Source organism: Streptomyces sp. NPDC028308, from assembly GCF_055565855.1.
In genome coordinates this window covers 302,352-417,694 of sequence record NZ_JBVHTO010000009.1, presented here as the reverse complement: position 1 = coordinate 417,694, position 115,343 = coordinate 302,352, and the positions used below count along the sequence as shown (strand labels likewise).

Annotated in this window: 90 protein-coding genes, 2 pseudogenes and 1 riboswitch (1 of these 93 only partly in view); of the genes and pseudogenes, 35 read left to right on the top strand and 57 right to left on the bottom strand. The window is 73.2% G+C overall.

Features of this window, described 5'->3' with window-relative positions:
• Window positions 1-1,071, top strand: partial view of an FG-GAP-like repeat-containing protein gene (locus ACZ4VA_RS22910; RefSeq protein WP_468082437.1) — the 3' end only. Its footprint begins 1,596 nt before the window's first position; only the last 1,071 of its 2,667 coding nucleotides appear in the window; its start codon lies off the left edge, out of view; its stop codon occupies window positions 1,069-1,071.
• A 51-nt stretch (window positions 1,072-1,122) separates the two neighbouring features.
• Here the strand turns inward: ACZ4VA_RS22910 and ACZ4VA_RS22905 are convergent, their stop codons facing one another.
• From ACZ4VA_RS22905 to ACZ4VA_RS22890, 4 genes are all read right to left on the bottom strand, one after another.
• Window positions 1,123-1,509, bottom strand: coding sequence for a hypothetical protein (locus tag ACZ4VA_RS22905; RefSeq protein ID WP_355794672.1), 387 nt, complete (start codon window positions 1,507-1,509; stop codon window positions 1,123-1,125).
• A gap of 131 nt (window positions 1,510-1,640) precedes the next feature.
• Window positions 1,641-2,204, bottom strand: coding sequence for a hypothetical protein (locus ACZ4VA_RS22900; protein ID WP_355794670.1), 564 nt, complete (start codon window positions 2,202-2,204; stop codon window positions 1,641-1,643).
• Window positions 2,205-2,473: 269 nt separating this feature from the next.
• A complete protein-coding gene (locus ACZ4VA_RS22895; protein WP_389391223.1) occupies window positions 2,474-3,391 on the bottom strand; it encodes a DUF4328 domain-containing protein in 918 nt (305 codons plus the stop codon).
• 114 nt (window positions 3,392-3,505) lie between these two features.
• Window positions 3,506-5,170 (bottom strand): family 20 glycosylhydrolase, encoded by a 1,665-nt coding sequence (locus ACZ4VA_RS22890; protein ID WP_468082436.1) that lies wholly within the window; start codon window positions 5,168-5,170, stop codon window positions 3,506-3,508.
• Between the two features lie 325 nt (window positions 5,171-5,495).
• On the opposite strand from ACZ4VA_RS22890, the gene ACZ4VA_RS22885 reads away from it, so the two are divergent.
• The 5 genes from ACZ4VA_RS22885 (at window position 5,496) to ACZ4VA_RS22865 (ending at window position 9,659) form a co-directional block, all read left to right on the top strand.
• Window positions 5,496-6,092 carry a 2-oxo-4-hydroxy-4-carboxy-5-ureidoimidazoline decarboxylase gene (locus ACZ4VA_RS22885; protein ID WP_389391249.1) on the top strand — a complete coding sequence of 199 codons (597 nt, stop codon included), beginning with the start codon at window positions 5,496-5,498 and terminating at the stop codon, window positions 6,090-6,092.
• 148 nt (window positions 6,093-6,240) lie between these two features.
• Entirely contained in the window at window positions 6,241-6,621 is a 381-nt protein-coding gene (gene sdhC, locus ACZ4VA_RS22880; protein ID WP_121405616.1) for a succinate dehydrogenase, cytochrome b556 subunit, read from the top strand.
• Window positions 6,622-6,626: 5 nt separating this feature from the next.
• Entirely contained in the window at window positions 6,627-7,106 is a 480-nt protein-coding gene (locus ACZ4VA_RS22875; protein WP_355788557.1) for a succinate dehydrogenase hydrophobic membrane anchor subunit, read from the top strand.
• Between the two features lie 19 nt (window positions 7,107-7,125).
• Window positions 7,126-8,880 (top strand): succinate dehydrogenase flavoprotein subunit, encoded by a 1,755-nt coding sequence (gene sdhA, locus ACZ4VA_RS22870; RefSeq protein ID WP_355788560.1) that lies wholly within the window; start codon window positions 7,126-7,128, stop codon window positions 8,878-8,880.
• A complete protein-coding gene (locus tag ACZ4VA_RS22865) occupies window positions 8,880-9,659 on the top strand; it encodes a succinate dehydrogenase iron-sulfur subunit (RefSeq protein WP_355788563.1) in 780 nt (259 codons plus the stop codon). Before sdhA ends, ACZ4VA_RS22865 begins: the two co-directional genes overlap by 1 nt.
• A gap of 82 nt (window positions 9,660-9,741) precedes the next feature.
• On the opposite strand, the gene ACZ4VA_RS22860 is transcribed toward ACZ4VA_RS22865, so the two are convergent.
• The 3 genes from ACZ4VA_RS22860 to ACZ4VA_RS22850 form a co-directional block, all read right to left on the bottom strand.
• On the bottom strand, window positions 9,742-12,147 hold the full coding sequence (locus ACZ4VA_RS22860; RefSeq protein WP_468082447.1) for a DUF4132 domain-containing protein: 2,406 nt from the start codon (window positions 12,145-12,147) through the stop codon (window positions 9,742-9,744).
• A gap of 59 nt (window positions 12,148-12,206) precedes the next feature.
• The gene (locus ACZ4VA_RS22855; protein ID WP_355792956.1) at window positions 12,207-12,599 is read right to left on the bottom strand and encodes a hypothetical protein; all 393 of its coding nucleotides are present in this window, start codon (window positions 12,597-12,599) and stop codon (window positions 12,207-12,209) included.
• 95 nt (window positions 12,600-12,694) lie between these two features.
• Window positions 12,695-13,150 carry a DUF1877 family protein gene (locus tag ACZ4VA_RS22850; protein WP_356172056.1) on the bottom strand — a complete coding sequence of 152 codons (456 nt, stop codon included), beginning with the start codon at window positions 13,148-13,150 and terminating at the stop codon, window positions 12,695-12,697.
• Window positions 13,151-13,265: 115 nt separating this feature from the next.
• Here ACZ4VA_RS22850 and ACZ4VA_RS22845 point away from each other — a divergent pair, with 115 nt between their 5' ends.
• From ACZ4VA_RS22845 to ACZ4VA_RS22830, 4 genes are all read left to right on the top strand, one after another.
• Window positions 13,266-13,682, top strand: a complete 417-nt coding sequence (locus tag ACZ4VA_RS22845; protein WP_355792960.1) for a VOC family protein — start codon at window positions 13,266-13,268, stop codon at window positions 13,680-13,682.
• Window positions 13,683-13,786: 104 nt separating this feature from the next.
• Window positions 13,787-14,194 carry a hypothetical protein gene (locus ACZ4VA_RS22840; RefSeq protein WP_468082435.1) on the top strand — a complete coding sequence of 136 codons (408 nt, stop codon included), beginning with the start codon at window positions 13,787-13,789 and terminating at the stop codon, window positions 14,192-14,194.
• Window positions 14,191-14,718, top strand: coding sequence for a thiol-disulfide oxidoreductase DCC family protein (locus ACZ4VA_RS22835; RefSeq protein WP_468082434.1), 528 nt, complete (start codon window positions 14,191-14,193; stop codon window positions 14,716-14,718). Before ACZ4VA_RS22840 ends, ACZ4VA_RS22835 begins: the two co-directional genes overlap by 4 nt.
• A gap of 11 nt (window positions 14,719-14,729) precedes the next feature.
• Window positions 14,730-15,569 (top strand): TetR/AcrR family transcriptional regulator, encoded by an 840-nt coding sequence (locus tag ACZ4VA_RS22830; RefSeq protein WP_468082433.1) that lies wholly within the window; start codon window positions 14,730-14,732, stop codon window positions 15,567-15,569.
• A 69-nt stretch (window positions 15,570-15,638) separates the two neighbouring features.
• Here the strand turns inward: ACZ4VA_RS22830 and ACZ4VA_RS22825 are convergent, their stop codons facing one another.
• Window positions 15,639-18,050 (bottom strand): MMPL family transporter, encoded by a 2,412-nt coding sequence (locus ACZ4VA_RS22825; RefSeq protein ID WP_468082446.1) that lies wholly within the window; start codon window positions 18,048-18,050, stop codon window positions 15,639-15,641.
• A gap of 159 nt (window positions 18,051-18,209) precedes the next feature.
• On the opposite strand from ACZ4VA_RS22825, the gene ACZ4VA_RS22820 reads away from it, so the two are divergent.
• Both ACZ4VA_RS22820 and ACZ4VA_RS22815 read left to right on the top strand, forming a co-directional pair.
• Entirely contained in the window at window positions 18,210-18,926 is a 717-nt protein-coding gene (locus ACZ4VA_RS22820; RefSeq protein WP_355787289.1) for a response regulator transcription factor, read from the top strand.
• Window positions 18,923-20,374, top strand: coding sequence for a sensor histidine kinase (locus tag ACZ4VA_RS22815; RefSeq protein WP_356243613.1), 1,452 nt, complete (start codon window positions 18,923-18,925; stop codon window positions 20,372-20,374). The genes ACZ4VA_RS22820 and ACZ4VA_RS22815 overlap by 4 nt, the downstream gene beginning before the upstream one ends.
• Before the next feature lie 280 nt (window positions 20,375-20,654).
• On the opposite strand, the gene ACZ4VA_RS22810 is transcribed toward ACZ4VA_RS22815, so the two are convergent.
• Complete coding sequence (locus tag ACZ4VA_RS22810) at window positions 20,655-22,028, bottom strand: metallophosphoesterase (protein WP_468082432.1); 1,374 nt, start codon at window positions 22,026-22,028, stop codon at window positions 20,655-20,657.
• A gap of 69 nt (window positions 22,029-22,097) precedes the next feature.
• Window positions 22,098-22,337 (bottom strand): SCO4848 family membrane protein, encoded by a 240-nt coding sequence (locus tag ACZ4VA_RS22805; RefSeq protein WP_355784038.1) that lies wholly within the window; start codon window positions 22,335-22,337, stop codon window positions 22,098-22,100.
• A gap of 91 nt (window positions 22,338-22,428) precedes the next feature.
• Between ACZ4VA_RS22805 and ACZ4VA_RS22800 the strand changes: the two genes are divergently transcribed.
• Window positions 22,429-23,730, top strand: coding sequence for a D-alanyl-D-alanine carboxypeptidase family protein (locus ACZ4VA_RS22800; protein WP_355784035.1), 1,302 nt, complete (start codon window positions 22,429-22,431; stop codon window positions 23,728-23,730).
• Here ACZ4VA_RS22800 and ACZ4VA_RS22795 read toward each other — a convergent pair.
• The 4 genes from ACZ4VA_RS22795 to ACZ4VA_RS22780 all read right to left on the bottom strand — a co-directional run bounded on the left by ACZ4VA_RS22795 (window position 23,678) and on the right by ACZ4VA_RS22780 (window position 26,641).
• On the bottom strand, window positions 23,678-24,592 hold the full coding sequence (locus ACZ4VA_RS22795; protein ID WP_355784032.1) for a YihY/virulence factor BrkB family protein: 915 nt from the start codon (window positions 24,590-24,592) through the stop codon (window positions 23,678-23,680). The genes ACZ4VA_RS22800 and ACZ4VA_RS22795 overlap by 53 nt on opposite strands.
• Window positions 24,580-24,996, bottom strand: a complete 417-nt coding sequence (locus tag ACZ4VA_RS22790; protein ID WP_355784043.1) for a GtrA family protein — start codon at window positions 24,994-24,996, stop codon at window positions 24,580-24,582. The genes ACZ4VA_RS22795 and ACZ4VA_RS22790 overlap by 13 nt, the downstream gene beginning before the upstream one ends.
• Before the next feature lie 203 nt (window positions 24,997-25,199).
• Window positions 25,200-26,141, bottom strand: a complete 942-nt coding sequence (locus tag ACZ4VA_RS22785) for a decaprenyl-phosphate phosphoribosyltransferase (RefSeq protein ID WP_355784029.1) — start codon at window positions 26,139-26,141, stop codon at window positions 25,200-25,202.
• A complete protein-coding gene (locus ACZ4VA_RS22780) occupies window positions 26,138-26,641 on the bottom strand; it encodes a phosphatase PAP2 family protein (protein ID WP_355784026.1) in 504 nt (167 codons plus the stop codon). The genes ACZ4VA_RS22785 and ACZ4VA_RS22780 overlap by 4 nt, the downstream gene beginning before the upstream one ends.
• 142 nt (window positions 26,642-26,783) lie before the next feature.
• Here ACZ4VA_RS22780 and ACZ4VA_RS22775 point away from each other — a divergent pair, with 142 nt between their 5' ends.
• Window positions 26,784-28,157 carry an FAD-binding oxidoreductase gene (locus tag ACZ4VA_RS22775; RefSeq protein ID WP_356172030.1) on the top strand — a complete coding sequence of 458 codons (1,374 nt, stop codon included), beginning with the start codon at window positions 26,784-26,786 and terminating at the stop codon, window positions 28,155-28,157.
• Window positions 28,158-28,239: 82 nt separating this feature from the next.
• Window positions 28,240-28,995, top strand: a complete 756-nt coding sequence (locus ACZ4VA_RS22770; protein ID WP_356172027.1) for a decaprenylphospho-beta-D-erythro-pentofuranosid-2-ulose 2-reductase — start codon at window positions 28,240-28,242, stop codon at window positions 28,993-28,995.
• Window positions 28,996-29,150: 155 nt separating this feature from the next.
• Here ACZ4VA_RS22770 and ACZ4VA_RS22765 read toward each other — a convergent pair whose 3' ends face one another.
• Together ACZ4VA_RS22765 and trpS are read right to left on the bottom strand one after the other, a co-directional pair.
• Window positions 29,151-29,735, bottom strand: coding sequence for a 2'-5' RNA ligase family protein (locus ACZ4VA_RS22765; protein ID WP_355794307.1), 585 nt, complete (start codon window positions 29,733-29,735; stop codon window positions 29,151-29,153).
• Window positions 29,736-29,887: 152 nt separating this feature from the next.
• Window positions 29,888-30,898, bottom strand: a complete 1,011-nt coding sequence (gene trpS, locus ACZ4VA_RS22760) for a tryptophan--tRNA ligase (protein WP_356172153.1) — start codon at window positions 30,896-30,898, stop codon at window positions 29,888-29,890.
• A 351-nt stretch (window positions 30,899-31,249) separates the two neighbouring features.
• Here trpS and ACZ4VA_RS22755 point away from each other — a divergent pair, with 351 nt between their 5' ends.
• Window positions 31,250-31,954 carry a hypothetical protein gene (locus ACZ4VA_RS22755; RefSeq protein WP_356243617.1) on the top strand — a complete coding sequence of 235 codons (705 nt, stop codon included), beginning with the start codon at window positions 31,250-31,252 and terminating at the stop codon, window positions 31,952-31,954.
• A 27-nt stretch (window positions 31,955-31,981) separates the two neighbouring features.
• On the opposite strand, the gene ACZ4VA_RS22750 is transcribed toward ACZ4VA_RS22755, so the two are convergent.
• Complete coding sequence (locus ACZ4VA_RS22750) at window positions 31,982-33,427, bottom strand: glycine hydroxymethyltransferase (protein WP_355787932.1); 1,446 nt, start codon at window positions 33,425-33,427, stop codon at window positions 31,982-31,984.
• A 340-nt stretch (window positions 33,428-33,767) separates the two neighbouring features.
• Here ACZ4VA_RS22750 and rocD point away from each other — a divergent pair, with 340 nt between their 5' ends.
• The gene (rocD, locus tag ACZ4VA_RS22745; RefSeq protein WP_355787929.1) at window positions 33,768-34,982 is read left to right on the top strand and encodes an ornithine--oxo-acid transaminase; all 1,215 of its coding nucleotides are present in this window, start codon (window positions 33,768-33,770) and stop codon (window positions 34,980-34,982) included.
• Window positions 34,983-35,399: 417 nt separating this feature from the next.
• Here the strand turns inward: rocD and pdxR are convergent, their stop codons facing one another.
• Window positions 35,400-36,848 carry a MocR-like pyridoxine biosynthesis transcription factor PdxR gene (gene pdxR, locus ACZ4VA_RS22740; protein ID WP_388904332.1) on the bottom strand — a complete coding sequence of 483 codons (1,449 nt, stop codon included), beginning with the start codon at window positions 36,846-36,848 and terminating at the stop codon, window positions 35,400-35,402.
• Between the two features lie 47 nt (window positions 36,849-36,895).
• Here pdxR and ACZ4VA_RS22735 point away from each other — a divergent pair, with 47 nt between their 5' ends.
• On the top strand, window positions 36,896-37,405 hold the full coding sequence (locus tag ACZ4VA_RS22735) for a carboxymuconolactone decarboxylase family protein (protein ID WP_355792371.1): 510 nt from the start codon (window positions 36,896-36,898) through the stop codon (window positions 37,403-37,405).
• A 61-nt stretch (window positions 37,406-37,466) separates the two neighbouring features.
• On the opposite strand, the gene ACZ4VA_RS22730 is transcribed toward ACZ4VA_RS22735, so the two are convergent.
• The 5 genes from ACZ4VA_RS22730 to ACZ4VA_RS22710 all read right to left on the bottom strand — a co-directional run bounded on the left by ACZ4VA_RS22730 (window position 37,467) and on the right by ACZ4VA_RS22710 (window position 44,708).
• Window positions 37,467-38,432: an ABC transporter substrate-binding protein gene (locus tag ACZ4VA_RS22730; RefSeq protein ID WP_356170127.1), complete on the bottom strand. Its 966-nt coding sequence runs from the start codon at window positions 38,430-38,432 to the stop codon at window positions 37,467-37,469.
• A gap of 1 nt (window position 38,433) precedes the next feature.
• Window positions 38,434-40,392, bottom strand: a complete 1,959-nt coding sequence (locus ACZ4VA_RS22725) for an ABC transporter permease (RefSeq protein ID WP_356170124.1) — start codon at window positions 40,390-40,392, stop codon at window positions 38,434-38,436.
• On the bottom strand, window positions 40,392-41,489 hold the full coding sequence (locus ACZ4VA_RS22720) for a quaternary amine ABC transporter ATP-binding protein (protein ID WP_356170121.1): 1,098 nt from the start codon (window positions 41,487-41,489) through the stop codon (window positions 40,392-40,394). Before ACZ4VA_RS22720 ends, ACZ4VA_RS22725 begins: the two co-directional genes overlap by 1 nt.
• Window positions 41,486-43,018 (bottom strand): GMC family oxidoreductase, encoded by a 1,533-nt coding sequence (locus ACZ4VA_RS22715; protein WP_468082431.1) that lies wholly within the window; start codon window positions 43,016-43,018, stop codon window positions 41,486-41,488. Before ACZ4VA_RS22715 ends, ACZ4VA_RS22720 begins: the two co-directional genes overlap by 4 nt.
• A gap of 169 nt (window positions 43,019-43,187) precedes the next feature.
• Complete coding sequence (locus ACZ4VA_RS22710; RefSeq protein WP_389391206.1) at window positions 43,188-44,708, bottom strand: aldehyde dehydrogenase family protein; 1,521 nt, start codon at window positions 44,706-44,708, stop codon at window positions 43,188-43,190.
• 261 nt (window positions 44,709-44,969) lie between these two features.
• On the opposite strand from ACZ4VA_RS22710, the gene ACZ4VA_RS22705 reads away from it, so the two are divergent.
• Entirely contained in the window at window positions 44,970-45,890 is a 921-nt protein-coding gene (locus ACZ4VA_RS22705) for a helix-turn-helix domain-containing GNAT family N-acetyltransferase (protein ID WP_355794380.1), read from the top strand.
• Between the two features lie 20 nt (window positions 45,891-45,910).
• Here ACZ4VA_RS22705 and ACZ4VA_RS22700 read toward each other — a convergent pair whose 3' ends face one another.
• The 9 genes from ACZ4VA_RS22700 to ACZ4VA_RS22660 form a co-directional block, all read right to left on the bottom strand.
• Complete coding sequence (locus tag ACZ4VA_RS22700; RefSeq protein ID WP_356170113.1) at window positions 45,911-46,942, bottom strand: hypothetical protein; 1,032 nt, start codon at window positions 46,940-46,942, stop codon at window positions 45,911-45,913.
• A 163-nt stretch (window positions 46,943-47,105) separates the two neighbouring features.
• Complete coding sequence (locus ACZ4VA_RS22695) at window positions 47,106-47,465, bottom strand: hypothetical protein (RefSeq protein WP_452921657.1); 360 nt, start codon at window positions 47,463-47,465, stop codon at window positions 47,106-47,108.
• Window positions 47,462-49,201, bottom strand: coding sequence for a hypothetical protein (locus ACZ4VA_RS22690; protein WP_468082430.1), 1,740 nt, complete (start codon window positions 49,199-49,201; stop codon window positions 47,462-47,464). Before ACZ4VA_RS22690 ends, ACZ4VA_RS22695 begins: the two co-directional genes overlap by 4 nt.
• Window positions 49,202-49,411: 210 nt before the next feature.
• Window positions 49,412-50,401: a malate dehydrogenase gene (locus tag ACZ4VA_RS22685; RefSeq protein WP_355790700.1), complete on the bottom strand. Its 990-nt coding sequence runs from the start codon at window positions 50,399-50,401 to the stop codon at window positions 49,412-49,414.
• Between the two features lie 440 nt (window positions 50,402-50,841).
• On the bottom strand, window positions 50,842-51,954 hold the full coding sequence (locus ACZ4VA_RS22680; protein ID WP_389391202.1) for an XRE family transcriptional regulator: 1,113 nt from the start codon (window positions 51,952-51,954) through the stop codon (window positions 50,842-50,844).
• A gap of 757 nt (window positions 51,955-52,711) precedes the next feature.
• Window positions 52,712-53,380: a response regulator transcription factor gene (locus ACZ4VA_RS22675; protein ID WP_356170101.1), complete on the bottom strand. Its 669-nt coding sequence runs from the start codon at window positions 53,378-53,380 to the stop codon at window positions 52,712-52,714.
• Between the two features lie 58 nt (window positions 53,381-53,438).
• A complete protein-coding gene (locus ACZ4VA_RS22670; protein ID WP_389391201.1) occupies window positions 53,439-54,611 on the bottom strand; it encodes a sensor histidine kinase in 1,173 nt (390 codons plus the stop codon).
• Window positions 54,612-54,936: 325 nt separating this feature from the next.
• The gene (locus ACZ4VA_RS22665) at window positions 54,937-55,404 is read right to left on the bottom strand and encodes a DUF3017 domain-containing protein (RefSeq protein ID WP_355781079.1); all 468 of its coding nucleotides are present in this window, start codon (window positions 55,402-55,404) and stop codon (window positions 54,937-54,939) included.
• A gap of 118 nt (window positions 55,405-55,522) precedes the next feature.
• The gene (locus ACZ4VA_RS22660; protein WP_355781071.1) at window positions 55,523-56,377 is read right to left on the bottom strand and encodes a bifunctional methylenetetrahydrofolate dehydrogenase/methenyltetrahydrofolate cyclohydrolase; all 855 of its coding nucleotides are present in this window, start codon (window positions 56,375-56,377) and stop codon (window positions 55,523-55,525) included.
• Between the two features lie 268 nt (window positions 56,378-56,645).
• Between ACZ4VA_RS22660 and ACZ4VA_RS22655 the strand changes: the two genes are divergently transcribed.
• A complete protein-coding gene (locus ACZ4VA_RS22655) occupies window positions 56,646-57,245 on the top strand; it encodes a hypothetical protein (protein WP_355781069.1) in 600 nt (199 codons plus the stop codon).
• Window positions 57,246-57,367: 122 nt separating this feature from the next.
• Here ACZ4VA_RS22655 and purH read toward each other — a convergent pair whose 3' ends face one another.
• Both purH and purN read right to left on the bottom strand, forming a co-directional pair.
• Window positions 57,368-58,930 carry a bifunctional phosphoribosylaminoimidazolecarboxamide formyltransferase/IMP cyclohydrolase gene (gene purH / locus ACZ4VA_RS22650; protein ID WP_355781067.1) on the bottom strand — a complete coding sequence of 521 codons (1,563 nt, stop codon included), beginning with the start codon at window positions 58,928-58,930 and terminating at the stop codon, window positions 57,368-57,370.
• Window positions 58,927-59,547 (bottom strand): phosphoribosylglycinamide formyltransferase, encoded by a 621-nt coding sequence (gene purN, locus ACZ4VA_RS22645; protein WP_355781064.1) that lies wholly within the window; start codon window positions 59,545-59,547, stop codon window positions 58,927-58,929. The genes purH and purN overlap by 4 nt, the downstream gene beginning before the upstream one ends.
• Before the next feature lie 464 nt (window positions 59,548-60,011).
• Here purN and ACZ4VA_RS22640 point away from each other — a divergent pair, with 464 nt between their 5' ends.
• Entirely contained in the window at window positions 60,012-60,887 is an 876-nt protein-coding gene (locus ACZ4VA_RS22640) for a hypothetical protein (RefSeq protein WP_356243030.1), read from the top strand.
• A gap of 22 nt (window positions 60,888-60,909) precedes the next feature.
• Here the strand turns inward: ACZ4VA_RS22640 and ACZ4VA_RS22635 are convergent, their stop codons facing one another.
• Window positions 60,910-63,336, bottom strand: a complete 2,427-nt coding sequence (locus tag ACZ4VA_RS22635; protein ID WP_468082429.1) for a cell division protein PerM — start codon at window positions 63,334-63,336, stop codon at window positions 60,910-60,912.
• A 96-nt stretch (window positions 63,337-63,432) separates the two neighbouring features.
• Between ACZ4VA_RS22635 and ACZ4VA_RS22630 the strand changes: the two genes are divergently transcribed.
• Window positions 63,433-64,860 (top strand): sigma factor-like helix-turn-helix DNA-binding protein, encoded by a 1,428-nt coding sequence (locus ACZ4VA_RS22630; protein WP_468082428.1) that lies wholly within the window; start codon window positions 63,433-63,435, stop codon window positions 64,858-64,860.
• 136 nt (window positions 64,861-64,996) lie between these two features.
• Here the strand turns inward: ACZ4VA_RS22630 and sucD are convergent, their stop codons facing one another.
• The 6 genes from sucD to ACZ4VA_RS22600 all read right to left on the bottom strand — a co-directional run bounded on the left by sucD (window position 64,997) and on the right by ACZ4VA_RS22600 (window position 74,981).
• Window positions 64,997-65,881, bottom strand: coding sequence for a succinate--CoA ligase subunit alpha (gene sucD / locus ACZ4VA_RS22625; protein WP_355794457.1), 885 nt, complete (start codon window positions 65,879-65,881; stop codon window positions 64,997-64,999).
• A gap of 21 nt (window positions 65,882-65,902) precedes the next feature.
• On the bottom strand, window positions 65,903-67,081 hold the full coding sequence (gene sucC, locus ACZ4VA_RS22620) for an ADP-forming succinate--CoA ligase subunit beta (protein WP_356170089.1): 1,179 nt from the start codon (window positions 67,079-67,081) through the stop codon (window positions 65,903-65,905).
• A gap of 892 nt (window positions 67,082-67,973) precedes the next feature.
• On the bottom strand, window positions 67,974-69,410 hold the full coding sequence (locus ACZ4VA_RS22615) for a hypothetical protein (RefSeq protein WP_468082427.1): 1,437 nt from the start codon (window positions 69,408-69,410) through the stop codon (window positions 67,974-67,976).
• A gap of 152 nt (window positions 69,411-69,562) precedes the next feature.
• Entirely contained in the window at window positions 69,563-70,771 is a 1,209-nt protein-coding gene (locus tag ACZ4VA_RS22610) for a VWA domain-containing protein (protein WP_468082426.1), read from the bottom strand.
• Entirely contained in the window at window positions 70,771-73,662 is a 2,892-nt protein-coding gene (locus tag ACZ4VA_RS22605; protein ID WP_468082445.1) for a DUF5682 family protein, read from the bottom strand. The genes ACZ4VA_RS22610 and ACZ4VA_RS22605 overlap by 1 nt, the downstream gene beginning before the upstream one ends.
• A gap of 164 nt (window positions 73,663-73,826) precedes the next feature.
• The gene (locus tag ACZ4VA_RS22600) at window positions 73,827-74,981 is read right to left on the bottom strand and encodes an ATP-binding protein (RefSeq protein ID WP_355789237.1); all 1,155 of its coding nucleotides are present in this window, start codon (window positions 74,979-74,981) and stop codon (window positions 73,827-73,829) included.
• A 132-nt stretch (window positions 74,982-75,113) separates the two neighbouring features.
• Here ACZ4VA_RS22600 and ACZ4VA_RS22595 point away from each other — a divergent pair, with 132 nt between their 5' ends.
• Together ACZ4VA_RS22595 and ACZ4VA_RS22590 are read left to right on the top strand one after the other, a co-directional pair.
• Window positions 75,114-76,466 (top strand): SWIM zinc finger family protein, encoded by a 1,353-nt coding sequence (locus ACZ4VA_RS22595; RefSeq protein WP_356243041.1) that lies wholly within the window; start codon window positions 75,114-75,116, stop codon window positions 76,464-76,466.
• A 238-nt stretch (window positions 76,467-76,704) separates the two neighbouring features.
• A complete protein-coding gene (locus ACZ4VA_RS22590) occupies window positions 76,705-78,336 on the top strand; it encodes a DUF5691 domain-containing protein (protein ID WP_468082425.1) in 1,632 nt (543 codons plus the stop codon).
• 346 nt (window positions 78,337-78,682) lie between these two features.
• Here the strand turns inward: ACZ4VA_RS22590 and ACZ4VA_RS22585 are convergent, their stop codons facing one another.
• Window positions 78,683-79,099: a cobalamin B12-binding domain-containing protein gene (locus ACZ4VA_RS22585; protein ID WP_355784842.1), complete on the bottom strand. Its 417-nt coding sequence runs from the start codon at window positions 79,097-79,099 to the stop codon at window positions 78,683-78,685.
• 493 nt (window positions 79,100-79,592) lie between these two features.
• Between ACZ4VA_RS22585 and ACZ4VA_RS22580 the strand changes: the two genes are divergently transcribed.
• Window positions 79,593-80,471, top strand: a complete 879-nt coding sequence (locus ACZ4VA_RS22580) for an esterase/lipase family protein (RefSeq protein ID WP_356170075.1) — start codon at window positions 79,593-79,595, stop codon at window positions 80,469-80,471.
• A gap of 176 nt (window positions 80,472-80,647) precedes the next feature.
• Entirely contained in the window at window positions 80,648-82,243 is a 1,596-nt protein-coding gene (locus tag ACZ4VA_RS22575) for a M23 family metallopeptidase (protein ID WP_356170073.1), read from the top strand.
• A 99-nt stretch (window positions 82,244-82,342) separates the two neighbouring features.
• On the opposite strand, the gene pcrA is transcribed toward ACZ4VA_RS22575, so the two are convergent.
• Complete coding sequence (pcrA, locus tag ACZ4VA_RS22570) at window positions 82,343-84,826, bottom strand: DNA helicase PcrA (RefSeq protein ID WP_355784833.1); 2,484 nt, start codon at window positions 84,824-84,826, stop codon at window positions 82,343-82,345.
• A gap of 488 nt (window positions 84,827-85,314) precedes the next feature.
• Window positions 85,315-85,472, top strand: a riboswitch (cyclic di-AMP (ydaO/yuaA leader).
• 7 nt (window positions 85,473-85,479) lie between these two features.
• Here pcrA and ACZ4VA_RS22565 point away from each other — a divergent pair.
• Window positions 85,480-86,637: a C40 family peptidase gene (locus ACZ4VA_RS22565; RefSeq protein ID WP_355784830.1), complete on the top strand. Its 1,158-nt coding sequence runs from the start codon at window positions 85,480-85,482 to the stop codon at window positions 86,635-86,637.
• A 169-nt stretch (window positions 86,638-86,806) separates the two neighbouring features.
• On the opposite strand, the gene ACZ4VA_RS22560 is transcribed toward ACZ4VA_RS22565, so the two are convergent.
• Window positions 86,807-87,160 carry a hypothetical protein gene (locus ACZ4VA_RS22560; protein ID WP_355793761.1) on the bottom strand — a complete coding sequence of 118 codons (354 nt, stop codon included), beginning with the start codon at window positions 87,158-87,160 and terminating at the stop codon, window positions 86,807-86,809.
• A gap of 544 nt (window positions 87,161-87,704) precedes the next feature.
• On the opposite strand from ACZ4VA_RS22560, the gene ACZ4VA_RS22555 reads away from it, so the two are divergent.
• Together ACZ4VA_RS22555 and ACZ4VA_RS22550 are read left to right on the top strand one after the other, a co-directional pair.
• A complete protein-coding gene (locus ACZ4VA_RS22555; protein ID WP_468082424.1) occupies window positions 87,705-88,784 on the top strand; it encodes a C40 family peptidase in 1,080 nt (359 codons plus the stop codon).
• A 148-nt stretch (window positions 88,785-88,932) separates the two neighbouring features.
• Window positions 88,933-89,562, top strand: a complete 630-nt coding sequence (locus ACZ4VA_RS22550; protein WP_355793757.1) for a hypothetical protein — start codon at window positions 88,933-88,935, stop codon at window positions 89,560-89,562.
• Window positions 89,563-89,702: 140 nt separating this feature from the next.
• On the opposite strand, the gene ACZ4VA_RS22545 is transcribed toward ACZ4VA_RS22550, so the two are convergent.
• Window positions 89,703-90,482 (bottom strand): response regulator transcription factor, encoded by a 780-nt coding sequence (locus tag ACZ4VA_RS22545; protein WP_355789556.1) that lies wholly within the window; start codon window positions 90,480-90,482, stop codon window positions 89,703-89,705.
• Entirely contained in the window at window positions 90,479-91,813 is a 1,335-nt protein-coding gene (locus ACZ4VA_RS22540; RefSeq protein ID WP_355789559.1) for an ATP-binding protein, read from the bottom strand. The genes ACZ4VA_RS22545 and ACZ4VA_RS22540 overlap by 4 nt, the downstream gene beginning before the upstream one ends.
• 142 nt (window positions 91,814-91,955) lie before the next feature.
• Between ACZ4VA_RS22540 and ACZ4VA_RS22535 the strand changes: the two genes are divergently transcribed.
• On the top strand, window positions 91,956-93,338 hold the full coding sequence (locus ACZ4VA_RS22535) for a PspC domain-containing protein (RefSeq protein WP_356170062.1): 1,383 nt from the start codon (window positions 91,956-91,958) through the stop codon (window positions 93,336-93,338).
• Window positions 93,325-93,564 (top strand): hypothetical protein, encoded by a 240-nt coding sequence (locus ACZ4VA_RS22530; protein WP_468082423.1) that lies wholly within the window; start codon window positions 93,325-93,327, stop codon window positions 93,562-93,564. The genes ACZ4VA_RS22535 and ACZ4VA_RS22530 overlap by 14 nt, the downstream gene beginning before the upstream one ends.
• A gap of 10 nt (window positions 93,565-93,574) precedes the next feature.
• On the opposite strand, the gene ACZ4VA_RS22525 is transcribed toward ACZ4VA_RS22530, so the two are convergent.
• Both ACZ4VA_RS22525 and ACZ4VA_RS22520 read right to left on the bottom strand, forming a co-directional pair.
• Window positions 93,575-94,105 carry a DoxX family membrane protein gene (locus ACZ4VA_RS22525; RefSeq protein WP_355789568.1) on the bottom strand — a complete coding sequence of 177 codons (531 nt, stop codon included), beginning with the start codon at window positions 94,103-94,105 and terminating at the stop codon, window positions 93,575-93,577.
• 678 nt (window positions 94,106-94,783) lie between these two features.
• Window positions 94,784-96,025 (bottom strand): annotated as a pseudogene (locus ACZ4VA_RS22520) (hypothetical protein); the annotation flags it as partial.
• A gap of 681 nt (window positions 96,026-96,706) precedes the next feature.
• Between ACZ4VA_RS22520 and ACZ4VA_RS22515 the strand changes: the two are divergent.
• Window positions 96,707-97,105 (top strand): annotated as a pseudogene (locus ACZ4VA_RS22515) (DUF4429 domain-containing protein); the annotation flags it as partial.
• A 26-nt stretch (window positions 97,106-97,131) separates the two neighbouring features.
• On the opposite strand, the gene ACZ4VA_RS22510 reads toward ACZ4VA_RS22515, so the two are convergent.
• On the bottom strand, window positions 97,132-97,926 hold the full coding sequence (locus ACZ4VA_RS22510; protein ID WP_355782643.1) for a class II aldolase/adducin family protein: 795 nt from the start codon (window positions 97,924-97,926) through the stop codon (window positions 97,132-97,134).
• A gap of 185 nt (window positions 97,927-98,111) precedes the next feature.
• Here ACZ4VA_RS22510 and ACZ4VA_RS22505 point away from each other — a divergent pair, with 185 nt between their 5' ends.
• Entirely contained in the window at window positions 98,112-98,600 is a 489-nt protein-coding gene (locus tag ACZ4VA_RS22505) for a pyridoxamine 5'-phosphate oxidase family protein (RefSeq protein WP_389391189.1), read from the top strand.
• A 252-nt stretch (window positions 98,601-98,852) separates the two neighbouring features.
• On the opposite strand, the gene guaA is transcribed toward ACZ4VA_RS22505, so the two are convergent.
• Window positions 98,853-100,439: a glutamine-hydrolyzing GMP synthase gene (gene guaA / locus ACZ4VA_RS22500; protein WP_355782637.1), complete on the bottom strand. Its 1,587-nt coding sequence runs from the start codon at window positions 100,437-100,439 to the stop codon at window positions 98,853-98,855.
• A 365-nt stretch (window positions 100,440-100,804) separates the two neighbouring features.
• Between guaA and ACZ4VA_RS22495 the strand changes: the two genes are divergently transcribed.
• Window positions 100,805-101,089, top strand: coding sequence for a chorismate mutase (locus ACZ4VA_RS22495; RefSeq protein WP_355782634.1), 285 nt, complete (start codon window positions 100,805-100,807; stop codon window positions 101,087-101,089).
• A 520-nt stretch (window positions 101,090-101,609) separates the two neighbouring features.
• Here ACZ4VA_RS22495 and ACZ4VA_RS22490 read toward each other — a convergent pair.
• Window positions 101,610-102,413, bottom strand: coding sequence for a hypothetical protein (locus ACZ4VA_RS22490; protein WP_468082422.1), 804 nt, complete (start codon window positions 102,411-102,413; stop codon window positions 101,610-101,612).
• Between the two features lie 288 nt (window positions 102,414-102,701).
• Here ACZ4VA_RS22490 and ACZ4VA_RS22485 point away from each other — a divergent pair, with 288 nt between their 5' ends.
• Window positions 102,702-103,694 carry an LAETG motif-containing sortase-dependent surface protein gene (locus ACZ4VA_RS22485; RefSeq protein WP_356243056.1) on the top strand — a complete coding sequence of 331 codons (993 nt, stop codon included), beginning with the start codon at window positions 102,702-102,704 and terminating at the stop codon, window positions 103,692-103,694.
• A 104-nt stretch (window positions 103,695-103,798) separates the two neighbouring features.
• Here the strand turns inward: ACZ4VA_RS22485 and ACZ4VA_RS22480 are convergent, their stop codons facing one another.
• The 6 genes from ACZ4VA_RS22480 to ACZ4VA_RS22455 form a co-directional block, all read right to left on the bottom strand.
• Window positions 103,799-105,664 carry a GMC oxidoreductase gene (locus tag ACZ4VA_RS22480; protein WP_468082421.1) on the bottom strand — a complete coding sequence of 622 codons (1,866 nt, stop codon included), beginning with the start codon at window positions 105,662-105,664 and terminating at the stop codon, window positions 103,799-103,801.
• A 48-nt stretch (window positions 105,665-105,712) separates the two neighbouring features.
• Entirely contained in the window at window positions 105,713-107,374 is a 1,662-nt protein-coding gene (locus ACZ4VA_RS22475; protein ID WP_355786986.1) for a succinic semialdehyde dehydrogenase, read from the bottom strand.
• Between the two features lie 156 nt (window positions 107,375-107,530).
• Entirely contained in the window at window positions 107,531-109,240 is a 1,710-nt protein-coding gene (locus ACZ4VA_RS22470; protein WP_468082420.1) for a serine/threonine-protein kinase, read from the bottom strand.
• A 158-nt stretch (window positions 109,241-109,398) separates the two neighbouring features.
• Window positions 109,399-111,066, bottom strand: coding sequence for a serine/threonine-protein kinase (locus ACZ4VA_RS22465; protein ID WP_468082419.1), 1,668 nt, complete (start codon window positions 111,064-111,066; stop codon window positions 109,399-109,401).
• A gap of 154 nt (window positions 111,067-111,220) precedes the next feature.
• Window positions 111,221-113,092: a serine/threonine-protein kinase gene (locus ACZ4VA_RS22460; RefSeq protein ID WP_356170146.1), complete on the bottom strand. Its 1,872-nt coding sequence runs from the start codon at window positions 113,090-113,092 to the stop codon at window positions 111,221-111,223.
• Between the two features lie 277 nt (window positions 113,093-113,369).
• A partial coding sequence (locus tag ACZ4VA_RS22455) for a serine/threonine-protein kinase (protein ID WP_468082418.1) occupies window positions 113,370-115,343 on the bottom strand: 1,974 nt, incomplete at its 5' end.

Here is a 115,343-nt window from a genome sequence, read left to right as displayed (position 1 = left end):
GCGCCCGGCGAGGACGACACCACGCACGCGGACCGCGGCGCGGTGACGATCCTGTACGGCCCCACGTTCGACACCGGCGCCGACACGATGGCGCTGGGCGACGACTACAACCCGAACGGCGCGCGGTTCGGGGCGACCGTCGCGGTCGGCGACTTCAACGCCGACGGCAAGGCGGACGTCTTCACGGCGGCCACCGGCACCGGCGGCAACTGGGCGGCCCGCTTCGGCGACGGCCACGAGGTCGCCGGCGACATCACCACCGTCACCGGCGCCCTGGCCTACGCGGACGCCGCGTCCGGCGACTTCAACCGGGACGGCTACGCGGACGTCGCCCTCAACTACCGGGACGCGTCCGGGGCCGGCAAGGTGACCTGGTTCAAGGGCTCCAAGACGCTCGGCCTGTCGAAGGTGTCGACGCTCACCGTCAAGGGCGGCCGGTCCATCGCCGCGGGCGACGTGAACGGCAACGGCTACGACGACATCGTGGTCGGCCAGCCGTACACGGGCGAGTCCGGCGGCAACTCCGGCGGCCAGATCACGATGGTCCCCGGCACGTCGACCGGCTTCACCACGACCGGCCTGACGGCGGTCCACCAGTCCACCACCGGTGTGGAGGGCGCCTCCGAGTCGGGCGACGCCTTCGGCACCTCGGTCTCGGTGGGCGACTTCAACGCCGACGGCTACGCGGACGTCCTCACCGGCGCCCCGAACGAGGACATCACCCGGGACACCAAGAACCGCTCCAACGCGGGCTCGGTGTGGCTGCTCAAGGGCACCTCCACGGGCGTCACCGGCGACGGCTCGGTGGCGCTCTCGCAGGACACGGAGGGCGTCCCCGGCTCCACGGAGACGGACGACAAGCTCGGCTCGGCGCTCTCGCTGACCGACGTCACGGGTGACGGCTACGCCGACCTCACCATCGGCGCGGAGGGTGAGGACGCCGGCAACGGCACCCTGCTGTACGTGCCGGTCCCCGGCGGTGCCGCCGCGCCGGCCAAGTCCGCGTACTACGGGGTCACCCAGCTGGGCACGGCGACGGCCGCACGCCTGGGCCAGGTGCTCACGCCGTAAGGCGGCACCGCCCGCGTCCGACAGCGCGGCCGTGACCCCGGTGAGCAGGGGTCACGGCCGCGCTGTCGCGTCCCGGCACAGCAGCCGCAGCGAGCCCTCGCCCGCGTAGCTGCGCCGGGCCTCGTCGATGGGGTCCCACAGCTTCCCGTCGGGCGTGCGGACCCAGTGGTCGCCGCCCGTCTCCCACCACTCGGCGCCGGTCTGCCGCACGACGACCTCACCGGCGTACGCGCCGAATCCGCGCAGCACGCTCTCCACGGCGGCGTACGGCGCCCCGTCCCGGCGAATCTCCTCGATCATCCGGTCGACGCGCCAGAGGCTCTGCGCCGAGTAGTCGAGCCGCAGCCGCGCACCTTCGCGCATCGCCGCGACAGCGTCCGCCGCCCAACGCACGGGCTTCGTTGCGGACGAGGGCCTGGTTGCTTGCTGTGCAGTCACACTCCCAAGAGCGCGCCCGGAGCGGGAATCGTCACTGCCGACGCGCGGTGGCGGCGACACCGGCGCAGGATCGCCGCACCGCCCCCACGTCCGCCCCGGGACGGTCACAGGACTCTCGCGGGAGCCGGGTTTCACACCCGTCCGCGGGCTCGCCGCGACACCACGGCGCGCAGCACGCGCCGCCCCTCCGTCGACACGTCCAGGGCGAGCCGCAGACCGCCGGCGCCGTGGTCCGCGAGGAGTTCCAGGACGGTGACCTGGCGCCGCAGTTCGGCCGCGACGAGCGGTGACATGCCGTCGGTGCGGCCCTCCCGGCGGGCGGTCACCGAGGACGTGCCGTCGTCGCCCACGTCCAGCAGCCGGTGGATCTGCAGGGCCGCCACCGAGCACGCGTCGGCCCAGGCGCGCACGGCCGGCCCGGTGGGCGGCGCGGGCACGGCGTCGAGCATGCGGCGGGCGAGCAGGGCGGCCTCGTCCTCGTCGGTGAGCGCCGGTTCCGGGACGCCGCGGTCCAGCTTCGCGCGGGCCTGCTCCAGCCGGTCCTGCCACGCCTCGCCGTCCACGAGACTCGCCCACAGCGGGCGCAGGATCTCGTCGTCACCGCCCAGCAGCGGCACGCAGCGATCCAAACAAGCCAGCCCACTCGCCGCCAGGCCACGGTCGTCGGCCTGCGCGACCAGTTCCACCAGGCTCATCAACGCCTCCCTCGAAATCCCAAGAAGTCCCTCGACAGGGCGTCCTTTTCTTACGGAGCCCGCACTTCCCCTTACTGCGTGCAACGGGCCCGGAGTGTCACAGGAGCACCACTCCGAGCGGGTCGAGTAACCGGAACAGGGCGTTTTCGGCCATCGGACGGTCCCCCCCCCCGGTGTTGGTTCGGCTTGCGCCGAATAGACCACACCCGAACGCCCGTCCGCCAGAGATACGGACGATCCGCGCGAACCGGGGTCCGGCGGCCATCCCCTCAGAAGCCGGCGGGGAGCGCCCCCTCGTGCGCCTTCCGGTCCTGCATACGCGTCAGCCGCAGGACGACCAGCACCGCGAACACCGCGGCCACCAGCTGGACCACGTCGGTGAACATCATGGTCTCGACCAGCACCTGAGCGTCGGCGGCGGCCGTCCCGGCCACCTCCCGGTAGTCGAGGCGCCCGAGCCGGTCGACCGTCAGGCTGATCACCCAGCACGCCCACCACCAGTTGACGAGCCCGCGCCGGCCCGGGACGCCCGACGGGCGGCTCGCGTCCCAGATCTCCATCATGATCCGGCGCGGGAACCACAGGTTCACCAGCGGCACGAACCAGCTCCAGAAGGTCCAGCCGCGCGCCATCGTGTGCCCGTGCGGGTCGAACACCTCGGCGTTGTCCCGCGCCCGCCGGAACCAGACGAGGAAGACGACGGCCGTGGCGGTCAGGAGGGCGGTCTGAACCGTCCCCGCCAGGTCGTACAGCGCTTCCGCGCGGTCGGCGGCCTCCAGGAGGCCGGGGTCCGCCACACCGGCGGCGCCGCGGCCGACGACGTCGCGCACGGCGTACTCCGCTCCGAGCGCGAAGAGGTCGGCGGCGGCCACGAGGCCGAGCAGTACGGCCGTCGCCTGACCGAGGCCGACCGGTGAGCGCAGCAGGAGCGGCCCCTGCGGCGAGTGCAGGGGCCTGACCCCCGGCGGCCTGGGGGCGGGCCGCGCGACGGACGGGCCGTCCGGGACCACGGGCGGCGGCGTCACGGGCGGTCCGGCCGCCGTCCCGGGTGCCGGGACCGTGGCCGCGCCGACCGCCGCGAGCGGCTCGGCCGGTGCGCTCACCTCGGCCGGTGCGGTCGCCGCGCAGTCGTGGCAGAGGGTCTCGCCGGGCGGCGCGGCGGCGCGGCGGCAGTGCGAGCAGGGCATGACGGAGTGGTCCCCCCGGGGGCGCGGTGACGAGGAAGCCGGGCGCGACCTCTCCCCAGGACCCGCTCCGGCACGCGGACGTTACGGTCCGCCCGCGCCCGGCGTCCAGAGCGATCAGCGCAGCCGGTTCGCCAGCTTCTGGAAGTCCGGCCAGGACAGCGGCGGTTTGTCCGGGTCCCACAGCTTCTGGACCGTGGCCGCCAGCGGCATGCGGATCCCGGCGGCCACCTGCTCCTGCGTCTGCGACTGCGAGAGGTCGCACCAGACCGCGAAGCTCCCGCCGAGGATCTGGCCGTCGTACTTGGCGGGCACCGGCGCGCTGCCGCGCAGGACGAGCGGGGTCCACTGCTCGTAGATGCGCTGCCCGGTCGGGTAGACGAAGGTCTGCGGCTCGCCGAGCACGTAGTAGAGGTACTCGTCGTTGTAGTTGATCACCTTGCGGCCGGCGCTCAGGTACTCGACGGGCTGCCGCGCGCCGATCTCCTTGCCGGTCCAGTACGCGACCTGGATGTCGTCGTCCGCCTGGACCTTGCCCCCGTCGAAGAAGCCGTCGTTCCACGCCCGCGCGGTCCGCTCGTGCCCGCGCACCACGTCGGCGCGGTCGTTGAGCCAGCCGGTCGCCAGGTCGGCGATGCCCGCGCCGGAGCCGAAGGAGTTCACGGCCGCGGTGGCCAGCTGGGGGAAGGAGGCCGCCGGGTTCGACACGGTCAGCGCCTGGTACTCGTCGGCGCCGACGTGCCAGTACGGGCCGGGGAAGAGTTCGGCGTACTCGTTCAGCAGGTCGTCGAGCAGGTCCGCTGACGCCTGCTTGGAGATGTCGATCGCGCCGCGGGTGGGCACGCCCTGTGTGTTGCGCAGCTGGAGGTCGGGGTGGGCGGCGAGCACCGCGCCGAGGTGGCCGGGCGAGTCGATCTCGGGGACGACGGTGATGTGCCGGCTCGCCGCGAGCTTCAGGATGCGGCGGACCTCGGCCTTGGTGAGGTGCTCCTTGGAGACGATCTCCGGGTGGGTGTCCGACTCGATGCGGAAACCCTGGTCGTCGGAGAAGTGCAGCCCCAGCTGGTTGAACTTGAGGTCGCCCAGCTCGCGTATCCGGTCCTCGATCCAGGCGGCCGTGAAGTGCTTGCGGGCCGTGTCGAGCATCAGCCCGCGCTGCGGCTTGGCCGGCTGGTCGCGGACGACGCCCTCGGCCGCCGTGCCGCCGCCGTGCACCTCCTGCTTGAGGGTGCGCGTGCCGTAGAAGACGCCCGCCTGGCCGGGGGCCGCGATGGTGACCCGCCGGTTCTTGACCGTCAGGGTGTACGACTCCGGGTTCGCGCCCCCGTCGTCCGCGCCGTTCAGGGTCAGCCGGACGTCGCCGTCCCTCGCCTCGGTCTCCCCCGCGTACGACAGCTTCAGCTCACCGGCGAGCAGCCGTCCCTCGTCCTCCAGTCCGGCGTCGTCCACCACGACACGCCCGCCCGTCGCGGGACGCCAGCCGGGGCCGCGGGCCGGGGTGTGCTCGCGGACGGCGGGAATCGTGCGGGGTGTCGTCGACAGGGCGTAGGAGCGCGAGGGGGTGGGGGAGGCCGGGGCCCTCGACGCCACCGAACCGCGCTCCGTGGGGGCCGCCGCCCCGGCGGGCCCGCCGTCGCCGGACGGCCAGAACGCGAAGGTCGCCGCGGTGGCGCCGGCCACCAGCACGCCCGCGGCGGCCAGCACGCCGTTCCTGCCGACCGGCCGCCGCCGCGCCCGGCCGGGCGCCCGCCGCCTGCCCCGGCTCACCGCGTCACGCCCCACGCCTCGGCCACCACGGTCCACTCCACGTCACCCACAGCCTCTTACGCCTTCCTGGTGCAGCACCCGTACGGCTCTCTCGTACACCTCCTGTTACTCCTCCACGGTGAACCCAAGCCAACGTCTCCGCCTCCCCACCGTCCACCGGATGTATCGAAACTCTCTCGTGCGGGTGAATTCCCGGCATTCTTCGAACAGGTCCTGATCGGGATCGATAGCGTGGCGGCACATCTGTCACACCTTTCCCTGCCGACCCGCACGTGCCGTCCCCCGGGCGTCACCGTCCCATCGCCGAGGACCCACGCTGCCTTCGCACCGTCTCCCCCACCTGCCCGGCCAGGTCGCCCTGCCCGAGCAGAAGGGTGCCTCCCGGTCCCCGGCCCGCCTGGAGCCGTTCAACGCGGCACCGGCCGACGCCGTCGAGCAGACGCTGCTCAGCTGCCTGCGCAGCCCGCGCTGGGCCCGGCGCCTGTCCGAGCACCGGCCCTACCCCGACCTGGGCGCACTGCTCGCCGCGGCCGACGAGGCGGCGTACGACCTGACCGCCGCCGACCTCGCCGAGGCGCTGGCGGGCGAGTCGCTGACGGTCCTGCCCGAGGGTGCCTACTCCGCCGCCCACACCGCCCTCCGCGCCGCGCACGCCGCGTACGAGAGCCGTTTCGGGCATGTCTTCGTGATCTGCCTGGACGACTTCGCCCCCGACGAGGCCCTCGACCAGGTACTGGCCGGAATCCGCTCCCGGCTCGGCAACGACCCGGAGGAGGAGCGGGTCCTGGCGGCCGAGGAACTCAGGCGACTCGCCCGTGGCCGGATTGCGCGTCTTGTCCACACGTTCGAAGGCCCCGACGATCCGGGCGCCCCAGGCGCCGCACGCCCGGAATCGGCGGATTCGGGCCGACCTGATAGCCCGTACGTGCCTGTTTGATTGCCTGTTTGATCACACAGACGGGCCCGCTGTAAGCGTTCCGACAACTCGTCGCTACGATGGCCGGGGCCGGTGGACCGTACCCGGCCGGGCCCGTCCGACACAGAAGCCGGCGCGGCCCCAATCCCCGCTCCCGGAGGGTTCTTCCGTGCCGGCTGGAACGCTGTACCGCGGCCGGGAAGGAATGTGGTCCTGGGTGGCTCATCGAGTCACCGGCGTCCTCATCTTCTTCTTCCTGTTCGTACACGTCCTGGACACCGCTCTCGTCCGTGTCTCCCCCGAGGACTACGACAAGGTCGTGTCCACGTACAAGACCCCGATCGTCGCGCTGCTGGAGTACGGCCTCGTGGCCGCCATCCTCTTCCACGCGCTGAACGGCCTGCGTGTCATCGCCGTCGACTTCTGGTCGAAGGGCCCGCGCTACCAGAAGCAGATGCTCTGGTCCGTCGTCGGTATCTGGGTCGTGCTGATGGCCGGGGCGCTGTACCCGGTCCTCGGTCACGCATTCCGCGAAGTATTCGGGAGCTGACGCCGATGTCCACTGAGACCACCACCTCCGGTATCGGCCCCGTCGAGGGCGCCTCGCTGTACAGCGTCGACAACCCGGCGCCCCTCATCGAGGCCCCGCGCAAGCGGACCCAGAAGACCCCGAAGTCGACCCGTGGCAACTTCGAGATGTACGGCTGGCTCTTCATGCGCCTGTCCGGCATCGTCCTGGTCGTCCTGGTCATCGGCCACCTGCTCATCCAGCTCGTCCTCGACGGCGGCGTGTCCAAGATCGGTTTCGCCTTCGTGGCCGGCCGCTGGGCGTCCCCGTGGTGGCAGGCCTGGGACCTGGCCATGCTGTGGCTCGCCATGCTGCACGGCGCCAACGGCCTGCGCACGGTCATCAACGACTACGCCGAGCGCACGACGTCCCGGCTGTGGCTCAAGGGCCTGCTCTACACCGCCACGGTGTTCACCATCCTGCTGGGCACGCTGGTGATCTTCACCTTCGACCCGAACATCCGCTAGGCACGGGGCTGCGAGAATCATGAAGATCCACAAGTACGACACCGTCATCGTCGGCGCCGGCGGCGCCGGCATGCGCGCCGCCATCGAGGCGACGAAGCGCAGCCGCACCGCCGTCCTGACGAAGCTCTACCCGACCCGCTCCCACACGGGCGCCGCGCAGGGCGGCATGGCCGCCGCGCTGGCCAACGTGGAGGAGGACAACTGGGAGTGGCACACCTTCGACACGGTCAAGGGCGGTGACTACCTGGTCGACCAGGACGCCGCCGAGATCCTGGCGAAGGAGGCCATCGACTCCGTCCTCGACCTGGAGAAGATGGGCCTGCCGTTCAACCGCACCCCGGACGGCACCATCGACCAGCGCCGCTTCGGCGGTCACTCCCGCAACCACGGCGAGGCCCCGGTCCGCCGGTCCTGCTACGCCGCGGACCGCACCGGCCACATGATCCTCCAGACGCTGTACCAGAACTGCGTCAAGGAGGGCGTGGAGTTCTTCAACGAGTTCTACGTCCTGGACCAGCTGATCACCGAGGTCGACGGCGTCAAGGTCTCCGCGGGCGTCGTGGCCTACGAACTGGCGACCGGCGAGATCCACGTCTTCCAGGCGAAGGCCGTGATCTACGCGTCCGGCGGCACCGGCAAGTTCTTCAAGGTGACGTCCAACGCGCACACCCTGACCGGTGACGGCCAGGCCGCCGTGTACCGGCGCGGGCTGCCGCTGGAGGACATGGAGTTCTTCCAGTTCCACCCGACCGGCATCTGGCGCATGGGCATCCTGCTGACGGAGGGCGCCCGCGGTGAGGGCGGCATCCTCCGCAACAAGGACGGCGAGCGCTTCATGGAGAAGTACGCGCCGGTCATGAAGGACCTCGCGTCCCGTGACGTCGTCTCGCGCTCCATCTACACGGAGATCCGTGAGGGCCGTGGCTGCGGTCCCGAGGGCGACCACGTCTACCTCGACCTCACGCACCTCCCGCCGGAGCAGCTCGACGCGAAGCTGCCGGACATCACCGAGTTCGCGCGGACCTACCTCGGCATCGAGCCCTACACGGACCCGATCCCGATCCAGCCCACCGCGCACTACGCCATGGGCGGCATCCCGACCAACGTCCAGGGTGAGGTCCTCGCGGACAACACCACGGTCGTCCCGGGCCTGTACGCCGCCGGCGAGGTCGCCTGCGTCTCGGTGCACGGCGCCAACCGCCTGGGCACCAACTCGCTGCTCGACATCAACGTGTTCGGCAAGCGGGCCGGTATCGCCGCCGCCGAGTACTCGGCCAGGGCCGAGTACGTCGAGCTGCCCGAGGACCCGGCCTCGCTGGTCGTCTCCCAGGTGGAGCGGCTGCGCAGCTCCACGGGCACCGAGCGGGTCTCCGACATCCGCCGGGAACTCCAGGAGTGCATGGACGCCAACGTGATGGTGTTCCGCACCGAGCAGACGATCAAGACGGCGGTCGAGAAGATCGCGGAGCTGCGCGAGCGCTACCGCAACGTCTCGATCCAGGACAAGGGCAAGCGGTACAACACGGACCTGCTGGAGGCCGTCGAGCTGGGCAACCTGCTCGACCTGGCCGAGGTCATGGCCGTCTCCGCGCTCGCCCGCAAGGAGTCGCGCGGCGGTCACTACCGCGAGGACTACCCGAGCCGCGACGACGTCAACTTCATGCGCCACACCATGGCGTACCGCGAGGTCGGCGACGACGGCACCGAGTCCATCCGTCTCGACTACAAGCCGGTCGTCCAGACCCGCTACCAGCCGATGGAGCGTAAGTACTGATGGCTACCCCGACCCTCGACAAGGCGGACAGCGCCGGCAAGCCCGAGGCGGGCTTCGCCGATTCCCCCTACATCACCGCCACCTTCCGGATCCGCCGGTACAACCCGGAGATCTCGGCCGAGGCGACCTGGGAAGACTTCCAGCTGGAGATCGACCCGAAGGAGCGTGTCCTCGACGCCCTCCACAAGATCAAGTGGGACCTCGACGGCACGCTGACGTTCCGCCGGTCCTGCGCGCACGGCATCTGCGGCTCGGACGCCATGCGGATCAACGGCAAGAACCGTCTCGCCTGCAAGACGCTGATCAAGGACATCAACCCCGAGAAGCCGATCACGGTCGAGGCCATCAAGGGCCTGACGGTGCTCAAGGACCTCGTGGTCGACATGGACCCGTTCTTCCAGGCGTACCGCGACGTGATGCCCTTCCTCATCACGAAGGAGACGAACGAGCCCACGCGCGAGCGTCTGCAGTCGGCCGAGGACCGCGAGCGGTTCGACGACACGACCAAGTGCATCCTGTGCGCCGCGTGCACGTCCTCGTGCCCGGTGTTCTGGAACGACGGCCAGTACTTCGGTCCGGCCGCCATCGTGAACGCGCACCGCTTCATCTTCGACTCGCGTGACGACGCGGGCGAGCAGCGCCTGGAGATCCTCAACGACAAGGACGGTGTGTGGCGCTGCCGCACGACGTTCAACTGCACGGACGCCTGCCCGCGCGGTATCGAGGTCACCAAGGCGATCCAGGAAGTCAAGCGCGCGCTGATCACGCGCCGCATCTGACCTCCCGGCCGAGCCCGGTCCGAGGCCCCGTTCCCTTCCCGGGAGCGGGGCCTTCGGCGTTCGGGGGCGTGCGGGGGCCCGGCTACAGCTGGCTCAGGATCGTCGGGTCGGTGATCTTCAGGTCGTCCGCCAGCAGCATCGCCTTGCTCAGCACGACGGCCAGCGTCCGGTCGCCCTCGAAGGGCAGGTAGCCGGAGCCGCCGGTGCCCGCCTTCGGGACGATGCACAGGTACTGGTCGTTCGGGCTGCGCAGGATGTTGCCCGAGCCGAGGTGGATCTTGTACTGGTGGCGGTCGCCCGCGACGTGCAGGAAGCGGCCCTCCAGACGGCAGCGGTCCGCGATCGCCAGCCGGGGTATCAGGCGTTCGAGGAGCGCCCGGCGGGTCTCGGCGCTCTGGTTCAGCTCGCCGAAGCCGTACGAGGTCCAGTACTCGCGGAAGCGGCCGCCGGGGCCGCCGTCCTGCCAGGTCGGGTCGTTGCCGACACTGGCGACACCGACGAACAGGTCGACGTCGCGCAGCACCTCGGAGAGCACCAGGGGCGGGATGTCGGTGAGCGGCAGCGGTTCCACGGGCTCCTCGCCGTCGCGCAGCCACATGCGGTACTCGCCGCCGCCGCAGTGCGCCGAGTTCTCCGGGGCGCCGATCGGGTAGAAGCGCACCTGGTCGGTGCGCAGCCGCAGATAGCTGCCCGACTCGGTGGTGTCGACGCCGTACTCCTCGCCCTCGCCCTCGATCCAGTACTCGGCGCGCAGTCCCCACTGGGGCAGCTCCCGGGTGGCGGGCGGCGCCTCGTCGTCCACGCACAGCCGCAGTTTGTCGCGCCAGCCGCGGACGGCGGCGAGGGAGTGGAACTGGTGCTGGCGCAGGACGTGCGCGGCGAACCGGTTCGAGTACGTGCCCGTGGCGCGCTCGGCGTCGGTGAGCAGGTACACCTCGCGGTGCGCCTGCTTGAAGGGCTGGGTGACCGCGTGGCGCTCCAGCCAGTCCCGCCAGGCGACGACCTCGGCGGGATCGCGGTCCACGGGGTGCCACAGCTCGACGCGCTCGCCTGTGGTGACCGGGGTGTCGGTCAGCGTGCGCAGCTCGCCGTCGGCGAATCCGACGGGGGTGCCGTCGACGGTCCAGATGAGCCGGCGGGCGAGCGTGCCGACGAGGGGGTGGTCCAGGTAGCGCTCGCGCCAGGGGCCGTAGGTCCAGGTGCGGCGGGCGAGGAACTGCCGGTCGAGGCGCTCGCTCTGCGCCGACAGCATCTTGTCGATGTCCTTGACCGCGGCCTTCAGCTCCTTGAACTCGTCGGCGTGGTCGCGCCGGACGGCGGCCGGGACGGTCTTCACCGGGGTGCCCGCGGCGTTGCGCCAGCTCAGCAGGGCCCGGGTGCCCCGCACACCGATCACCGCGGTGGCCTCGCCGAGGCGCAGCTCGGCGCCGCCGACCTCGGTGAGCCCGTACGCCGGGACGGCCAGCTCCTCGATCTCCTCACGGGGCAGTCCGAGCGCGGTGGCACGCGCCTCCAGGGCGCCGTCGATCAGCTTGGCGGTGTTCTTGTACGTCACCCTCGTGGCGAGCCGGGCCAGTTCGGCGAGGGCGGCCTCGCTGTCGACGCGGGCCAGGGCGACGACGCCGGCGTTCGCGACCTTGGGGTTGCGGGGGCCGAGGCCGGCGACCTTCCTCAGGGAGGTCTCGACGAGGGTGCCGAGCGTGCGTGCCGTCTCGGGGTGCGGGGGCAGCAGGGAGAGCAGCCAGGCGAGTCCCCGCAGGGCGTTGGCGTTGTACGGGTCGTAGGCGCTGTTGACGTCGGGCCCGTACGGCCCGTTGTCCAGCGGGAAGGTCCGGGGGCGGCCGACGAGCGCCAGCCAGGGCAGCACGGCGGCGCGCACGCGGTCCGCGCCGAGGGCGTCGACCAGCGCGCGGGCCCGCTTGTCCCACTTGGCTGTGGGCTTGGAGGCGGTGGCGGTCGCGGCGTGGGCGAGGAGGGCGTGCCAGGGCCCGTCCGGGCCGTCGTCGTGCCGCATCGCGTGTTCGGCCCATTCCTCGCCGACGTTGAGGACGGGCTCGGTGAGCCGTCCGGCCAGTTCGGTGAGGCCGGGCGCGCGGTAGGCCTCCAGGGCGGAGCGACGGTAGACGGCGACGACCGCCGGGGGCAGTGCGCGGCCCGCGGCCAGCTCGGCCTCGGCGAGGACGTCGAGGCGGGAGCCGTACCAGACCGAGTGCTGTCCGCCGATGCGCTCCAGTTCCTTGAGCCGCTCCGTGGCGAGGGGGTCGCCGGGCAGGTCCTGGGCGACGACGTCGATCAGGGTGAGCAGGTTGCGGCGGGCGTCCGAGTCCTCGCCGAGCGAGTGGTACCGCTCGGCCAGGGCGCCGGCGAGGCGGACGCGGTCCTCCCGGGGCAGGTCCCGCAGGGCGTCGGTGATCTCGGTCCAGAGCCCGCCCCAGTGCCCCTTGGCGGCGACGGCGGCTTTCAGCGCCTCGTCGGCCAGCTTCCCCATGTTCCCGTCGGCGGCGTGCGCGCGGACGCGCTCCGCGTACGTGTTCGTCCGCACGGCTGTCAGCCCCCCACCAGCGCGACGAGCTTCAGGAAGGTGACCTCGGTGCCGAGCACGAGGTCGATCTCCTCGTCGGGGCCGGTGACCTGGCGGTCCCCCACGAGCACCAGGAAGCCGTTGCCCGCGAACGCCTTCAGCGCCAGCGCCGTCTGCGCCTCGGGGTCTATCCGCCGGGGCGTGCGCAGCGCGTAGCCGTTCAGGACGCGCTCGGTGTCCTCGGGCTGCACCAGCCCCTGGAACACCCGCGGCATGCGCGCGTTGTACTCGGCGACCTCCTGGAAGACCCGCCGCCGGATCAGCTCACCCACCGTGAGCCGCTCCTCGGCGATCTCGATCCCCCAGCCCGCCCCGCGATCCCCACTGGTCGTCTCGTCGACGATCGTCACCGTTGCCATGGGGAGGACAGTAGGCGGGGGGTCTGACAACGGGTCACCTGACCGATGCCGGGGCGGCCTGCCCGGTGTTGGGGCGGCCTGCCCGGCGCCGCTCCTCAGCCCTCGTACACCTGGGCCACGCACAGCCCCTCGCGGTCCGCGAGGCCGTACAGCTTCCAGAGGTCGTCCAGGGACTCCCGCAGATCGTCGAGGTAACCCGCCGGAATTCCCCCTCGAAGGATGCCGGAAAGCACCTCCGGGGCGCTCTGCATCACTTCGTGCACACTCACCGAGGAAAGGAAGCGGGCGATCCGCGCCACCTCTTCCACGGGCACGAACGTGCAGACGGTTCCCGCACCGTCGTCCCCGAGAACGTTCTCCCCGGACACGGCGGCAAGCACTTCGTCCCCTGCGCCGGCACGGACGAGCAGCTGCTCCACCACGCCCGAGTCCTCACCGAGGTCGCACAGTCCGGCGGCCTCCTCGGACTCGAGGGCGTAATAGCGGGACATCACGTGCTCGAACCCACTGTCGACCTCCCGCGGCGGAAGGGGAAACAGCGAAACGTTCATCACTCAGCGCCTTTCGAGCGGATCCTCGCCAGAGGCTAACCGCGCCCTCCGCCATGTCGGTGACCGGCGGGTCGCGCTTCCTGGGGAAGTACGGATGCCGTTTTAGCCTGACGGCATGTCAGATGACGAGTCGTACGAGCTGCTCGGTTTCGACAATGTGGTGCTGCCCGTCGGGAATCTCGGCGAGGCGGTGGGCTTCTACGAGCGGGCCGGGTTCCCCGTGGCCTTCCGGCTCGACGAGGCCGGGATCGCGCTGCTGAAGGTGGGCAAGGAGACGCCCGGCCTGCTGCTGCGCCTGGACGAGGAGCTGAGCCACCGCCAGCCGCCGTGGGCCACGCCCCGGGTGTGGCTGGAGGTGCGGGACGCGCGGGCCACGGCGGACGCGCTCGCCGCGGCCGGCATCCAGCCCCTGGACGCGCCCTTCCCGGGGGCGACCGGCTGGACCGTGGAGATCGCCGACCCGTGGGGCAACGTCATCGGCTTCACGGACTACGGCAAGCGCCCCGAACTCGCGCGCACCGTACAGCCGTAGCCGGGAGCCGCGACGGACCCCCACCCTGACTTGAACATGTTCAAAAGCAGGTCTACAGTCGTGCACGACAACGTTTTGAACGTGTTCAACAAGGGGTGGGGATCATGGATCTCACAGTCGTCGCGTACGTCATCTACCTGCTGGTCAGCATCGCTCTGACCGTCTGGGTGGCACGCACGCTCAGCCACAACGGACGGATCTTCCTCGCCGACGTGCTGCACGGGAACGAGAAGCTGGCCGACGCGGTCAACCACCTGCTGGTGGTCGGCTTCTACCTGGTCAACCTGGGCTTCGTCGCCCTCTACCTGAACCAGGACGACGAGATCGCCGACGCCCGCGGCGTCTTCGAGGCCCTGTCGACCAAGCTCGGCGTGGTGCTGCTGGTCCTCGGGGTCATGCACCTGGGCAACGTGTTCGTCCTGAACAAGATCCGCCGCCGGGGTGTCATGGAGCGGGAGCAGCTCCCGCCCGTCGCGCCGCAGGAGTGGGTCGCCCCCTCGGCCGGGATGTGAGCGGGGTGAACCCCACGGCCACCGCCGCCGGCCCGGCCCGGGACGCCTCGCGCGTCCCGGTCCGCGGGCTCACGGTCCTGTACGACGCCCAGTGCGGGCTGTGCTCGTTCCTGCGCGACTGGCTGGTGCGCCAACCGCAGCTGGTGCCGCTGCGGCTGGTCCCCGCGGGCTCCGAGGAGGCGCGCCGCCGCTTCCCCGGCCTCGACCACCGGGCCACCCTCGAAGAGATCACCGTCATCGGGGACGCCGGCCAGCTCTACCGCGGCTCCGCCGCCTGGGTCGTCTGCCTCTGGGCACTGCGCGACCACCGGCCGCTCGCCCACCGCCTCAGCACACCGGCCGGGGCGCAGCTCGCCAAGGGCGCGATGCTGGCCGCCGCGAAGTGGCGCCGCACGCACCGGGGCGGCGCCGACGGCTGGGGCGGCCGGGTCTACCACGGGAGCGACGGATGGGCGTACGACCCGAAGGACGGCTGGGTCTACACCCCGCCCGCCTGTGACGGCGGCGCCTGCGCCACTCGTTAGGCTCTGTTCCCGTGCCAGCAGCGAACGACAGCCCCGGATCCGACGCGGCCCCCGCCCCCGGCGGGAGCCCCGGCAAGCGCTCCGCCCCGGGCCCGGACAAGGGCCCGGCCAAGAGCGAGCAGACCCGTGCGCTGATCCTGGAGACGGCGCTGCGCCTGTTCCAGGAGCGCGGGTACGACAAGACGACCATGCGGGCCATCGCCAAGGAGGCCGGTGTCTCGGTCGGCAACGCCTACTACTACTTCGCCGGCAAGGAGCACCTGATCCAGGGCTTCTACGACCGGATCGGGGTCGAGCACCAGGTGGCGGTGGGGCCCGTCCTGGAACGGGAGAAGGACCTGGAGGCGCGGATCGCCGGGGTGCTGAAGGCGTGGCTGGACGTGGCCGAGCCCTACCACGAGTTCGCGGCGCAGTTCTTCAAGAACGCCGCCGACCCCGACAGCCCGCTCAGCCCCTTCTCCCCGGAGTCGCAGGGCCCGCGCGAGGCCGCCATCGCCATGCACCGGCAGGTGCTCGCCGGTTCGAAGGCGAAGGTCCCCGACGAGCTGCGGGACGTGCTGCCGGAGCTGATGTGGCTCTCCCAGATGGGCCTCGTCCTGTACTGGGTCTTCGACCGCACGGAGGGACGCGAGCGCAGCTACCGGCTGGCCGAGCGCGGGGCACGGCTCACCACGCGGGGCGTCTCGCTGGCGCGGTTCCGGGTGCTGCGCCCCCTCGTCCACGAGGTGCACGAGCTGTTCACGGACTTCCTGCCGGGGATGACCCGGGTGCTGCCGGACCCGGCGGCCAGGGCGCGGAAATCCGGGGACGCGGATCCGCCGGACGATGCGGGTGAGCCTCCTGTGACGTGAGCGGCGCGCCGCCGGGCACGGGCGCGAGACGTGCGCGTCCCGTGCCCGGGCCCGGCGGTGCGTCCGCCTCTAGTTCACCGCGTCCACCTCGTCCGACGAGGCCAGCTCCACGTCGTGCACCAGCGGTTCGCCGGTGACGACGACGTGGTGGGCGCGGGAGCCGTACGAGGCCGCGGTCGCCGCCAACAGGTACGTCCCCGGCGAGGGCACCGACACGATGTAGGAGCCGTCGGCGAGCGAGTGCACCCGGTCCAGCCGGCGTCCGCCCTTGGAGAGCAGGGTGAGGACCGCGCCGTCGACCGGTTCGCCGTCGGCGTCGCGGACGAGGCCGTGGACGACCGTCGCCCCTCCCCCGCCGGCCCGCGGCTCCGGCTCGGCCTCCTCGCGGGGCTCGACCGCCAGATGCGGCAGGCGCTTGTCGAGCCCGGCCGGCAGCCACCAGTTCGAGCGGCCGAGCAGGTGCATCGCGGCCGGCACCAGGGCCGTACGGAGGATGAAGGCGTCCAGGGCGACGGCGGCGGCCAGTCCGATGCCCGCCATGGCGCCCTCCGTGTCGCCGCTCAGGACGAACGCGGAGAACACGCAGATCATGATCAGGGCCGCGCAGTTGATGACCCGGCTGGTCTCGGCGAGGCCGACGCGGACCGCACGCGCGTTGTCCTTGGTGTGCACCCACTCCTCGTGCATCCGGCTGACCAGGAACACCTGGTAGTCCATCGAGAGGCCGAACAGGAGCGACAGCATGATCACCGGGAGGAAGGAGGTGATCGGGCCCTCCTTGCCGAAGCCGATGGCCTCCACCCCCCAGCCCCACTGGAAGACCGCGACCAGGACACCGAAGGACGCGGCGGCCGCGATCAGGTTCATCAGGGCGGCCGTCAGCGGGACGACCAGGGAGCGGAAGGCGACGAGCAGCAGCAGGAAGCCGAGCGCGATGATCGTCGCGACGAAGTAGGGCAGCCGGTCCCCGGTCACGGACGCGAAGTCCTTGAAGACGGCCGTGACCCCACCGACGTACGCCTCGGTGCCGGACCCGGGGATCACCTCGTCGCGCAGCTCGTCGATGAGCCGGTCCGTGTCCTCGGACTGCGGGGAGGTCTCGGGCACGACCTGGATGACGGTGATGCCCCGCGCGGGCGGCGCCGCGGCCACCTGCGCCACCCCGTCGGTCGCCTCGATCGCCGACACCAGACCGGCGGCGTCACCGCGCTCCACGACGACCTGGAGTGGTCCGTTGAAGCCGGGTCCGAAGCCCTCGGCGAGCAGGTCGTAGGCCTGCCGGGTCGTCGTGGACGCCGGCTGGTTGCCCTGGTCGCTGGTGCCGAGGCGCAGCGACAGCACGGGGACGGCCAGCGCGGCCATCACGACGACGGCCACCAGCGCCGTCGAACGGGGGCGGCGCTGGACGTACGCCGACCAGCGGGCCGCGAGACCGCTCGCCTCGTGCGACTCCGGCCCGGTCTCGGCGAGCCGGCGGCGCTGGCGGCGGCTGAGGACCTTCATCCCGAGCAGGCCGAGCAGCGCGGGCAGCAGGGTGGTGGCCGCGAGCACGCTCAGGACGACAGTCAGGGAGGTCGCGATGACGACGCCGTCCAGGAAGCGCATGTTCATCACCAGCATGCCGGCGAGCGCGATGCAGACGGTGCCGCCCGCGAACAGCACGGCGCGGCCCGAGGTGTTGAGGGCGGTGACCGCCGCGCCCTCGGGGGCGGCACCGCGCAGGACGCCCCGCCGGTGCCGGGTGACGATGAACAGCGCGTAGTCGATGCCGACGCCGAGACCGATCAACGAGCCGAGCAGCGGAGCGACTTCGGGCACGTCGGTGACATGGCTGAGCAGCGTCGTCGACATGAGTCCGGTGCCGACGCCCGCGATCGCGACGACGATCGGCAGCACCATCGCGAAGAGCGCGCCGAAGGCGAGGAAGAGGACCACGGCGGCCGCCGCGATGCCGACGACCTCGGCGAAACCGGTCGGCGGCTCCTGGATCCGGGTGATCGCCTGGCCGCCCAACTCCACGCTCAGGCCCGCACGTTCGGCCTCCTGGGCGCGGTCCACGACGTCCTGCACCAGCTCCTTGGGGACGGCGTTCGCCTGCTCCTCGAAGGTGACCCGGGCGTAGGCGATCTTCCCGTTCTCACTGATCTGCGCCGCGCCTTCCCGCCCGGCGTAGGGACCGGCGACCTGCCCGACGCCCTCCATGCGGCCGATCTCCGCGAGGGCGGGCTCGATCCGGGACCGTACGGACGCGTCCCGCACCGTGCCCTCGTCGACCTTCCAGACCACCGTGTCGGTGTCGCCCGAGCTCTCCGGGAAGGCCTTCTCCATCAGGTCGAACGCGCGCTTGGAGTCCGTGTCGGGGAGGGAGAAGACGTTCGAGTAGTCGGTACCGGCGGCCGATCCCGCCGCGCCCAGCCCGAACAGGGCCCCCAGCCACAGGAACAGGACCACCAGCCGGTGCCGATAGCACCACCGTGCCAATGTCGTCACGCTCTACGCTCCTTCATCGGGTCCCCCAGGTCCTGAGCCCCCAGGATCCCGGGGCACGCGGTCCCGGCGACACGACACACGCATGACTCTCAAGGAACTCCAAAGCGGGAGCCGCCCCAAGGGCCCACGGCTGTGCGGATACTGGGGGGCATGACCGGACACGAGGGAGCGCCCGCCGCCGAGCACGAGGGCGCGACCGTCCTCGTCGTCGAGGACGAGCCGAGCATCGCGGACGTGCTGGCCATCGCCCTGCGCTACCACCGGTTCACGGTCATGACGGCGGGCACCGTCCGTGAGGCGCTCACCCTCGCCGAGCGCACCCGGCCCGACGCGGCGCTGCTCGACGTGATGCTGCCGGACGGCGACGGGCGGGCGCTGGGCCGCGAACTGCGCGCGCGGCAACCGGATCTGGCGCTCGTCTTCCTCACCGCCCGCGACGCGCCCGCCGAGATCGTCGGCGCGCTCGGCTTCGGCGACGACTACATCACCAAGCCGTTCAACATCGACGAGGTGATCGCCCGGATCACGGCCGTACTGCGCCGCACCCGCTCCGCCGACGTGCTGCCGCAGCGCCCGCCCCTGCGCTACGGCGACCTGGAACTGGACGAGTCGACGTACCGCGTCCACCGCGCGGGGCGCACCGTCGAACTCACCCCGACCGAGTACGCGCTGCTGCGGTTCCTGGTCCGCAACGGCGGCCGGATCGTGCCCAAGGAGCAACTGCTGCGCCACGTCTGGCAGTACGAGCACGCGCCGTCCGAGTCGACGGTCGTGGAGACCTACATCAGCTATCTGCGGCGCAAGCTCGACGCCCTCGGCGCGCCCGTGATCACCACCCGGCGGGGCGTCGGATACGGGCTCGCGTGAGGCTCTGGCGCCCGCGGCACGGGATCCACTCGCTGCGCGGGAAGCTGACGCTGGCGAACGTCGGCCTGCTGGCCCTCGGCATCGTCGTCGCCACCGCCGTGAGCCTGATGGGCATGCGGCACTACCTGCTCGACCAGGTCGACGCCGAGCTGGTCAAGACGCGCTCCTCGCTGGGGAGTTCGCGGCTCACACTGCGGCAGATCGACTCGCTGGCCGCGCTCTCCATCGTGCGGGACCGCCTCCTCTCACCTACGGACGGTTCACCGGAACCGGACATGATCTTCGCGCTGGCGGACCGCTCGGGCGAGGCCGTCAGCATGGGCGGTTTCGCGCCGACCCGCGGCCAGCGCGACCTCGCCGCCGCGGTGGACGACCCGGGCGGCCTCGCCGCCGGCGCCGAGCCGCGGGACGTCAGCGTGCGCGGCACTCCCTACCGGGCCACCGGCGTGCGGCTGGCCGACGGCTCGTACGTGCTGCTCGCCACCTCGACCGACGGCCTGCACAAGGGCATCGAGAAGGCGCTCCGGCTCGACCTGGCCTTCGGGACGCTGCTCCTGGCGCTGCTGGCCGCGCTGACGATGGTCAGCGTGAGCCGCCGGATGCGTCCGCTGGAGGCCATGGTGGAGACCTCGACCGCGATCGCCGAGGGGGACCTGACCCGGCGCGTGCCCTCGAGCCACCACCCGACCCAGGAGGTCGAGCAGCTGCGGCTCGCCCTCAACTCCATGCTCCAGCAGGTCGAATCGGCCTACCGGACGCGGGAGCGCAGCGCGGCCCAGCTGCGCCGGTTCGTCGGGGACGCCTCGCACGAGCTGCGCACCCCGCTGTCGGCGATCCGCGGCTACCTCCAGCTCTACGAGCGGGGGATGCTGGTGAACCCCGAGGAACGGGAGCGGGCCTGGACGCGGGTGAACGCGGAGGCCGACCGCATGGGCCGGCTGGTCGACGAACTCCTCACCCTGGCCCGCCTGGACCAGCGTCCCGAGCTGCGCTTCCGGAGCGTGGACCTGAGCGCCCTGGTGCGGGACGCGGCCGAGGATCTGCGGGCCCAGCAGCCGGACCGGCCGGTGAGCGTGGACGCCGAGGGCACGATCCTGGTGCGGGCCGACGAGTCCGGGCTGCGGCAGGTCCTCGGCAACCTGGTGGGCAACGTACGGACCCACACGCCCGCCGGGGTGCCGGTGCGGCTGGGGCTGGAGCGCGCGGACGGGGCGGTGCGGCTGTGCGTCGCGGACGAGGGGCCGGGGCTCGCGGAGGACGACGCGGCGCGGGTCTTCGACCGCTTCTTCCGGGCGGGCGGCGGAGCGGGCAGCGGCCTCGGGATGTCCATCGTGCAGGGCGTGGTGGCGGCCCACGGCGGCGAGGTGGCGGTGCGTACGGCGCCGGGTGAGGGGCTGGCCGTGACGGTGACCCTGCCGGCCCGGCCCCACGACCCCTGCCCCGCGTAGCCCGCTGGGGCCGGCGCGGGTCAGGGAGGCCGGCACAGGACGGACCCTGCCGGACCGCCCCACGGCCCCTGCCCCGCCTAGCCCGGAGGGTCCACCCCAGGTCCGGGAGGCCGGCCCGTGCACAGGACGGACCCTGCTGGACCGCCCCACGGCCCCTGCCCCGCCTAGCCCCGGGGGCCGCCCCGGCTCCGGTGGCCGGCCCGGGCACCGGACGTCACCGCCCGGTCCGCCTCCGTCCTCTGAACCCGCGCCGGTTCAGGGCGCCGTCACGCGGGCCCGGTCACGCCTGCTTCGACGCCAGTTCCACGACGGTGATGTCGGAGGGGGCGCCCACCCGGACCGGCGGGCCCCAGGCGCCCGCGCCGCGGGAGACGTAGAGCTGGGTGTCGCCGTACCGCTCCAGGCCCGCGACCGTAGGGTTGGCGAGTTCGGCGACGAAGTTGCCGGGCCAGAGCTGGCCGCCGTGCGTGTGGCCGGAGAGCTGGAGGTCCACGCCGTGCTCGACCGCGTCGTGGATCTGCACCGGCTGGTGGGCCAGGAGCACGCACGCGCGTGCCGGGTCCCGGTCCCCGAGGGCCTTCGCGAAGTCCGGCCCCTGCCCCTCGCTCTCGCCCTGCACGTCGTTCACGCCCGCGAGATCGAAGCCGGCCAGCTCCGTGCGCGCGTTCTCCAGCGGGTGCAGGCCCAGTTCGCGGACCTCGCGGACCCACTGCTCGGCCCCGGAGAAGTACTCGTGGTTGCCGGTGACGAAGTAGGCGCCGTGGCGCGCCCGCAGGCGGGCCAGGGGCGCCGCGGCCGGCCCGAGGTCCTTGACGCTGCCGTCGACCAGGTCGCCCACGACGGCGATGAGGTCGGGCTGCGTCGCGTTGATCGTGTCGACGACCCGGGCGCAGAAGTCCCGCCCGAGGACGGGCCCGAGGTGGATGTCGCTGACCACGGCGATCCGGAACCCGTGGGCGGCGCGCGGCAGTTTGGCCAGCGGGACGGTGACCCGCTTGACGGCGGGCCCGCGCAGGACGCCGTACGTCCCGTACCCCACGGTGCCCACGGCGACGGCCGCCGCCGCGCCGCCCACGACACGCGAGACGAACAGCCGCCGCGAAGGGCCGTCGCCCGACCGGTCCTTCGCGCCCTCGGAAGCCGGCGCGCCGGAGGTGTCCTCGGGGGCCGGCTCCGTACCGGAACCGGAGCGGGGAAGGGCGCCGCGTGGGGGCCCGGGTCCTCCGACTGCCGCCGGTTCGGCGGGCTCGGCGGTGGCCGGCGCGTCCGGGTCCGTCTGCGCGGCGGGCCGGTCGTCGTCGGGCCGCGCTCCGCCGCCCGTGCCCGCGGGCGTCCGCCGGGCGTCCGCCCGGCGCAGCAGCGGGCGGACGAACTCGCCCGCGACCAGCGCCAGCAGGAGGTACATCGACAGGGCCATCCACAGGAACCCCGGCCAGGCCAGCACCCGCTGGAGCAGGAACGGCGCCCCGCCCCGTTCGGCGGCCAGACCGGCGAACATCAGCACCGGCCCCGCCACGAACACCGCGGTGCCGGCGCGCCGGGCGGGACCGGGTCCGCGGGTGGTGTCGCGGACCAGGCGGCGCCACGCGTACCAGTGCAGCGCGCCGAACGCGGCCAGCACGGCCGCCCCGATCAGCACGAAGACGATGACCATGACGCCGTACCCCCCGCAGTTCCCTCAGTCATGAAGATCCGACCCGTCGGACAGCGCGGCCCGCGGGCCTTATGGCGTCCGGCGCAATGCCCGCAGGCCGCGCAACCCGATGCCCCCGACGATCGTCCCCAATGCAAAGGAGACGACGGCCAGAGTCAGGTGCACCCAGAAGTACGCCGTGGGGTCGCCGTCGTCGAAGGCGAGCCCGCTGCCGTCCGCGGCGAGATTTTTGACGAAAGTGATCCAGATGACCCAGCTCCACACCCCGAAGGCGAGCAGGAACCAGGAGACGGGGCGGCTGAGCTTCATGCGTTCAGTATCGCCGCCGCCGAACGGACACCGTGGCCGGGGTGGGGAGGGCGGCGGGACTTCGCGCGCGCGGCCCTGTACTTTCTCGACCGTGCCCGCCTCGAAACAGAACGCCAGGCATCGCCTGCCGGCCGCTTCCGCCGCCCTGTTGTCGCTCTCGCTGTCCCTCTCCCTCGCGGCGCCCGCCTTCGCCGACGCGACGCCGACGGCGACGCCGGCCCCCTCCCCTTCGTCGAAGCCCTCGGACCCGCCCCCGGCGGACATGTCGACCGTGGGCGGCGCGCGCCTCGGCCGGCCGGGGACGCAGGTGAACCTCGGCAGCGGCGCCCCGGTGCTGCCCAAGGACGTGACCGCGCGCTCGTGGATCGTCGCCGACGCCGAGTCCGGCGAGGTGCTGGCCGCCCACAACGCGCACTGGAAGCTGCCCCCGGCGAGCACTCTGAAGATGCTCTTCGCGGACACCGTGCTGCCGAGGTTCCCGAAGACCGACAAGCACAAGGTGGAGGTCTCCGACCTGGCCGGGATCGGTTCGGGTTCCAGCATGGTCGGGATAAAGGAGGGCGAGACGTACTCGGTCCACGACCTGTGGCTCGGCGTCTTCCTGCGCTCCGGCAACGACGCCGTGCACGTCCTGTCCGCGATGAACGGCGGCGTGGAGCGGACCGTCCAGGACATGCAGGCGCACGCCGAGGAGCTCCAGGCCCTCGACACCCACGTGGTGAGCCCGGACGGCTACGACCAGAAGGGCCAGGTGTCGTCGGCGTACGACCTGACGCTGATCGCCCGCTCCGGGCTGCAGAACGCGGACTTCCGCGAGTACTGCTCCACCGTGCGGGCCGCGTTCCCCGGGGAGACGAAGAAGAGCGGGAAGGGCAAGACGTCCCGGGAGTCCTTCGAGATCCAGAACACCAACCGGCTGCTGTCCGGCGACAGCGATGTCACCCCGTACCAGGGCATCGCCGGGGTGAAGAACGGCAACACGAGCAACGCGGGCGCCACCTTCACGGGCGTCGCCGAACGCGACGGCAGGGTGCTGCTCGTCACCGTCCTGAACCCCGACAAGGACGAGCACAACGAGGTCTACAAGGAGACCGCGCGCCTCTTCGACTGGGGCTTCCAGGCGGCCGGCAAGGTCACGCCGGTGGGCATGCTGGTGCTGCCCAAGGGCGCCGAGGCGACGGCGCAGCCGGGGTCGACCGCGTCCGGCACCCCGGACGGCGCCGCCTCCGCGAAGCCGGTGGCCGCCTCCTCCGCCGGCAAGGGCGGTTCGAGCGGCATCGCCACCGCCCTGGCCGTCACGGGCGGGCTGCTGGTGCTCCTCGCCGCCGGGGTGTTCGTGGTCAACCGCCGGTGGCCGCTGCCGGATCTGGTACGCCGTCGGACGCGGCGCTGACCGGCCGGTCCTCCTCCCGGCTCGGTTCCGCCGTCCACGCGGCGCAGAACAGCACGAGTTTCGCGGTGAAGTTGATCCACAGCAGCAGCGCGACGGGCACGCCGAAGGCGCCGTACATGCTCTTCGAGGCGACGCCCTGGATGTAGCCGCTGAGCAGCAGCTTGAGCAGTTCGAAGCCGACGGCGCCGGTCAGCGCGGCCACCAGCAGCCGGCGCCGGGTCGGTTCGACGCCGGGCAGCAGGGTCAGGACGTACAGCAGGAGCAGGAAGTCGGCGAGGACGGCGACGAGGAACGCGGCGACGTGCAGCAGGACGCTTCCCCAGCCGCCCTTGTCGAGGCCCAGCCGGTCGGCCGTCCAGCCCACCAGGGCGGAGGCGACGATCGACGCGGCGAGGGTGACGAGGACGGCGCCGCCGAGGCCGAGGAGCACTCCGCCGTCCTTGAGCTTGCGCAGGAACGGGTTCTCGTCGGTGTCGTCCAGCTCCCAGACGGCCCGCAGGCACTCCCGCGCGGAGCCGACCCAGCCGATGCCGGTGAACAGCAGCACCGCACCGGCGATGATCCCGACCGTGCCGGCGTTCTCCACCAGGCCGTTGATGTCGAGCTGGTCGGAGATGCCGGGGAACTGTTCGGCGATCTTGTCCTGGATCTCCTTCTGGCGGCCGGCGCTGAGCGTGGCCGCGCCGATCGCGGCGGAGACCGTCAGCAGCGGGAAGAGCGCCACGAAGCTGATGAAGGTCATCGCCGCCGCGAGGCGGGTCCACTTCACCCGGTCCAGACGCTCGTACGACCGCCACGCGTGCGTCCGCGTCAGGCGCACGACGAGCGGGCCGACCCCCGGGAGCTTCTTCAGCCAGTCCATGATCCGACTCTGCCCCGCTCCTGTCGGAACACCCATGTCCGGGTGCCCCAGAACCGCAGCACCGTGGCGAGCGCCATGCCGACGCCCGCGCCGGAGACGGTGTCCGCGCGCTGCGAGGTGAGACCGAGACCGTAGTGGCTGACGGCGATGCAGAGCAGCTGGACGAGGGCGCCCGCGACGTTCACCGCGAAGAAGACGGCGTACCGGCGCAGCCCCCGGGTGCCGGTGTGCCGGTAGGTGCCGAGCGCGTTGCCCGCGTACGCCACCGAGCAGCCCGCCACGAACGAGAGGGCCTTGGCGGTGAGCGGGTCGAGGCCGGCGGGCCCGCGCAGCCAGACGAAGAGGCCGAGGTCGGCCGCGTAGGCGAGGAGGCCGACGGCGGCGAAGCCGAGCAGCTCCCGCAGGAGGGCACGCCTCCCGGGGCTCCCGGGGTTGGCGGCGCTCCCGAGGTTCCCAGGGCTCCCGGCGCTCCCGGGGCTCCCGGGGTTGGCGGCGTTCCCGAGGTTCCCAGGGCTCCCGGCGCTCCCGGGGCTCCCGGGGTTGGCGGCGTTCCCGCGGTCCGGCGCGGGCGCTCCCACGTCGCGCGCCGGGGACCGCCGCGTGACGCTCACCAGTTCGCGACGGCGAGGCCGTACATGGCCAGCCACACCAGGCCGATGAGGGCGAGCGCGCGGTCGCGCAGGACCACGTCCTCGGGTTCGCCCGCGGTGCCCCGGTCGGCGAAGACGGCGTACCGCAGCACGGCGAGGATGAAGGCGACCATCGACAGCTGGCGCCAGGGCAGCACGCTGGTGCTGGCCACGCCGCCCTCCTCCAGCGCCCACAGGCAGTAGCCGAGGACGGCGACGCCGGCGGCCAGCTGCCAGACGAAGCGGAGGTAGCCGGTGGTGTACTCGGTGAGCAGCGCGCGGGTGGCGCCCGCCCGGCCGGCCATCTGCACGGCCTCGGAGTAGCGCTTGGCGGACACCATGAACAGCGCCCCGAAGCCCGTGGTGATCAGGAACCAGCGCGAGAGCGGGATGCCGAGCGCCAGCCCGCCGATCATCGCGCGCATCAGGAACCCGGTGGTGACGACGGCGAGGTCGACGACCAGGACGTGCTTGAGGCTGAGGCAGTACGCCAGTTGCATGCCGAGGTAGGCGGCGAGCAGCGCCGAGGTGAGCGGCGAGCACAGCCAGGCCGCGAGGACCGGGGCGAGGACGGCGAGGACCCCGCCGGCGGCGTACGCGAGCGGGACCGGGACCTGTCCGGCGGCGACCGGGCGGTGGCGCTTGACGGGGTGGGCGCGGTCGGCGGCAGCGTCCCGGGCGTCGTTGACCAGGTAGACGGCGGCTGCGCTCGCGGTGAACAGCGTGAAGACGAGCGCGAGCTGGGTGAGGGCGTGGCGTGAGAACAGCTCGCCCGCAGCGGCCGGCGCGGCCACGACCAGGACGTTCTTCACCCACTGGCGGGGGCGCGCGGTCCTCAGCAGGCCGAGGGCGACACCGCCGCGTGCGACGGCCGGCGGGGCGGGGCTCGGGGCCGGCAGGACCGCCGTGCGTTCGGTCATCGGGCCACCCCCATCCAGCGGGCGCCGAGCCGGGCGGTGAGAGCGCCCAGCGCCGCGCCGGCGGCGACGTCGGAGGGGTAGTGGACGCCGACGACCAGCCGGGAGAGGCACATGGCCGCGGCGAGCGGGGGGACCGCGTGGGCGCCGAGCGCTCCGTAGGCGACCGCGGCGGCCGCCGCGGACGTGGCGTGCGAGCTGGGGAAGGAGTGCCGGCCCGCGGTGCGGACCAGGGGCTCGACGTGTCCGGGGCGCGGGCGCCGCACCAGCCGTTTCACTCCCATGCTGGTCAGGTGCGCGGTGGCGATCAGCGCGGTGCCGCGCAGCCAGGCGCCGCGCCGCTCCCGGTCGGCGGCCGCCCCCGCGAGTCCCGCCGCGAGCCAGAGCGCGCCGTGCTCCCCGGCCCAGGACAGAGCGCGCGCGACGGCCGCCACGCGCGGATCGGTCCCGCAGCCGTGGAATGCCGACAGCAGCCGACGGTCCATGTCGTCAAGGTCGTCCATGTGATCTCACTCTTCTAGGGAGTGGTCCCAGAATTACGGCAATCTTGGACGACATCCCATTAATCACCCATTTCGGTGAGGACCCGTCAAGGCCGCACCGATTCCGCCGGTATGCACCCATTCCGGCGATACGGTCACGGGCATGCCTTCCGACACCGTCTCCGTCACGGGTTGGGGCCGCACCGCCCCGACCGCCGCCCGCCTGGTCCGCCCGCGCAGCTACGAGGAGGCGGTCACCGCCGTCCGGGAGTGCGGGGCGCGCGGAGGGATCGCCCGGGGGCTGGGGCGGGCGTACGGGGACGCCGCGCAGAACGCGGGCGGCGCCGTCCTCGACATGACGGGACTGGACCGGGTCCACGCGATCGACGCCACCCCGGTCGCGGCCGACGGCTCGGCGGGCGGGACCGTGCTCTGCGACGCCGGGGTGAGCCTGCACCGGCTGATGCGGGTGCTGCTCCCGCTGGGCTGGTTCGTGCCGGTCACGCCCGGCACCCGCTACGTCACGGTCGGCGGCGCGATCGGCGCCGACATCCACGGCAAGAACCACCACGTGTCCGGCTCCTTCTCCCGGCACGTCGCCTCCTTCGAACTGCTCACCGCCGACGGCGAGATCCGCACGGTCACCCGCGGCACGCCCCTGTTCGACGCCACCACCGGCGGCATGGGCCTGACGGGCGTGATCCTCACGGCGGCCGTCCGGCTCCAGCCCGTCGAGACCTCGCTGATGTCCGTCGACACCGAGCGCGCGGACGACCTCGACGACCTGATGGCCCGGCTCACCGCCACCGACCACCGCTACCGCTACTCGGTCGCCTGGATCGACCTGCTCGCCCGGGGCGCGGCCATGGGGCGCTCGGTGCTGACCCGCGGCGACCACGCGCCGCTCGACGCCCTGCCCGACCGGACCCGCAGGCACCCGCTGGAGTTCCGCCCCGGCCGCCTCCCCGCCGCCCCGTCCTTCGTGCCGGAGGGGCTCCTCGGCCGGACGACGGTGGGCCTCTTCAACGAGCTCTGGTACCGCAGGGCACCCCGCTCGCGGACCGGTGAGCTCCAGCGGATCTCCACCTTCTTCCACCCGCTCGACGGGGTCCCGCACTGGAACCGGGTCTACGGGCGCGGCGGCTTCGTGCAGTACCAGTTCGTCGTCGGCTACGGGAAGGAGGAGGCCCTGCGCCGGATCGTGCGACGTATCTCCGAGCGCCGGTGCCCGTCCTTCCTCGCCGTGCTCAAGCGGTTCGGGGAGGGCGACCCGGGCTGGCTCTCCTTCCCGCTGCCGGGCTGGACCCTCGCCCTGGACATCCCCGCGAACCTGCCCGGCCTCGGCGCCTTCCTCGACGAGCTGGACGAGGAGGTGGCCGCGGCCGACGGACGCGTCTACCTCGCCAAGGACTCCCGCCTGCGACCGGAGCTGCTGGACGGGATGTACCCGCGGCTGGCGGACTTCCGGACGCTGCGCGCGGAGCTGGACCCGCGCGGTGTCTTCACCTCGGACCTGTCCCGCCGGCTCGGCCTGTGAGGCGGGCGCTCCCCGCGAGCGCCCCCTCCGCCCGCCCCTTAGAAGAGTGCTGTCCCATCGGCTCGCCCCCAGGAGTGTTTTCATGAAGGACGCCTTCGGCATCCCGCAGTCCCTGCTGATCCTCGGCGGCACGTCCGAGATCGCGCTGGCCACCGCGCGCCGGCTGATCACCCGCCGCACCCGCACGGTGTGGCTCGCCGCCCGCCCCTCCCCCGCGCTCGACAAGGCCGCGGCCCACCTGAAGGCGCTGGGCGCGGACGTCCGTACCGTCGCCTTCGACGCGCTCGACCCCGATTCCCACGAGACGGTCCTCGGCAAGGTCTTCGCCGAGGGCGACATCGACATGGTGCTGCTCGCCTTCGGCGTCCTGGGCAACCAGGCGCGCGACGAGAACGAGCCCGCCGCCGCGGTGCGGGTCGCGCAGACCAACTACACCGGCGCGGTCTCCGCCGGCCTGGTGAGCGCCCGGGCGCTGCAGACCCAGGGCCACGGCTCGCTGGTGGTGCTCTCCTCGGTCGCCGGGGAGCGCGCCCGGCGCTCCAACTTCATCTACGGCTCCAGCAAGGCCGGCCTGGACGCCTTCGCGCAGGGTCTCGGCGACGCGCTGTACGGCACGGGCGTGCACGTGATGGTCGTCCGCCCCGGGTTCGTGCGGACGCGGATGACGGCCGGGATGACCGAGGCGCCGCTGGCGACCACACCCGAGGCGGTCGCGCTGGCCGTCGAGACGGGACTGCGGCGGCGCTCCGAGACCGTGTGGGTGCCGGGCGCCCTGCGGCTGGTGATGGCGGCGCTGCGGCACGTGCCGCGCTCGGTGTTCCGGCGACTGCCCGTCTGACGGCGGCAGGAGGCGCCGGGCGCGCTCGCCGGGCCCTCCCGGGCGCCCTCGTCCGGCGTACGTGGTCACGGGCCCGGCGTGACGGACTCCACGACGGGCTCGGCGGCTCTCTCCCCGTGGCAGCGGACGCGGACGCCGGGCGTTCCTCGTCGGCGTCAGCGCGCCGGAAGTGTCGTGTCCCGCTCCGCGGGCGCGCCCCCCTGCGGGGGCACCACCGCGCCGCCGAACAGGAAGTCGCGCAGCCTGCGCCACACCCCGTCGGCGCCCTGCTCGTAGAGCGCGAAGCCGGTGCACGGCCACTCGGCCTCGTACCCGGACAGCTCCTCGTAGGCCCGGTCCATCGCGGCGTCGTCGATGCCGTGCGCCACCGTGACGTGCGGGTGGTACGGGAACTGGAGCTCGCGGGCCACGGGCCCCGAGGCGTCCCTGACCTGCTTCTGGAGCCAGCCGCAGGCCTCGGCGCCGTCGACGACCCGGACGAAGACGACCGGCGACAGCGGCCGGAACGTGCCCGTGCCCGCCAGCCGCATCAGGAACGGGCGCCCGGCGGCCGCCACCTCGGCGAGGTGCGCCTCGATCGCCGGCAGCGCCGAGGCGTCCACCTCGGTCGGCGGCAGCAGGGTGACGTGCGTGGGGATGCCACAAGCCGCGGGGTCGCCGAAGCCCGCGCGCCGCTCCTGGAGCAGGCTGCCGTGAGGCTCCGGGACCGCGATCGACACACCGATCGTTACGGTCCCCACGTCGTCTCCTGTCGTCGGTCGAGCCGGTCGCCCGGTCGTTCCTTCGCGTCCCTTGGGCAGGGGGCGTCCACTGCATCAGCTATCGACTGTACGGCGGCGCGGCCCGGTACCGGATGTCGTACGGAACCCGTACGGTCCGCCGGGCGCGGCGCTCAGTGCTTGGCCGGCAGGAAACCGACCCGGTCGTACGCCTGGGAGAGCGTCTCCGCGGCGACGGCGCGGGCCTTCTCGGCACCCTTGGCCAGGATCGAGTCGAGCGTCTCCGGGTCGTCCAGATACTGCTGGGTGCGCTCCCGGAACGGCGTCACGAAGTCGACCATGACCTCGGCCAGGTCCGTCTTGAGCGCACCGTAGCCCTTGCCGGCGTACTTCTGCTCCAGATCGGCGATACCGGCTCCGGTGAGCGTGGAGTAGATGGTCAGCAGGTTGCTGACACCCGGCTTGTGCTCCTGGTCGTACCGGACGACGGTGTCCGTGTCGGTGACCGCGCTCTTGACCTTCTTGGCGGTCGCCTTCGGCTCGTCGAGCAGGTTGATGAGGCCCTTCGGCGTGGACGCCGACTTGCTCATCTTGATCGACGGGTCCTGGAGGTCGAAGATCTTCGCCGTCTCCTTGAGGATGTACGGCTTCGGGACCGTGAACGTCTCGCCGAAGCGGCCGTTGAAGCGCTCGGCGAGGTCGCGCGTCAGCTCGATGTGCTGGCGCTGGTCCTCGCCCACCGGGACCTCGTTGGCCTGGTACAGCAGGATGTCCGCGACCTGGAGGACCGGGTACGTGAAGAGGCCGACGGAGGCGCGGTCGGCACCCTGCCGGGCGGACTTGTCCTTGAACTGCGTCATGCGGCTCGCCTCGCCGAAGCCCGTGAGGCAGTTCATGACCCAGGCGAGCTGCGCGTGCTCGGGGACGTGGCTCTGGACGAACAGCGTGCAGCGGTCCGGGTCGAGCCCGGCGGCGAGCAGCTGGGCGGCGGCGAGCCGGGTGTTGGCGCGCAGGGCCGCGGGCTCCTGCGGAACGGTGATCGCGTGCAGGTCGACGACCATGTAGAACGCGTCGTGGGACTCCTGGAGCGCCACCCACTGGCGGACGGCGCCGAGGTAGTTGCCGAGGTGGAACGAGCCTGCGGTGGGCTGGATCCCGGAGAGCACTCGCGGACGACGCTGCATGGCGGAGCCATCCCCCTGAGGGCGGTGGTGGGTGACGGGCGGGCGGTCAGAGGCCATGTTCACCATTCTCTCAGGTACCCGGACCCGGTCCGGAACTGGCCGGGAACAGACGGGAACCGATCAGGGCCGGACGGCGCGGCCGAGGTGCGGGGGCGCGACGTCGCGTTCCCGCCGGTACGGACATTCCGGGCGGGAATCGGGGGGTGGAAGGCCCTTCCTGCCGGGCGGTCGCCGGTGAGACGAGGAACACAGCGCGGGCCGCGGCGGGCGGGGGACGTCCGATCGGGGACGTGAGGCGTGACACACGGGCCGCGAGGCGGGAGAGTGCGGGTCCGAGAAAGGGGTGGGCGCATGCGGGCCACGGTCGGACGGGTACGGGCGCGGACACGGGCCTGGCCGGTGTTCCTCACGGCGGTGCTGGTCGTCCTGTGCGGGGCGGGCGGGGCGGGCGCCGCACAGGACGACCAGCACCTCCCCGGCAGGAACGCGCCGGACCGGGCGCTGGTCGTCGCCGGGGACACCGGGCGGACGGTCGCGCTGCGTTCCGGCGAGCGGGACTTCGCCCGGCTGTGGCAGCTGCTGGAGCCGGCGTACACGGGCACGGAGCGCGTACCGGCGGAGTGGACGGAGGGCGACTTCCCGCGCGTGCGGGCCACCGTCGTCTGGGGGATCTCCGGAGTCGGGGGCTGGCCGCAGACCGACCGCTCGCCGGGCGGTGACGTCGCCGTCCGGCGCGCGGACCAGCTCTTCCTCGCGGAGGACGGCACGCCCTGGGTGCGTTCGGACCCGGCGCCCGACGTGCCGGACGACGACATCCGCTGGCACCGCGCCTCCCGGTCCGTCTACGAGCGCCTGGACGGGGAGCTTTTCGGGCCGCTCGGCGACGCCCCGGACGCGGCGGCGCCCGCGCCCCGGGACCGGGCGCGGTGGGCGCTGTGGGGGCTCGCCGCGGGGCTCGCCCTCGGCTGCGGCGGCACCGTCCTGCTGCGGGCCGCGGCGGCCCGGCGCGGGGCCGGACCGCCGCGGGAACCACGGCAGGAGCTGATCGACCGGTGAACCCGGCCGGTGACCCGGCGGCCGGGGTCAGCCGAGGTCGATCTCCGGGTACAGCGGGAAGCCGGCCAGCAGGTCGGTGGCCCGGTGGGCGATCTCGTCGGCGATCTTCGGGTCGAGGACGTGCTGCGCCTTGGACGGGGCGCCCTTGGCGGTGGTGCCCGGCTCGGCGGCGGTGAGGACGCGGTCGATGAGACCCGCGATCTCGTCCATCTCGGCCGTGCCGAGACCGCGGGTGGTCAGGGCGGGCGTGCCGATGCGGATGCCGGAGGTGTACCAGGCGCCGTTCGGGTCGGCGGGGATGGCGTTGCGGTTCGTGACGATGCCCGAGTCGAGCAGTGCGGTCTCCGCCTGACGGCCGGTCAGCCCGTACGAGGACGCCACGTCGATCAGGTTCAGGTGGTTGTCGGTGCCGCCGGTGACCAGCGTGGCGCCCCGGCGCGTCAGCCCCTCGGCGAGGGCGCGGGCGTTGTCGACGACGGCGCGCGCGTAGTCGCGGAACTCGGGGCGGCGGGCCTCGGCGAGCGCGACGGCCTTGGCGGCCATGACGTGCGGGAGCGGACCGCCGAGGACCATCGGGCAGCCGCGGTCGACCTGGTCCTTGAGGGAGTCGTCGCACAGCACCATGCCGCCGCGCGGGCCGCGCAGCGACTTGTGCGTGGTGGTGGTGACGATCTGGGCGTGCGGGACCGGGTCGAAGTCGCCGGTGAGGACCTTGCCGGCGACCAGGCCCGCGAAGTGCGCCATGTCGACCATCAGGGTCGCGCCGACCTCGTCGGCGATCTCCCGCATGAGACGGAAGTTCACCAGTCGGGGGTACGCCGAGTAGCCGGCGACGATGATCAGCGGCTTGAACTCGCGGGCGGAGACGCGCAGGGCCTCGTAGTCGATGAGGCCGGTGGCGGGGTCGGTGCCGTAGGAGCGCTGGTCGAACATCTTGCCGGAGATGTTCGGGCGGAAGCCGTGGGTGAGGTGACCGCCCGCGTCCAGGGACATGCCGAGCATGCGCTGGTTGCCGAAGGCGTGGCGCAGCTCGGCCCAGTCGGCGTCGGAGAGGTCGTTGACGTTGCGGACGCCGGCCTTCGCGAGGGCGGGGGCCTCGACGCGGTCGGCGAGGACGGCCCAGAAGGCGACGAGGTTGGCGTCGATGCCGGAGTGCGGCTGGGCGTAGGCGTGGCGGGCGCCGAAGAGTTCGCGGGCGTGCTCGGCGGCGAGGGCCTCGACCGTGTCGACGTTGCGGCAGCCGGCGTAGAAGCGGCGGCCGACGGTGCCCTCGGCGTACTTGTCGCTGAACCAGTTGCCCATGGCCAGCAGCGTGGCCGGGGAGGCGTAGTTCTCGGAGGCGATCAGCTTGAGCATCTCGCGCTGGTCGGCGACCTCCTGGCCGATGGCGTCGGCGACCCGGGGCTCGACGGCCCGGATCACGTCGAGGGCGCTGCGGAAAGCGGTGGACTCGGTGGAGAGGGGCTCTGGCATGACGGCCTCCGGTCGTGGCGTTCGATCACGGTTCGGCCCAGGCGCTCGGCACTCGGTGCCCGTGTCCTCCCGCGCGGCCCTCCGGTCCCCTCGGCCTGTCCCGGCCCGGGGTCCGGGACGGGTCCCCGGCAGTCCACGGCACGGGCCGCTCCCCGATGGTCGGTCCCATCCCAGCGCGCCAGTCACGGCCCGCGGTCAGCCTACCGGGCGCGCCGGATCAGGGGGTTCCCCGGTCCACCATGCGAGCGACGATAGGAAGGAGCCCACAGTCCCGGCCCCGCCCGCTCCCCGCCCCGGCCCGGCCCTACGCGGCTCCCCCGCCGTGAGAATCGGAGATCCCGTGACCGCTGGAAAGACCGCACAGGCGCTCATCGCCTCGGCCGAGGCGCACAGCGCGCACACCTACCACCCGCTGCCGGTCGTCGTGGCGACGGCGGACGGCGCCTGGATGACGGACGTCGAGGGGCGCCGCTTCCTCGACCTGCTGGCCGGCTACTCGGCCCTGAACTTCGGGCACGGCAACCGCCGTCTGATCGACGCGGCCAAGGCGCAGCTGGAGCGGGTGACGCTGACCTCGCGGGCGTTCCACCACGACCGGTTCGCCGCGTTCTGCGCGGAGCTGGCCGAGCTGTGCGGCATGGAGCTGGTGCTGCCGATGAACACGGGAGCGGAGGCGGTGGAGACCGCGGTGAAGACGGCCCGGAAGTGGGGCTACCGCGTGAAGGGCGTCCCGGACGGGCGGGCCAGGATCGTGGTCGCGGCCGGCAACTTCCACGGGCGTACGACGACGGTCGTCAGTTTCTCCACGGACGCGGAGGCGCGCGCGGACTTCGGGCCGTACACGCCGGGCTTCGACGTCGTGCCGTACGGGGATCTCGCGGCGCTGCGGGCGGCGGTCACCGAGGACACGGTGGCGGTGCTGCTGGAGCCGATCCAGGGCGAGGCGGGGGTGCTGGTGCCGCCGGCGGGCTATCTGCGGGGGGTGCGGGAGCTGACCCGGGAGCGGAACGTGCTGTTCGTCGCGGACGAGATCCAGTCGGGGCTCGGGCGCACCGGGCGGACCTTCGCGTGCGAGCACGAGGGGGTCGTGCCCGACGTGTACGTGCTGGGCAAGGCGCTGGGCGGCGGCGTCGTCCCCGTGTCGGCGGTGGTGTCCAGCGCCGAGGTGCTCGGCGTGTTCCGGCCCGGCGAGCACGGGTCGACGTTCGGCGGGAACCCGCTGGCCTGCGCGGTCGCGCTGGAGGTGATCGCGATGCTCAGGTCGGGCGAGTACCAGCGGCGGGCGGCCGAGCTGGGGGACCGTCTCCACCGCGAGCTGGGCCGGCTGGCGGACACCGGCCGGGTGACGGCGGTGCGCGGACGCGGCCTGTGGGCGGGGGTCGACATCGCCCCCGAGCACGGCACGGGCCGGGAGGTCTCGGAGAAGCTGATGGACCGGGGCGTCCTGGTCAAGGACACCCACGGCGCGACGATCCGGATCGCCCCGCCCCTGGTGATCTCCGAGGAGGACCTGGACTGGGGGCTCGCCCAACTGCGGGGCGTGCTGGGCCTCTAGGTCGTGTCCGCAAAGTCCCGTCGTCCGCCCGGAGGGCGGGTTCCGGGGCGTCTGGTGCGTCCTCTCGCCGTGTCGGGCGGAGACCCTCGTACTGGACGTACTCGGGGCTTCGCCCGGTGCGGCGAGAGTGCGTGCCAGGCGTCGCGGAACAGGCGGGACTTCGCGGACACGACCTAGGGCCTGTCGTTTGGATCAGGTCGGCCGTGACAGACGGTTCGTCCCGGCCGACCCGAGCGGGGTCTGGTGCGTGCAGCTGCAAGGCGGAGGAGGGAGTCGAAGCGATGGGGGTCCCCCCGCTCGAGCGGAGCCGAGAGTGGGGGAGTCGGCGACCGACGACAACGCCGCAGATGTGCGTGCCAGACCCCGCGACACCGGCCTGATCCAAACGACAGGCCCTAGGGCACCGTCCGGGCGCCGCTACGGCAGGGCCCGGCACAGCGCGTCCAGCGCTCCCGCCCAGGCGTGGTCCGGGGGTGTGCCGTAGCCGACGACGAGCGCGTCCAGGGGGTCGGTCACGGCGTCGGGGTGGCGGTGCCGGGACAGGCCGTGCAGGGCGAGGCCGTGCCAGGCCGCCGCGCGGACCGTCGCCTGTTCCGTGCCGGGCGGCAGCCGGACGACGGCGTGCAGGCCCGCCGCGATGCCGGTGGGGCGCGCCTCGGGGGCGCGGGCGGCCAGCGCGGCGACCAGGGCGTCGCGCCGCCGCCGGTAGCGCAGGCGCGCGGCGCGGACGTGGCGGTCGTAGGCGCCCGAGGTGATGAACTCCGCGAGCGTCAGCTGGTCCAGCACCCCGGAGGACCAGCCGCCGCCGTCCGTCAGCGCCGTGACCTCGGCGGCCAGCGAGGGGGGCAGCACCAGCCAGCCGAGGCGCAGCCCGGGGGCGAGGGACTTGCTGGCGGTGCCCATGTACACGACCTGGTCGGGGCCGAGGCCCTGGAGCGCGCCCACCGGCTGGCGGTCGTAGCGGAACTCGCCGTCGTAGTCGTCCTCCAGGATCAGGCCGCCGGTGCGGCGGGCCCAGTCCACGACCGCCGCCCGCCGGTCGGGGTGGAGCGGCACCCCCATCGGGAACTGGTGGGCGGGCGTCATCAGCACCGCCCGGGTGCCCGCCAGGTCGTCCGGGCGGGTGCCGAGGCCGTCGAAGGGCAGGGGCACGGTGCGCAGGCCCGAGCGGTGCAGCAGGTTCCAGTGCACGTCGAGCCCGTAGGACTCCACGGCGAGGGTGCGCAGGCCGCGCTGCCGCAGCACCGCGCCGAGCAGGGTCAGTCCGCCGAGGAACCCGGAGCAGATCAGGATGCGGTCCGGGTCGGCGCGTACGCCCCGGGCCCGGGAGAGGTAGCCGGCGAGCGCGGTGCGCAGTTCGGGCCGGCCGCGGGGGTCGCCGTAGCCGAGGGCGCCGGACGGGGCGGCGGTCAGGGCGCGGCGGGCGGCCCTGAGCCACTCGGCGCGCGGGAAGGACGCGAGGTCGGGGGTGCCGGGGACGAGGTCGTAGGCGGGGCGGCCCTGTCTGCGGCCGGCGGGGGACGGTTCCGGGGCCGGCTGCGGGACCGTCCGCTCGGCCACGCGGGTGCCGGAGCCCTGGCGCGCGGTGAGCCAGCCCTCGGCGACGAGGTCCGCGTAGGCGTCGGCGACCGTGTTGCGGGCGATGCCCAGGTCGGCGGCGAGGGAGCGGGAGGAGGGCAGGCGGGTGCCGGGGGCGAGGCGGCCGCCGCGGACCGCGTCGCGCAGGGCGTCGGTCAGGCCCCGGCGCACGCCCGGGCCGGACGGTTCGAGGTGCAGGTCGACGCCGAGCGAGGCGCCCCTCGCGGCACCCGGACCGCGCTCGTCGCCGCCGTCGGCACCCGGGGAAGTGGCCCACTGTTCCGCCATGTAAATGGACCATACTCCTGGGCTACTCCGCTCGTAGGGTCGAGGGCATGACGACGAACGACGACAACACGACGACCCCCGAGTACACCCCCGAGGAGGGCCCCCGGCTGGACTGGACGAGGCTCGCGCCCGACGTCTACAAGGCCATGGTCAAGCTGGACGTGGCGGCCCGGCGCGGGCTGGACCCCGTGCTCCTGGAGCTGGTGAAGGTCCGCGCGTCCCAGCTGAACCACTGCGCGTTCTGCCTGGACATGCACTCCAAGGACGCGCTGGCCGCGGGCGAGAGCGTCGAGCGCCTCCTTCAGCTGAGCGCCTGGCAGGAGTCGCGGCACTTCTACACGGAGAAGGAGCTCGCGGCGATCGAGCTGACCGAGGCGGTGACCGTCCTGACGGACGGCTTCGTGCCGGACGAGGTCTACGCGACGGCCGCCAAGCACTTCGAGGAGGCCGAGCTGGCGCAGCTGATCGCCGCGATCACGGTGATCAACGCCTGGAACCGCTTCGGGGTGACCTGCCGGCTCGTGCCCGGCCACTACGAGGCGGGTCAGCACAAGTAACCGGCGGGGCGGCCGGCCGCCGGGTGCCCTCTGCGAGGCGCCCGGCGGCCGGTACCGGAGGTCAGGACGGCATCCACGCCCGCCAGGTCGACTCGTGCGAGCGGACCCACTTCTCGGCCGCCTCCTGGGGCGACAGCTTGTCGTCGGCGATCATCAGGGAGACCTCGTTCTGGTCCTCCGTCGTCCACCGGAAGTTCTTCAGGAACCGCGCCGCCTTGCCGCCCTTCTTCGCGAAGTCCGCGTTGAGGTACTTCTGGAGCGGGGTGTGCGGGTAGGCGCAGGCGACCTTCTCCGGGTCGGCGTCGCAGCCCTCCTTGTACGCGGGCAGCTTCACCTCCGTCATGGGCACCTTCTCGAAGAGCCACTGGGGCGAGTACCAGTAGGTGAGGAAGGGCTTCTTCTCCTTGGCGAACTGCTTGATCTGGGTGATCTGCGCGGCCTCGGACCCGGCGAAGACGACCTGGTAGTCGAGCTTCAGGTTGTCCACCAGCGCCTTGTCGTTGGTGACGTAGGACGGGGAGCCGTCGAGCAGCTGGCCCTTGCCGCCGCTCTCGGCGGTGCGCATCCGGTCCGCGTACTTGTCCAGGTTCTTCCAGTCCTTGACGTCCGGGTGCTGTTCGGCGAAGTACGTGGGGACGTACCAGCCGATGTGCCCGGTGACGCCGAGTTTCCCGCCGCGGGTGATCGTCTTCTTGTCCTCGACGTACCGCTTCTCCTGCTCCGGGTGGCCCCAGTCCTCCAGGATCGCGTCGACGCGGCCCTGGCTGAGCGCGTCCCAGGCGGGCACCTCGTCGACCTGGACGGTGTCGACGCGGTAGCCCAGCTCGTGTTCGAGGAGGTACTGCGCGACGGCCTCGTTCGACTGCGCGCCCACCCACGACTGCACCGACAGGGTCACCGTCTTCGCGCCCCGGGCGTTGGCGAACGGCGAGCCCTGCTTCGTCATGTCGGCGGCGCCGCAGCCGGTGGCCAGCGCCAGCACCGTCAGCGCGGCGGTCATACGTGTCTTCGTCAGCGTGCGGGACATGTCACGCTCCCTTCTCGGTGCGGCGCCGCGTCGGCTGGGTCACCCGGTCGAGCATCAGGCCGAGGCAGACGATCGCCGCGCCGGCGACCAGTCCGGTGGCCAGATCGCCCTGGGCGAGGCCGAACACGACGTCGTAGCCGAGCGCGCCGCCGCCGACCAGGCCGCCGATGATGACGACGGCCAGGACCAGGACGACGCCCTGGTTCACGGCGAGCAGCAGGGCCGGGCGGGCCAGCGGGAGCTGGACCTGGCGCAGCTGCTGTCCGCTGGTGGCACCGAGCGAGCGCGCGGCCTCCAGCGCGGCCGGGTCGACCGAGCGCAGCCCCTGTGTGGTGATCCGGACGACGGCGGGCAGCGCGTAGACGACCGCCGCGGCCACGGCGGGCGCCCGGCCGATGCCGAACAGCGCCACCACCGGGATCAGGTACACGAACTGCGGCATCGTCTGGAAGACGTCGAGGACCGGGCGCAGCACCCGCTCGACACGTTCGCTGCGGGCGGCCGCGACGCCGGTCGCGAAGCCGATGACCAGGGTCACCGCGACGGCCGCGAGGACCTGCGAGAGCGTGTCCAGGGACGGCTTCCAGACGCCGAGGACACCGATCGCGGCCATCGCGAGGACGGCGGTGAGCGCGGTGCGCCAGGTGCCGATCAGCCAGGCGAGGGCGGCGACGAGCAGCAGCACCGCCCACCAGGGCAGCCCTTGCAGGCCGTCGCGGAGCGGGTCGAGGACCCAGGTGGTGAAGTGGCCCGCCCAGTCGGCGGTGCCGCCGACGTAGGGGACGCCCGAGTAGAGGTGGTCGGTCATCCAGTCGACGGCGTGGTTCACCGGCTCGGCGATGTGCACGGTCCAGGCGTCGGGCCAGTCGAGGCGCCCCGCGAGCCGGCCGGCCACCGCCACGGCGACGGCCCCGGCGACCGGGTACGCCCAGTGCGGGCCCTTCGCCTCGGTGTCCGCCCCGAGCCGCTCCCCCGCCGCGGCGGTCACCCGGTCCAGGACGACGGCGAGCAGCACGATCGGGATGCCGGCCGCGAGGGCGGCGCCCACGTCGACGGAGGCGAGGGCCTGGTAGACGCGGTCGCCGAGACCGCCGGCGCCGATCACGGAGGCGATGACCGCCATGGACAGCGCCATCATGATCGTCTGGTTGAGGCCGAGGAGGAGTTCCTTGCGGGCCAGCGGCAGGCGGGCGGTGAGCAGCCGCTGGCGGGCCGTGGCGCCGAGCGAGGCGACGGCCTCCATGACGCCGGTGTCCGCGTCGCGCAGGCCGAGCGCGGTGAGCCGGGCCATGGGCGGGGCGGCGTACACGACCGTGGCGAGGACGGCCGCGGGGACGCCGATCCCGAAGACCAGCACGACGGGCAGCAGGTAGGCGAAGGCGGGCAGCACCTGCATGGTGTCGAGGACCGGGCGCAGCGCCCGGAAGGTGCGGTCGGACAGGCCCGCCGCGAGGCCGAGCAGCAGACCGAGCACGACGGAGACGACGACGGCGACCACCATGAGCGCCAGGGTCTGCATGGTCGGCACCCACATGCCGAGCAGCCCGCAGGCGAGGAACGCGGCGGCCGTGCCGAGCGCGAGCCGCACCCCGGCGACCCGCCAGGCGACGGCGGCCGCGACGGCGGTCACGCCGGCCCAGCCCGCCGCGAGCAGCACCAGGTAGACGGCGCGCACGGAGAGCACGACGGCGTTGCTGACGTGGCCGAAGAAGTACAGGAACAGCGGGTGGCTGTCGCGGTTGTCGACGATCCAGTCGCTGGTCGTGCCGAGCGGTCCGGTGAGGTCGACGGTCAGCGCGTGCGGCCAGGAGCCGCTCGACCAGCGGGCGTCGAGCAGCGGGACGGCTACGGCGGCGATCACGGCGAGCAGCAGGAGCTTGCCGGCGGCCCGGTGGCGCAGGAGGTTCCTGGCCCGGTCCGCCGGGCCCGTATGGCCGACGGGCGCGGTGGCGGTGGCCATCAGAGGGCCCCCTCGCCGTCGCCGGACCGGTCCGTGCCGGCCACCACTCCGAGCAGCGCCTCCGAGTCGACGACCCCGACGCACCGGCCGTCGTCCACCACGCGCGCCGGGCAGCCGGAGCGGGCGACGGCCTCGATGGCCTCCGAGACCGTCGCCCCGGGGGCGACGGCCGGGCCGCGCCCCGCCTCGGCGGCGGACGCGGCGCGCATCGCCGACCGTACGGTCATGACCTGCTCGCGCGGCACGTCGCGGACGAACTCGCGGACGTAGTCGTCGGCGGGCGAGCCCACGATCTCCTCGGGGGTGCCGAGCTGGACGATCCGCCCGTCGCGCATCAGGGCGATGCGGTCGCCGAGACGCAGCGCCTCGTTCAGGTCGTGGGTGATGAAGACCATCGTGCGGCCCTCCTCGCGGTGCAGGCGGATGACCTCCTCCTGCATGTCGCGCCGGATCAGCGGGTCGAGCGCGCTGAACGGCTCGTCGAACAGCAGGACTTCGGGGTCGACGGCGAGCGCCCGGGCGAGTCCGACGCGCTGCTGCTGGCCGCCGGAGAGCTGTCCGGGCCTGCGCTGCTCCATGCCTTCGAGGCCGACCTTGGCGACGACCTCGGCGGCTCGTTCGCGGCGCTCCGCGCGGCCGACGCCCTGGATCTCCAGGCCGTAGGCGACGTTGTCGAGGACGGAGCGGTGCGGCAGCAGGCCGAAGTGCTGGAAGACCATCGCGGCCCGGCGGCGGCGCAGTTCGCGCAGCCGCCCGCGGTCCATGGCGAGCACGTCCTCGCCGTCGATGGCCAGTTCGCCGGAGGTCGGCTCGATGAGCCGGGTCAGGCAGCGCACCAGCGTGGACTTGCCGGAGCCGGACAGGCCCATGACGACGAAGACCTCGCCCCTGTGCACGTCGAAGCCGACGTCGCGGACGGCGGCGGTGCAGCCGGTGCGGGCGCGCAGGTCGGCGGGCGACAGCGCGGCCAGCTCGGGATCGGCGGGCACGCGCTCGGCCTTGGGGCCGAAGACCTTCCACAGGTTGCGCACGGAGAACACGGGGGACGCGTCCGCCGGCGTCCCGGGGGTCTGCGGGGTTTCCAGGATCGCGGTCATCGGGCCTCGCCTCCGAGCAGATCGGCACATTTCTCGCCGACCATGAGGACCCCGACCATGGGGTTCACGGCGGGCATGGTCGGGAAGACGGACGCGTCGGCGATCCGGATGCCGTCGAGTCCGCGGATACGCAACTGCGGGTCGACCACGGCGAGTTCGTCCTCCGGGTCGCCCATCCGGCAGGTGCCCGCCGGGTGGTACACGGTGTGCGCGACCTGCCGCGCGTATTCGCCGAGCTCCTCGTCGCCGGTGACGTCGGGCCCGGGGCACACCTCGCGCTTGAGCCAGCCGGCCAGCGGCTCGGTCTTCGCGATCTCCCGCGCGATCCTGATGCCGTCGACGAGCGTGCGGCCGTCGTAGTCGTCCTCGTCGGTGAAGTAGCGGAAGTCCAGGGCGGGCTTCTCGGCCGGGTCGGCGCTGGTCAGGTAGAGCCGTCCGCGGCTGTGCGGCTTGGGGATGTTCGGGGTCATCGAGACGCCGTGCTCGGGGCGTTCGTAGCCGAGGCGCTCCGGGTTGTCCGTGAACGGGATCTGGTAGAAGTGGAACATCAGGTCGGGGCCCGGCTGCCGGGGGTCCCGGCGCACGAACAGGCCCGCGTCGGAGTCCATCGCGGAGTTCTCGGGGATGGGTCCGTCGGTCTCCCAGACGATCACCGACTCGGGGTGGTCGAGCAGGTTCTCGCCGACCCCGGGCAGGTCGTGCGCGACGGGTATGCCGAGCCGCTCCAGGTCCTGCCGGGGACCGATGCCGGAGTGCAGCAGCAGCCGCGGCGAGTCCACGGCGCCCGCGCACAGCAGCACCTCGTTCCTGGCCCGTACGAGGGTCTCGGTGCCGTCCTTGCCGCGGACGTGCACCCCCGTGGCGCGGGTGCCCTCCAGCTCCAGCCGGTACGCCCAGGTCTCCAGCAGGATCGTCAGGTTGGGCCGCTCGTCCATGACGGGGTGCAGATACGCCACGGACGCGCTGGAGCGCTTGTTGGTCTCCGGATGGTAGGCCAGGTCGAAGAAGCCGACGCCCTCGGTGAACGGCTTCTTGTTGAAGCCCTCCACGCGCGGCACGCCGAGCGCGGTCTGCGCGGCGTCGACGAAGTCGCGGGCGATGGCGTTCCGGTCCTTCTCGTCCACCGCCACGATGTTGTTCAGGAGCCGCTCGTAGTACGGCTCCATCGGGGCGGCGCCCCAGCCCTGCGCGCCCGCCGTCTCCCACTCGTCCCAGTCGGACGGCAGCGGCTTGAACGCGATGAGCGTGTTGTGGGACGAGCAGCCGCCGAGCACCCGGGCGCGGCTGTGCCGGATGTGCGAGTTGCCGCGCGGCTGCTCGGTGGTCGGGTAGTCGTAGTCCAGCTCCCCGCCGAGCAGGCCCATCCAGCGGCGCAGGGTGAGGACGTCCTCGCGGTCGACGTCGCTGGGGCCGCCCTCGATGACGGCGACGGTGACGTCCGCGTTCTCGGTCAGGCGGGACGCGATGACGGAGCCCGCGGTGCCGCCGCCGATGACGACGTAGTCGTACGTGTTCTCGTGCTCGGACATGAAGAGGTGCTCCTCCGGTCGTACAAGGTGCTGCGCGTAATCGGTCGTGGGTGCGCGGCGGTCGGGGGGACGGTCCGGTCGGCGCGCGCCGGTGTCGGGGGGACGGTCCGGCTGGGGGTGCGTGCGCGCTGTCGGGCGGTCCGGTCGGGTGGTGGTGGCGGGGCCGGTGTCAGCCTGCGAACCAGCGGACGGGCTTCGGCGCGAGGTTCTGGTAGACGTGCTTGGCCTCGCGGTACTCGGCGAGGCCCGCGGGTCCGAGCTCGCGCCCGACGCCGCTCTTGCCGAAGCCGCCCCACTCCGCCTGCGGGAGGTAGGGGTGGAAGTCGTTGATCCAGACGGTGCCGTGCCTGAGGCGTCCGGCGACCCGGCGGGCGCGGCCGGCGTCGGCGGTCCACACGGCGCCGGCCAGCCCGTACTCGGTGTCGTTGGCCAGCGCGACGGCCTCGTCCTCGGTCCGGAAGGTCTCGACGGTCAGGACGGGCCCGAAGACCTCCTCGCGGACCACCCTCATCTCCCGGTGGCAGCCGTCGAGGACCGTCGGCTCGTAGAAGTAGCCGGTGGCCGGCCTGGCCTCGGACGGCTCGGGGCGCTTGCCGCCGCTGCGCAGCACCGCGCCCTCCGCGAGGGCGGACGCGACGTACGCCTCGGTCTTCTCCCGCTGCTGCTCCGAGACGAGGGGGCCGCACTCGACACCGTCCTCGGTGCCGCGTCCCAGCCTGATCCTCCCGGCGCGGGCGGCGAGTTCGGCGACGAAGCGCTCGCGCACGGACTCCTCGACGATGAGGCGGGAGCCCGCCGAGCACACCTGGCCGCTGTGGATGAACGCGGCGTTGAGCGCCTGGTCGACGGCGGTGTCGAAGCCCTCCTCGGTCGCGCAGGCGTCGGCGAAGACGACGTTGGGGTTCTTGCCGCCGAGTTCCAGGGCGACCTTCTTGACGGTGACGGCGGCGGCCTGTGCGACCTTCGTGCCGCTGACCAGGCCGCCGGTGAAGGAGACCAGGTCGACGCCGGGGTGTTCGGCCATCCGCGCGCCGACGGTGTGGCCCGGGCCGGTGACGATGTTGGCGACCCCGGCGGGGAGTCCGGCCTCGACGAGCAGCTCCACGAGGGCGACCGTCGTGAGCGGGGTGATCTCGCTCGGCTTGACCACGAAGGTGTTGCCCGCGGCGAGCGCCGGAGCGATCTTCCAACTGGCCTGGAGCAGCGGGTAGTTCCAGGGGGTGATCAGTGCGCAGACGCCGACCGGCTCGTGCACGACGACGCTGTGGACGTCCGCGGAGCCGGCGTCCACGACGCGCCCGCCGCCCTCCCCGACGACGAGGTCGGCGAAGTACCGGAAGGCGTCGGCGACGCAGTCGATGTCGACGCGCCCCTCCTCGACGGTCTTGCCCGCGTCGCGGCTCTCCAGGAGCCCCAGCTCCTCGCGGTCGCGCACGAGGAGGTCGGCGACGCGGCGCAGCAGGGCCGCGCGCTCGGCGACGGGGGTGCGGGGCCAGGGCCCCTCGTCGAAGGCGTGCCGGGCGGCCTCGACCGCCAGGTCCACGTCCTTCTCGTCACCCTCCGCGACCAAGGCGAACGGCTCGGCATCCGCGGGATCGAGGATCTCGCGCGTGGCACCGGAAGCGGCGTCGCGCCACTGCCCGCCCGCGTGGATGGTCTGCTGTGCCTGTCGTTCGGTCTGTCGCGCCATGAGCGGCATCGCCTTCCGTTCCTGTTTCCTGCCCCTGCGTCACGCTCGGTCACCCTTGGGGGCCGTGAGCACCTGCCCATCGGCCCCTCATGCATGCGAACCCCTGGCCGAAAGTGCGCGGGGTCACTGAATAACCACGGGAAATGGGGTCACCGCCCGGCGAAACGGGGCATACCGTGCCACTCAGGGGCCCTTTCGCGGCCCTGCGCCCCCGCGCAGCCATGGACACACGGCCTTTTCTTTGACTAAGGTCAAAGAAATATGGAGCCAGTCTCAGTGGACGACGTACGGACGCTTCGCCGCTTCAACCGGTACTTCACCCGGCGGGTCGGAGCGCTCGACGAGCACTACCTCGGCCGGGAGCGTCCGCTCGGCGAGGCGCGCCTGCTCTTCGAGGTGGGCGAGGGCACCTCGCTGCGGGAACTGCGGTGCAGGCTGGGGCTCGACGCCGGGTACCTGAGCCGGATGACCAAGACCCTGCAGGCCCAGGGACTGATCCGGGTGACCGTGCACCCCGACGACAGCCGGCTGCGCGTGGCGGAGCTGACGGCCGCCGGGCGCGCGGAGGTGACGGAGCAGAACCGGCGGGCCGACGGGCTCGCCGCCGGGCTGCTGCGGGGGCTCAGCGAGAAGCAGCGCGGCGAGCTGACCGCCGCCGTCGCCGTCACCGAGCGACTGCTGCGGCTCGCCGCCATCGCCGTCGAGGTCGTCGACGGCGCCTCCCGCGACGCGCGGACGTGCCTCGCGGCGTACGCGGCCGACCTCGACGCGCGCTTCCCGGAGGGCTTCGACGCCTCGGCGCTGGTCCGGCCGACCGAGGTCTCGGGCCGGGCGGGCGCCTTCGTCGTGGCGTACGAGGAGGGGCGGCCCGTGGGGTGCGGGGCGCTGCGCCGGCTCGGACGAGGCGTGGGCGAGATCCGGCACGTGTGGGTCACCCCGGACGCGCGGCGGCTCGGACTGGCCCGGCGCATCCTGCGGGAGCTGGAGCGCCAGGCCCTGGAACGCGGCCTCGGCACCGTGCGGCTCGACACGCACGCCGTCCTCACCGAGGCCCAGGCCATGTACCGGGCCTGCGGGTACACGGAGATCCCGCGCTACGACGACAACGTCTACGCCGCCCACTGGTTCGAGAAGCGCCTCGGCCGCACGCCGGGCCGGCCGGGTTCGCGTATCCCGGGCTGACGGGTCGCGCGGCCGGCCGGTCAGGCGCTCGGGCAGCTCGCGCCCGTCGGGCAGAACGAACTGAGCGCCGCCCGCAGCGGACTCAGCACGTCCGTCCCCTCGGCGCCGACGGAGCGGATCGCGTACGCCGTGCCGTCCGCCGCCTGGAAGCGGTGGTCGACGACCTGGAGGGCGCCGTCCTGCACGTCGTCGTAGCGGTAGCCGATCTCGGCCCAGTCGTCACCGGACTGCCGGTCCAGGACGCGGTAGCCGGCCAGCTTGGTGACGAACCCGAACGAGGGGTCGTTCTCGGCCTGGTACAGCGAGTCGGCCGGGCTGCTCTCGATGACCTCGAACAGTTCCAGCTCGGCGCCGCCGCCGGGGGCTGTGTAGTGGACGACGGACGGCTTCCCCGCGCGCCGGTCCACCGAGCGGACCCAGCCCTCCGGCACGTCGACCGTGTAGCCGACGGCGTCCACCGACCGGCTGTAGCCGGGGGACGGTGACGCGGAAGGGCTCGCCGTGGGCGACCCGCCCTCCGCGAGGGTGCCCCCGCCCTCCTCGCTCCCCGATCCCTGGGCCGAGGGGACCCCCTGCGTGGCGGTCACCGTCACCGACGACCGCGCCCCGCCAGCCCGGTCGGTGGAGTCGTCGCGGTTCAGCGCCCACACCCCGCCGCCGACGCCCCCGGCGAGCAGCGCCACGGCGACGATGACGAGGAGCAGCCTGCGTGGGCTGCCCGGCCCGGGCGGTGGCGGACCGGTGCCGGGCACGGGTGCACCCCACGACTGCGGCCCCGCGTAAGGGGGTTGGGGCTGCGGCGGGGCCTGCGGCTGCCCCTGCGGAGGAGGGGGCGGCGGGGGCTGCGGGAACACGGCCGACTGCGTCTGCGCCGACGCCCACCACTGCTGCTGCGGATCCCGCGCCGCCCCGCCCGGGCCCGCGCCGTCCGGCCCGCCGCCCTCCCGCTCCGGGTCCCGCGCCGGCCCGGCACCGCCCGGCCGTCCGGCCGACCCGCCCGCTCCGTCGTCGTCCACCCACCGCTGGCCGTCGGCGTCCCACCGCTGTCGCATGTCGTTCCCCATTCCTCACCCCCCGCGATCGCACGCGACCCGGGCCTGACCGGCGGGGTGCCCCTCGGATCACCCCGGGTGCCGCAGCGGCAGCCGTTCCCAGCGGCACCACGGCCACCGGACGCCCGCCCGCCACGGACCCCCTTGGCCCGAACAGCTGGTCCTAGCGCGCGAGTTGCGCGATCGCCTGCACCACGGCCGCCGTCGACGCCAGCCCGGCCACCGCGGCTGCGGCGGTCTCCAGCCGCAGCCGCAGCCGTCCGAGCCGCTGCGGATCGACCTCTCCGGTCCGCTCGATCTCCCCCTGTACGACGGCGAGTTCACCGTCCAGTACGGCCGTCCCCTCGGTCCGCGTGAGCAGCGGCAGATGCTCCCGCAGGGTGCGGACGGCCTCCAGCAGCGCCTCGGTCGCCTCGTCGGCCGCCGTCCGCGGTGCCTCGCGGTACTCGGCCCTGCCGTGGTCGCCGAAGCTCACCGCGCTGCGGTCGATCCGGCCGACCCGCCCTCCCGTGCCGTCGCTCATCCCGTGTCCCCTTCCCCGTAGACCGCGCCCCCGCCGCCTGTCGTGACGGCGCTCCTGCTGATCCGGCCCACCGCGGTCCCGCCGCTCATCTGCCCGATGAACTGGCCGCCCGCGGCGACGTTGACGATGTTCTGCTCGAAACTGCCCGTCTCGCAGCCGCTGCGCCGCAGCGCCTCGCGCACCCCGCTCGCGATGCGGTCCTCGACCGTCTTGACGTACCGGCTGACGTCCATCTCCTGGAACAGTGACAGCCGGTCCGTGCTGCCCAGCTCCCGCACGGAGAGCAACGGCGCGTCGGGCGGCGCCTGTTCGGGGTGGGCCAGCCAGGTCCGCAGGCACTGGGCGAGGGTGCGGACGGCGGAGATCCCGGCCACGACGTTCGTCGCGGGTCCGGACAGCAGCGTCCGTACGCCCTCGCGCAGCGCCTCGTCCTCGCGGCGGGCCGCGATGAGGTCCACGTGCCGGTACTCCTCCGCGATCGGGCCCAGGACGTGCGGCACGACCTCCAGGACCAGCATCCGGCCCTGGGTGTGGACGCGGACCAGCACCGAGACCACCACCTGCTCGTGCCAGGCGCCGACCCGGACCCGGAGGAAGTGCCGGCGCGCCTCGCCGCCCTCGTCGACCGCCCCCTCGACGTGCGTCCGGACCGAGGCGGCGTCGTACACCCCCTCGCCGCGGCCGACCCCGGAGGGCAGGTAGACGAACTCCTCGATCTCCAGGTCCTTGAGCCGGTCTCGGCTGGTCAGCGCCGCCGACTCGCGCAGCGCCTCCAGCTTCGGGCGGACCAGGTCGATGATCTGGCGGTTCGTGAGCCGCACCCGGGCCGGGCCGCCGGCCTCGTCGTCATCGGCCTCGTGATCGTCCGGCAGACCGCCGCCGTACCCGTCGGGCAGGCCCCCGTTCAGGCGCCCGAGCCGCCTGGCCGGGGTGATCTCCATGGCGAACGACCAGGGCTCGTGCGGTTTCCCGGCGCCCACGAACGGCCGGTGGGCGTCGTAGAGCGCGACGCCCGCGTGCTGCTCCCACGTGATGGCGCGGGCGACCCGCACCTGGCGCTCGCTCCCGGCGGGCGTCGCGGGCGCCGTACCGGGGAAGGCGTCCCGGCCCAATTCCGTGCGCATCACCTCGGCCACGCGGGAGCGGTGCACCCAGGTGGCGAAGGTGATCGCGAGCGGGAAGAGCAGCGGGAACGGATCGTCCGGGAGCCGGTGGAGCGCGTACCCCCAGTAGACGAGTTCCAGGCCGCGGGCCAGCAGCGTGAGCCCCCAGGCGGTCGCCCGCCGGGGCAGCCGGAGCCGCCTGGACTCCGCACGGCTCACCGCGTACATGGTCGTGCCCTCGCCCGAGGCCGCCCCTGCCGCCCAGAGCAGCCCGCACACGCCCGCGTAGAAGAAGACGGTGGAGGCGCTGAGCAGCGCGTCGAGTTCCGCGAGGCCGGGGACCGGCTCTCCGGCGGACTCCATGGCGTGCCCCGCCATCGCCGCCTCCGCCGCGAGGAAGACGACCCAGACCGCGCACAGGAACAGCGCGGTGGACACCTCCTGCTGCCGTGCCCGCACGGCGTGCGCGAGCACCGAGACGACGTCGACGCCCAGCGACGGAGCGGCCGGCCGCTCCTCGTGTCCGATGAGTTCGTCGATGACGCGCGCCCTGAACCGCGTGTCCAGATGTACCCCGGCGCACAGCAGCCGCGTGGACTCGCTGTGCGCGTACCGCCGATCCGATCCCGTCAACGGGACCACCCCCGCCATGTCTCCCCCGGCCCCGCCGGTGAACCCCCGGCGGACCGTCCGTCACGACGATAGCGAGGGTTACTCCCGTTCCAGTGCCCATATGCCGACAAAGCACATACGTTCGATACGTACTTTCCGTACGCATGCGTCAGCCCCCACCGGAGTGCTTCCCGGTGGGGGCTGACGGAGTGTGAGCCGGCTGGGCGGGGCCTAGAGGAGGCCGAGACCGCGGACCGCCTCGCGCTCCTCCTCGAGCTCCTTGACGGAGGCGTCGATCCGGGCGCGGGAGAACTCGTTGATGTCCAGGCCCTGGACGATCTCGTAGGAGCCGTCCTTCGTGGTGACCGGGAAGGAGGAGATGAGGCCCTCCGGGACGCCGTAGGAGCCGTCCGACGGGATGCCCATGGAGGTCCAGTCGCCGTCCGCGGTGCCGTTGACCCACGTGTACACGTGGTCGATGGCGGCGTTGGCGGCCGACGCGGCCGAGGACGCGCCGCGGGCCTCGATGATCGCGGCACCGCGCTTGGCGACGGTCGGGATGAAGTCCTCGGCGAGCCACTTCTCGTCGTTCACGGTCTCGGCGGCGTTCTTGCCGGCGACCGTGGCGTGGAAGATGTCCGGGTACTGGGTGGCGGAGTGGTTGCCCCAAATGGTCAGGCGCTTGATGTCGGCGACCGTCGTGCCCGTCTTCTTCGCGAGCTGCGTCAGCGCGCGGTTGTGGTCCAGGCGGGTCATCGCGGTGAAGCGCTCGGCCGGTACGTCCGGGGCGGCGGCCTGGGCGATCAGGGCGTTGGTGTTGGCCGGGTTGCCGACCACGAGGATCTTGACGTCGTCCGCAGCGTGGTCGTTGATGGCCTTGCCCTGCGGCTTGAAGATGCCGCCGTTGGCCTCCAGGAGGTCACCGCGCTCCATGCCCTTGGTGCGGGGGCGGGCGCCGACGAGCAGACCGACGTTGGTGCCGTCGAAGGCGACGTTCGGGTCGTCGGTGATGTCGATGCCCTGGAGGAGCGGGAAGGCGCAGTCGTCGAGCTCCATCGCCGTGCCCTCGGCGGCCTTGAGCGCCGGGGTGATCTCCAGCAGGCGCAGCTTGACCGGAACGTCAGCGCCGAGCAGCTGGCCGGAGGCGATGCGGAAGAGCAGTGCGTAGCCGATCTGGCCGGCCGCGCCGGTGACGGTGACGTTCACGGGAGTGCGGGTCATGGCGTTCTCCGTATGACAGCTGGCGGTGGGGCGTCCCTGCCCCGGGTGCAGGATCCCCGCCGCCGCCCGGATGGCCGGCGCCGACCGCCGCAATGATCGATCAGGGGTACAGATGATCGATCTCTCGGCGTCAAGAGAGATCCGCGGTCAGGCTATCGCGCATCCGCGGCGCCGTACGGCCGGGTCTCGTGTGGCCCGTCCCACAGCCGCCGTACGGGGCACGAAAGAGGCGGCCGCCCGTCCGGGAGAGGGGGACGCGGCGGCCGCCGGGGGGTACCGGGGTGGCCGGGAAGGGGGGTCTGTCTCCCGAACGCAACCGGATCCCGTGGGGGTACGGTTCGCCTGCCCCGCCCGGCGTGGGCCATTCCCCCGTACGGCGATGTTTTTCCGCACACCAGCGCGCGGGGGCACCGCGCGCGCCCCCGCGTACGCCGTCACGCCTACCGAGTGCAGCCCTTCTGCCCCGACTTGAGGGTCGCGCAGGCCTTCGCGTCACCGGCGTCCCGCACGGCCACCATCGGGGTGTACGCGTCGGTGTCCCCGTCGACCGAGCCCCGCTGCGCGGCCGCCGCCGCGGAGGACACCTCGACCCGGTCGCCCTGTGCCGCCTGGGTGATACGGGCCCAGGCGGCGCCGCAGGTCTTGCTGTAGCGGACCTCGACGAGGGTCGCGCCGACGGTGACGCTGCTGGTGGTCCTGGCCAGTTGACCTCCGCAGTCCATGCTCTCCGGGTCCTTGCCGGTGCAGCCCTTGCCGCTGCACTTCACCCCGGCCGGCAGGTCGGCGCGGGTGCTCGCGGAGGCGGCGGGCGTCCTGGGCGCGCCCTCGTTCCCCCCGTCCCCGCCACCGTCCCTGAGCAGGACGGCCGCCGCGATCACCGCGAGCGTGCCGACGGTGCCCGCGAGGAACATCGTGACGCGCCGCCTGCGCCGGGCGCCGTCGGGTGAACCGCCGTCCGGCGGCCGGGTGTCGGCCGGCGCGGACGGGCGGGGCGGCGGACCGGTGAGCCCCCACCCACCGCCGCGCCCGGACCCGCCGGAGCCGCGCGCCCCGTCACCGCCGGACCCCCGCGAGGCGTCCTCCACGTCCCGCGACGACGGCTGGGGCGGCACCGTGGGCATCACCCCGGCCGGTCCGGCGATCCCCGGTGTAGCCGTCGCGCTGCCGCCCCTGCGGGCCTGTCTGCCGCCCGTACCGCTGCCCGGCGGCGGCCCGAACTCCCCGAGCGCGGCGCGCGCCTGGGAGATCCGGATCGCCTCCATGGTCATGTCGTGGCGCATCTCCGAGCGGCTCCAGGCGCGCTCGGCCAGCTCCCACATGGTGACCAGGTGCAGAGGGCTGGTGCCGGTGACCTCGGCCAGCGCGACGATCGCCCCCTTGGGCGCCAGCAGCCGGCCGTTCAGATACCGCTCCCAGGACGTCTTGCTGTACCCGGTGCGGTCCGCCACCGCCGCGACGCTCAGCCCGCCGCGGTCGACGAGCCTGCGCAGCTGACCCGCGAACTCCTTGACCTGCGGATCGAGTTCATCCGGCAGGGCCTTCCAACGAGGCATTGCCTCCCCCTCTTTTCCCCCCGTACGAGCCTGATCTCCGCCGCGCCTTCCCGCGCGAGGCGCCCTGTGCCGAGTCCCCGTTCTGGCTACCCACAGGGATGCTCCGGGCGAGGCTCTCAGTTCCCGGGGCGGGGGCGCACGGGAGCGTTTCGAGGCGGTCCTCGCACCGTCGCACGCCGCCGGCCGGCGGTCCAGGGCCCATCCACGGCGGCCGTGCCGCGTTCCCGAACCCCTGTCCCTCGCACAGGGGGTCCCGGACCGCCCCGGTCGGACACGCTAGCCCCGCCGCGGGGTGCCGTCGCGGCGGATCCCGAACTTGACCGCACAGCGGCACAAGAGGAGCGCTTGCGCGGTCACTTGGGTCCCGGAACCGACCGGATGCACCAGCAGTCGCACACCGGCGACGGCGGCGGGACCGGGACCGGGTGGCCGGGCCCGGTGAGGGCGGTTCCCGTTGCGGAGCGCGGACACCGTGGCGGAATGGTCACTTCCGTGCCACAGCGAAGGGTCTGCTGTTGAACAGGGCGCTCACCGTGCGTGAGTGTGGAACCCGGGCGGAACACCCGCCCGGCCGCGGCTCGTCCTTACTCGGGGGAGAGGATGGGCCGCGGTCACCCCGCCCCCGGGCGCGGGTCCCGCCCGCCGGACGGGGGCCGCCTCGGACCGGCCGGGCGGACACCGGCTTCGGACCCGGCCGGACGGACGCCGGCTTCGGTCCCGGCCGGGCGGACGCCGGCTTCGGTCCCGGCTGGGCGGCTCAGCCGCCGGGGGTCACCAGCCCCGACTCGTACGCCACCACCACCGCCTGGGCCCTGCTGTCCAGGTCCAGCTTGGTCATGGTGCGGTTCAGATGCGTCTTGACGGTGGCCTCGCTGATGTAGAGGCGGTCGGCGATCTCCAGGTTGGACAGTCCGCGGGCGGTGAGTTCGAGGACCTCCCTCTCGCGCGAGGTCAACGCGGCGAGATCCGGCGGGGGTTCACCGCCGGACGCGGAGCCGCCCTGCCGGGCGAAGGCCTCCACCAGGCGGCGGGTGACGCTCGGCGCGAAGAGCGCGTCGCCGCCGCCCACCGCGGCCACCGCCGCCAGCAGCCGCTCCGGCCCCGAGTCCTTGAGCAGGAACCCGGAGGCACCGGCCCGCAGCGCCCCGTACACGTACTCGTCGAGGTCGAACGTGGTCAGGACGAGGACGCGCGGGGCCGGTTCGGCGGCCTCGGCGAGGATGCGCTCGGTGGCCCGGATGCCGTCGGTGCCGGGCATCCGGATGTCCATCAGGACGACGTCGGGCCGGGTCTCGGCCGCGAGCCGCACGGCCTCGTCGCCGTCGGCCGCCTGCCCCACCACCTCGAAGCCGGGGGCCGCGTCCAGCAGCCCCACGAGACCGGCCCGGATGAGGAACTGGTCGTCGACAACGAGCACCCGAGTCATCCGGTGCGCCTTCTCCGCCGGGCGTGGAGGCCGGCTCCGCTGCGCGTGCGTGATCCGCTCATGGCGTCCGGTCGTCCCCCTGGCGTGCGGCCTGCCCCGACGTGGGGAGGGTCAGCCGCACGGCGAACCCGCCCCCGCTCCGCGGGCCGATGCTGATCGTCCCGCCGTAGAGCTTGGCGCGCTCCCGCATGCCGATCAAGCCGTGCCCGCCGACAGCCGGGACTCTGTCCTGAATCACCCCCTGCCCGTCGTCCGTGACGCGGACCGTCACATCGTGGCGTCCGTAGGCGACTTCGACGGTGGCCCCGGCGCCGCGGGCGTGCTTCAGGACGTTGGTGAGCGCCTCCTGCACGACGCGGTAGGCGCAGAGGTCGACGCCGGGAGCGAGCGGGCGCGCCGTGCCCTCGACGCGCAGGTCGACGGGGACGCCGCCGGCCCGGACCCGCTCGACCAGTTCGCCGAGCCGGGCGAGGCCGGGCATCGGGGCGGCGGGGCGGGCGTCCGGGTCCCGCAGGTCCTCCTCGCGCAGCACCTGGAGCATGCGCCGCAGTTCGTCGAGGGCCTCGGCGCTCGTCTGCGTGATGGTGCCAAGCGCCGAGCGGGCGGTGGACGGATCGGAGTCGAACACGAAACGCGCGAGGCCCGCCTGCACGGAGATCACCGACATGTGGTGGGCGACGACGTCGTGCAACTCCCGCGCTATACGGCCGCGTTCCTCGGCCACCTCGCGGCGGGCCCGCTCGGCCTGCTCGGCGCGCAGCTCACGCGTCAGCTCGGCGGACCGCCGGGCCACGTACCCGAAGCGCCACAGCACGGCGGAGAAGAGCAGGGCCTGGCCGACGACGGACGCCATGGCGCCGCTCTCGCTGACGACGCCCGCGTAGACCCACATCGCGACGAGCAGACCCGCGCAGACGGCCGTGGTCCGCGCCGGGCGCAGCGAGGCCACCGTGTAGAGGGCGAGCATGGGCCCGAACGTGCACACCACCGGCCAGTGGCCTGTGGTGATGTACGCGGCGGCGGCGGCCTCCACCACGGCGAAGACGGCGAGCGGCGCCCTGCCACGGAACGCCGTCGGCAGATGCGCGAGGGCCACCAGCGCGTACGCGGGTCCGTCGAGCGCGGGCCAGCCCTGGCGCACCGACTCCCCGCCCAGCAGGACGGCCACGGTCACCATGGCCACCGCGATCAGCGTGTCGACGGCGAACGGACGGGACGGCCGGATGCGCATCGCCGCAGCGTAACGCCGCCTCCCGGACAGCGGCGTCAACCTTCCGCGGTACCGCGGAAGTTGCAGGAACCGGGGGGCTACCACCGCGGGTGCGGCCGGAGTTCGGACCACCGGTGGACGCGTGGCGCGGGCGGCGGCGCCTACGTTCGGGGGCAGGACGCGGGCGGTGGTCACCGGCACCCGCCGCGTCCGAGGGGAAACCGGAGCCCGCGGGGGGCGAGTTCGGCGCCGGGGCCCGTGCCGCCGGGACCACGGACGTCCTCCGGGACCGGCGGTGACGCAGGTGGCCCGCACTCTCCGGGGGAAAGTGCGGGCCACCGGCCGCTCACTGGATCGTGAAGTGCAGCGTGTCGTCCAGGAAGGGGATCTCCAGCAGCGGATTCGGCTGCGCCATCAGCGCGAGCAGCACGATGGCCACGCCCAGCACGCCGTACGTGACCATGTCCGTGAAGCGGGAGCGGACGGCGAGCATGCCCACGTCGGGCACCGCCCAGCGCAGCGCGCCACCGGCCAGCAGGGCCACGCCGATCAGGATGGTGCCGGCGCGGAACGCGTCGAACGCGGTCAGCAGCAGACCGAGACCGACGCCGGCCAGCACGACGAGGATCGGCCACTGGCGGGCGGGCGCGGGAGCGTCCCGGGGTGCCGCCCGGCCGCCGCCCTCGGGCCGCGCGGTGTCCCGCGTGAACAGCGGGAAGCGCCGGGTGGTGCGGCGCGGCCTGCCCTGGGCGTCCGGCGCGCTGACGGCGTCCCGGACGGTCGGCTCCGCGCTGGTGCCGATCACCTCGTCGATGCTCGCGCCCGACGTGTCCCCGGTGCCCGCGTCCGCCGTGCCGGTGCCGTCCGTGGCCGTCGTGGCCTCGGGACCCGCGGCCGAGCCCTCGGCGGGCGCGGCGTTCTCGGGCCTGCCGTCAGCCGACACTGCGCTCCGCCGCCTCGACCACGTTGACGAGCAGCTGCGCGCGGGTCATCGGACCGACGCCGCCCGGGTTCGGGGAGATCCAGCCGGCCACCTCGGCGACGCCGGGGTGGACGTCGCCCACGATCTTGCCCTCGGCGCTGCGCGAGACACCGACGTCGAGCACGGCGGCGCCGGGCTTCACGTCCTCGGGCCGGATCAGGTGCGCGGAACCGGCCGCGGCGACGATGATGTCGGCCCGCTTCAGGTGGGCGGAGAGGTCACGGGTGCCGGTGTGGCACTGGGTCACCGTGGCGTTCTCGGAGCGGCGGGTCAGCAGCAGCGGCATCGGGCGTCCGATGGTCACGCCGCGGCCGACCACGACGACCTCGGCGCCCTTGATCTCCACGCCGTAGCGGCGGAGCAGGGTCAGGACGCCGTTCGGGGTGCAGGGCAGCGGGGCGGGCTCGTTCAGCACCAGCCGCCCGAGGTTCATCGGGTGCAGGCCGTCCGCGTCCTTGTCCGGGTCCATCAGTTCCAGGATGCGGTTCTCGTCGATGCCCTTGGGCAGCGGGAGCTGGACGATGTAGCCGGTGCAGGCCGGGTCCTCGTTCAGCTCGCGGACGACCGCCTCGATCTCCTCCTGCGTGGCGGTGGCGGGCAGTTCGCGCTGGATGGAGGCGATGCCCACCTGTGCGCAGTCGCGGTGCTTGCCCGCGACGTACTTCTGGCTGCCGGGGTCGTCGCCGACCAGGACGGTCCCCAGGCCGGGCGTGACGCCCTTCTCCTTGAGGGCCGCCACGCGGGCGGTCAGATCGGACTTGATCGCGGCTGCGGTGGCCTTGCCATCGAGAATCTGGGCGGTCATGACCCCATCCTCGCGGATGACCCGGCCCCGGTTCCAATCCGGGCTCCCCTTGCCGCCGCGCGGCCCTCTACCACGCGGGTCCGCCAAGATCATGGATGTTGCACTTGCACAACACATATGGATGACCGCTGGACAAATGAGCGAAAGTTTTAGAACGATGAGCCGCACAGTGCCGCGGGCAGTACCGGGGGGACGGACCGCTCTGTAGAACTCTCCTCCGAACCGTGCCGCGCGTAGTCCCCGCATCAGGCATCGGAGGAACCCCGCCATGAGCTTCGGCGACCCGAACAACCCCTACGGCCCCCCGCAGGGCGGTCAGCAGCCCGGCTACGGCTATCCCCAGGGCGGCGCGCCGCAGCAGCAGCCCGGCTACGGCTACCCGCAGGCCCCGCCGGTCCAGCAGCCGTACGGCGGCGGCTACCCGGGCGGCTACCCCGGCGGCCCGGCCGTGATCCCGGGCGGGGTGAAGGCCGCGCGCGTGATGCTCTTCGTCATCGGCGGTCTGCAGATCCTCGGTGCCATCCTGATCGCGCTGTCCGCGGTGGCCGTCTCCGCCGCGAAGAACGACGAGACCCTCAAGGACGACGTCCAGTTCCAGCAGCTCGCCGACTACTCGGCCGGCGTGCTGTGGGGCGTCACCGTCGCGGTGCTGGCCTGGGGCATCCTCGCCATCTGGCTCGGCGTGAAGGTCGGCAGCGGCGGCAACGGTGTACGCGTCACCATCCTGGTCTTCGGCATCCTCACCGCGATCCTCGGCATCTACCCGTTCATCGTCATCGGCCTGGCGCACACCGTGATGGCGATCCTCATCGCGGTGTTCGTCGGCAAGGAGGACGGCGCCGCCTGGTTCAACCGCCCGCGGTACTGACGGCAGGCGGGTACCGCGGCCGGCCACGGTACGGGGCACACGCACACGACGGCGGCCTCCGGCCCTCCCGAAGGGGAGTGCCGGAGGCCGCCGTCGTACGTGATCCGCCCGACGCGCGCGGGTCAGTGGAAGAAGTGCCGCGTCCCGGTGAAGTACATCGTGACGCCCGCCTTCTCGGCGGCCTCGACGACCTGCTCGTCACGGACCGAACCGCCGGGCTGCACGACCGCCTTGACCCCGGCCGCGGTGAGGATCTCCAGGCCGTCGGGGAACGGGAAGAACGCGTCCGAGGCCGCGTACGAGCCACGGGCACGCTCGGCGCCCGCCCGCTCGACCGCCAGCTTCGCGGAGTCCACGCGGTTGACCTGGCCCATGCCGACGCCGACCGAGCCGCCGTCCTTGGCGAGCAGGATCGCGTTCGACTTCACCGCACGGCACGCCTTCCAGGCGAAGGCCAGCTCGGCGAGCTCGTCCGCGCTCAGCGCCTCACCGGTCGCGAGGGTCCAGTTCGCCGGGTCGTCGCCGTCGGCCTGGAGCCGGTCGGTGACCTGGAGCAGCGCACCGCCGTCGATCGGCTTGACCTCGACCGGGTTGGCCGGCCCGCGGTCCGCCCGCAGCACCCGGATGTTCTTCTTCTTGGTGAGCGCCTCCAGCGCGCCCTCCTCGTACCCGGGCGCCACGATGACCTCGGTGAAGATCTCGGCGACCTGCTCCGCCATCTCCTTCGACACCGGACGGTTGACGGCGATCACACCGCCGAACGCGGACAGCGGGTCGCAGGCGTGCGCCTTGCGGTGCGCCTCGGCGACGTCCGCGCCGACCGCGATGCCGCACGGGTTGGCGTGCTTGATGATCGCGACGCAGGGCTCGTCGTGGTCGTACGCGGCACGGCGCGCGGCGTCCGTGTCCGTGAAGTTGTTGTACGACATCTCCTTGCCGTGCAGCTGCTCCGCCTCGGCGAGGCCGCCCGTGCCGTCGACGTACAGCGCGGCGCCCTGGTGCGGGTTCTCGCCGTAGCGCAGGGTGTTCTTGCGCTCGTAGGTGTGGCCGAGGAACTCGGGGAAGCCGCTGTCGTCCGCGGGGGCGTACCCGTCCGCGAACCAGGAGGCGACGGCCACGTCGTACGCGGCGGTGTGCCGGAACGCCTCGGCCGCGAGCCGCTTGCGGGTGGCGAGGTCGAAGCCGCCGTCCTTCACGGCGGCCAGGACGTCGCCGTACCGGGCGGGGCTCGTGACGACGGCGACCGACGGGTGGTTCTTGGCGGCCGCGCGGACCATGGACGGGCCGCCGATGTCGATCTGCTCGACGCACTCGTCGGGCGAGGCGCCGGAGGCGACCGTCTCGCGGAACGGGTAGAGGTTGACGACGACGAGGTCGAACGGCTCCACGCCCAGCTCGGCGAGCTGCCGGCGGTGGTCCTCAAGGCGCAGGTCGGCGAGGATGCCCGCGTGCACCTTCGGGTGCAGGGTCTTCACACGGCCGTCCAGGCACTCGGGGAAGCCGGTCAGCTCCTCGACCTTGGTGACCGGGACGCCCGCGGCGGCGATCCTCGATGCGGTGGAGCCGGTGGAGACGAGCTCGACCCCGGCCTCGTGCAGCCCGCGGGCCAGCTCTTCCAGACCGGTCTTGTCGTAGACGCTGACGAGCGCCCGGCGAAGGGGCCGCTTGTTGCTGTCGGCGGTCACTGGATAACTACCTTTCGTCCCTCAATGCGATAGCCGTGGCGGGCGAGCCGCCCCACGACATCGACGAGCAGCCTTCGCTCGACTTCCTTGATGCGCTCGTGCAGAGCGGCTTCCTCGTCCTCGTCCCGCACCTCGACCACGCCCTGGGCGATGATCGGGCCGGTGTCGACGCCGTCGTCGACGAAGTGGACGGTGCATCCGGTGACCTTCGCGCCGTACGCGAGCGCGTCGCGTACGCCGTGGGCTCCCGGGAAACTGGGCAGCAGTGCGGGGTGCGTGTTCACGAACCGTCCGCCGAACCGGGCCAGGAACTCCTTGCCGACGATCTTCATGAACCCGGCGGAGACCACCAGGTCCGGCTCGTAGCCGGCCGTCGCCTCGGCGAGCGCCGCGTCCCACTCCTCGCGGGTCCCGTGGTCCTTGACCCGGCACACGAAGGTGGGCAGTCCGGCCTGCCGGGCGCGCTCCAGACCGACGATGCCGTCCCGGTCCGCGCCGACGGCCACGATCTCGGCTCCGTAGGCCTCGGCGCCCTCGGCCGCGATGGCGTCGAGCAGTGCCTGGAGGTTCGTGCCTGATCCGGAGACCAGCACGACGAGGCGCTTGGCCTTGGCCACGGCGGGGCCCTTTCTCGGGGGAGCGTTTTGTACGGTCGTACGAATGCTTCGCGCCCCGGGATACGGGGAAGTCTACGAAGCGGCCGACCGGCAGCAACGATACCGGCACACCGGGCGGCCCCCACGGGACGGGGGCGGGGCCGGAAGGTAGCGTGCGGTGAGGCTCCGTCCCGGGAACGCCGCCCGACGCGGGGAACGCCCCGCACACGTGGGACGTTGACCTGGACGGGCACGCCTGCCCGGGCGCGGGTCCCGGACGTCACGTCGGGGCCGGGCCCCGGCCGAGTGTCGCGGGCACGGGTGCCCGGGACGCGAGTCCCGCACCGCACACCCCGGGGCGAGAGTCCCGGACCCGGACCGCCGGGGCGCGAGCCCCGGCCTCGAACACCCGGGGCGGACGCCGTGAGCGCAGAGCTCGCGGCCACCCCGCCCGCCAGAACCACTTAGGGGAAGACGCACACCTGATGCCGGACCGCAGTCTCCGACTCCCTCCGCTCCTGCTGCGCGAGCGGCGCCCTTCGCCCATGTCGCCGCAGGAGAACGGGGACGCCCCCAGCCCCGGGCCCGGGTCCACCGGCGGGCGCGACGGCTCGGGCGGCCGCGACTCCTCGGGCGAGCGTGACTCCTCCGGCGGACGCGACTCCTCGGGTGCGGACTCCGGTTCGGGGTCCGACGGGGACCACAACCCGTTCGCACCGCCGCCCGAGGGCACCCCGGACCGGCCGTGGCAGCCCCGCCGGCCCGCCGACCAGGGCGGCGCCGAGGGCGACCAGGACGAGAGCGGGCGCTCCCCCTGGGGCAGCCAGTGGAGCGACCGCCAGCCCGGGCCCGCGCAGGGCGGCGGCTTCGGCGACCGCCCCGGCGCCCCCGGCCAGGGCGGCCAGAACGGCGGCCAGGGCGACAACCGCGAGGGCGGACCCGGCGGCTCCGGCAGCGGCATGCGCTGGGACCCCGCGGACCCGGCCCAGCGCCGCGCCCGCTACTCCCTGCTCTCCGGCATGTGGGCCTTCTTCTTCGCGCTCTTCAGCTGGCCGTACGTGGCCCTGCTGCTCGGCGCGCTGGCCATGTACTGGGGTGTCAGCTCCGTCCGCGCCAAGCCCCGCACCCCGGAGCCGGGCACCCAGGCTCCCGAGCAGCCCGCCCGGCCGCAGACGAGCGCCGCGGTGAGCGGCCTGGTCACCGCGTCCCTGGCGCTCGCCATGGTCGCCGCCACCTTCACCGCCCAGCTGGTCTACAGCGACTACTACACCTGCACGAACGACGCCCTCACCGCCACGGCCAAGAAGTCCTGCGACGACCTGCTCCCCAAGGAGCTGCGCGGAATCCTCGGCACGGGCTGACGCCCGGCGGTCCCGGGTCCGGTCAGGACCCGGGGCGCGACGGCGGGTCCGCGGGCGCCGCCGCCTTTTTCAGGGCCGCCCAGCGGGAGGCGCGGGACGCGTCGTCGTGCCAGCCCGGGGCGTCGGACGGCAGCAGGTCGTACGGCGCCAGATCGGGATCGTCGTCCACCGGTACGGATGCCGACCGGGACGTCCGCCGTCCCGTGTCCCGCTCGGGGGTGCGGGCACCGTCCCGTCCGCGACGCGGGCGCTTCCTCCGCCCGAACCAGGAACCGGCCGCCGGCTCGGCCGTCCTCGGAGTACGCCCCCGTGAGGCCGCCCCGCCGGTCGACTCCGGTTCCCCGGGACCGGCCGTGTCGTGCTGCGTCGCGTCCCCGGGGGGCGTGGCGTTCGGGGTCGCCGGGTCGGGGGCCGGGTTGCGGGTCGGGGTCGCCGCTTCGCGGGCTGAATCGCGGTTCGGGGTCGCCTCGTTGCGAGCCGGGTGAGAGGGCGCGTCTGAGGTCGCGGTTACGGCGGAGGTCGGGTGCGCGTCCGAGGTCGCGGCCGAGGTTGGGTGCGCGTTTGAGGGCGTGACCGGGGCCGGCTCCGGCGTTACAGCAGGGGGTACGGGCGACTTTTCCGAGCCCGGGGCCGGGGCCGAGGTTGAGGCCGAGGCCGAGGCCGACTCCGACCTCAACCCCGGCTCCGGTGCTGGTGCCGGTGCTGGTGCCGGTGCCGGTCTCAGTGCCTCCGTGGGCTCCACGCCGGGCTCGCCCGAAGCCGCGTCCTTCAGCGTCCCGGCCTCGCCCGGTCCCGAGTACAGGTCCGCCATCGCCTTCGTTCCCTGGGCACCTGTGCCCGCGTCCCGTACCGCGCCGGCCGCCGGTTCCGGACCGGGGTTGCCCGCGTCCCGTACCGCGCCGGCCGCCGGTTCCGGACCGGGGTTGCCCACGTCCCCCACCCCGGACGCCGGTTCCCGACCGGGGCCGCCCGGGTCCCGTACCGCCGGGGGCGGCACCACCGGCTCACGCTTCGCCGGGCTCCCCGGCGTCGGGGCTCCCGTCGAGGGGCCCTTCGACGCCTGCTTCCGCCTCGACTTGCGCCCCGGCTTCGGGGCCGGGACCGGCACCGTCCGCTTCGGCTCGGCGGCGGCCGGCTGCTGCTCCTGCTCGCGCGGCTCCCGAAGCCACCAGCCCCGCAGGACCAGCGCCACCGGAATCCCGGCCAGGGCGGTCCACCCGGCGGCGGCGCCCCCGGCCTGCCACCAGACCGGACCGAACCGGGCCAGGGCGGCCACGCCCAGCGGTCCGCCCGCGGCTCCGGCGAGCAGCGCGAGCACGAGCCCGCACACCGCGGCGGCGGCTGCGGTGATACCCATCGTGCGCCGCCAGGGCCAGGCCGCCGCCCGCTCCCGGGAGGCGGATCTCGCCACGTACCACGCCACGGTCACCCCGCCGGCCAGCGGAACCACCGCGGCCAGCCAGCCCAGCGGCGTCCCCGCGTCCTGCGGAACCGCGGCCAGCAGCGGGAACGGCGGCAGCGGAGGCCCTGTCACCGCGTCGGACAGCGGCGCCGCCACCTGCCCCGCCCCCAGCGCGAACCCGGGCCCGAGCCCGTACGCCGCCGCCCACACCGCCGCGTTCGGCACGAGGGCGAGACACAGCAGCAGGACCGCGAAGCGCCCCGACCACACCCCCGTGAGCTGTGCGAAGGAGGCGCGGGCCGGCCCCCCGTGCCACAGCAGGGAGACCGCGACGAGCAGCGCGCCGGCGCCGACCAGGGCCGCCGCCCCCGCACCGGCCGCCCGCAGCACGGCCGCCAGCCTGTCCCGTTCCTCGGGCGCGACGACGGCGAGGACGAGACGGCGTACGCCGGAGGGAAGCCGGCCGAGCCCACGGCGCACGGCCGGGGGCAGGTGCCCCTCCGGAGGGCCGTTAGCCGCCCACACCCCGGCCCCGGCGGCGGAGGCAGCCAGCACCGGCAGGCACAGCACGGTCCAGATCCAGGAAGGACGCGGCTCCCCGCCCGACGCGTACAGCGCCACCGGACCGCCGACGGCGAGATAGCCGACGACCACACCGGCCCACGCCGTACGGGGGACCTGCACGGACTCCACCGCGTCCCGCGCCGCCCGGTACAGCAGCCAGGCGGGCAGCGCGACCAGCAGCAGCGGGGTCACGCCGACGGGGGCGGGGACGCCGGAGAGGGTCTCGGTGCGGACGAGTTCGACACCGTGGGCCAGCAGCCAGAGGGCCGCGGCGACGTGCAGGGCGCCGCTCGGCCCGCTGTCCGGATACGGGGAGCTGATCCACAGCACCATGACGAGCACGGCGAGCGAGCCGAGGCCGAGCCCCGCCGCGAGGGCGCCGCCCAGCGCGCCCGTGCCCAGGCCCGGGGATCGGTCGCGCCACCTGAGGCGCAGGTACGACAACGACGAACTGCGGTCGGTCAGATGGGTCACGCACGCCATGCTGCCAACGACACGCGCTTTATCCCCGTAACAGGCAAACCCCGGATGTGTCGCTCAATATACGTTTATGTACTTTTTCGCACGAAGGGGCGCCCGGTGACGCAGAGTCCTGCCACCCCTCTTCCGTCCCCCAAGCGGCGCCGACGCCTGCGTGAGGCGGCCGGGCTGACCCAGGCACAGATCGCGGCCCGCCTGGGCGTGAGCCGCGAGACCGTGCGTGCCTGGGAGAGCGGGCGCTCGGCGCCGCGCGGCCGCAAACGGGAGGCGTACGCGAAACTGCTGGCCGAACAGGAGGCGGGGTGCGCGCCCGAGTCCGTGGCGGACGACACTGGCGAGCGGGTCCAGCGGTCCCAGCTCGTCCTCGTGCCCGCCGGCACAGTCGGCGACGCCCTCGTGTCGACGGACACGGACGGTGCGGGATCAGTCGGCACCACATCCTCGCCGGCCGGGCAGGACGCGGGCGCGGACGGGCGGGGCCCTGAGGGCAAGGGATCTGACGGCGACGAACCTGACGGCCGAGACCGTGACGGCGAGGACCGCACCGACGGCCACGACGACGCTGACGGCGGGGACCGTGACGACCAGGACACCGACGGACCAGTCACCGGCGGTGGGGATGGCAGCGACGGGGACACCGGCGAGGGGGACCCGGACGATCCGGCCGGCGTTCCGGTGGAGGGCGAGGGCGATTCCGGCGGGGACTCCGAACCCCCGTCCCGCCAACGGCTTCTGACGCCCACTCAGGCGTTCGACGCCCTCTACGAGTTCTGCGCCCCCGCCCTCGTACGGCAGACGTATCTGCTCACCGGGCGGCGTGAGCTGGCGCGCGAGTCCGTGGAGCGGGCCTTCCAAGTGGCCTGGCAGCGCTGGCCGGAGGTGGCCGTCGACCGGGATCCGGCCGGATGGGTGCGGGCGACGGCGTACGAGTACGCGCTCTCCCCCTGGCACCGGCTGCGGCTGCGCCACCGGCATCCCGAGGCACCACCCGCCGACCCGGCCGACCGCGCGCTGCTCGCCGCCGTCCTGAAACTGCCGCCCGTCTACCGGCGCACCCTGCTCCTCTACGACGGCGTCGGCCTCGACCTGCCCGAGACCGCGGCCGAGACGGAGGCGAGCACCCCCGCGACGGCCAACCGGCTGCTGCACGCGCGGGAGGCCATGGCCACGTACCTGCCGGAGCTCTCGGCGCCCGAGGAACTGCACCGCCGCCTCGCGGCGCTGGCCGGCTCGGAACGGCTGCGGGCGGCCAAACCGGTGGCGGTGCGCACCGGCAGCGAACGCCGTGCCCGCAGCTGGACCCGCGCCGCCATCGCCGTCACCACGCTCCTCGTCACCACCACGACGCTGACCCTGGCCACCGCCCCCGACCACTACGAGCCCCCGCTGTCCCCGGGCGAGACGGTGCGGGGGGTGCCGCCGCGCGCGGCCCCCGGCACGCTCTCCCAGGAGGAGTTGGACCTGCGCACCAAGCTCAGGTCGGAGACCGAGAACGGCCCGGGAAGACTCGTCCCGCAGGGCAGGTGACCCCGGGACACCGGGACACCGGGACACCGCCGAGGCCGCCCGTCCGGTGGGCCGGACATGCCGGTGGGCCCGCACCCCGACAGGGGTACGGGCCCACCCGGTGTTCATGCCGGACTCAGCCGAACACGGCCGGAGTTCAGCCGGCGAGGATCTCGCGCGCCAGCTTCGCCGTCTCGGTCGGCGTCTTGCCGACCTTGACACCGGCGGCCTCGAGGGCCTCCTTCTTCGCGGCGGCCGTGCCGGAGGAGCCGGAGACGATGGCGCCGGCGTGGCCCATGGTCTTGCCCTCGGGCGCGGTGAAGCCCGCGACGTAACCGACGACCGGCTTCGAGACGTTGGCCTTGATGAAGTCGGCCGCGCGCTCCTCGGCGTCGCCACCGATCTCACCGATCATCACGATCAGGTCGGTGTCGGGGTCGGCCTCGAACGCGGCGAGCGCGTCGATGTGCGTCGTACCGATGACCGGGTCGCCACCGATGCCGACGGCGGACGAGAAGCCGATGTCACGCAGCTCGTACATCATCTGGTACGTCAGCGTGCCGGACTTCGAGACCAGGCCGATGCGGCCCGGCTTCGTGATGTCGCCCGGGATGATGCCGGCGTTGGACTGGCCCGGCGTGATGAGGCCGGGGCAGTTCGGGCCGATGATGCGGGTCTTGTTGCCCTTGGCCTTCGCGTACGCCCAGAAGGCGGCGGAGTCGTGCACCGCGATGCCCTCGGTGATGACGACCGCGAGGGGGATCTCGGCGTCGATCGCCTCGACGACGGCGGCCTTCGCGAACGCCGGCGGCACGAAGAGGACGGACACGTTGGCGCCGGTCTTCTCCATCGCCTCGGCGACCGTGCCGAAGACCGGGATCTCGGTGCCGTCGATGTCGACGGAGGTGCCGGCCTTGCGCGGGTTCACGCCACCGACGATGTTCGTGCCATCGGCCAGCATGAGCTTGGTGTGCTTCATGCCCGTGGCACCGGTCATGCCCTGGACGATGACCTTGCTGTCCTTGTTGAGGAAGATAGCCATGGTGGTCTGGTCCTCTATCCCTTACTTCGCGGCCGCGAGCTCGGCGGCCTTGTCGGCCGCGCCGTCCATGGTGTCCACGCGCTGGACCAGCGGGTGGTTGGCGTCCGACAGGATCTTGCGACCCAGCTCCGCGTTGTTGCCGTCGAGACGGACGACCAGGGGCTTGGTGACTTCCTCGCCCTTGTCGGCGAGCAGCTGCAGCGCCTGGACGATGCCGTTGGCGACCTCGTCGCACGCGGTGATGCCGCCGAAGACGTTGACGAACACGGACTTGACGTCCGGGTCGCCGAGGATGATCTCCAGGCCGTTGGCCATGACCTGCGCGGAGGCGCCGCCACCGATGTCGAGGAAGTTGGCGGGCTTCACGCCGCCGTGGGCCTCACCGGCGTACGCGACGACGTCGAGGGTCGACATGACCAGACCCGCGCCGTTGCCGATGATGCCGACCTCGCCGTCGAGCTTCACGTAGTTGAGGTTCTTGGCCTTGGCCGCGGCCTCGAGCGGGTCGGCCGCGTCCTTGTCCTCGAGCGCCTCGTGCTCCGGCTGGCGGAACTCGGCGTTGGCGTCCAGGGACACCTTGCCGTCGAGGGCCAGGATGTCGCCGGAGGCGACCTTGGCCAGCGGGTTCACCTCGACGAGGAGCGCGTCCTCGGCGACGAAGGTCTTCCAGAGGGTCACGAGGACCTCGGCGACCTTCTCGGCGACCTCGGCCGGGAACTTCGCCTGGGCGACGATCTCGCGGGCCTTCTCGATCGAGACGCCCTCGTTGGAGTCGACCGGGACCTTCGCGAGGGCCTCGGGGGTCTTCTCCGCGACCTCCTCGATGTCCATGCCGCCCTGCACCGAGGCCATGGCCAGGAAGGTGCGGTTGGTGCGGTCGAGGAGGTACGAGACGTAGTACTCCTCGAGGATCTCGGGGGCCGTCTCGGCGATCATCACCTTGTGGACCGTGTGGCCCTTGATGTCCATCCCGAGGATGTCCGTCGCCCGGGCGACGGCCTCGTCCGGGGTGGCGGCCAGCTTCACGCCACCGGCCTTGCCACGGCCTCCCACCTTCACCTGGGCCTTGACGACGGACTTGCCGCCAAGACGCTCGGTCGCCTCGCGGGCTGCCTCAGGCGTGTCGATGACTTCACCGGCCAGCACCGGTACACCGTGCTTGGCGAAGAGGTCCCTCGCCTGGTACTCGAACAGGTCCACGCGCGTCCGTCCCTATCAGTGATCTCGCCGCTCTGCGGTCTGCTATCTCCGTGGGCGTGCCGCGAAGGGCAACGTGACGTCCGCTGTCACAAGGGTGGCGCACACGGTGTCCGAGCGCGCGGCATGTCCGTCCCGCAGGTTATCGCCGCTCGCCTTGGGTCCCTAAATCGCAGATCACACCTGAGCGGTGATACCTGTCACAGATTGTGCCAGGGGCGGGGTCTCACCGGGCTGGGGTTGGCCCGGTGAGACCCCTGGGAAGGCCTCCGACGGCTTCGGAGGTCCCGGCCTCTCGACGGCTTCGAGAGGCCCGGCTCGCCCGGTCCCCACCCCAATGGGGACCGTGCGGGCCTGGCCGCGGGGGGCTCGGTGGACGGACCGACGGCTTTCGGCCGTCCGGGTTCTCGCCCCCGCGGGGTCGGTGGGACGCCGTACGACGGACACGCCCCGGCGTTTGTTCGCCGGTCGCGCGCCGCTCGTCGACGCCGTGCTTCGGGACGGACCGGCCCACGAGGGACCGGGACGGTGGGGAGGGGCCGGCCGGGCTGAGCGGGATCGGACGGGACGGGGCGTCGGACGCCGCCGTGGCCGCTGTCCTGCGGGTGCCGCGGCTGCCGCGGTCGCCTCGGTCGCCGCCGGTACGGCGGTTTCCGCAGGTGAGCCGCTGGTGAGCCGCAGGTGTCGCAGGGGGCCTGGCGAACGTCCTCCGGGTGACTGGTGCGGTCCTGCCGTGAACACGACACCGACACCGACACCGACACCGACACCGGAAGTGTCACCGTCACCGTCACCGGAGTGAGGACGAAACCGTCGGCCGACCTGCGCCGACTCCCGCGAGCGCAGACCCGTTCCCTCCCCACGCGACGGTCGCCGCGTGGGACGGCGGGCTGTCCTAGCCGGGGAACTCGGGGATGTCCCGGTGCCTGTCCCGGGTTCCGGTCACGATGTCGGCCACGGCGGCGCCGGGCACCAGCCGCAGCGGGGCCCGCAGGTCCGACGTGACGGCGTGCGCGGCAGCGTGACGCGGGGCACCGCCGTCGGCCGCCGAACCGTTGTTGAGTACATGGGCCGGGTCGCCGTCGGGCGCCTGGTGCGAGGGCAGCGGCACGGTCCGTACGCCGTCCGCGTACCGCCCGCTCACCTGTCCTTCGCTTCCCACGGCGCCCACGACCGCCGTGCCGGCCCTCGGCCCGTACGCGACCGCCGCACCGACGCCCGCTTCGTCGAGCCCGTGCCCAGCCGTGCCCGGCCGGTCCGTGTGGGCCCCCGGCTCCTGCGGGGACCCGGGGGCGGGTGCCGGGGCGGGGAGAACCTGGTCCGCGCCCGGCAGAGCGGGCAGCTCAGGCGTCTCGGGGAGCCCCGGGAGTCCGGGAAGCTCCGGGAGTCCGGGCACCGAAGGCACCGACGGGCCGGACGGCTCCTCGGGCCACGCCGGGAACTGCGCCGAAACCTCCCCCAGCCCCTCGACGACCGTCCCGACGACATCCCCGACGAGATCACCGACGGGCTGCACGACTCCGGTGACGGGCTGAAGAACGCCGGTGACGGGCTGAAGGGCATCGGTGACGGGCCGGAGGGCGCCAGTGACGGGCTGAAGAGCGTCGGTCACGGGGTGCAGGACATCGCCGGTCGGCGGAACGGCGTCCGTGACCGGCTGGAGGACATGGGTGACGGGCCGCGGGGCGTCCGGCGCGGGTTGGGGGGCGTCACTGACGGGCGAGGCCGCGTCCGTGGCGGGCGGCGCCGGGTCCGTGGCGGGCGCCGTCTGGGCGGACGGCGTTGCGCTGGGGGTGGTCCGGGACTCCGGCCGCTCGACCTTGACAGTGATGGAGGCGGAGCCGGTGGCGGTCGCGGTGGCGGAGGGACTGGCGATCGCAGTGGCGGGGAGGTCGGTCACCTGCGCGGTGGTGCCAGTGGGCGCGGCGTCTCGATGCCTGGGCGCGGTCGAGGTCAGTGGGGCGGCGGCGTGGGCTGCCGAGACCGTCGACGGGTCCGGGCGGTGGGCCGGGGTGCCGGGCGCCCGGACCGGCTCCCCCAGCACGCCCCCGACCGCTCGCGCGACCGTGTCGCCCACCGACTCGACGCCGTCACGCGGGGACGTGAGCGTGAACGGACCCTGCACCGACCGCACCACATCGGTTGGTACCGCCGGAGACGACGCGTCCGCGGCGTGGGCCTGTCCCCCGCCGATGAACCCGAGTGCGGACAAACCACCGACGAGCAGGCCCAGTTGCAGCGCACGCCGCCCGGCCGCCGTGCGCATCACGCGCAGAGCGGCACCGGGGAAGGGCGGTGCGACCGGCAGGGCCACGACGGCAAGATCTCCCATGCGGCGGAACTGGGCAGAATTCGGCGGTGCGGTGCAGAACATGGCGCACACACCACCGAATTCGAAGAAGATGCCGATACTCGCACGGGAGTGCGGAGGTTGCGCAAGCCCCCTGTTACCGATGGGTACTCATGACCGGTATCCAACCCTCCTCACGTGTTGTCCGGTATCGGCAGCGGCCGCTTCTCGATCGCCGCCGCCATCACCTCGGGAAACAGGTCGGGCGTACACGCGAACGCCGGTGCTCCGAGCGCCGCGAGCGCGGCGGCGTGCTCCCTGTCGTAGGCGGGCGCTCCTTCGTCGGACAGCGCGAGCAGCGTCACGAACTGCACCCCGGACGCCTTCATCGCGGCGACCCGCTTGAGCATCTCGTTCCGTATGCCGCCCTCGTACAGGTCGCTGATCAGGACGACGACCGTGTCCGCCGGGCGGGTGATCTGCGACTGGCAGTACGCCAGCGCCCTGTTGATGTCCGTCCCGCCGCCCAGCTGGGTGCCGAACAGGACGTCCACCGGGTCGTCGAGCTGATCGGTGAGGTCGGCGACGGCCGTGTCGAACACGACGAGCCGGGTGGCGATGGACCGCATGGACGCGAGGACCGCCCCGAAGACGGACGCGTACACGACGGACGCCGCCATCGACCCCGACTGGTCGATGCACAGGACGACCTCCTTCTTCACGGACTGGGAGGCGCGCCCGTAGCCGATCAGCCGCTCGGGCACGATCGTGCGGTACTCGGGTAGGTAGTGCTTGAGGTTGGCCGCGATGGTGCGGTTCCAGTCGATGTCGTGATGGCGCGGTCTGCTGATCCGGGCGCTGCGGTCGAGGGCGCCGGTGAGCGTCGCCCGGGTGCGGGTGGCGAGCCGCTTCTCCAGGTCCTCGACGACCTTGCGTACGACGGCCCGTGCCGTCTCCTTCGTCGTCTCGGGCATGGCCTTGTTCAGGGAGAGCAGCGTGCCCACGAGGTGGACGTCGGCCTCGACCGCCTCCAGCATCTCCGGTTCGAGGAGCAGCGTGGCCAGTCCGAGCCGGTCTATGGCGTCGCGCTGCATGACCTGGACGACGGAGGACGGGAAGTACGTCCGGATGTCCCCGAGCCAGCGTGCGACGGACGGCGCCGACGCCCCGAGCCCCGCGGTCCGCTCGCGTCCCGACGGCGCCTTGTCGCCCTTGCCGTACAGCGCGGCAAGCGCGTCGTCCATCGCCGCGTCCTGACCGGTGAGCGCGCGCCCGGTCCCGTCGGCCGCGTCTCCCCCGAGGACCAGCCGCCAGCGCCGCAACCGCTCGTCGGCGGCGGTGCCGGCAGCCGCCGCGTCCCCGGCCCCCTCCGACTCGACCCCGTTCGTCGATGCCGCGGCCATCAGGCCACCCCCCTGAGGTTGTCGCTGCCGTTGTCGCTGACGCTCACACCGGCTCCGGCGCCGACGCTCGTACGGTCGCCGGCGCTCGCACCGGTGCCACCGCCGGTACTGCCGTCGGCGGGCGCGCTCTTGGCGGCGTACGCGCTGCCGCCGGTGCTCGTACTGCCGCCCTGGCGGGTGCCCGTGCGCGTGCCCTCGGAGCCGTGCGGGTTGTCGGCCCCGGGGACACCGCCGCCCGCCTCGGAGTAACCGGGCCCACCGGGCCCACCGGGCCCACCGGGCTCACCGGGCTCACCGGGCTCACCGGAGCCCAACAGCAGCCGCAGCACCGGCAGTACGGCGTCCGCCCGCCCGGTGTCGAGGTCCGCCGCGAATCCGGGGACGGCGGAGGCGGTGGCGGAGACACGTGCCCCCGCCCCTGGCCCCCGTCGCACCAGCTCCCCCAGCGTCCTGCGCACCCCCGTCTCGTACGCCGAGAACGTGCGCCGCAGCAGCGGCAGTACGTCGGTGAACGCCTCGGCCGGCACCCCCGTCAGCCACGCGTCCACCAGCCCGAGCAGGCGTTCGTCGTGCACGAGGAGCATTCCGCCGCCCGAGCCGCCACCGACGAAACCCTCGATCCAGGCAGCCGCGTCGGCCGGTGCCGTCCCCGGCGACAGCACGAGTCCCATGAGCCGCGCGGCCTCCTCCTGCCCCAACTCCCCGCCGTCCAGCAGCAGCCGCACCGCACGCCCCCGGATCACCCCCGGCACGGTGTCCCGTCCCGACAGCACGCCGAGCACCTGGTGCCAGCGGTCCCGGATGCGCTCCCGCCCCCGCGTCTCCCCGGGCTCCGCCTCCCGCCGTGCGCCGGCCTGAGCCTCGGCCAGCAGACCCACGGCCCCCTGGACCGCGTCGACATGGCGCCGCATCTCCTCGGCGGCCTCGGCGTCGAGTGCCGCACAGGCGGGCGGCAACCCGACGAACACGCGCTCGGCGAGACCCGCCGCCACCTCGGTCAGGGCACGGGTGTCCGTCCCGCGCACGTCGCCGTAGCGCAGTGACCGGACCAGGGCGGGCAGCGCCTGCGCCAGATGGCCGACGTCCGCGTCGAGAGCGGCACGGTCGGCCAGTACGCGCATCACCACCGGCAGCGCGTCCGGCAGTTCGGCCAGCAGGCAGCGCTCGGCGAGCGCCGTGACGTCGGCCAGGGAATTCGCGGCGACCGCGTCCGACTCGGCTCTCGCCGTCGCCGCGGACAGGACGGTCGTGCCCCACACCCCGGCCTCGGCGACCCGCACGGACAGCTCCGGCTCCCACCTCAGCCGCCAGGTCTCCCGGAAGGTGCCCGTGCTGCCGCGCGACGCGGTGGGCTCGCCCCAGCCGACGCCCAGGAGCCGCAGCCGGTGCAGCAGGCGGCTGCGCCCCGCGTCGGTCTCCTTGCGCAGGTCCAGCTCCAGCTCGCGCTCCAGCGGTTCCGGCTTGATCCGCAGCCGGCGCTGAAGCCGGGTCAGGTCGCGCTGGAGGGGGACCGCGGGCGCGGACTCCGGCACCTCTCCCAGGACGTCCCCGACGATCAGCCGGTCGTGCACGAGCGCGAGCGGCACGTCCGAGCCCTCGCACATCACGGCGCGCACGGCGTCGGTCGTCTCGGTCAGCCCGGGCAGCGGACGACCGCGCATCGCGGCGAGCGTGTCCGCCAGCCGCACCGCCTCGATGACATGAGCGGACGACACCATCCGGTCCTCGTCGCGCAGCAGCCCGGCCACCTTCGTCATCCAGCGCTCGACTGGGCGGTCCGGCGCGCTGAAGAGATGCCCGTACCAGCCGGGCGAGTCGATGCCCGCGCCGTACCCGCTGGCCCGGGACAGCCGGCGGTGCGTCCACGGCACCCAGGTCATGTCGGCCTTGACCTTGGGCAGCCCCTTGAGCAGGGCGCGGTCGGCGGCGACGGTGCGCTTCTCGCGCAGCGCGGGCACGTGCCACGCCCCGCACACCACGGCCACCGCGTCCCCGAACTCCCGCTGCGCCGCGCGCAACTGGAGCCGCATGTGCGCCTCCCGCACCAGGTCCCGGTCGTGCCCGCCGACCCCGTACTCCTCCCGCAACGCCGTCATCGCCTCGCCGAGCGCGGCGAACGGCGCGTACACATCGGCGCCCGCCCCGCTCCGGTGCTCGATCACGTCCTCCCACCACCGCTCGGGGTCGTCGTAGCCGGCGGTCTCCGCCAGCACGGCGAGCGGATCGATACGCAGTGCCTCGTCCCTGTCTCCGACCCCGCTCCCGATATCGCCCCCCTCCTCGGCCTGGGCCTCGGGCTCACCCGCGGACTCCCCCTCAACCCCGGCCCCGGACTCCCCCTCAACCCCGGCCCCGGGATCCCCCTCGGTGCCGGTCCTGGGGTCCCCCTCGGCCCCGGTCCCGGGATCCCCCTCTGTCCCGGCCACAGAGTCCCTCGGGGTCCCGGCCCCCGCCTCGCCCCCGCCTCCGCGACCGCTCCCGGAGCCCGCCCCGACCGGAGTCTCGGCCTCCACGTCCGGCTCCGCCCCGGCCCCGGTCCCCACCGCGTCCGGTTCCCCCGCCGGTTCCGCCTCCTCCCTCCCCCACGCCAGCGTGTGCGCCGCGGGCAGGTCGATGAAGCGGGCCGGGACGCCGTGCTCCACGGCCCAGCGGATGGCGACCCACTCCGGGGAGAACTCGGCGAGCGGCCAGAACGCGGACCGTCCGGGTTCGTCCACCGCGTGGGCGAGCAGCGCGACGGGCGGCCGCATGGCGGGGTCGGCGGCGAGCGGGATCAGGGGATCGGCCTCGGGCGGCCCCTCGATCAGGACCACCCGGGGCCGGGCCTCGTCCAGTACGGCCCGCACCGCTCGCGCCGACCCGGGCCCGTGATGCCGCACCCCCAGCAGCAACGGTCCCCGGCCTCGGAGGGACAGACCCCCGTCCAGTCCCTCCGAGGTCGTCTCAAGGCCCCGATCGGAGCTCACCGGTTCCGCGCTCTCCCCCCGGCCCGCGGGCGCTCCGTCGCGCTCCCCGGCGACGCTCACCTCCGGCTCGGCCTCCCCCGGCGACCCGCTCACGCGCTCACCTCCCGGCACGCCCGGTAGAAGTCCTTCCAGCCGTCCCGCTCCCGCACGACCGCTTCCAGGTACTCCTGCCAGATGACCCGGTCGGCCGCCGGATCGCGCACGACGGCACCGAGGATGCCGGCGGCGACATCGCCCGCGCGCAGGACACCGTCGCCGAAGTGCGCTGCCAGGGCGAGGCCGTTGGTGACGACGGAGATCGCCTCGGCGGTGGACAGCGTGCCGCTGGGGGACTTCAGCTTCGTGCGCCCGTCGGCCGTGACGCCGTCGCGCAGCTCACGGAAGACCGTGACGACACGGCGGATCTCGTCGATGCCCTCGGGCGCGGCCGGCAGATCGAGGGATCGGCCGATCTGGTCGACGCGGCGCGACACGATGTCGACCTCGGCCTCGGCGCTCTCGGGCAGCGGCAGCACGACGGTGTTGAACCGGCGGCGCAGCGCGCTGGAGAGCTCGTTCACCCCGCGGTCCCGGTCGTTGGCCGTGGCGATGAGGTTGAAGCCGCGAACCGCCTGCACCTCCTGCCCCAACTCCGGTATGGGCAGCGTCTTCTCGGACAGGATCGTGATCAGCGTGTCCTGGACGTCGGCGGGGATGCGGGTCAGCTCCTCGACCCGCGCGGTCATCCCCTCGGCCATGGCGCGCATGACGGGGCTCGGTACGAGCGCGTCCCGGCTCGGGCCGTGGGCGAGCAGCTGGGCGTAGTTCCAGCCGTAGCGGATGGCCTCTTCGGGCGTGCCCGCCGTGCCCTGGACGAGCAGGGTCGAGTCGCCGCTGACGGCGGCGGCCAGATGCTCCGACACCCACGTCTTCGCGGTGCCCGGCACGCCGAGCAGGAGCAGGGCACGGTCGGTGGCGAGGGTGGTGACGGCCACCTCCACGATGCGGCGCGGCCCCACGTACTTGGGCGTGATGAGCGTGCCGTCCGGCAGGGTGCCGCCGAGCAGATACGTCGCGACGGCCCACGGCGACATCCGCCAGCGGGCCGGCCGGGGCCGGTCGTCCTGCGCGGCCAGCGCGGCGAGTTCGGCGGCGAAGGCGGTCTCGGCGTGCGGCCGCAGTGCCTCGCCCGCCTCTTCCGCGGGCCGTGCCGCGAGCTCCGCCGCGGACGGATTGACGGATGACGGGTCTACGGACACGGACATGGCTCGGTCCCCCTCCAGCTCGGCCGGTTCGATCTGGGTCAACCGTGCACCACGCCACTGACAATGCACTCTGACCTGCGCAAACGTCGTCGCGAGGGCCGATTGTCAGTGGCGGGATCTACCTTCGGTGTCATGACTCAGCAGGGGGTGCGCTGGACTGCGGATCAGGTGCTGGCACTGGCGCCTGACGCCGCGTCACGCAAAGCGGGGAGCAGGCTCGGGTCGGCCGGACCGTGGTCGGAGGCGGGCGATTCGGGCGAGGGGGCGGTGTGGGGGCTGTGCAAGGGCAGCGGCAGCAAGCCGTATCAGACGGTCATAGACGTGGCGGACTCCGCCGGGCCGGCGTACAAGTGCAGTTGCCCGAGCCGGAAGTTCCCGTGCAAGCACGCGCTCGGCCTGCTGCTGCTCTGGGCGGGCCAGGACGGCACGGTGCCGCGGGGGCCGGCGCCGGAGTGGGCCCGGCAGTGGCTTGAGGGGAGGCGAAAGCGCGCGGAGGAGAAACGAGCTGAGGGGACGGCAGGTTCCCCGAGCACCGGCGATCCGGAGGCGGCCCGGCGCCGCGCGGAGCGACGGGCCGAGCGGATCACGGCGGGGGCGACGGAGCTGGAGCAGCGTCTGACGGATCTGCTGCGCGGCGGTCTCGCCCAGGCCGAGCAGGCGGGTTACGGGATGTGGGAGGAGACGGCGGCGCGCATGGTCGACGCGCAGGCGCCCGGTCTCGCCTCGCGGGTGCGGGAGTTGGGGGCGATCCCGGCGTCGGGTCCAGGCTGGCCGGTGCGGTTGCTGGAGGAGTGCGCGCTGCTCCACCTCCTCGACCGTGGCTGGCTGCGCCGCGAGGGGCTGCCGGACGAGCTGGCGGCGACGGTCCGCTCCCGGGTGGGGCTGCCGGCCTCCGCCGACGGCCCGCCGGAGCGGGACCACTGGCTGGTCCTCGCCCAGTACGACACGTCGGAGGGGGCGCTGACGACGCGGCGGATCTGGCTGTACGGCACCGGGTCGGGCCGCACCGCCCTGCTCCTCTCCTACGGGGCGGCCGGACGCGCACCGGAACTGGCGCTGCCGGTCGGGCTGGCCTTCGAGGCGGAGCTGTCGGCGTACTCCGGGGGCGGCAGCGGGCGGGTGGCGCTGGCTGAGCAGTTCACGCCCCCGGTCCCCACACGGATACGTCCGCCGGGCGTCACGACGACCGAGGCCACCGCCCGTTACGGCGAGGCGCTGCGGTCCGACCCCTGGCTGGACTCCTGTCCGGTGACGCTGGACCGGGTCGTGCCGACCCCGGCCGGCGACTCGTGGCAACTGGCGGACGTGGACGGCGACCTGGCGCTGCCCCTGACGCCGTCCGCCGTGGCCCGAGCGGGGCTGTGGCGGTTGGTCTCGCTGTCCGGCGGCGCTCCGGTCACGGTCTTCGGCGAGTTCGGCCACCGCGGCTTCACCCCTCTGACGGCCTGGCCCGAGGGCCCCGGAGAGGCGGTGCCCCTGTGCTGACCCACCCGAGCCCTCGTCGGACCGCCCCGTGTACGGATGGCCACGTCGACACCGACCCGCGTACGGCCACCCTGCGTACGCGCCTTCGTCGGGCCACCCCGCGCCCAGACGACCACCTCGCCACCGCTCCACGCACGCCCACCCTCCGTAAAGAGGACCCGTTCACGACCGATCCGCGTACCACCGACCCCCGTAATGCAGCCCAGTTCACGACCGACTCGTCACCGGAAGGACGCTCATGAACAGGACGCCCGCAGACGCGCCCGCCGGTGACGCCTGGGAGGAACTGGTCACCTCGGCACTGCTCGGGACCGACCGGCGTACGCCACCGGGGTGGACGCCGGGACGGGAGGCTCCGGCGGCCCTCCTCGACGCGGCGGCCGTGGAGACCGTACGGCGCCGGGCAGGGCTGCGACCCGCGCGTGCCGCCGAGCGGCTGGACCGGGCGGCGGGCGATCCTCGCCGTCCGCTGCCGCCCGCCGCGGCACGACGCCTCGCGATGCTGCTGGCCGACCGGCCGGGGTCGGGTCACGGGGGCCGCAGAGGGGCGGCGCCGGACCTGATGGAGCTGCTGCCCCAGTGGCTGGCCCTGGCGAACGCGCGCGGTTTCGCCCCGCCCCCGCAGGCGCTGCCCGCGCTGCTGGACGCCGCCCGGGGCCGCACGGACCTCAGGCCCGCCGCCCTGGCCTTCGCGGGTCCGCGTGCGCTGTGGCTGGCGCGGCTGAACCCGGACTGGCGGTTCGCGTTGCGTGCCGCGCCCGGCGGAGGCGCGTCACTGCCGGGCCCCGGGGAACCGGAGCGGATACGGGAGTTGTGGGAGGAGGGACTCTTCGCCGAACGCGTGGCGCTGCTCTCGGCGATCCGGGCGCAGGACCCGCCGGCCGCGCGCGAGTTGCTGTCGACGACGTGGGCGACGGAGCGCGCGGAGGACCGTCTGATGTTCCTCGACTCGCTGCGGACGGGCCTGGACGCGTCGGACGAGCCGTTCCTGGAGCGGGCGCTGGCCGACCGGAGCCGCAACGTGCGCGCCACCGCGGCGGAGTTGCTGTCCGCGCTGCCCGCCTCCGCGCTCGCCTCCCGGATGGCGGACCGTGCCGGTTCGTGCGTCGCGGTGGACCGCACGCGGAGCGTGCCGGCGATCGTGGTCGAGGCACCGCACCAGTGCGACGCGGGCATGGAGCGCGACGGGGTGGTGCCCAAGCCTCCGGCGGGACGGGGCGAACGGTCATGGTGGCTCGGCCAGTTGGTGGAGTCGGCCCCGCTGCGGACGTGGTCCCGGCGGCTCGGGGGACGTACGCCGGAGGAGATCGTGGCCCTGCCGGTGGCGGACGACTGGCGACCGGAGCTGCATGCCGCCTGGTGCCGGGCGGCGGTGCGGCAGCGAGACCCCGACTGGTCCCGGGCACTGCTCGGTGCGCCGTCGGCTCCGGAGGCGGGCGGACCGGGCGCCGTGTCGCTGGCGGAGCGGGCGAAGCTGCTCGCGACGCTGGGTGCCGCCGAGCGGGCGGACTGGGTGGCCCGGTTCATCGCCACCCACGGACTGTCCGAGGCGTTCCAGCTGCTCGGTGTGTGCGCGGTGCCGTGGAGCGGGCCACTCGGCCGGGCCGTCGTGGACGCCCTGAACATCGCGCGGGACGCGGGGAGCTACCCGTGGAGCTTCAGCGGGGTGATGGGCCTTGCCGAGCGGTGCCTGGATCCGGCGGAGGCCGGACGCCTGGAGGGCCTCACCGCCGTCCCGGACGAACCGGAGGACGCCTCCCCCGGAGCCGGCGGCTACTGGGCCGAGGCGTTCCAGCGCCTGACGACCACCCTGCGCCTGCGGGCCACGATGTCCGCGGAGCTCACGGCCCCCGCCGGACCGACCTCGTGACCGGCACGCCGCCCACGCCCGGACCCGTACGCCTACGAAAGTGCCTTTCCGCACCCCCGCCGCAGTCCGAGCCGCGCACCACGGAGGTCCTACGGCATCAAGAAGGCACCGCCCCAGGACGTCACGACCCGTAGCGCCCCGGCGAAGGAACACCCCGCCGACCGGCAGAGGGCGCCGTCAGGCACAGCCCCGCAGGGCCGCCCCGCCAGAGCTCGGCCGCCGGAGAGCCCGCACCGCGCAGCCCACCGGAGCCGCCATTGCTGGACTCTGCCGGACTTCACGGACCGGCTCAGCCCTCCGGCCCGGCCGGCCGGGGCCCGTCAGACCTGGCCCCCGCCGGTGACCGTTACGCGCCCGCCGGCTGGCGTACGTTCGCGCGCACCCAGTCCACGATCGACGCCGTCGTCGCGCCCGGCGTGAAGATCTCGGCCACGCCCTTCTCCTTGAGGGGCGCGATGTCCGCCTCGGGGATGATGCCACCGCCGAAGACCTTGATGTCCTCGGCCTCGCGCTCCTTGAGGAGGGCGATCACGGCCGCGAAGAGCGTGTTGTGGGCCCCGGAAAGGATGGAGAGGCCGATCGCGTCGGCGTCCTCCTGGATCGCGGTGTCCACGATCTGCTCGGGGGTCTGGTGCAGGCCCGTGTAGATGACCTCCATACCGGCGTCGCGCAGCGCCCGCGCGATCACCTTGGCCCCGCGATCGTGGCCGTCGAGCCCCGGCTTGGCCACCACCACGCGGATCGGACCGGCTGCCACACCCATCACTGCCTCCATGAACCGACTACACAACCTGTTACCGGACAACCTGCGCGGAAAAACCGCACCGCACAACCCGTACCAGTAGATACGGGCGGATATCGCACACACCGCCGCTCACCACACGGGATGCACCCTGCGGCCCGGCCCCCGCGCCGCGCGGACCGGGGAAGTGAACGAACGTTATCGCCAGCATCCCGCACCCGGCAGTTTCACGGTGGAGAGCGAGGGGGAAATCACACGGTGGGACACGTTCGCCGCGCACGTCTCCGATTCCCTGCGGCACACGCGCCGCACGGGCCTCGCGGACCTGCGGTACTCACCGCAGCGGGGCGTACGCAAAGGAGAGCCGCTTCAGTACGGCCGCACCACCGCGCTCCGAGCCGGGCGCCGTGGCGGCGGGGACCTCAGCCACCACCTTCACTCATCGCACCGCGGCTTTCCATGAGGGCACACGGGGGACAGAGGCGTCCTCCGGCGTGCCGACAGGAGGTCGGCCATGAAGGTCACCCGGGCAGTGCGGCCCTTTCTTCCCCTCTGCCAGCGCCTGTTCCCCGGCAGCCTGGCCGGACTCTCGACGGCCCTCCTGAAGGCGACCGCCCTGGAGATCACGATCCTCGCGGGGCATCTGCTGCTCTATCCGTCCGGGATCGCCCAGGAGCGCCGGGCCGCCCCACCCCTTCCGTCACCGGACGCCACCGCGCTGCCGACCGACGCCCGGCCCCCGGTCGTGCTGCTGCACGGCTTCATCGACAACCGGTCGGTCTTCGTACTGCTGCGCCGCAGCCTCGCGCAGCACGGCAGGCAGCGCGTGGAGTCGCTCAACTACTCCCCGCTCACCTGTGACATCCGCACCGCGGCGGAGCTGCTCGGGCGGCACATCGAGGAGATCTGCGAGCGCACGGGCCACGCACGGGTGGACGTCGTGGGGCACAGCCTCGGCGGGCTCATCGCCCGCTACTACGCGCAGCGGCTCGGCGGGGACAGCCGCATCCGTACGCTCGTCACGCTGGGCACCCCGCACACGGGTACGCGGGTCGTCCCGCTGATGAACGCCCACCCGATCGTGCGTCAGATGCGCCCCGACTCGCCGGTGATCGACGAGTTGCGCATGCCGGCGCCGGGTTGCCGGACGCGCTTCGTGAGTTTCTGGAGCGATCTCGACCAGCTGATGGACCCGCTGGAGAGCGCCCGCGTCGACCACCCGGACCTGCTCGCACAGAACGTGCAGGTGAGCGGCATCGGCCATCTCGCCCTGCCCGTCCATCCCGCGGTCGCGACCGGGATACGCCAGGCGCTCGACGCCGAAGAGACGGAAGGGACCGAGGGGATCGGAGCGCCTGAAGCCGCCCGAAGTGGCGGTCTGACCGTGGCTTAATATCGAACATTCATCGAACGCCAGGCCAAGGTCGTGCCCGCCGTCCCCCGAAACACGGCCGAATGCCCGTTTCCAGCCAGCACGAAACCTGCCGAAGATTGTCGCGCCCGCGTACCGCCGGGTACAGTCGCCGCACTGCTCTGCCAGCCCCTGTTGTCGAGGCGAAAGAGAAGTTGGTGAACGACCGTCACCCGTCGGGGACCGTTAACCCCCCGGCTTCGGCTCCCGATGCCGCTGAGGCGCACTACGCGCCGTACGGCCTGCAAGGAGCCCCGTACGGCGACTTCACCACGCACGACGGGTACCCCGCCACCGGATTTCAATCAGGCGGCGGCAGTTACGAGGCCGCGAGTTTCGCGACCGACCCCCTCTTCGGTGACATGCCGGGTGCCGACGCGAGCGCGTCCACCGGTTCTTACGACGCCACGCAGTGGTCCGGCGACCCCTCCATGAGCACGGGAAGCCACCACATGCCCGGGGCCGGCGACCACGGGACGACTTACGACCCGTACGCCGGGCAGCACCAGGCCGCGTACGACACCGGCGGTTACGAGACGAACGCCTGGGGCACCGACTACCAGCAACTCGCCGGTATCCCGCCGCAGTCGCAGGGCCACGACGGCACCGGACAGTGGGACGCGACCGCCTGGAACCAGGCCGAGCACGTCAACCCGCTGGACCAGGGCGACCAGACGCAGCAGTGGGGCACGCAGGTGCTCGACACGGGTGCGTACGACGCCACGCAGTGGAACTCCGACGGCGGCCAGGACACGTACGAGGCGTACGACCAGGCCGCTTCGCCGTCCGAGACGTACGAACAGCCGGCGGCCCAGCCCTTCGACCAGCTGCCGACGGCCACGTTCGAGCAGGTTTCCTTCGACCAACCCGAGCACGGACAGGCCGAGTTCGACACGGCCGACGACGAGGACGGCCCGGCTACGGGGTCGTTGCTGCTCGACGGTGTCGAGGAACTCGTCGCCGCGCCGGCCGCGGTCGTCCCGGGTGCGCGATCGGCTTCGCGCACCGGAAGCCGATCCCGGCGCCGAGCCCCGGCCAAACGTTCCGCCCTGCTGACGGTGGCCGTTCCCTCGGCGTGCGTGATGGGGGTCGCGGGCATCGCCGCCGCCTCCGTCGTGAGCGTGAGCGCGGACGACAACGGCACGGAGACGACGGCCGCGGCGCCGGAGAAGGCATCCGTGAAGCCGTCCGCCGCCAACAACAAGCTGGACACCCAGCTCGCCAACCTCTCCGCGGACGCCGACGACTTCGCCGACCGCGCCAGCCGGACGCAGGAACGCATCGACCTGAAGGCCGAGCAGGAGGCGGAGAAGAAGAAGGCGGCGGAGGAGGCGGCCCGCAAGGAGCGGCTGCGCCCCAAGTTCGCCCTGCCGGTCGCGCAGAAGGGCCTCAGCGCCTATTACGGGCAGTCCGGCATCAACTGGATGTCCGTGCACACCGGCATCGACTTCCCCGTCTCCTACGGGACGACGGTGATGGCCGCGACCGACGGCACCGTGCGCACGCAGTGGAACAGCGCCTACGGCAACATGGCGATCGTGACCGCCAAGGACGGTACGGAGACGTGGTACTGCCACCTCTCGACGTACAAGGTCGCCTCGGGGACCACCGTGAAGGCCGGCGACCCGATCGCGTTCTCCGGGAACTCCGGCAACTCGACCGGCCCGCACCTGCACTTCGAGGTCCGTCCGGCGGGCGGCTCGGCGATCGACCCGCTGCCGTGGCTCCGCAGCCACGGCATCGACCCGACCTGATCGCCCACTCCGCCCGGGACGGCAACTCGTCTCTGAATCGCGGTCGTTGTCCGGCCCGCCCGTCAACCGCGGGCGAGCCGTGTCCCGTTCAGCCTCGCGTCAGAGCTTCTCGACCGGCGCGTACCGCAGCAGCAGCCGCTTCGGCTTCGGTTCGCCGAAGTCGACCGTCGCCTCCGCGTTGGCGCCCGTGCCCTTCACGCCGACGACCGTGCCGAGGCCGAACTGGTCGTGCGTGACCCGGTCACCGACGGCCAGCGAGACCACCGGCTTCTCGGCGACACCGCGGCGCGTCGCGAAGCCGGACGCGCCCGAGGCCGCGGACCGCGAGCGCGACGAGGAGAGCGACGCCGCCACCCCCGAGACCGGCCCCGAGGACACCGGTCCCATGGAACCCGTGCGCTTCCACTCCAGATGCGCGTCCGGGATCTCCTCCAGGAAGCGCGACGGCGGGTTGTACGACGGCTGGCCCCAGGCGCTGCGCATGGAGGACCGCGTCAGATACAGCCGCTCCCGCGCGCGGGTGATGCCGACGTACGCCAGGCGCCGCTCCTCCTCCAGCTCCTTGGTCTGGCCGAGTGCGCGCATGTGCGGGAAGACGCCGTCCTCCATGCCCGTGAGGAAGACGACCGGGAATTCGAGGCCCTTGGCGGTGTGCAGGGTCATCAGGGTGATGACGCCGTTGCCGTCCTCCTCGTCGGGGATCTGGTCGGAGTCGGCGACGAGCGCGACCCGCTCCAGGAACTCGGAGAGGCTGCCCGCGGCCTCGCCCTCACCGGCCTCCTGCTCGAACTCCAGGGCGACGGCGGCGAGTTCCTGGAGGTTCTCGATGCGGGTCTCGTCCTGCGGGTCGGTCGAGGCCTGCAACTCGGCCAGGTAGCCGGTGCGTTCGAGGACGGCCTCCAGGACGGTGGCCGGACCGGCGCCGGACTCGACGACCGTCCGCAGGTCCTCCATCAGCGTGTTGAACCGCTTGACGGCGTTCGTCGAGCGGGCCGCCATGCCGTACGCCTCGTCGACGCGGCGCAGCGCCTGCGGGAAGCTGATCTTCTCCCGCTGGGCGAGGGCGTCGATCATGGCTTCCGCCCGGTCGCCGATGCCGCGCTTGGGCACGTTCATGATGCGGCGCAGCGGGACGGAGTCCTCCGGGTTCGACAGCACGCGCAGATACGCGAGGACGTCCCGGACCTCCTTGCGCTCATAGAACCGGACGCCGCCGACGACCTTGTACGGCAGGCCGACGCGGATGAAGACCTCTTCGAAGACACGGGACTGGGCGTTCGTACGGTAGAAGACGGCGACGTCTCCCGCCTTGGCGTCGCCCGCGTCGGTGAGGCGGTCTATCTCGTCGGCGACGAACTGTGCCTCGTCGTGCTCCGTGTCGGCGACGTAGCCGGTGATGCGTGCGCCGGCGCCGGCGTTGGTCCACAGGTTCTTCGGGCGGCGGCTCTCGTTGCGCTCGATGACGGCGTTGGCGGCGCTCAGGATCGTCTGCGTGGAGCGGTAGTTCTGCTCCAGGAGGATCGTCGTCGCGTCCGGGTAGTCCTCCTCGAACTGGAGGATGTTGCGGATCGTCGCGCCGCGGAAGGCGTAGATCGACTGGTCGGCGTCACCGACGACGCACAGCTCGGCGGGCCCGAGGTCGCCCTCGGCGGGCGGCACGTCCACGGGGTGCTCGGCGGTGCCGACGAGCTCGCGGACGAGGGCGTACTGGGCGTGGTTCGTGTCCTGGTACTCGTCGACCAGCACGTGCCGGAAGCGGCGGTGGTAGTGCTCGGCGACGTCGGGGAAGGCGCGGAGCAGATTGACCGTCGTCATGATCAGGTCGTCGAAGTCGAGGGCGTTGGCCTCGCGCAGCCGCGACTGGTACATGGCGTAGGCCTGGGCGAGGGTCTTCTCGAAGCCGTCGGCGGCCTGGGCGGCGAAGTCCTCCTCGTCGATCAGCTCGTTCTTCAGGTTGCTGATCTTGGCACTGAAGGACTTCGGCGGGAAGCGCTTCGGGTCGAGGTCCAGGTCGCGGCAGACCAGGGCCATGAGGCGCTTGGAATCGGCGGCGTCGTAGATCGAGAACGAGGAGGTGAAGCCGAGCCTCTTCGACTCGCGGCGCAGGATGCGGACGCAGGCGCTGTGGAAGGTCATCACCCACATCGCGTTGGCCCGCGGGCCGACGAGCTGCTCGACGCGCTCCTTCATCTCGCCCGCGGCCTTGTTCGTGAAGGTGATCGCGAGGATCTGGCCGGGGTGCACATGGCGCTCGCCCAGCAGGTACGCGATGCGGTGCGTGAGCACGCGGGTCTTGCCCGATCCGGCGCCTGCCACGATGAGCAGCGGGGAACCGGCGTGCACCACGGCCGCCCGCTGGTTCTCGTTCAGCCCGTCCAGCAGCGCCGCCGGGTCCACCGCGGGGCGCGCGGCGCCGTCGCGGTAGTACGCGTCCCTGCTCGGGGGCGCGTCGAAGCGGCCGCCGAACAGGTCGTCCGGGAGGTGCTCCGGCGTCCCGTCCTCGGGCGGCGGCGGGGGCTCTTCCTCGTGGGCCCCGGAGGGCTTGAGGTCCGCCAGGAAGCTGTCGTCAAAGAGGCTGCTCATCGCCTTCCGAGTCTAGGCCGCCCCACTGACACCCCGCGGCCACCTCGGGAACTCCGCCGCATTCCGGGACCGGCCCGCCGGTCACCGCCGCCCCGCTCCCCTCGTAGGCGCATCGCCCCCGCACCACTCGCCAGGCCCGCCGTCTTCCCGTACCCGGGCCGCCGCTTCGCCCCGTCGGGCAGCGTGCCGCTCCGTCCGGTGCCGCCCCCGCCGCCCGGCCGCTCTCGCCGTCCGGAACCACCCCGTCACCTGGGGTGACGGCCGGACGAGACGCACACCACGTCCGCCGAGGAAGGCGCACATGTCAGGACAATCAGCCGGAAAACGATCCGCGACGGCGGCGCGACCCGGTCCCCGCGAAAAAGGTCACGAAAACGTATCGGGCATATCGAACATCAACCTTCACAGAAGCCACACGCGTTGGCTAGCGTGCCGGTCAGGCCGCCCGACCCAACCGGCGAACGACGCCGGGCCGCGCGGCCTCCGCCGAGTCCGGCGCGCCCACGCGGCAACCGGAGCCGGGGACCCACCGACCTTGGGGTGAATCGGTCCGACCGCCTTGTCGGGCGCGGACCGTAGGGCAACCCTTCCGAACCACCCGCCCGAACCCGACAGCTAACTCGGTAGGCGGATCGTGGAAGGAGTCGCCTCTCTTGGCGTCGCATCGCAAATGGCGTCCTGCGGGAACGCGCGTAGCGGGTGTCCGGGCCCCGGGCCTCGCCACGGCGGCCCTCACGTCCGTGGCCCTGCTCTCGCAGACGGCGAACGCCGCGCCCTCGGCCGAACCCAGGCCGAGTCTCGAGGAAGTCCAGAAGAAGGTGGACGACCTCTACCACCAGGCCGAGACGGCCACCCAGAAGTACAACGCGGCCAAGGAGAAGAGCTCCAAGCAGCGCCAGCGCGTCGACACCCTGCTGGACGACGTGGCCAAGCGCACCGAGAAGCTCAACACGGCGCGCGAGGAGCTGGGTTCGTACGCCGCCGCCCAGTACCGCACCGGGGCCGCAGCCCCCGACACCGCGACCCTCCTGCTGGCGGACGACCCGCAGGACTACTTCGACCAGACCCAGCTCATGGGCCGTCTGACCAGCCGCCAGAAGGTGGCGGTGGACGACTACGTCACCGAGCAGGCGGCGACGGCGAAGAAGCGGGCGGAGGCCTCCGAGAGCCTGGAGAAGCTGACCACCTCGCAGCGGACGCTCAAGTCGACCAAGGCCGAGGTGCAGCGGAAGCTCGCCGACGCCCGCGGACTGCTCTCGAAGCTCACCGCCGAGGAGAAGGCGCGGCTCGCGGCGATCGAGGAGAAGAAGCGCGAGGAGGCCGACCGCAAGGCCGAGGAACTGGCCAGGCAGCAGGCCGCGCAGGAGGAGCGGAGCCGCGAGGAGACCGCCCAGCAGGACCAGGGCGACTCGGACGCCGGCGCGGGCGGCACGGCGGAGGACCCGGCGTACGCCACCACGGCCGACAAGGCCATCGCCTTCGCGCGGGCCCAGGTCGGCAAGCCGTACGTGTGGGGCGCGACCGGCCCGGACTCCTACGACTGCTCCGGTCTCACCCAGGCCGCCTGGAAGGCCGCGGGCGTCTCCCTGCCGCGCACCACCTGGGACCAGGTCGACGCGGGCACCACGGTCCCGCTCTCCGACATCAAGCCCGGTGACCTGGTCTTCTTCTACGACGACATCAGCCACGTCGGCCTGTACATCGGCAACGGCATGATGATCCACGCCCCGAAGCCGGGCGCGTACGTCCGCGAGGAGTCGATCTACTACGACGGCACCTCGTCGATCCACAGCGTGGTGCGCCCCGCGTAGGGGACGCCACCACGCCGGCACCCCCTCGCGTTCGTGTCCGGTACGGCCCCCGGGTCGCACCGGACACGGCCGCCGGGCCTGCCGATGACCATGGGGTCACGCCGGGCGCGGCCGTCGGGCCGGTCGGGCCGGTCGGGCCGGTCGCCCAGGGTTCCCCGGGCGGGCGCCGTCAGGTCCAGAGCACCGCGATGAAGATGTTCGCGACGGTCAGCAGGCCGACCGCGGCGAAGGCGCCCTTGTCGACCTTCTCCTCGTCGCGCTTCACGTAGACGAGCCCGAGGATCACGATCAGCAGGGCCAGCTTCACGCCGAGCTTGACGTTGTCGAGCGAGTTGTCGTCGGCTTGGTTGAGACCGACCAGCACGACTCCGGTGACCAGCATGGTGAGCGCGCCGTGCAGCATCGCGGGGACGAAGCGGGCCGTGCCCTGGCCCATCGCCTTCATCTGGGTGAGGAAGCCGCCGAGGAGCGCGGCGATGCCGATGATGTGCAGGCCGACGAAGAGATGGATGAGTACGTCCATGCGCCGGAGCCTAATCGGGGCCCCGCCGGCCGCCTCCACCAGCCCTCCCTCCGGCTCCGGTAGCCGTCTCCAGCGACCCGCTTCCGGCTCCGGCAGCCGTCCGGCCCCCCGGTCGGTCGCACCCCACGGGACCCACCCGCCGCAGTGTTCACCTCCGTCTCGGCGGTCACGCGACACCTCTCACGACCGCCCAGTGGGCTCATAGCACCAGGGTCTCGGGCCCCGTCGGAAAATCCCCGCTTCGGTCAGCACTCAGCGTCAAGCCGACGCCCACGGACCGGGAGCGCGGTCACATCCGGTCACCCGGCGGACCTCTCCCGCCACTTCCGCACATGGCGTCACCGGCCGCTCACGCTCAGGTTTAGCGTCCTCCCCCAGGTGACCGGCTCTCCACCGCCGCCCGGGCCAGGGGCGGCAACCGGTCGCTTCCGCCGAAAGGTCCGGCGGCGCCCCGCTCCCCCTGTGCGGGCCGTCGCCGGACGCGTCGCCGTGCCCCGCCGGGCGGCCGTGCGGAACGAGTCTTCGCGAAAGGATGTGTGCCCTCGTGGCATCGCACCGCAAGCCCAGACAACGCTCGCTCGGCGGTCAGACGGCCCGCACCGCCGCCACCCTCGCCCTCGCGGGCGCGACGACGGCCACCGCCTTCGAGGGGACGGGACACGCCGAACCGCAGCTCTCCCCGGCGCAGGTCAAGGCCAAGGTCGACAAGCTGTACCAGGAGGCGGAGGTCGCCACCGAGAAGTACAACGGGGCGAAGGAGAAGGCCGACAAGGGGGAGCGGCGGCTCAGGACGCTGCGCGACGAGGCGGCCCGCAGGACGGACCGCCTCAACTCGGCCCGGGACGCGCTGGGTTCGATCGCCACGGCGCAGTACCGCACCGGCGGCCTCGACCCCGCCGTGCAGCTCGCGCTGTCCGAGGACCCCGACCGGTACCTGGACGGGGCCGCCTTCGCCGAACGTGCGGGAAGCCGGCAGGCCGCGGCCGTGGCGCGCGTACGCAAGCAGCTGCGCGAGATCGAGCAGCTGCGGGGCGCCGCCCGCGTCGAGCTGACCTCCCTCAAGTCCCGGCAGGCCGAGCTCAAGCGGCAGAAGAAGACGGTCAACACGAAGCTGGGCGAGGCACGCCGGTTGCTGTCCCGGCTCACGGACGAGCAGCGGGCGCGGCTCTCGGCGGACGGCGGCGGCACCGGGCACGCCTCGCGGGCCGGCGCACGGGAGACGGCGGGCCTCCCGTCCGGCACCGGCACGAGTGCCACCCCGGCCAAGGCGCCCGGTTCCCGGGCGGCGGAGGCGGTCGCGTACGCCTATCAGAAGCTCGGCAGCCCCTACGTGTGGGGCGCCACCGGCCCCAACGCCTTCGACTGCTCGGGCCTCACCCAGGCCGCGTACCGCGCCGCGGGCGTGTCGCTGCCCCGCACGACGTACGCCCAGATCGGGGCCGGCCGGCGGGTCTCGCGCGCCGAACTCCAGCCGGGGGACCTCGTCTTCTTCTACTCGGGAATCAGCCATGTGGGCATCTACGTCGGAGGCGGCCGGATGATCCACGCCCCCAACCCGTCGGCGCCGGTACGACTGGCGCCGATCGACGAGATGCCGTTTGCGGGGGCTACGCGGGTGGTGTGAGGACCCCGTACGGCAGGCGGAGGATTCCGGCCGGACGCGGGTACGCGCTGATGGCATGGCCACGTTCGCGCGGTAGCGTCGACCGCAGACGCGCACCGTCCGTCGTGGTCCAGCGGCATCGCCGCCCGTCGCCGTCCGAGAGGTCCCGATGTCCCCTTCCCTGCTGCCGCTTCCGCCGCCCTGGCAGCTGCGGACCTGGCCGGACCGGTCGGCGCTGCTGGCCGACCGGGGGCGGGCCCTGGAGGAGTTGCGGGCGCGAAGCCTCGGGGTGCACCGGGTGCTGCTGCTGTGGCTGTTGTCGCTCGTGGCGATCATCGGGTGGGCGCTGCTGGTGCTGCCGCTCCAGCAGTTCGAGCAGGGTGATCCGACACGCGTGGTGCTGGGGCCGATCTTCGCGATCCTCGGGCTCGCCTCGCTCGCCCCGCCCGTCGTCGCGGTCGCCGTGGCCGTCCGCCGCGACCGCCAGATCGAGCAACTCCTCGACGCCTGGCTGGTGTTGGACAGTCACCCGCCGACGGACGCCCGCCTGCGCTCCCCCGGCCTCAGCCTCTTCTGGCTGCTCTCGTCCACCGTCATGTGCGCGATCGGGCTGTGGGCGTCGCTCGCGGCGGTCTCGGGCGCCGAGCCGGGCCGCGACGCGCACAGCGACGTCGTCCTGGGGATGGGCATCGGGCTGATCCTGTGGCTGACGGGCCTGCTCGGGATCGCGAAGGCCGTACGCCACTACCGCTGGGTGCTACGGGTCCTGGGACCGGCGCCGGCCGCGACGCCCCGCTGACACCGCTCACCCCCGCCGACCCGGACGACCGGCGGGCCCCGACCGCCCTCGGCCCGCCGCAGCCCCGCGCCTTCCCCGGGTGCGGGCCCGCCGAGTACGGGCGCGTGACCACCGGGTACGGGCGCGAGAGGCCCGGTCGCTCACACCAGCCGGCGTGCCGTCGCCCAGCGGGTCAGCTCGTGCCGGTTCGACAGCTGGAGCTTCCTCAGCACCGCCGAGACATGGGACTCGACCGTCTTGACGGAGATGAACAGCTGCTTGGCGATCTCCTTGTACGCGTAGCCGCGGGCGATGAGGCGCAGGACCTCGCGCTCGCGCTGGGTGAGGCGGTCCAGGTCCTCGTCGACGGGCGGGGCGTCGGTCGAGGCGAAGGCGTCCAGGACGAACCCGGCCAGGCGGGGCGAGAAGACCGCGTCGCCGTCCTGGACCCGGAAGATGGAGTCCACCAGGTCGGTGCCGGTGATCGTCTTGGTGACGTAGCCCCGGGCGCCGCCGCGGATCACGCCGATCACGTCCTCCGCGGCGTCCGAGACCGAGAGCGCGAGGAAGCGCACCGGCTGCTCCGGGTCGGCCATCAACGGTGCGCAGCGGCGCAGCACTTCGACGCCTCCGCCGCCCGGCAGGTGGACGTCGAGGAGGACGACCTCGGGCCGGGTGGCCGTGATGACCGTGACCGCCTGGTCGACGTCGGCGGCCTCGCCGACCACCTCCACGCCGGTCCGCTCGGTCTCCCCGATCTCGGCCTGCACCCCCGTACGGAACATGCGGTGGTCGTCGACGAGCACGACCCGCGCCCGGCGCCCGCCCGCGGCCGGCCCGGCCGGTTCCGTGGGCTCGCCGGCCCCCGTGGCGCCCGCCTCGGCAGAACTTCCGGGTCCCGCGGGCCCCTTGGCCTCGTCCGGCCCGTTCACGTCGCTCATGACGTACTCTCCGCCCTCTCCATCTCCAGCTCGACCTCCGTGCCGCCGTCCGGCACCGCACGCAGCCGCGCCGTGCCGCCGTTGCGCTCCATGCGGCCGATGATCGATTCTCTGACGCCCATGCGGTCGGCGGGTATCGCGTCGAGGTCGAAGCCCGGGCCGCGGTCCCGCACGGACACGAAGACCGTCCTGCCCTCGACTTCGGCGAAGACCTGTACCGCGCCGCCGTCGCCACCGTACTTGGCGGCGTTCACCATCGCTTCCCGCGCGGCCTGCATCTGTGCGGCGAGGCCCTCGTCGAGCGGGCAGTCCCCGACGACGACGACCTCGATGGGGACGCCGTGCTTGTCCTCGACCTCCGCGGCGTTGCGCCGGACCGCCTCGGCGAGGGTGTCCGGTTCCTCCGCCTCGTCCTTGCCGGTGCCCTCCGGTTTGTAGAGCCAGGCGCGCAGGTCGCGCTCCTGGGCGCGGGCGAGCCGGCGGACCTCGCCCGCGTTCTCCGCGTTGCGCTGGATCAGGGTCAGGGTGTGCAGCACCGAGTCGTGGACGTGCGCGGCGACTTCCGCCCGCTCCTGGGCGCGGATGCGCATCAGGCGCTCCTCGGAGAGGTCCTGGGTCATGCGGACGAGATAGGGGCCCGCGAGGAGCGCTATGCCGACCAGGACGGCGAGCGCCGCCTGGAGGACGGAGCCGAGGTGGGCGGCGGAGCCCTGGAGCACGAATATGCCGGAGACGCCGGCGGTGACCAGCAGGACACCGGCGGCGGAGCGCAGCAGCGTCAGCGTGCGTCTGCGGCGGCCGACCTCCATCCAGCGGGCCCGGCGCGCGTTGTCCGCCTGGCGCCAGACCAGGGCGACACCGGCGCCGACGAGGACGGTCGGCCAGAGATACGCCTTGGCACCGCCGCCGAGATTCACGTTGCCGACGAAGACCAGGGCCACGACGACCATGAGCAGCAGCGCGACGATCTGGCCCCGGTCCGGCTTGCGGGCGACCAGTCTGCGCCGGCCGTCGGGCGCGGGCTCGGTGGTGACCGCAGGGGGGCGCCCGGCGTCGACGCCGCCGACTCCCAGCGGCACGAAGAACCAGAACGCCGCGTACAGCAGCGCGCCCAGGCCGTCCGCCATGAACAGGCCGACGAACATCAGCCGCAGCCACACGACAGGCAGCCCGAGATGCCCGGCGAGCCCCCGCGCCACGCCACCGAGCCAGCGTCCGTCGCTGCTGCGGTAGAGCTTGCGCGGCGGCCGCGGACCCTCGAGCGGGGCGAGTGGCACTGCTGCGGCTTCCGGCATGCCATCGATGTTCACACGCCCGGCGGACCGGGGCATCAGGGTCGGCCCCCGAGACTCCCCTGATCTTCGAAGGACCGGCGTCAGAACGCTTCCCCCCGGCCTCGTCAGGGACGATCTCAGGGTCGGGCCAGGGTCATCCCGACTCCCCTCACGGCCCCTCGCCCGTCACCATGGACCCATGACAGATCACCAGCACGCGGCGGCACCGGATCCCGGTCCGGGCCCGGGCGCCGGAGCGGCCGGCCCCGGCCCCGCCGGCGAGCCGCGCGCGCACGGGGCGCACGGAGGAGCGGCCCCGCCCGGCCCCCCGCACCGCTTCCGGCGCGACCGCCGGCAGAAGATGCTGGGCGGGGTGTGCGCCGGGCTCGGGCGGCAGTGCGAGATGGACCCGGTGATCTTCCGGATCGTGCTGGCGGTGCTCGCCGCGACCGGCGGCCTCGGCCTCATCTTCTACGGCTTCGTCTGGCTGTTCGTCCCGACCGACGACGACGAGGAGAACGAGGTACGCAAGCTGCTCACCGGCCGCGTCGACGGCCAGGCGCTGGCAGCGGTCCTCTTCGCCCTGGTCGGCTGCGGCGTCTTCCTCTCCATGCTGCACAACGGCGGGGTGCTCGCCTTCGCCGTGATACTGGCCATCCTGCTGGCGGGCGCCGGGTACTGGTCGCAGCAGCGCGGCGACCCCGATCCCGACCCGCTCGCCGCGCAGGCCGCGGCCGACGCCCCGCCCGAGGCCAAGGCGCCCCCGGTGCCGTACGCGTACCCGTCCTGGTGGCGCGACCCGATCGTCAAGGACGGCACACATGTCGGCGGCACGGGCTATCTGTGGGGCCCCCCGGACTCCCGGGACCGGGACATAGCGGCTGCGGTGAACATCGCGCGCGGCACGTCCCGCAGCCACATACGCGTGTCCCAGGAGCCGCAGCCGCGCGGCCCGCGGTGGATCGGCGGCTGGGTGTTCCTGACCGCACTGGTCGCGGGCGCCCTAGGCACGGGGCTCACCTGGGACGACCACGCGCTCGGCACCAGCGTGCAGACCGGGCTCGCCTGCGCGCTCGTCGTCTTCGGCGTCGGCATCGCGGTCAGCGCCTTCCTCGGCCGTACGGGGGCCGGTTCGGTCTTCCTCGCCGTCGTCACCGCCGGGTTGCTGGCCTGCGCCGCGGCTCTCCCCGGCGACATCAGCACCCACTGGGTCCGCACCACGTGGACCCCGGCGGCGGTCTCCGACGTACAGCGGACCTACGACCTCGGCACCGGTGTCGGCACCCTGGACCTCAGCGGCCTCGACCTCGCCAAGGGCCAGACGGTGTCCACGCACGCCGAGGTCGGCGTGGGCCGGCTGAAGGTGGTGGTCCCCGACGACGTGACCGTGCGGCTGGACATCGAAGTGGGTGTCGGCGACATCCAATTGCCGGGCGACGACAGCAAGGACGTGGACGTGCAGCCGGGCAGGAACAAACAGGTGACGCTCCCCCCGGCCACGGGCGGCAAGAGCGCGGGCACGCTCGACCTCCAGCTGGAAGTCGGCGCCGGACAGGCGGAGGTGGCCCGTGCTACGTCATGAGTTCCAGCCGGGAAAGCTGATAGCGGGCTGCTTCCTGGCCCTCGCGGGCGTCGTCTACGCCGGTGACGCGGGCGGCCTGTGGGAGACCCCGTGGTTCGCAATGATCCCGATCGTCGCGGGCGGCCTGTGCCTGGCGGGCGCGGCGGCGTTCCTGACGAGCGCGCTGCGCCGACGCCGCTCGTCCAGAGCGGAGCGGGCCCCTTCTGAAGCGGGGGCGTCCCGCTGACGGGGCGGCCTTATGAGTAGACGCCCGCGCGGCGGCGCCTGGCGCGAAGGGCGGCGTCCACGGACAGGACCGCGGCGCCGGCGAGGACGAGAGGCAGCCAGGCCATCAGGTACGCCAGGTCGTTGCCGTAGTAGTAGGGATCGGAGGCCCAGCTCACCGTCAGCCAGAGGCTGAGGGAGATCAGCGCGCCGCCGAGCGCGGCGAGGCGGGCCAGCAGACCGAGGAGGGTGCCGATGCCGACGGCCAGCTCGCCGAAGGCGATGGCGTACCCGAAGCCGACGGGGTTGTTGAGAGCCAGGTCGACGAGGGCGGGGATCGCGGACGAGTTGCGGGCGGCGCGCATCATGTCGCCGATCGAACCGGCTCCGGCGTCCTTCATGAAGGCGCTGTCGGTGAGTTTGTCGAGACCGGCGTAGATGAAGGTGACGCCGAGGAAGACGCGCAGGGGGAGCAGGGCATAGCGCGTGGCGGAGTCCCGCCACGTCCGGTCTCCCTCGGGATACGTGCTGTCGTGCGTGTCCGGACGCATGCCGTGAGTCATCGCTGCCGCCGCCTCTCGCCCCACCATGCCGTTGACCCCTCAACAGACCATACGTACGCCACGCTCCCCCCGCTCACCCCACCAAGGGAGCCCCCACATGAGGCGGCCCCCGTCCCGACCCCCAAGGCCCACCTGCCCGGCGGGCCTCTACAGGGACCCACCAAACTCGGCGCCTCCGAGACACCGCACCCCGTTGGGAACACGCCCACTCCCGCCGCCACGGCCGACGCCGAGGTAGAACGGCAAACCGGCGCCAACGGGGTGCCACCCGGGTGGGGCCCACTCCAAATCGGCTGCATCGGCACCGGCGCCACGGCTGAGGTCGGGGTAGGTCGGCGACCCCGGCGCCAACGGGGAGCCGCCTGCGCCCGCCCTCCCCCACTCTCGGCTCCGCTCGAGCGGGGGGACCCCCATCGCCCCGAGCGGCACGCATGCCCGCAGCTAGGTCCACCGGGCTCGCGCCCCGCAGCTCAACCACCCACGACCGCAAGCCGCCCTGCGACCGAAGGGGCCGTGCCGGTACATCAAATGGCCGTCGAGACGGGGACGTACGCAACCGAGGAACGCTGGTAACGGACGCCGACACCAACTACCGACGGCCGGATGTACCGGCACGGCCCCGACCCACCCACCGGCCCCGCCGCGCCCGACGCCCACAAGGCCGGACACCGCGCCCGCTCAGTCCGTCACGTCGATGGTGCAACGGTTCGTCTCCACTCCCGCCGCGGTGACCACCTGCACCTCCACCCGTCCCGGTTCCACATCCACCGGCACCGGCACCGTCAGCACCGCGTCCGTCGGGTTGCTGAAGCCTCCGGGCACCGGAACCAGCGGCACGTGGACGTTGACCGGCCCGATCCGGACGACCATCCGGGACAGCCGGTCCGCCGTCCCCGCCCCCGGCGGCACGAACCCGGCCCCGCGGATCTCGATGTCGTCCCCCGTACGGATCGGCGCGTCCAGATCCCCCGCCTCCCGCGCACGGACGACCGACAGAATCACCGGGCGCCCACCCTCCGCGTACTTCCCCGCGACATACGTCGCCGCCGAGACGAGCACCAGCACCGCCAGCCCCCACGGCAGATCGGGCAACTGCTCCGGCCGCCGGGCCAGCCGTACCACCGCGAAGACCAGCGCGACGGCACCGACGACCACGTACTGGATGTCGGCGAAGCTCCCGCGTCCCGAGTCGTCGGTGAGCAGATCGGCGGCCCGGGGACGATCGGCCCGCACCTTCTGCAGACGCTGCCCGAGCACCCGCAGCCCCACCACACGCCGCACGAGCACGGCGATCCCGCACACCACGGCGACGACGGTCACCACACCCGCGCCCCGGGCGAGTTCGAGCCCGGAGATGAGCCGGTCCCGCTCGGCGTGCCCGGACGCGAGGGCCAGCTGCCCCACGAGGACGAGAACGGCGTACACCACGAGGACGACCCAACTCGCGGCCACCGCACGGGAGGTGGAGAGCCGGTTGTCCTCGCCGACGACAGGGGCGAGGACCCCGCCCCGCGCCCGGTGGAAATACCCCGCACCGGTCAGCAGCCCGCCCACGAGAACCGCGGCCACCAGCCCTGAGGTCCGCGCGGGCGACCACCCCGCGCCGATCGCGGTCAGCGCCTGCCCAAGGAGCAGTAAGCCGACGACACCCCAGACGGCGAACGCGGTACGGCGCCACAGCCGCGCCAGCCAGGCCTCGCCCTCGACGCGTCCGCGCTCGGCGACGAGGTCCGCCGACTGGGTCAGCTCGTCCGAGACCCACTGCCGGGACGCGGTGACGGAGTGCGCGACCGCGGCGGGCAGCCCCTGCCCGGCCGCGAACTCGTCGCGCTTGGCGAGGAATTCGGCGACCGCGCGCCGGTGCCCCTCGCGGGCGCCGTGCGGACAGTCCCCGCACGTGCAGCCACCGTCGTGGCCCCCGCGCCCGGAAACCGGCCCCGACCCCCACCCGGACCGGAACCCGGAACCCGCCCCGGCGCCGTGCCCGGACCCGGAACCCGAACCAGCCCCGTACCCGTACCCAGAACCCGCCCCGCCGCCGTACCCAGCCCCAGAACCCGCCCCGTACCCGGCGCCCGACCCGGCCCCAGAACCCGCACCAGACCGCGAACCCGTACCGGCCCCGCCCCCCGAACCAGTCCCCGCACCCGCACCCGCACCGGTCCCGGAACCCGAACCGGCCCCCGCACCTGCACCGGCCCGAGAACCCGAACCAGCTCCCGAGCCGGCCCCCGCGCCGGCCCCCGAACCCGCACCGGTGCTCGCCCCCGAGCCGGCCCCGGAACCCGACCCCGACCCGGTTCCGTCGCCGCGCTCCCCGCCCTGTCTCGCCTCCTGCACCGCCACGCCCGCTGCCGCCTTCCCCGCAACAAAGAGAGGTCCCGCAGGTTCCTGCGAGTCCCACGAGATCCCCGAGGACCTCGCGTCACATGCTCCCGCGTCGCCGGGCCTCCCGTACGCCTGACTGCCGTACAACTGCGTGACAACTGCCCCGCGACGACGACGCATTGTGCCGCACGGAACACGGTCCGCGTTCGCCGGGTGTGGTCAGCGAGGGTGAGACGCCGGGCTCCGTGTTGACCCGGCTGGGAGAATTTCCGTATGGCCGAGATCATCCAGCGCGACGGGACCTGGGCGTTCGACGGCAGCACGGCCCGCATCACCCCGGGACTGCACCGCTCCGTCCCGCTGTTCCGGCAGACGTACGGAGAGGTCACGGTGCCGCTGGAGGCGGTCGCCGGGATCGTCCTCGAACCGGAACGCAGGCGCGGGCGGCTCCGGTTGAGGCTACGCGAGGGCGCCGACCCCCTGCTCCAGGCGACGGGGGGCCGGCTCCCGGAGACGGCGGACCCGTACCGCCTGGCCGTGGACGTCGACCGGGCGGGCATCGCGGAGTACCTCGCCGAGGAGATCCGCCGGGCCCTGCTGCTGGAGCAGATCCCAGCCCCCAGTACCCGCGGTCGCCCCCTGCCCGCAGCGCCCCGCGCAGCCCGACTACGCCCGCCCCTGCCCGCAGCGCCCCGCCGCTAACTCAGCAGATCCGGCTCGCTGCGGCTGATGTCCGTCCACAGGGGCTGGTAGTTGATCCAGGCCACCAGGTCGCCGCCGAGCTGCTCGCGGGTCGCGACCGCCTGCCTGTGGTCGATGACGATCGGCCGTCCCGCCGCCCGCGCGGTGAGCTGGACCTGGCAGGACCGCTCCATGGACAGGAACCACCAGGCCGCCGCGTCCACGGAGTCGCCGACGGTCAGCAGGCCGTGGTTGCGCAGGACGAGCGCCTTGCGGCTGCCGAGCGCGGAGGCGATCCGGCGGCCCTCCTCGGCGTCGACGGCGACGCCGGTGTAGCTGTCGTACAGCGCGTGGTCCTCGTAGAAGGCGCAGGACTCCTGCGTGATGGGGTCGAGCAGGTCGCCGAGCGCGGCCACGGCCCGTCCGTGCACGGAGTGGCAGTGGGCGACGGCGACCACGTCCGGGCGGGCGGCGTGCACCTGGGCGTGGACGGTGAACGCCGCCTGGTTCACGTGGTACCTGCCCTCGATCACCTGCCCGTCCTGGTTGGCGAGGACCAGGTCGCTCACGGTGACGTGCTTGAAGGGCATCCCGAACGGGTTGACCCAGAAGCAGTCGCTGTACTCCGGGTCGCGGGCGGTGATGTGGCCGGAGACCCCGTCCTCGAATCCGAACCGCCCGAAGATCCGCAGCGCGCCCGCCAGCCGCTCCTTGCGGTGGCGCCGCTCGTCCTCCAGCGACTCGTGCATCGGCGGCATGGCGAACCGCAGCCGGTCGGTGGGTACGGGCAGGGGCGGCTTGGGCCCGTGCATATGTCCTCCAGCACTGGCGTGTTCGGTACGGAGCGGAAGTTACCCGCGGTCAGCGCAGGAGAACAGGGCCGTTCCGGGAAGAGAGTGCACAACCGTTACGCGAGATGTCCCGACCGTCGGGTACCCGCGCGGCGACCCCCGAATACCCGACAGCAGGTGTCCGGTATGGGGACGAGACTTGTCGTATGACAGGTACCACGTCGAACTGGGCGGCCTTCGCCGCCGCCGAACCCGAACTCGCCCGGACGGCGGAGGCCCGCTTCGGAGCCTTCACCCACCACATCCTGGCCACCCTCCGCAAGGACGGTTCGCCCCGCACCACCGGGATCGAGGTGCGCTTCCTGGACGGCGAGCTGTGGCTCGGCATGATGCCGGGCTCGCTCAAGGCGCTCGACCTGCGCCGCGACCCGCGCTTCGCGCTCCAGGCGAACCCGGGGCCGGGGACGGACATGGCAGGCGGCGACGTACGGGTCGCCGGTCGGGCCGTCGAGGTGCGGGACCCCGAGGTCGTGGGGCGCTACACCGAGGCGGTGAACCCGCCGGACCCGGAGGCGTTCCACCTCTTCCGCACCGAGCTGACCGAGGTCGTGCGGACGTGCGTGGAGGACGACACGTACCTGGTGGTGCGGATCTGGCGGCCGGATTCTCCGCTGCGGACCGTCAAACGCACCTGACCACCGCGGACCACCGGACGCCGCAACCGCCACGGACCGTCCGACGCCCCGACCACTGCGGACCGTCCGACGCCCTCGCCCCGTCGCGGACCGTCAGAAGCCCCCAACCGCCACGGACCGCAGACGCACCTGACCGCGCCGGTCCGCACCCGGACGCACGAGAAGGGGCGCCGTCCGGTCCGGACGGCGCCCCTTCTCAGCTCTCCCCCGGCACGCCGGGCGCTCACGCCGGCCGGTGGCCGACGGGGAGGGCTACTCCCACTCGATGGTGCCCGGCGGCTTGGAGGTCACGTCGAGGACGACACGATTGACGTCCGCGACCTCGTTCGTGATCCGGGTCGAGATCTTCGCCAGGACGTCGTACGGCAGCCGCGACCAGTCCGCCGTCATGGCGTCCTCGGAGGAGACGGGGCGCAGCACGATCGGGTGGCCGTAGGTCCGGCCGTCGCCCTGGACGCCGACGGAGCGGACGTCCGCGAGCAGGACCACCGGGCACTGCCAGATGTCGCGGTCGAGGCCCGCCTTGGTGAGCTCCTCGCGGGCGATGGCGTCGGCGTGCCGGAGCAGGTCGAGCCGCTCCTTGTTGACCTCGCCGACGATGCGGATGCCGAGGCCCGGGCCGGGGAACGGCTGCCGCTGGACGATCTCGTCAGGCAGGCCGAGCTCCTGGCCGACCATGCGGACCTCGTCCTTGAACAGCTTGCGCAGCGGCTCGACGAGCTGGAACTCGATGTCCTCGGGGAGGCCGCCCACGTTGTGGTGGGACTTGATGTTGGCGGTGCCGGTGCCGCCGCCGGACTCGACGACGTCCGGGTAGAGGGTGCCCTGCACCAGGAAGGCGACGTCCTCGCCCTCCGCGGCCTCGGCGATGATCTCCGCCTGGGCCTGCTCGAAGACCCGGATGAACTCGCGGCCGATGATCTTCCGCTTCTCCTCGGGGTCCGAGACACCCTTGAGTGCGGTGAGGAAGCGCTCCTCGGCGTCGACGACCTTCAGCTGGACGCCGGTGGCCGCGACGAAGTCCTTCTCGACCTGCTCGGTCTCGCCCTGGCGCATCAGGCCGTGGTCGACGTACACACAGGTCAGCTGGGAGCCGATGGCCTTCTGCACGAGGGCCGCGGCGACCGCGGAGTCCACGCCGCCGGACAGGCCGCAGATGGCGCGCTTGGTGCCGACCTGCTCGCGGATGAGCGCGACCTGCTCCTCGATCACGTTGCCGGTCGTCCAGCTCGGCGTCAGGCCCGCGCCGCGGTACAGGAAGTGCTCCAGCACCTGCTGGCCGTGCGTGGAGTGCATGACCTCGGGGTGGTACTGGACCCCGTACAGCTTCTTCTCGTCGTTCTCGAAGGCCGCGACCGGGACGACGTCCGTGGAGCCCGTGACCGTGAAGCCCTCGGGGGCGGCGGAGCAGGCGTCACCGTGGGACATCCAGACCGACTGCTCGTCCGGGGTGCCCTCGAAGAGGGTGGAGCCGGACTTCGAGACGTGCAGCGGGGTGCGGCCGTACTCGCGGGCGCCGGTGTTGTCGACGGTGCCGCCGAGGGTCGTGGCCATCAGCTGGAAGCCGTAGCACATGCCGAAGACGGGGACCCCGGCCTCGAAGATCGCGCGGTCGAGGCGGGGGGCGCCCTCCGCGTACACCGACGAGGGACCGCCGGACAGGATGATCGCCGCCGGGTTCTTGGCGAGGATCTCCTCGACCGGCATGGTGCTCGGCACGATCTCGCTGTAGACCCGGGCCTCGCGGACGCGGCGGGCGATGAGCTGGGCGTACTGCGCGCCGAAGTCGACGACCAGGACGGTGTCGGGGCTGGCGGCAGCGGAGGGTGCTGATGGCACGGTTTGCCTTCCGGCGGTCTACGGGGTCTGTACCTCCGATTCTAACGGGCCCGCGGAGAACCCCTCCCGTCCCCGGAAGCACCGCCCAAGCCCCCCGTTCCGGGCCCGTGACGCCCGGTCTCGCGAGCTGAGATCCCGCCCGGCCGGGCTTGGACCGCCGTGTTCCCGGGGTGCATACTGCACGCATGCTCTCGCACCAGACCTTCGTCTTTACCTATGGCAACCGGCCCACCGGCTGCCATGGTCGTGCTGCTTGAGCCACTGACAAGCGACATCCCAGGCGCCCCGGGCCGACAAGGCCCGGGGCGTCTGGCGTTTCCGGGTCCTGCCGCCCCGGGGCACCTCTTCCGAGAAGGAGCCCCACCATGGCCGACGTACTGGACAGGACCGGCGCCCGCACCGACGAGGCCGCCGGTGTCATCACCGGTGCCCGTGAACGCATCGACGCCCTGGACGACCGGATCATCGGGCTCGTCCAGGAGCGGATGGCCGTCTCCGCGGTGATCCAGGAGGCGCGGATCACCTCCGGCGGCCGCCGGGTGAATCTCTCCCGCGAGATGGAGATCCTCGGTCACTACAGGGACGCGCTGGGCAAGCCCGGCACCTCACTGGCGATGCTGCTGCTGGAGCTGTGCCGGGGCCGCGTCTGACGCCGTCCGCGCCCCGCTGCCACGGGCGTCCGGTGCACCTACGTTCGTATGCCCTCTCACCCGTACGGCGCGTGACCGGGGCGGCGCGGGCTTCGTTGTCCCCGGTGTCCGTGCCAGCCAGGGGCGGGCCCGAAAGAACCACGCGTGGCTCCGTTGGGGCGATGAGACGTGCGGATCGTGCCGTGCGTCGTGGGACCTCGTCCCAGGACTGTGACCGGACGGCAGGGGACAGCAGCCCGGTCACTCCAGAGAACGGTCGGCTCCGGGGACGCCCGGGGCCGGCCGGCGGAATCCTCCCGAGGGTGGCGCAACGGTTGCGGAGGCCGCGGCCCACCCAGCACGATGCGGGAACAGCCCCACGTCCCACAGCAGACAACAGCATCGTTTTCGTACGGCGGCGCGACCCCCCGGCGCCGCTTCTCAGGCACCGGCGCTGCCCTGACGCCGGTGCTGACGAAGGAGGGCCCCGCGGATCCGTCCCGCGGGGCCCTTCGCTCTGCCCGGAGGCACGCGGTGCGTCCTAGCCGACGGCCTTCTCGACCTTGGCCAGCTGCTTCTCGACGATCTCCGTCGGCACCTTCACCTTGTCCGGGTCCAGCATGTTCATCGAGGTGAAGGACACGACGACGGTCCCGACCCGGACGACGGTGAAGGTCGTGGGCACCTCCGTGTCCTCGATCGACGCCTTGAGCCGGTACGCGACGGACTCGTCACCGAGGTGCGGGTCCTTGAGCGGCTTCACCTCGCTGTAGCGGTAGCCGGTGTGCTTGTACGACGTGCACGTGTCCGCCGCCTTGCGCAGTCCCGCGAGGACCTCGTCGGCCTCGCCGGGCCGGTACGAGAGGAGGGCGAGGGAGGTGACCGAGGCGTCCAGGTCGTCCTTCGTGGTGAAGCCGCGGCCGACGCCGGCGTGCGCCGTGGGGCGGGTGGTGAACAGGAACATGTCGGCGACGGGCTGGCAGGCGGCCGGGGTGGCCGGCACGGAGTCCAGCGAGATGTCCGAGGCGGGCGTCCGGTCGACCGTGTAACCCTTGACCTCGCCGTCCGCGAGGGCGGCCTTGTCCAGCTGGGCCCGGGACAGCGCGGCGGGCGCCCCGGCGGTGGCGCTCTTCTCCGGCGCGCCGGTGTCCTTCGCCCCGTCGGTGCCCTTCGCGTCGCCGCCTTCCTTCGCCGGGCCGGAGGCCTTCCCGCTCGCCGTCGCCGTCGCCGTGGCCGCCTTCGCCGGCTTGCCGCCCTTGTCGTCGCCACCGCCGCACGCCGCGGTGCCTCCCAGCGCCGCCATGACCGCGACCGCCGCCGTGACGCGCGACACCTTTGACTTCACGTTCCCCACCTTCACGTTTTCCGGACGGGGCCGCGTCGGACAGGACGGGCCCGGCGCGTCACGATCGCACAGGTGCCGGGGCGGACGGCGGCGGGGCCCCGGTCGCGGAGCGCGATCACCGTGTGACTCAGCCCACATAAGGATTCTGTGAGCGAGAGTGCAACCATCGGCGGCCGACGCGGGTCACACCTGCTGACACAACGGCCACACCCGCGCCCCACCGCGGAGGCCTCCTGACACTTTTCGCGTGCTGCGTCACCGCGGTGCGCCGGACTTCCCGAGGTCTTCATGAAGCTTCGCCGTGCCATGGCCGTCGCGGCCGCGACGGCCGTCATAGCCCCGCTGGCCCTGCTGTCGGCGCCGTCCGCGTTCGCGGACGAGCCGACCGGTACGCCGACAGCCGGCACCACGGAGACGGCGCCCGCGCCCAGCTCCCCGGAGTCGACGCCGCCCGCCACGACGGAACCGGCCTCCACGCCGCCGGCCTCGACGCCCCCGGCCTCCACCCCGCCGGCCTCCACCAGCCCCTCGGTCACGCCCTCGGCGACGTCGAGCGAGGAGCCGGACGACCCGGAGGTCCCGTACTGCGAGGACCTGGACGAGGAGTACGGCGACGCCAGGGTGTCCGCGGACATCAAGGGCCTCCCCGGCAAGATCGTCGCGGGCAGCGGCTACCACGCGTTCGAGCTGACCGTCACCAACGACTCGAAGATCGACATCGAGGGCGTCGCCTTCTACGCCGAGATCGAGAACTACGAGCTCGACGAGTCGAAGTACCTGAGCCAGTACGTGGACCTGGAGTTCAAGAACCCCGAGTCCGGCAAGTGGACCCGCATCGGCGACGACTCGTGGGCCGGTGACTACTTCTTCTACGTCGAGGAACTGAAGGCGAAGCAGACCGAGTCCGTCGACCTGCGCGTCAGCATCGACAAGAACGCTCCCGCGGGCGACGCCTACTCCTTCGGCTCCGGCGCCTACCTCGACAACGTCGACGGCCAGGAGTGCGTCGCCGAGGGCTGGGCCCAGTACGACTTCGTGGTCCTCAAGGCCGGCTCCGAGAACCCGAACCCGGGCGAGGCCGAGCCGGGCGACGACGACGAGAAGGACCCGATCAAGAAGCCGCAGGGTGACGTCTCCGAGCTGCCGACCGGCAACCTCGCCGAGACCGGCTCCAGCTCCGCCCTGCCGGTGATCGGCCTCGTCGGCGGTGCCGCCGTCGTCGCCGGTGCCGGTGCGGTGTTCGTGGTGCGCCGCCGCAAGTCCGGTGACGCCGCCGCGTAACGCGGACCGTCCGGGGCCCACGCCCCGCACATGAAGAAGGACCTGGGCTCGGAGGGGGGCACAGGTCCTTCTTCATGTCCTGCGGCGGCCGGGCCGCGGCCGGTTCAGTTCTTCGGCGGCACCGTCGGCATCCCGAGGAACGGCAGCCTCAGGGCGCCGAACGCGTCCGCGGGGACGGCGGGCGACCGCGGCTCGACCGGCTCCAGCCGCTCGTACGCCGCCCCCTGGGCCGGACGCGGGTCGGCCTCGCCCTTGTTGGGCCAGTACGACATCGCGCGCTCGGCCTGGGCGGTGATGGTGAGCGACGGGTTGACGCCGAGGTTCGCGGAGACGGCGGCGCCGTCCACCACGGAGATGCCCGGGTGGCCGTACAGCCGGTGGTACGGGTCGATCACGCCGGTCTCCCGGGAGTCGCCGATCGCGCAGCCGCCGAGGAAGTGCGCGGTGAGCGGCGTTCCCATCAGCTCGCCGACGTTGCTGCCGGCGAAGCCGTTGATCTCGGCGGCGATGGCGGTGGCGGCCTCCGAAGCGGCCTTGATCTGCTTGGGGTTGGGCGCCCCGTGCCCCTGACGTGCCGTCAGCAGGCCCTTGCCGGCGCCCGAGGGCTTCAGGTACGTCGTCAGCGAGTTGTCCAGGGACTGCATGACCAGGCCGATGATGGTGCGCTCGGACCAGCGGCGGTTGGAGAGCGAACGCAGCATCTGCACCGGGTGCTTGGCCGCGTTGACCAGCCAGCCGAGGGCCCGGGAGGAGCCTTCCGCGTAGGGGACCTGGAGGATGGACAGACTGCCCATCGCGTTCGAGCCCCGGCCGTAGCGGACCGGTTCGATGTGGGTGTTGGCGTCCGGGTGGATCGACGAGGTGATCGCCACCCCGCGCGTGAAGTCGGCCTTCGGCGCGCCGTACGCCTTGCGGTAGCGGCGGTTGTCGGTCTGCGCGCCCACCAGCGCCTCGGAGTTGGTGCGGGTCAGCTCGCCCAACCGCTCGGACAGGTACGGCAGTTGCCCGCCGGCCTTCATCCAGTGCAGCAGGGTCTGCGTCCCGTAGGTGCCGGCCGCGAGGACGACCCGGCGGGCGGTGAACGTACGGCCCGCTCCCTTGCGCCGGTCGTCGGTCGGCAGCGTCCGGACCGCGTACCCGCCACGTGAGTCGTCGGTGACCGACACGACGGTGGTCATGGGGTGGACGACGGCGCCCGCCTTCTCGGCGAGGTGGAGGTAGTTCTCGTTCAGCGTGTTCTTCGCGCCGTGGCGGCAGCCCGTCATGCACTCGCCGCATTCGAGGCACGCCCGGCGCTCCGGTCCCGCGCCGCCGAAGTAGGGGTCCGCGACCCGCTCGCCCGGGGCCGCCTTCGCGCTGCCGTCGGCGTCCTCCCCGTCGCCGAAGAAGACGCCCACCGGCGCCATGTGGAAGGTGTCGCCGACGCCCATCCGCTCGGCGGCCGCCTTGAGGTGGACGTCGGAGGGCGTCGTCGTCGGGTTGAGCCGCACGCCGAGCATGCGCCGGGCCTGGTCGTAGTACGGCTTCAGCTCCTCCTCCCAGTCCGTGATGTCCTTCCACTGGGGGTCCTCGAAGAAGGGCTTCGGCGGTACGTAGAGGGTGTTGGCGTAGTTGAGGGAGCCACCGCCGACGCCCGCGCCCGCCAGCACCATGACGTTGCCCAGCAGATGGATGCGCTGGATGCCGTACATGCCGAGCTTCGGGGCCCACAGGTAGTTCTTGACGTCCCAGGAGTTCCTGGGCAGCGCCTCGCGGGTGAAGCGGCGGCCCGCCTCCAGCACGCCGACCCGGTACCCCTTCTCGGTCAGGCGCAGGGCGGTGACGGACCCGCCGAAGCCGGAGCCGACGACAACGACGTCGTAGTCGTACGTCTCCTCGGGGCGCTCCGCGGGGGCGCCCGCGGGGCCCCCGGCGGGGACGTCCGCGGGAGCGGCCGCGTCCGGCTTCTGGACGGAGTTCTCCTGTGACACGTGCTCTCCTCGTTGAGAAGCGGGTGCTGACCGGGGGCCGGGGTCTCCCTAGCGCAGGCGCAGGGCCTTCATCGCCCGCAGGCTGCGGCTCATGAACGCGGCGTACTTCTCGTCGTCCATGCCCAGCGACGGCGCCATCGGCAGCAGCCGCTGGTGGGCGACGGTCTGCGCCTCGGTGTACTTGAGGATGCCCTCGGAGCCGTGGCGGCGGCCGAGACCGGAGTCCTTCATGCCGCCCATCGGCGACTGGACGCTGCCGTACGCCGACGCGTAGCCCTCGTTGACGTTGACGGTGCCGCTGCGCAGCCGGGCCGCGACGGCCCTGCCGCGACGGCCGTCCTTCGTCCAGACCGAGGCGTTCAGGCCGTACGGCGTGGAGTTGGCGAGCTCGACCGCCTCGTCCTCGGTGCGGAAGCGGTAGACGGACACGACCGGCCCGAAGGTCTCCTCGGCGCAGACCGCCATCGGCGCCTCGACGCCGTCGAGGATGGTCGGCTCGAAGAAGTACGGGCCGATGTCCGGGCGGGCCACGCCGCCGGCGACGAGCGTGGCGCCCTTGGCGACGGCCTCCTCGACGTGCCGGGTGACCGTCTCCAGCTGCCGTTCGCCGACCAGGGACCCCATGTCGGCGCCGTACGCGAGGGAGGTGCCGAGCCGCATCGCCCTGGTGCGGGCGGCGAACCGGTCGAGGAACGCGTCCGCTACGGACTCGTGGACGTACAGCCGCTCGATGGAGATGCAGAGCTGGCCCGCGGAGGAGAAGCAGGCGCGGACGGCACCGGCGGCGGCCTTGTCGAGGTCGGCGTCCTCCAGCACCAGCATGGCGTTCTTGCCGCCGAGTTCGAGGGAGACGCCGACCAGGCGGGCGGCGGCGCCCTGCGCGACCTCGCGGCCGGTGCGGGTGGAGCCGGTGAAGGACACGTAGTCGGCGTACCGGACGACCTCGGGGCCCACGACCGGGCCCTCGCCGATGACGACCTGGAAGACCTCGGCGGGCAGACCGGCCTCGATGAGCAGGTCGCGCGCCCACAGCGCCGTCAGGCAGGTCTCCGTGTCCGGCTTCATGACGACGGCGTTGCCCGCGACGAAGGCGGGGAGCGCGTCGCCGACGGACAGCTCCAGGGGGTAGTTCCAGGGCGCTATCTGCCCGACGACGCCGCGCGGGTGGCGCAGCTCGGTGACCTTGGTGAGCGTCGGGACGGCGCCGGTGTGCCGCTTGGGCTTCAGGTACGAGGGGGCCTTGCGGCCGTAGTGCCGGGCGGCGACGGCGACCGCCTGCACCTCCTCGTGGGCGTGCAGCCGGGCCTTGCCGGTCTCCAGCTGGATCAGGTCGAGGACCTCGGCCTGCCGGGCGAGCACCAGGTCGTGGAAGCGCAGCAGCACGGCGGCCCGCTCGCGCACCGGGACGGCGGCCCAGACGGCCTGCGCCTCGCGGGCCCGCTCGAAGGCCGTACGGACGTCCTCGGGTGTGGACTCGGGCAGGTCGGCCAGCTTCGCGCCGGTGAGCGGCGTGTGGTTGGCGGTGCGGCCGGAGCCGACGACGCCCTTGGTGAGCTGGGCGACCAGCTCGGGCGTGACGACGTCGGCGGCGGTGCGGGCGCCGCGCGGGGCGGGCGCGAGGGGGTTGGTGCCGAGGGCACCGGTGCCGGTGGTGCCCGTCCCGGCCGTGTCGTCGGTGCCGGTCTTCTCCGGGGCCTGCGAGTCCGTCATGAGCCGCAGGGTATGCCCGCCCGGACGCTTTGGGTACCCGTCGGTAACGGGGTTTCACGGAGTACACACACGGCGCCAGTGATCGCTGGCAACGAATACGCTGATCAGGGCGTTGTGGGTCCGGCGATCACGGATTGGTCACTCGAGGGCTTCCTCTCAGGGCTTGGCGATGTCCAGGTTCGCGATCGCGGTCCTGGCGACCTCCCGGCCGCGCTCCGTGAAGTCGCCCTTGCCCGGGTAGCTGACCGTCAGCTTGTACATGTCGCCGGTCTTGGCGGACTTGTAGTAGAAGATCCGCAGCTCGCGGGGGCGCGGGTGCTCGCTGTCCGTGGTCTTGTAGACGAGCGTGTTCACGGCGGACTTCCCGCCCTGGTGGGTGGACTCCTGCGGATCGGTCCTCGGCGCCGCGGGCATGTCCAGCCGGTACTCGCCGCTCTGCTTGAACTCCGCGTTGTCGGCCCACATCTGGTCCCGCGCGGAGTCCTTGATCTGCTTGCTGGAGTCCTCGGCCCTGCGGGCCACGTTCAGGCCGATCCAGACGCTGCCGCTCGGGTCGCCGTACGTGACCCAGTTCTGGTCGGAGTCGTCCTCATCGGGGCGGCCCGCCTCGTAGCCCGCCGGGACGGCCAGCGTCACGCCGAGCGCTTTCTCCGGCTTCTTCACCCAGCCGTCGGGCAGCGGACCCGCGAACGGGTCGGCGATCACCAGGTACGCCGCCAGCGCGACCGCGACGAGCGCCGCGCCCACCCCGAGCCACGCCTTGCGGCCGAGGCGGACGCTCCTGCCGCCCGGGACGGCGAGCTGGACGACCTGGGTCTCCCGCGGCGGTCTGGCGGCCTCCTCCAGCAGCGCCCTGACCCGGCCGGCGGCGGGGCGCCGGGCCGGGTCCTTGTCCAGCAGGCCGTTGATCACCTCGGCGAGCGGGCCCTTCGCGGCGGACGGTGCGGCGGGCGTCGCGTTGAGGACGGACTGGAGGGTCGCGGGGGTGTTGCTGCGGCGGAACGGGGAGACGCCCTCCGTGGCCGCGTACAGCACCACGCCGAGGGACCAGAGGTCGGAGGCCGGTCCGGGACGCTGGCCCAGCACCCGCTCCGGGGCGATGTACTCGGGCGAGCCGACGAAGCCGCCGGTGTCCGTCAGGTTCGTCTCGCCCTCGATCTGGGCGATGCCGAAGTCGGTGAGGACGACGCGGTCGTGCCGGCCGAGCAGGACGTTGTCGGGCTTGACGTCGCGGTGCAGGATGCCCGCCGCGTGCGCGGCCTCCAGGGCGCCGAGGATCTCCAGGCCGACCGTGGCGGCCTCGCGGACACCGAGGGTGCCCTCCTGGAGCGCGGCGCCGAGCGAACGGCCCTGCACCAGCTCCATGACGATCCACGGCTGCCCGTCCACGACCGCCACGTCGTGCACGTTCACGACGGCGGGGTGGTCGAGCCGGGCGGCGGCCCGGGCCTCGCGGCGCATCCGCTCGAAGGCGTTGGCGCGTTCACGCTCGGGAAGGTGGTCCGGGACGCGGGGCTCCTTGACGGCGACCTCGCGGTCCACCGTCTCGTCCTTGGCCCGCCACACGGTGCCCATGCCGCCGTGACCGAGCTTCGACAGGAGCCGGTAGCGGCCGGCGATCAGGCGCCCCGCGCCCGGGTCCTGCACGGCCTGCCGCGGCGCCGGCGGCTGCGGCTGCGGCTGCGGCTGCGGCTGCTGATCAGGGATGACGCGGGTGGGGGTCGCGTAGGGATTGCCCGGGTAGGGCACCGCGGGCTGCTGCCCGGGAGCGGCTGCCTGCGCGCCCGGCACGGCCGGTCGCGGCGGTTGCAGCCCAAAACTGGTCGGCTCGTCGGCCCCGTGGAGGGCTCCCCCGTCGCTGCTCATGAACCCATGCATATCGTGGCGGGAGCCGCCGATCCACCCTGGTCGTCCCGCGGTCACAGACCCGTGACGCGGACCGCCCCATATCTCCTCTTTGCGGCGATCCCGCCCACACCGCCGGCCCCGCCGGGAACGAGCGCCCACGCGGCGGGACGCGCCCGTCACGACGGCTCGAAGCTGTCCACGGCGACGTCGAAGTACCTCTTCGCCTCGGCGACCCTGCCGACCGGCGCCGACACCCACACGTCGTACATCCGCCCGTCCTGCTCCCAGCACAGGTCGTACGTGTGCCGCGCGCCCTCCGTCCTGGTGAAGCCGTCCCAGCTGAACTCCCAGAGGGCGGCGGGGTCCGTGCCGCGTGTGGTGGCGGTGACCCGGCCGTCGCGGTAGCCCGGGTTGGTGGAGGGGCCCTCGGCGGCGGAGTGGCGCATCACGGCCAGGGGCCCGCCGGACCGGGGAACGGCGATCTTGATGCCGAGCCGGAAGGCCGAGCCGGGCGACAGGTAGAAGACGCGCTCCCCCTGCGGTTCGCGGGCGAAGCCCTCCGGCACCGCGAGCGTGAACCCGCCGGGGTCACGGGCCAGGCGGTACCCCTCGGGCACCGTTCGGGAGGCGGGCGAGGCGCCCGACGAGCGTGTCACGGTCACCGTGGGCGTGGGCAGCGCCGGTCCTGACGTGCTCGGCGCGGCGCTGCTCGGCGTCGTACGGGTCGCGCCGTGCGGCGCCGATCCCGCGGCTGGGTCCCCGCCGTCGCCGCCGTCGCGCATCAGCAGCGCCGCCGCGGACAGACCGGCCCCGGCCATCGCGGCCACCAGGGCGGCGGCGACCAGCATGCTTCGCGCGGAGTGCCGCCGCGGCGGTCCGGCCGCGGGGGCCTCGGGAGCCGAGGGGCCGGTGCCGGCGGGCGGGGCGGGGGGCGCGGGCGGCGCCGGGACGCGTCCTCGCGTCGGCACGTCCCGCCGGGTCGGCGTGTACCCGGTCCCCACGTGCGGTGTGCGCCCCGTCTGACGGAACGTCCGCAGCATCCCCTCCGCCTCCACCGCGCCGAGCCGTCGGTCCGGATCCCGCTCCAGCAGGCCGCGTACGACGGGCAGCAGGGGTTCGGCCTGGGCGGGCGGCCGTACCTCGTCGACGACCACCGCGTGCAGGATGCCGCCCAACGAGTCGCGCCGGAACGGGGATTCACCGCTCAGGGCCGTGCACAGCAGGGCGCCGAGCGACCACAGGTCGGACTCGGGGCCGGTCCTCGCGCCGGACATCCGCTCGGGCGCGGTGTACTCGGGGGAGCCGACGAAGGCCCCGTTCTCGGTGAGCGTCGTCGCGCCCGCGACCTGGGCGATCCCGAAGTCGGTGAGGACGACGCGGCCGGTGCCCGCCTCCATCAGGACGTTGGCGGGCTTGAGGTCACGATGCAGGACCCCGGCGTCGTGCGCGTGCCGCAGTGCGCCGAGCAGGTCGGCGCCGATGCGGGCGGCCTCGGCCGCGTCAACGGGCCCCGCCGTGGCGATGCGGTCGGCGAGGGAACCCCCGACGATCAACTCCATGACGATGTACGGGCGTTCGTCGTCCTCGACCACGTCGTGCACGACGATGATGTGCGGGTGCCTGAGCTGGGCGACGGCCCGGGCCTCGCGCAGGGAGCGCTCGCGTTGCGTGCGGCCCTCGTCCGCCGACAGCGACTCGTCCAGGCGCAGCTCCTTGACCGCGACCTGCCGGCCGAGCAGCTGGTCGGTCGCCCGCCAGACGACGCCCATGCCGCCCCGGCCGATTCTGGCCTCCAGCCGGTAACGTCCGGCGATCACGCGGACGTTGTCCCCCTCGGTCCCCATGCGGCCCATCATGCCGCACCGGACAAGGGGCCTTGGGTACTGCGGTACGCGGTGGCCGACATGTGACACGGGCCGATCGGAGCCGGACTCCGGACGGCTTCCGAGGAGCCCGGACACCGCCGGCCCACCGCCCGGCCGGACTCGCCGACACCGCCTAGCCGTTCGGGCGCCAGCCCCGCAGTATCGCGTCGAACTGCTCCCGCGTGGTGTCCCAGTCGGCGGCGGGGGCCGACATGTAGATCGCGTACTCGACGCCGTCACGGCCCAGATACGTCTGCTCGATGGCCCGGCGCGGCCCGGGGAAGGACGTGTCCTTGCCGAGCGCCGTCCAGGTGAAGTCCCACAGGGCGCCGCGGCAGTCGCGGTAGGTGTTGGACTGCAGGCTCATCCGCCGGTAGTCCCGCAGTTTCTTCAACTGCTGCTCCAGGTCGAGCTGGTGCGCGTAGGGGTTGTCGAAGTCCGGCGAGTCGTCCACGGCGATACGGACGAAGTGCTTGCCGCCGTCGGGCGTGTAGTCGATCTGGTTGCCGTTGACCTGGCGCTTCCAGTCCTTCGTCGGCAGGGCGAGGCTGAACCCCTCGACGTCGTCGACGCGCACCCAGTCGGCGGGCACCGCGCCGTTCTTCCGCTGCCCCTTGCCGTCGGTGCCACCGGTGCCGGTCGTGGTGCCGCCGCGCTGCTCCCCCATGCCCTGGGTGTAGTGCAGGGCGAGGGCGCCGCCGCCTCCGACGAGGGCGGCCAGGACGGCGACGAGGACGAGCGTGCGGCCCAGCCTGCGCTTCTTCGGGGCGCCCGGAGCGCCGTCGCCGTACGGGTGGGCGAGGGGCGGGCCGTGGAGGGTGGCTCCCGGCGCCCCGGGCATCTGGTGGCCGGGCACGTGGGTGGTCGTCCAGGAGGGTGCGCCCGGTCCACCGGGCGCACCCGGGCCACGGGGGTCGGTCGCGTAACCGGACGGCCCGTACCCGACTGCCGCGGGTGCGGACGCGCCATGTGCGACGGAACCATGTGCCGTGGACCCGTGGGTCGCGGACCCGTGGGTCGTGGACCCATGTGCCGCGGACCCATGTGCCGTCGGCCCGTGTGCGGCGGCACCGTGACCGGCCGGCCCGTGGGTGTGGGCGCCGACCGCGCCCGTCCCCTCGCGCCGGTCCGCCGTCATCCGGCCCGTGTCCACGTGCTGCGTCGGCACATGGGCCTGCGCGGCACGCGGCCGCCGTCCCTCCGCGGCCTCGGCGAGCATCTGCTCGGTCTCCTCGGAACCGGGCCGGGCGGCGGGATCCTTGTGCAGCAGCGCCTGGATGACCGGCCCCAGCGGTCCCGCGCCGCGCGGTTCGGCGGGCTCCTCGTCGACCACCGCCTGCATCGTGGTCAGCGGGGAGGTGCGCCGGAACGGCGACGTGCCCTCGACCGCCGTGTAGAGCGTCGCCCCGAGGGCCCACAGGTCCGAGGCGGGCCCGGGATCGTGCCCGCGCACCCGCTCGGGGGCCAGGAAGTCGACCGAGCCGACGATCTCACCGGTGCGGGTGATCGTCGTGTCGCCCTCGACCTGCGCGATGCCGAAGTCCGTGAGCAGCACCCGCCGGTCGGCGGCGAGCAGCACGTTGCCCGGCTTCACGTCGCGGTGCAGGACACCGGCGGCGTGCGCGGCGCGCAGCCCGCGCAGCACCCACAGGCCGATGCGGGCCGCCTCGACGGGCTCCACCCGCCCTCGCGCCTTGACCTCGTCGGCCAGCGAGTTGCCCTCGACCAACTCCATGACGATCCAGGGCCGGTTGTCGTGTTCGAGGACGTCGTGCACGGTGACGACGGCCGAGTGGTTGATCCGGGCGGCGGCCCGGGCCTCGGCGTGCGTCCGGGCGAGCAGGACCGGACGGTCACTCTCCGTGACGTACAGCGCGGCCGTCAGCTCCTTGACCGCGACGGCGCGGTGCAGCACTTCATCGTGCGCACGCCACACCCGGCCCATGCCCCCGCTGCCGATGGATTCGACGAGGCGGTAGCGGCCCGCGAGGAGCAGGCCCTGCATCTGATTCACGTTTCCCCGCAATGGTCTTGACAGGGTCACCCTAGGGACCACGCCGTCCCGCAGGGAACCGGCGCGGTCGTACGGAGACCGCACTGTGACGGTTCTCGCTTCCGCGACCGTGAGGCAACCGCGGGGTCAACTGCGCGTCACGGGACGTCCGCAGACATGAGGGAGCCCTCTCGGACGCGGTACGCGGAAGGGGGGAGTCGGCCCTCGGACGCACCGGACCGCACCGGACGCGTGGCCGCAGCCGCCGTGGCCCCGGGTGCCGGACGCCTCAGCCGGTGACCTGATACGTCGCCGACGCCTGCTCGAACAGCCGTGTCACCTCGTCGCGTTCGGCCTCCGGACCGCGCACCTGCACCACGTGGTACCGGCCGCCGACCGCCATCGCGAGGTTGCGCACGAACAGCTCGCGGCCCTCGCCGTCGGTCCAGGTGAACTGCCCCTCGGCCATGGTCCGGCCGCCCACGTCGATGGTCCGCATCCCGCTGGACGTGGCCCACGTCGAGTCGCGGAACGGCTGGAGTTCACGCTCCCGCTCGCGCTGGTACGCCATCGGGTCCTTGCCGTACGCCTCCGTGCTGTCCCGCCCCGGCACGACGATGAGCTGGAAGTCCCCGTGCGAGTAGACGACTTGGCCGCGGCCGTTCTTCGGCGCCCGGTCCCAGCCGCGGGCCACGGCGACCCGGAAGCCCTCGGCGTCCTTGCGCACGGTGAAGCCCTGGGCGACGTCCGGGTCGGAGGACTTCTGCCCCGAACCGGCCGACTTCGAGGGGCTCTTGCCGTCCCCCGGCGAGGTCTGGTCGGGACGCGGCTCGCTGCTCGCCTCGCCGCCGTCGCCCGCACCGGTGTCGGAGCTCGGCTCCGCCTTCTCGGCGGCGCCCGTGCGCTCGCTGTCCGTGCCGCCGGTGGTGTCCGCCTTCGGCATGAAGTACAGCGCGTAGGCGACCGCCGCCGCCAGCATGAGCAGCACCAGCAGGACCAGGTTGCGGCCCAGCCGGCGGGGCGGGGCCGAACGCTCCTGCCTGGCGCGCTTGTGGCGGGCGTGCGGGCTGGTCGCGGGCAGCCCGGCCCGGCGCCTGCGGACGAGCTCGCCCCGGCGCCGTACGATCGGCAGCCGCCGCGGGTCGACGGGGGGCGCGGCGATGACGTGCGCGCCCGCCTCCGGCTCCGGAGCCGACCGGACCAGTGAGCGCAGCCAGCCGCGAAGGTCCTCGAAGTCCAGCCGCTCCGTGGGGTCCTGGCGCAGCAGCGACTCCACGACCGGCCGCAGCGGACCGCACTCCTCGGCGAACGCCGGGGGCTCCGCGCACACCAGCTGGACCAGCTCGGCCGTGTTCTCCTCCGGGTAGGGCGCGTGCCCCTGCACGGCACGGAAGAGGAGCGCGCCGAGCGCCCACAGGTCGGTGGCGGGCCCGATCGGTGCGGCGAGCTGCCAGTTCTCGTGCACGGGGCCGGCCTGCTCGGGCGCCCAGCGCTCGGTCACCGGGCCGACGACGGCCATCCGCGCCTGACGTGCCCGCTCGGCGGCCAGCGCGGTGGCGGGCCCGCGGCGGGGCGCCGAACCGGCGACCAGGTGGTCCCAGCGGGCGGTGTCCTGGGCGGGCTGCGGGGCGGACCCCTGCGGTGGCACCTGGCGGCGGCCCTGCTGGTGGGGCAGGCCCGTGGCGGGTGCGGGCGTCGCGGCGGCGGCGCCGAATTCGTGGACGGACTCCTGCGCCGGTTCGAGCAGCGGGGCGCCGCCGTTCCCCGGGTCGTGGAACGCCGTGTGCGCCTGGTCGCCGGCTCCGCCCGGGAGCGCGGTACGCCCCTGGGCACCGGGCCCGGTCCGCGGTACGGCGCCGTGCCAGGGGTTCGCACGGCCGACTCCGTACGGGTCGGCTATCTGCCCGGGCGGCGGGTTGCCGGGCGTGTACTCCACCCCTTGCCCACCGTCGCCCCGCCGGTTCGCACCTCCACGCCCAGCCTCCGGACCGGCGCCGGCACCGTAGCCAGTGCCCTGCCCGCCCTCGGGCCCGTACCCCGACGCCTGACGGGACCCGCCCCCGTACCCGGAACCCTGCCCGGACTCGGCACCGTACCCAGGCCGCTGACCGGCATCAGGACCCTGACCAGGTCCCCGACCGCCCCCGGCACCGTACGCAGGCAGCCCCTGCCCGCCCTCGGGCCCGTACCCCGACGCCTGACGGGACCCGCCCCCGTACCCGGAACCCTGCCCGGACTCGGCACCGTACCCAGGCCGCTGACG

Bases quoted from the DNA above. Each gene is read 5' to 3' on its own strand.
- ACZ4VA_RS22660 (WP_355781071.1), bottom strand. From the start codon at position 56,377: ATGACCGCCCAGATTCTCGATGGCAAGGCCACCGCAGCCGCGATCAAG.
- ACZ4VA_RS22545 (WP_355789556.1), bottom strand. From the start codon at position 90,482: ATGAGCGACGTGAACGGGCCGGACGAGGCCAAGGGGCCCGCGGGACCC.
- ACZ4VA_RS22730 (WP_356170127.1), bottom strand. From the start codon at position 38,432: ATGTCCCGCACGCTGACGAAGACACGTATGACCGCCGCGCTGACGGTG.
- ACZ4VA_RS22735 (WP_355792371.1), top strand. From the start codon at position 36,896: ATGACGACGAACGACGACAACACGACGACCCCCGAGTACACCCCCGAG.
- ACZ4VA_RS22475 (WP_355786986.1), bottom strand. From the start codon at position 107,374: ATGACGGACTCGCAGGCCCCGGAGAAGACCGGCACCGACGACACGGCC.
- ACZ4VA_RS22865 (WP_355788563.1), top strand. From the start codon at position 8,880: ATGGCTACCCCGACCCTCGACAAGGCGGACAGCGCCGGCAAGCCCGAG.
- ACZ4VA_RS22700 (WP_356170113.1), bottom strand. From the start codon at position 46,942: ATGCGACAGCGGTGGGACGCCGACGGCCAGCGGTGGGTGGACGACGAC.
- pdxR (WP_388904332.1), bottom strand. From the start codon at position 36,848: ATGGCGGAACAGTGGGCCACTTCCCCGGGTGCCGACGGCGGCGACGAG.
- ACZ4VA_RS22785 (WP_355784029.1), bottom strand. From the start codon at position 26,141: ATGACCGAACGCACGGCGGTCCTGCCGGCCCCGAGCCCCGCCCCGCCG.
- ACZ4VA_RS22465 (WP_468082419.1), bottom strand. From the start codon at position 111,066: ATGGGGACCGAGGGGGACAACGTCCGCGTGATCGCCGGACGTTACCGG.
- ACZ4VA_RS22680 (WP_389391202.1), bottom strand. From the start codon at position 51,954: ATGCCTCGTTGGAAGGCCCTGCCGGATGAACTCGATCCGCAGGTCAAG.
- ACZ4VA_RS22875 (WP_355788557.1), top strand. From the start codon at position 6,627: ATGTCCACTGAGACCACCACCTCCGGTATCGGCCCCGTCGAGGGCGCC.
- pcrA (WP_355784833.1), bottom strand. From the start codon at position 84,826: ATGAGCAGCCTCTTTGACGACAGCTTCCTGGCGGACCTCAAGCCCTCC.
- ACZ4VA_RS22670 (WP_389391201.1), bottom strand. From the start codon at position 54,611: ATGCGCATCCGGCCGTCCCGTCCGTTCGCCGTCGACACGCTGATCGCG.
- ACZ4VA_RS22580 (WP_356170075.1), top strand. From the start codon at position 79,593: ATGAAGGTCACCCGGGCAGTGCGGCCCTTTCTTCCCCTCTGCCAGCGC.
- ACZ4VA_RS22685 (WP_355790700.1), bottom strand. From the start codon at position 50,401: ATGACCCGCACTCCCGTGAACGTCACCGTCACCGGCGCGGCCGGCCAG.
- ACZ4VA_RS22525 (WP_355789568.1), bottom strand. From the start codon at position 94,105: ATGACTCACGGCATGCGTCCGGACACGCACGACAGCACGTATCCCGAG.
- ACZ4VA_RS22715 (WP_468082431.1), bottom strand. From the start codon at position 43,018: ATGTCCGAGCACGAGAACACGTACGACTACGTCGTCATCGGCGGCGGC.
- ACZ4VA_RS22725 (WP_356170124.1), bottom strand. From the start codon at position 40,392: ATGGCCACCGCCACCGCGCCCGTCGGCCATACGGGCCCGGCGGACCGG.
- ACZ4VA_RS22705 (WP_355794380.1), top strand. From the start codon at position 44,970: ATGGAGCCAGTCTCAGTGGACGACGTACGGACGCTTCGCCGCTTCAAC.
- ACZ4VA_RS22675 (WP_356170101.1), bottom strand. From the start codon at position 53,380: ATGACTCGGGTGCTCGTTGTCGACGACCAGTTCCTCATCCGGGCCGGT.
- ACZ4VA_RS22795 (WP_355784032.1), bottom strand. From the start codon at position 24,592: ATGGACTGGCTGAAGAAGCTCCCGGGGGTCGGCCCGCTCGTCGTGCGC.
- trpS (WP_356172153.1), bottom strand. From the start codon at position 30,898: ATGCAGCGTCGTCCGCGAGTGCTCTCCGGGATCCAGCCCACCGCAGGC.
- ACZ4VA_RS22535 (WP_356170062.1), top strand. From the start codon at position 91,956: ATGACAGATCACCAGCACGCGGCGGCACCGGATCCCGGTCCGGGCCCG.
- ACZ4VA_RS22805 (WP_355784038.1), bottom strand. From the start codon at position 22,337: ATGAAGCTCAGCCGCCCCGTCTCCTGGTTCCTGCTCGCCTTCGGGGTG.
- ACZ4VA_RS22840 (WP_468082435.1), top strand. From the start codon at position 13,787: ATGGATCTCACAGTCGTCGCGTACGTCATCTACCTGCTGGTCAGCATC.
- ACZ4VA_RS22600 (WP_355789237.1), bottom strand. From the start codon at position 74,981: ATGTCCGTGTCCGTAGACCCGTCATCCGTCAATCCGTCCGCGGCGGAG.
- ACZ4VA_RS22505 (WP_389391189.1), top strand. From the start codon at position 98,112: ATGACAGGTACCACGTCGAACTGGGCGGCCTTCGCCGCCGCCGAACCC.
- ACZ4VA_RS22810 (WP_468082432.1), bottom strand. From the start codon at position 22,028: ATGGTCATCGTCTTCGTGCTGATCGGGGCGGCCGTGCTGGCCGCGTTC.
- ACZ4VA_RS22640 (WP_356243030.1), top strand. From the start codon at position 60,012: ATGCCGGACCGCAGTCTCCGACTCCCTCCGCTCCTGCTGCGCGAGCGG.
- ACZ4VA_RS22635 (WP_468082429.1), bottom strand. From the start codon at position 63,336: ATGGCGTGCGTGACCCATCTGACCGACCGCAGTTCGTCGTTGTCGTAC.
- ACZ4VA_RS22850 (WP_356172056.1), bottom strand. From the start codon at position 13,150: ATGAACGTTTCGCTGTTTCCCCTTCCGCCGCGGGAGGTCGACAGTGGG.
- ACZ4VA_RS22460 (WP_356170146.1), bottom strand. From the start codon at position 113,092: ATGCAGGGCCTGCTCCTCGCGGGCCGCTACCGCCTCGTCGAATCCATC.
- ACZ4VA_RS22775 (WP_356172030.1), top strand. From the start codon at position 26,784: ATGCCTTCCGACACCGTCTCCGTCACGGGTTGGGGCCGCACCGCCCCG.
- ACZ4VA_RS22485 (WP_356243056.1), top strand. From the start codon at position 102,702: ATGAAGCTTCGCCGTGCCATGGCCGTCGCGGCCGCGACGGCCGTCATA.
- ACZ4VA_RS22695 (WP_452921657.1), bottom strand. From the start codon at position 47,465: ATGAGCGACGGCACGGGAGGGCGGGTCGGCCGGATCGACCGCAGCGCG.
- ACZ4VA_RS22720 (WP_356170121.1), bottom strand. From the start codon at position 41,489: ATGACCGCGATCCTGGAAACCCCGCAGACCCCCGGGACGCCGGCGGAC.
- ACZ4VA_RS22495 (WP_355782634.1), top strand. From the start codon at position 100,805: ATGGCCGACGTACTGGACAGGACCGGCGCCCGCACCGACGAGGCCGCC.
- ACZ4VA_RS22610 (WP_468082426.1), bottom strand. From the start codon at position 70,771: ATGGCCGCGGCATCGACGAACGGGGTCGAGTCGGAGGGGGCCGGGGAC.
- ACZ4VA_RS22710 (WP_389391206.1), bottom strand. From the start codon at position 44,708: ATGGCGCGACAGACCGAACGACAGGCACAGCAGACCATCCACGCGGGC.
- ACZ4VA_RS22615 (WP_468082427.1), bottom strand. From the start codon at position 69,410: ATGGGAGATCTTGCCGTCGTGGCCCTGCCGGTCGCACCGCCCTTCCCC.
- ACZ4VA_RS22900 (WP_355794670.1), bottom strand. From the start codon at position 2,204: ATGAGCCTGGTGGAACTGGTCGCGCAGGCCGACGACCGTGGCCTGGCG.
- ACZ4VA_RS22780 (WP_355784026.1), bottom strand. From the start codon at position 26,641: ATGGACGACCTTGACGACATGGACCGTCGGCTGCTGTCGGCATTCCAC.
- ACZ4VA_RS22855 (WP_355792956.1), bottom strand. From the start codon at position 12,599: ATGGCAACGGTGACGATCGTCGACGAGACGACCAGTGGGGATCGCGGG.
- ACZ4VA_RS22590 (WP_468082425.1), top strand. From the start codon at position 76,705: ATGAACAGGACGCCCGCAGACGCGCCCGCCGGTGACGCCTGGGAGGAA.
- ACZ4VA_RS22510 (WP_355782643.1), bottom strand. From the start codon at position 97,926: ATGCACGGGCCCAAGCCGCCCCTGCCCGTACCCACCGACCGGCTGCGG.
- ACZ4VA_RS22540 (WP_355789559.1), bottom strand. From the start codon at position 91,813: ATGCCCCGGTCCGCCGGGCGTGTGAACATCGATGGCATGCCGGAAGCC.
- ACZ4VA_RS22595 (WP_356243041.1), top strand. From the start codon at position 75,114: ATGACTCAGCAGGGGGTGCGCTGGACTGCGGATCAGGTGCTGGCACTG.
- ACZ4VA_RS22655 (WP_355781069.1), top strand. From the start codon at position 56,646: ATGAGCTTCGGCGACCCGAACAACCCCTACGGCCCCCCGCAGGGCGGT.
- sdhA (WP_355788560.1), top strand. From the start codon at position 7,126: ATGAAGATCCACAAGTACGACACCGTCATCGTCGGCGCCGGCGGCGCC.
- sucD (WP_355794457.1), bottom strand. From the start codon at position 65,881: ATGGCTATCTTCCTCAACAAGGACAGCAAGGTCATCGTCCAGGGCATG.
- ACZ4VA_RS22750 (WP_355787932.1), bottom strand. From the start codon at position 33,427: ATGCCAGAGCCCCTCTCCACCGAGTCCACCGCTTTCCGCAGCGCCCTC.
- ACZ4VA_RS22470 (WP_468082420.1), bottom strand. From the start codon at position 109,240: ATGAGCAGCGACGGGGGAGCCCTCCACGGGGCCGACGAGCCGACCAGT.
- ACZ4VA_RS22560 (WP_355793761.1), bottom strand. From the start codon at position 87,160: ATGGACGTACTCATCCATCTCTTCGTCGGCCTGCACATCATCGGCATC.
- ACZ4VA_RS22845 (WP_355792960.1), top strand. From the start codon at position 13,266: ATGTCAGATGACGAGTCGTACGAGCTGCTCGGTTTCGACAATGTGGTG.
- ACZ4VA_RS22860 (WP_468082447.1), bottom strand. From the start codon at position 12,147: ATGGGGAAGCTGGCCGACGAGGCGCTGAAAGCCGCCGTCGCCGCCAAG.
- ACZ4VA_RS22770 (WP_356172027.1), top strand. From the start codon at position 28,240: ATGAAGGACGCCTTCGGCATCCCGCAGTCCCTGCTGATCCTCGGCGGC.
- ACZ4VA_RS22585 (WP_355784842.1), bottom strand. From the start codon at position 79,099: ATGGGTGTGGCAGCCGGTCCGATCCGCGTGGTGGTGGCCAAGCCGGGG.
- ACZ4VA_RS22895 (WP_389391223.1), bottom strand. From the start codon at position 3,391: ATGCCCTGCTCGCACTGCCGCCGCGCCGCCGCGCCGCCCGGCGAGACC.
- ACZ4VA_RS22755 (WP_356243617.1), top strand. From the start codon at position 31,250: ATGCGGGCCACGGTCGGACGGGTACGGGCGCGGACACGGGCCTGGCCG.
- ACZ4VA_RS22820 (WP_355787289.1), top strand. From the start codon at position 18,210: ATGACCGGACACGAGGGAGCGCCCGCCGCCGAGCACGAGGGCGCGACC.
- ACZ4VA_RS22550 (WP_355793757.1), top strand. From the start codon at position 88,933: ATGTCCCCTTCCCTGCTGCCGCTTCCGCCGCCCTGGCAGCTGCGGACC.